86 protein-coding genes, 2 tRNA genes and 2 pseudogenes (1 of these 90 only partly in view) are annotated in these 92,326 nt (G+C 48.3%); 55 read left to right on the top strand and 35 right to left on the bottom strand.

Annotated elements, in window-relative coordinates; all coding sequences use genetic code 11:
• Nucleotides 1-76: 76 nt before the first annotated feature.
• The 6 genes and pseudogenes from ACN0TT_RS02495 to ACN0TT_RS02470 form a co-directional block, all read right to left on the bottom strand.
• Nucleotides 77-478, bottom strand: a pseudogene (locus ACN0TT_RS02495) (MBL fold metallo-hydrolase); the annotation flags it as partial.
• A 155-nt stretch (nt 479-633) separates the two neighbouring features.
• Nucleotides 634-1,881 (bottom strand): organoarsenical effux MFS transporter ArsJ, encoded by a 1,248-nt coding sequence (gene arsJ / locus ACN0TT_RS02490; protein ID WP_417760552.1) that lies wholly within the window; start codon nt 1,879-1,881, stop codon nt 634-636.
• Nucleotides 1,878-2,897 (bottom strand): ArsJ-associated glyceraldehyde-3-phosphate dehydrogenase, encoded by a 1,020-nt coding sequence (locus ACN0TT_RS02485; protein ID WP_417760551.1) that lies wholly within the window; start codon nt 2,895-2,897, stop codon nt 1,878-1,880. The genes arsJ and ACN0TT_RS02485 overlap by 4 nt, the downstream gene beginning before the upstream one ends.
• 66 nt (nt 2,898-2,963) lie before the next feature.
• Nucleotides 2,964-3,200 (bottom strand): thioredoxin family protein, encoded by a 237-nt coding sequence (locus ACN0TT_RS02480; protein ID WP_417760550.1) that lies wholly within the window; start codon nt 3,198-3,200, stop codon nt 2,964-2,966.
• Between the two features lie 18 nt (nt 3,201-3,218).
• Entirely contained in the window at nt 3,219-4,211 is a 993-nt protein-coding gene (locus ACN0TT_RS02475) for a permease (RefSeq protein WP_417760549.1), read from the bottom strand.
• A 71-nt stretch (nt 4,212-4,282) separates the two neighbouring features.
• Nucleotides 4,283-4,621, bottom strand: a complete 339-nt coding sequence (locus tag ACN0TT_RS02470) for a metalloregulator ArsR/SmtB family transcription factor (RefSeq protein ID WP_417760548.1) — start codon at nt 4,619-4,621, stop codon at nt 4,283-4,285.
• A 766-nt stretch (nt 4,622-5,387) separates the two neighbouring features.
• Between ACN0TT_RS02470 and putP the strand changes: the two genes are divergently transcribed.
• From putP to ACN0TT_RS02450, 4 genes are all read left to right on the top strand, one after another.
• On the top strand, nt 5,388-6,881 hold the full coding sequence (putP, locus tag ACN0TT_RS02465; protein ID WP_417760547.1) for a sodium/proline symporter PutP: 1,494 nt from the start codon (nt 5,388-5,390) through the stop codon (nt 6,879-6,881).
• A gap of 70 nt (nt 6,882-6,951) precedes the next feature.
• Complete coding sequence (gene proB / locus ACN0TT_RS02460) at nt 6,952-8,100, top strand: glutamate 5-kinase (protein ID WP_417760546.1); 1,149 nt, start codon at nt 6,952-6,954, stop codon at nt 8,098-8,100.
• Complete coding sequence (locus tag ACN0TT_RS02455; RefSeq protein WP_417760545.1) at nt 8,097-9,344, top strand: glutamate-5-semialdehyde dehydrogenase; 1,248 nt, start codon at nt 8,097-8,099, stop codon at nt 9,342-9,344. Before proB ends, ACN0TT_RS02455 begins: the two co-directional genes overlap by 4 nt.
• A 331-nt stretch (nt 9,345-9,675) precedes the next feature.
• Nucleotides 9,676-10,779, top strand: a complete 1,104-nt coding sequence (locus tag ACN0TT_RS02450; RefSeq protein ID WP_417760544.1) for a phosphoribosylaminoimidazolesuccinocarboxamide synthase — start codon at nt 9,676-9,678, stop codon at nt 10,777-10,779.
• Nucleotides 10,780-10,792: 13 nt separating this feature from the next.
• On the opposite strand, the gene ACN0TT_RS02445 is transcribed toward ACN0TT_RS02450, so the two are convergent.
• The 3 genes from ACN0TT_RS02445 to ACN0TT_RS02435 all read right to left on the bottom strand — a co-directional run bounded on the left by ACN0TT_RS02445 (nt 10,793) and on the right by ACN0TT_RS02435 (nt 13,320).
• Nucleotides 10,793-11,380 (bottom strand): hypothetical protein, encoded by a 588-nt coding sequence (locus tag ACN0TT_RS02445; protein WP_417760543.1) that lies wholly within the window; start codon nt 11,378-11,380, stop codon nt 10,793-10,795.
• Nucleotides 11,381-11,481: 101 nt separating this feature from the next.
• Complete coding sequence (locus ACN0TT_RS02440; RefSeq protein WP_417760542.1) at nt 11,482-12,588, bottom strand: adenosylhomocysteinase; 1,107 nt, start codon at nt 12,586-12,588, stop codon at nt 11,482-11,484.
• A 135-nt stretch (nt 12,589-12,723) separates the two neighbouring features.
• Nucleotides 12,724-13,320 carry a glutathione S-transferase family protein gene (locus ACN0TT_RS02435; protein ID WP_417760563.1) on the bottom strand — a complete coding sequence of 199 codons (597 nt, stop codon included), beginning with the start codon at nt 13,318-13,320 and terminating at the stop codon, nt 12,724-12,726.
• A 278-nt stretch (nt 13,321-13,598) separates the two neighbouring features.
• On the opposite strand from ACN0TT_RS02435, the gene ACN0TT_RS02430 reads away from it, so the two are divergent.
• Entirely contained in the window at nt 13,599-14,168 is a 570-nt protein-coding gene (locus ACN0TT_RS02430; protein WP_417760541.1) for a sugar O-acetyltransferase, read from the top strand.
• An 80-nt stretch (nt 14,169-14,248) separates the two neighbouring features.
• Here ACN0TT_RS02430 and ACN0TT_RS02425 read toward each other — a convergent pair whose 3' ends face one another.
• Nucleotides 14,249-14,662 (bottom strand): hypothetical protein, encoded by a 414-nt coding sequence (locus ACN0TT_RS02425; protein ID WP_417760540.1) that lies wholly within the window; start codon nt 14,660-14,662, stop codon nt 14,249-14,251.
• Nucleotides 14,663-14,753: 91 nt separating this feature from the next.
• Nucleotides 14,754-15,110: a RidA family protein gene (locus ACN0TT_RS02420; RefSeq protein ID WP_417760539.1), complete on the bottom strand. Its 357-nt coding sequence runs from the start codon at nt 15,108-15,110 to the stop codon at nt 14,754-14,756.
• Nucleotides 15,111-15,291: 181 nt separating this feature from the next.
• Between ACN0TT_RS02420 and ACN0TT_RS02415 the strand changes: the two genes are divergently transcribed.
• A complete protein-coding gene (locus tag ACN0TT_RS02415; protein WP_417760538.1) occupies nt 15,292-15,930 on the top strand; it encodes a histidine phosphatase family protein in 639 nt (212 codons plus the stop codon).
• Here the strand turns inward: ACN0TT_RS02415 and ACN0TT_RS02410 are convergent.
• Together ACN0TT_RS02410 and ACN0TT_RS02405 are read right to left on the bottom strand one after the other, a co-directional pair.
• Nucleotides 15,860-16,150 (bottom strand): hypothetical protein, encoded by a 291-nt coding sequence (locus ACN0TT_RS02410; RefSeq protein WP_417760537.1) that lies wholly within the window; start codon nt 16,148-16,150, stop codon nt 15,860-15,862. The two genes, ACN0TT_RS02415 and ACN0TT_RS02410, sit on opposite strands and share 71 nt — an antisense overlap.
• Before the next feature lie 14 nt (nt 16,151-16,164).
• Nucleotides 16,165-17,097: a diguanylate cyclase gene (locus tag ACN0TT_RS02405; protein WP_417760536.1), complete on the bottom strand. Its 933-nt coding sequence runs from the start codon at nt 17,095-17,097 to the stop codon at nt 16,165-16,167.
• Between the two features lie 337 nt (nt 17,098-17,434).
• Here ACN0TT_RS02405 and ACN0TT_RS02400 point away from each other — a divergent pair, with 337 nt between their 5' ends.
• From ACN0TT_RS02400 to ACN0TT_RS02385, 4 genes are all read left to right on the top strand, one after another.
• Nucleotides 17,435-18,526: an HD-GYP domain-containing protein gene (locus ACN0TT_RS02400; protein ID WP_417760535.1), complete on the top strand. Its 1,092-nt coding sequence runs from the start codon at nt 17,435-17,437 to the stop codon at nt 18,524-18,526.
• 194 nt (nt 18,527-18,720) lie between these two features.
• Nucleotides 18,721-19,755: a transposase gene (locus ACN0TT_RS02395; protein WP_417760534.1), complete on the top strand. Its 1,035-nt coding sequence runs from the start codon at nt 18,721-18,723 to the stop codon at nt 19,753-19,755.
• 506 nt (nt 19,756-20,261) lie between these two features.
• Complete coding sequence (locus ACN0TT_RS02390) at nt 20,262-20,405, top strand: hypothetical protein (RefSeq protein ID WP_417760533.1); 144 nt, start codon at nt 20,262-20,264, stop codon at nt 20,403-20,405.
• Between the two features lie 188 nt (nt 20,406-20,593).
• Nucleotides 20,594-20,935, top strand: a complete 342-nt coding sequence (locus ACN0TT_RS02385) for a hypothetical protein (protein WP_417760532.1) — start codon at nt 20,594-20,596, stop codon at nt 20,933-20,935.
• Nucleotides 20,936-21,017: 82 nt separating this feature from the next.
• Here the strand turns inward: ACN0TT_RS02385 and ACN0TT_RS02380 are convergent, their stop codons facing one another.
• Nucleotides 21,018-22,010, bottom strand: coding sequence for a DUF6138 family protein (locus ACN0TT_RS02380; RefSeq protein WP_417760531.1), 993 nt, complete (start codon nt 22,008-22,010; stop codon nt 21,018-21,020).
• Between the two features lie 174 nt (nt 22,011-22,184).
• On the opposite strand from ACN0TT_RS02380, the gene ACN0TT_RS02375 reads away from it, so the two are divergent.
• A complete protein-coding gene (locus ACN0TT_RS02375) occupies nt 22,185-22,895 on the top strand; it encodes a hypothetical protein (protein WP_417760530.1) in 711 nt (236 codons plus the stop codon).
• A gap of 21 nt (nt 22,896-22,916) precedes the next feature.
• On the top strand, nt 22,917-23,600 hold the full coding sequence (locus tag ACN0TT_RS02370; protein WP_417760529.1) for a hypothetical protein: 684 nt from the start codon (nt 22,917-22,919) through the stop codon (nt 23,598-23,600).
• A gap of 25 nt (nt 23,601-23,625) precedes the next feature.
• On the opposite strand, the gene ACN0TT_RS02365 is transcribed toward ACN0TT_RS02370, so the two are convergent.
• Complete coding sequence (locus ACN0TT_RS02365; protein ID WP_417760528.1) at nt 23,626-24,618, bottom strand: LysR substrate-binding domain-containing protein; 993 nt, start codon at nt 24,616-24,618, stop codon at nt 23,626-23,628.
• 37 nt (nt 24,619-24,655) lie between these two features.
• Here ACN0TT_RS02365 and ACN0TT_RS02360 point away from each other — a divergent pair, with 37 nt between their 5' ends.
• Both ACN0TT_RS02360 and ACN0TT_RS02355 read left to right on the top strand, forming a co-directional pair.
• The gene (locus ACN0TT_RS02360; protein WP_417760527.1) at nt 24,656-25,096 is read left to right on the top strand and encodes a DMT family transporter; all 441 of its coding nucleotides are present in this window, start codon (nt 24,656-24,658) and stop codon (nt 25,094-25,096) included.
• Complete coding sequence (locus ACN0TT_RS02355) at nt 25,093-25,551, top strand: DMT family transporter (protein WP_417760526.1); 459 nt, start codon at nt 25,093-25,095, stop codon at nt 25,549-25,551. The genes ACN0TT_RS02360 and ACN0TT_RS02355 overlap by 4 nt, the downstream gene beginning before the upstream one ends.
• 125 nt (nt 25,552-25,676) lie before the next feature.
• On the opposite strand, the gene ACN0TT_RS02350 is transcribed toward ACN0TT_RS02355, so the two are convergent.
• The 4 genes from ACN0TT_RS02350 to ACN0TT_RS02335 form a co-directional block, all read right to left on the bottom strand.
• Nucleotides 25,677-27,056 (bottom strand): c-type cytochrome, encoded by a 1,380-nt coding sequence (locus ACN0TT_RS02350; protein ID WP_417760525.1) that lies wholly within the window; start codon nt 27,054-27,056, stop codon nt 25,677-25,679.
• A gap of 13 nt (nt 27,057-27,069) precedes the next feature.
• On the bottom strand, nt 27,070-28,659 hold the full coding sequence (locus tag ACN0TT_RS02345; protein WP_417760524.1) for a GMC family oxidoreductase: 1,590 nt from the start codon (nt 28,657-28,659) through the stop codon (nt 27,070-27,072).
• 23 nt (nt 28,660-28,682) lie between these two features.
• Entirely contained in the window at nt 28,683-29,234 is a 552-nt protein-coding gene (locus tag ACN0TT_RS02340; protein ID WP_417760523.1) for a sugar dehydrogenase complex small subunit, read from the bottom strand.
• 530 nt (nt 29,235-29,764) lie between these two features.
• Nucleotides 29,765-30,340: a porin family protein gene (locus ACN0TT_RS02335; RefSeq protein ID WP_417760522.1), complete on the bottom strand. Its 576-nt coding sequence runs from the start codon at nt 30,338-30,340 to the stop codon at nt 29,765-29,767.
• A 664-nt stretch (nt 30,341-31,004) separates the two neighbouring features.
• Between ACN0TT_RS02335 and ACN0TT_RS02330 the strand changes: the two genes are divergently transcribed.
• From ACN0TT_RS02330 to rlmF, 3 genes are all read left to right on the top strand, one after another.
• Nucleotides 31,005-31,835, top strand: coding sequence for a molybdate ABC transporter substrate-binding protein (locus ACN0TT_RS02330; protein ID WP_417760521.1), 831 nt, complete (start codon nt 31,005-31,007; stop codon nt 31,833-31,835).
• Nucleotides 31,836-32,305: 470 nt separating this feature from the next.
• A tRNA-Lys gene (locus ACN0TT_RS02325) sits at nt 32,306-32,381 on the top strand.
• A gap of 203 nt (nt 32,382-32,584) precedes the next feature.
• On the top strand, nt 32,585-33,733 hold the full coding sequence (gene rlmF / locus ACN0TT_RS02320; protein WP_417760520.1) for a 23S rRNA (adenine(1618)-N(6))-methyltransferase RlmF: 1,149 nt from the start codon (nt 32,585-32,587) through the stop codon (nt 33,731-33,733).
• A 51-nt stretch (nt 33,734-33,784) separates the two neighbouring features.
• Here the strand turns inward: rlmF and ACN0TT_RS02315 are convergent, their stop codons facing one another.
• Entirely contained in the window at nt 33,785-35,038 is a 1,254-nt protein-coding gene (locus ACN0TT_RS02315) for a serine hydrolase domain-containing protein (RefSeq protein WP_417760519.1), read from the bottom strand.
• Nucleotides 35,039-36,266: 1,228 nt separating this feature from the next.
• Here ACN0TT_RS02315 and ACN0TT_RS02310 point away from each other — a divergent pair.
• Entirely contained in the window at nt 36,267-37,121 is an 855-nt protein-coding gene (locus ACN0TT_RS02310; RefSeq protein ID WP_417760518.1) for a toxin-antitoxin system YwqK family antitoxin, read from the top strand.
• Between the two features lie 415 nt (nt 37,122-37,536).
• Nucleotides 37,537-38,163 carry a TlpA family protein disulfide reductase gene (locus ACN0TT_RS02305; RefSeq protein WP_417760517.1) on the top strand — a complete coding sequence of 209 codons (627 nt, stop codon included), beginning with the start codon at nt 37,537-37,539 and terminating at the stop codon, nt 38,161-38,163.
• Between the two features lie 21 nt (nt 38,164-38,184).
• Here ACN0TT_RS02305 and ACN0TT_RS02300 read toward each other — a convergent pair whose 3' ends face one another.
• A complete protein-coding gene (locus ACN0TT_RS02300; RefSeq protein WP_417760516.1) occupies nt 38,185-38,397 on the bottom strand; it encodes a CCE_0567 family metalloprotein in 213 nt (70 codons plus the stop codon).
• Between the two features lie 403 nt (nt 38,398-38,800).
• Between ACN0TT_RS02300 and ACN0TT_RS02295 the strand changes: the two genes are divergently transcribed.
• The 3 genes from ACN0TT_RS02295 to ACN0TT_RS02285 all read left to right on the top strand — a co-directional run bounded on the left by ACN0TT_RS02295 (nt 38,801) and on the right by ACN0TT_RS02285 (nt 42,562).
• Complete coding sequence (locus tag ACN0TT_RS02295) at nt 38,801-39,760, top strand: response regulator (protein WP_417760515.1); 960 nt, start codon at nt 38,801-38,803, stop codon at nt 39,758-39,760.
• 245 nt (nt 39,761-40,005) lie between these two features.
• Nucleotides 40,006-40,953, top strand: a complete 948-nt coding sequence (locus ACN0TT_RS02290) for an esterase-like activity of phytase family protein (protein WP_417760514.1) — start codon at nt 40,006-40,008, stop codon at nt 40,951-40,953.
• 319 nt (nt 40,954-41,272) lie between these two features.
• Nucleotides 41,273-42,562, top strand: a complete 1,290-nt coding sequence (locus tag ACN0TT_RS02285; protein ID WP_417760513.1) for a 2-hydroxycarboxylate transporter family protein — start codon at nt 41,273-41,275, stop codon at nt 42,560-42,562.
• A 131-nt stretch (nt 42,563-42,693) separates the two neighbouring features.
• Here the strand turns inward: ACN0TT_RS02285 and ACN0TT_RS02280 are convergent, their stop codons facing one another.
• Nucleotides 42,694-43,917, bottom strand: a complete 1,224-nt coding sequence (locus ACN0TT_RS02280) for a hypothetical protein (protein ID WP_417760512.1) — start codon at nt 43,915-43,917, stop codon at nt 42,694-42,696.
• 308 nt (nt 43,918-44,225) lie between these two features.
• Between ACN0TT_RS02280 and ACN0TT_RS02275 the strand changes: the two genes are divergently transcribed.
• Nucleotides 44,226-44,807, top strand: a complete 582-nt coding sequence (locus ACN0TT_RS02275) for an ECF-type sigma factor (protein WP_417760511.1) — start codon at nt 44,226-44,228, stop codon at nt 44,805-44,807.
• Nucleotides 44,808-44,844: 37 nt separating this feature from the next.
• Here ACN0TT_RS02275 and ACN0TT_RS02270 read toward each other — a convergent pair whose 3' ends face one another.
• Nucleotides 44,845-47,601 carry a serine/threonine protein kinase gene (locus ACN0TT_RS02270; RefSeq protein ID WP_417760510.1) on the bottom strand — a complete coding sequence of 919 codons (2,757 nt, stop codon included), beginning with the start codon at nt 47,599-47,601 and terminating at the stop codon, nt 44,845-44,847.
• 488 nt (nt 47,602-48,089) lie between these two features.
• Here ACN0TT_RS02270 and ACN0TT_RS02265 point away from each other — a divergent pair, with 488 nt between their 5' ends.
• The 9 genes from ACN0TT_RS02265 to ACN0TT_RS02225 all read left to right on the top strand — a co-directional run bounded on the left by ACN0TT_RS02265 (nt 48,090) and on the right by ACN0TT_RS02225 (nt 56,756).
• Complete coding sequence (locus ACN0TT_RS02265; protein ID WP_417760509.1) at nt 48,090-49,136, top strand: NAD(P)-dependent alcohol dehydrogenase; 1,047 nt, start codon at nt 48,090-48,092, stop codon at nt 49,134-49,136.
• A gap of 145 nt (nt 49,137-49,281) precedes the next feature.
• Nucleotides 49,282-50,187 (top strand): ADP-ribosylglycohydrolase family protein, encoded by a 906-nt coding sequence (locus tag ACN0TT_RS02260; RefSeq protein ID WP_417760508.1) that lies wholly within the window; start codon nt 49,282-49,284, stop codon nt 50,185-50,187.
• Entirely contained in the window at nt 50,184-51,014 is an 831-nt protein-coding gene (locus ACN0TT_RS02255) for an NAD(+)--dinitrogen-reductase ADP-D-ribosyltransferase (protein ID WP_417760507.1), read from the top strand. The genes ACN0TT_RS02260 and ACN0TT_RS02255 overlap by 4 nt, the downstream gene beginning before the upstream one ends.
• A gap of 277 nt (nt 51,015-51,291) precedes the next feature.
• A complete protein-coding gene (locus ACN0TT_RS02250; RefSeq protein WP_417760506.1) occupies nt 51,292-54,513 on the top strand; it encodes an HD domain-containing phosphohydrolase in 3,222 nt (1,073 codons plus the stop codon).
• Nucleotides 54,514-54,603: 90 nt separating this feature from the next.
• Nucleotides 54,604-54,978, top strand: coding sequence for a hypothetical protein (locus tag ACN0TT_RS02245; RefSeq protein WP_417760505.1), 375 nt, complete (start codon nt 54,604-54,606; stop codon nt 54,976-54,978).
• A 188-nt stretch (nt 54,979-55,166) separates the two neighbouring features.
• Entirely contained in the window at nt 55,167-55,502 is a 336-nt protein-coding gene (locus ACN0TT_RS02240; RefSeq protein ID WP_417760504.1) for a DUF883 family protein, read from the top strand.
• Nucleotides 55,503-55,529: 27 nt separating this feature from the next.
• Nucleotides 55,530-55,898: a hypothetical protein gene (locus ACN0TT_RS02235; protein ID WP_417760503.1), complete on the top strand. Its 369-nt coding sequence runs from the start codon at nt 55,530-55,532 to the stop codon at nt 55,896-55,898.
• A complete protein-coding gene (locus tag ACN0TT_RS02230) occupies nt 55,895-56,194 on the top strand; it encodes a hypothetical protein (protein WP_417760502.1) in 300 nt (99 codons plus the stop codon). Before ACN0TT_RS02235 ends, ACN0TT_RS02230 begins: the two co-directional genes overlap by 4 nt.
• A gap of 103 nt (nt 56,195-56,297) precedes the next feature.
• Complete coding sequence (locus ACN0TT_RS02225; protein ID WP_417760501.1) at nt 56,298-56,756, top strand: Lrp/AsnC family transcriptional regulator; 459 nt, start codon at nt 56,298-56,300, stop codon at nt 56,754-56,756.
• A 3-nt stretch (nt 56,757-56,759) separates the two neighbouring features.
• Here ACN0TT_RS02225 and ACN0TT_RS02220 read toward each other — a convergent pair whose 3' ends face one another.
• Nucleotides 56,760-58,073 carry a serine dehydratase subunit alpha family protein gene (locus ACN0TT_RS02220; protein WP_417760500.1) on the bottom strand — a complete coding sequence of 438 codons (1,314 nt, stop codon included), beginning with the start codon at nt 58,071-58,073 and terminating at the stop codon, nt 56,760-56,762.
• A gap of 298 nt (nt 58,074-58,371) precedes the next feature.
• Between ACN0TT_RS02220 and ACN0TT_RS02215 the strand changes: the two genes are divergently transcribed.
• Nucleotides 58,372-60,372, top strand: a complete 2,001-nt coding sequence (locus tag ACN0TT_RS02215; protein WP_417760499.1) for a methyl-accepting chemotaxis protein — start codon at nt 58,372-58,374, stop codon at nt 60,370-60,372.
• 104 nt (nt 60,373-60,476) lie between these two features.
• Entirely contained in the window at nt 60,477-60,716 is a 240-nt protein-coding gene (locus ACN0TT_RS02210; protein WP_417760498.1) for a DUF3624 domain-containing protein, read from the top strand.
• Between the two features lie 153 nt (nt 60,717-60,869).
• Here ACN0TT_RS02210 and rtcR read toward each other — a convergent pair whose 3' ends face one another.
• Nucleotides 60,870-62,471: an RNA repair transcriptional activator RtcR gene (gene rtcR / locus ACN0TT_RS02205; RefSeq protein WP_417760497.1), complete on the bottom strand. Its 1,602-nt coding sequence runs from the start codon at nt 62,469-62,471 to the stop codon at nt 60,870-60,872.
• 285 nt (nt 62,472-62,756) lie between these two features.
• On the opposite strand from rtcR, the gene ACN0TT_RS02200 reads away from it, so the two are divergent.
• The 5 genes from ACN0TT_RS02200 to ACN0TT_RS02180 all read left to right on the top strand — a co-directional run bounded on the left by ACN0TT_RS02200 (nt 62,757) and on the right by ACN0TT_RS02180 (nt 67,520).
• A tRNA-Lys gene (locus ACN0TT_RS02200) sits at nt 62,757-62,829 on the top strand.
• Nucleotides 62,830-63,000: 171 nt separating this feature from the next.
• Nucleotides 63,001-64,155, top strand: coding sequence for a slipin family protein (locus ACN0TT_RS02195; RefSeq protein WP_417760496.1), 1,155 nt, complete (start codon nt 63,001-63,003; stop codon nt 64,153-64,155).
• Between the two features lie 58 nt (nt 64,156-64,213).
• Nucleotides 64,214-65,440 (top strand): RtcB family protein, encoded by a 1,227-nt coding sequence (locus ACN0TT_RS02190; RefSeq protein WP_417760495.1) that lies wholly within the window; start codon nt 64,214-64,216, stop codon nt 65,438-65,440.
• Between the two features lie 8 nt (nt 65,441-65,448).
• Nucleotides 65,449-66,486, top strand: a complete 1,038-nt coding sequence (gene rtcA, locus ACN0TT_RS02185; protein ID WP_417760494.1) for an RNA 3'-terminal phosphate cyclase — start codon at nt 65,449-65,451, stop codon at nt 66,484-66,486.
• Nucleotides 66,487-66,704: 218 nt separating this feature from the next.
• Nucleotides 66,705-67,520, top strand: coding sequence for a nucleotidyltransferase domain-containing protein (locus ACN0TT_RS02180; protein WP_417760493.1), 816 nt, complete (start codon nt 66,705-66,707; stop codon nt 67,518-67,520).
• 6 nt (nt 67,521-67,526) lie between these two features.
• Here the strand turns inward: ACN0TT_RS02180 and ACN0TT_RS02175 are convergent, their stop codons facing one another.
• Nucleotides 67,527-68,207 (bottom strand): NUDIX hydrolase, encoded by a 681-nt coding sequence (locus tag ACN0TT_RS02175; RefSeq protein ID WP_417760492.1) that lies wholly within the window; start codon nt 68,205-68,207, stop codon nt 67,527-67,529.
• Nucleotides 68,208-68,370: 163 nt separating this feature from the next.
• Between ACN0TT_RS02175 and ACN0TT_RS02170 the strand changes: the two genes are divergently transcribed.
• The gene (locus ACN0TT_RS02170) at nt 68,371-69,375 is read left to right on the top strand and encodes an SPFH domain-containing protein (protein ID WP_417760491.1); all 1,005 of its coding nucleotides are present in this window, start codon (nt 68,371-68,373) and stop codon (nt 69,373-69,375) included.
• A 10-nt stretch (nt 69,376-69,385) separates the two neighbouring features.
• Nucleotides 69,386-70,309 (top strand): hypothetical protein, encoded by a 924-nt coding sequence (locus ACN0TT_RS02165; protein WP_417760490.1) that lies wholly within the window; start codon nt 69,386-69,388, stop codon nt 70,307-70,309.
• A gap of 15 nt (nt 70,310-70,324) precedes the next feature.
• Here ACN0TT_RS02165 and ACN0TT_RS02160 read toward each other — a convergent pair whose 3' ends face one another.
• The gene (locus tag ACN0TT_RS02160) at nt 70,325-71,176 is read right to left on the bottom strand and encodes an AraC family transcriptional regulator (protein WP_417760489.1); all 852 of its coding nucleotides are present in this window, start codon (nt 71,174-71,176) and stop codon (nt 70,325-70,327) included.
• A 144-nt stretch (nt 71,177-71,320) separates the two neighbouring features.
• The gene (gene zntB / locus ACN0TT_RS02155) at nt 71,321-72,289 is read right to left on the bottom strand and encodes a zinc transporter ZntB (protein ID WP_417760488.1); all 969 of its coding nucleotides are present in this window, start codon (nt 72,287-72,289) and stop codon (nt 71,321-71,323) included.
• Nucleotides 72,290-72,423: 134 nt separating this feature from the next.
• Between zntB and ACN0TT_RS02150 the strand changes: the two genes are divergently transcribed.
• Nucleotides 72,424-72,795, top strand: coding sequence for a YacL family protein (locus ACN0TT_RS02150; RefSeq protein WP_417760487.1), 372 nt, complete (start codon nt 72,424-72,426; stop codon nt 72,793-72,795).
• A 64-nt stretch (nt 72,796-72,859) separates the two neighbouring features.
• On the opposite strand, the gene ACN0TT_RS02145 is transcribed toward ACN0TT_RS02150, so the two are convergent.
• Together ACN0TT_RS02145 and narQ are read right to left on the bottom strand one after the other, a co-directional pair.
• Nucleotides 72,860-73,489, bottom strand: a complete 630-nt coding sequence (locus ACN0TT_RS02145; RefSeq protein ID WP_417760486.1) for a response regulator — start codon at nt 73,487-73,489, stop codon at nt 72,860-72,862.
• Complete coding sequence (narQ, locus tag ACN0TT_RS02140; RefSeq protein WP_417760485.1) at nt 73,482-75,188, bottom strand: nitrate/nitrite two-component system sensor histidine kinase NarQ; 1,707 nt, start codon at nt 75,186-75,188, stop codon at nt 73,482-73,484. The genes ACN0TT_RS02145 and narQ overlap by 8 nt, the downstream gene beginning before the upstream one ends.
• A 306-nt stretch (nt 75,189-75,494) precedes the next feature.
• Between narQ and nrfA the strand changes: the two genes are divergently transcribed.
• From nrfA to ACN0TT_RS02125, 3 genes are all read left to right on the top strand, one after another.
• On the top strand, nt 75,495-76,895 hold the full coding sequence (gene nrfA, locus ACN0TT_RS02135) for an ammonia-forming nitrite reductase cytochrome c552 subunit (protein ID WP_417760484.1): 1,401 nt from the start codon (nt 75,495-75,497) through the stop codon (nt 76,893-76,895).
• A 488-nt stretch (nt 76,896-77,383) separates the two neighbouring features.
• Nucleotides 77,384-77,722: a P-II family nitrogen regulator gene (gene glnK, locus ACN0TT_RS02130; RefSeq protein ID WP_037439174.1), complete on the top strand. Its 339-nt coding sequence runs from the start codon at nt 77,384-77,386 to the stop codon at nt 77,720-77,722.
• Nucleotides 77,723-77,736: 14 nt separating this feature from the next.
• Entirely contained in the window at nt 77,737-78,984 is a 1,248-nt protein-coding gene (locus ACN0TT_RS02125; protein ID WP_417760483.1) for an ammonium transporter, read from the top strand.
• Nucleotides 78,985-79,028: 44 nt separating this feature from the next.
• Here the strand turns inward: ACN0TT_RS02125 and ACN0TT_RS02120 are convergent.
• Nucleotides 79,029-80,362: pseudogene (locus ACN0TT_RS02120) on the bottom strand (IS4 family transposase).
• Between the two features lie 317 nt (nt 80,363-80,679).
• Between ACN0TT_RS02120 and aroG the strand changes: the two are divergent.
• A complete protein-coding gene (aroG, locus tag ACN0TT_RS02115) occupies nt 80,680-81,741 on the top strand; it encodes a 3-deoxy-7-phosphoheptulonate synthase AroG (protein WP_417760482.1) in 1,062 nt (353 codons plus the stop codon).
• 30 nt (nt 81,742-81,771) lie between these two features.
• Here the strand turns inward: aroG and ACN0TT_RS02110 are convergent, their stop codons facing one another.
• The gene (locus ACN0TT_RS02110; protein ID WP_417760481.1) at nt 81,772-81,957 is read right to left on the bottom strand and encodes a hypothetical protein; all 186 of its coding nucleotides are present in this window, start codon (nt 81,955-81,957) and stop codon (nt 81,772-81,774) included.
• A 299-nt stretch (nt 81,958-82,256) separates the two neighbouring features.
• Here ACN0TT_RS02110 and ACN0TT_RS02105 point away from each other — a divergent pair, with 299 nt between their 5' ends.
• Nucleotides 82,257-82,526 carry a hypothetical protein gene (locus ACN0TT_RS02105; protein WP_417760480.1) on the top strand — a complete coding sequence of 90 codons (270 nt, stop codon included), beginning with the start codon at nt 82,257-82,259 and terminating at the stop codon, nt 82,524-82,526.
• A 324-nt stretch (nt 82,527-82,850) separates the two neighbouring features.
• Here the strand turns inward: ACN0TT_RS02105 and ACN0TT_RS02100 are convergent, their stop codons facing one another.
• Nucleotides 82,851-84,341, bottom strand: coding sequence for an FMN-binding glutamate synthase family protein (locus tag ACN0TT_RS02100; RefSeq protein WP_417760479.1), 1,491 nt, complete (start codon nt 84,339-84,341; stop codon nt 82,851-82,853).
• 143 nt (nt 84,342-84,484) lie between these two features.
• Here ACN0TT_RS02100 and ACN0TT_RS02095 point away from each other — a divergent pair, with 143 nt between their 5' ends.
• Together ACN0TT_RS02095 and ACN0TT_RS02090 are read left to right on the top strand one after the other, a co-directional pair.
• On the top strand, nt 84,485-85,099 hold the full coding sequence (locus tag ACN0TT_RS02095; protein ID WP_417760478.1) for a DUF5610 domain-containing protein: 615 nt from the start codon (nt 84,485-84,487) through the stop codon (nt 85,097-85,099).
• A gap of 387 nt (nt 85,100-85,486) precedes the next feature.
• A complete protein-coding gene (locus ACN0TT_RS02090) occupies nt 85,487-86,422 on the top strand; it encodes a Dyp-type peroxidase (RefSeq protein ID WP_417760477.1) in 936 nt (311 codons plus the stop codon).
• 47 nt (nt 86,423-86,469) lie between these two features.
• On the opposite strand, the gene argR is transcribed toward ACN0TT_RS02090, so the two are convergent.
• A complete protein-coding gene (gene argR, locus ACN0TT_RS02085; RefSeq protein WP_417760476.1) occupies nt 86,470-86,940 on the bottom strand; it encodes a transcriptional regulator ArgR in 471 nt (156 codons plus the stop codon).
• A gap of 274 nt (nt 86,941-87,214) precedes the next feature.
• Here argR and mdh point away from each other — a divergent pair, with 274 nt between their 5' ends.
• Nucleotides 87,215-88,150, top strand: coding sequence for a malate dehydrogenase (gene mdh, locus ACN0TT_RS02080; RefSeq protein ID WP_417760475.1), 936 nt, complete (start codon nt 87,215-87,217; stop codon nt 88,148-88,150).
• 79 nt (nt 88,151-88,229) lie between these two features.
• Here mdh and ispB read toward each other — a convergent pair whose 3' ends face one another.
• Nucleotides 88,230-89,201, bottom strand: coding sequence for an octaprenyl diphosphate synthase (gene ispB / locus ACN0TT_RS02075; protein WP_417760474.1), 972 nt, complete (start codon nt 89,199-89,201; stop codon nt 88,230-88,232).
• 270 nt (nt 89,202-89,471) lie between these two features.
• On the opposite strand from ispB, the gene rplU reads away from it, so the two are divergent.
• The 5 genes from rplU to ACN0TT_RS02050 all read left to right on the top strand — a co-directional run.
• Nucleotides 89,472-89,783, top strand: coding sequence for a 50S ribosomal protein L21 (rplU, locus tag ACN0TT_RS02070; RefSeq protein ID WP_238895678.1), 312 nt, complete (start codon nt 89,472-89,474; stop codon nt 89,781-89,783).
• 14 nt (nt 89,784-89,797) lie between these two features.
• The gene (rpmA, locus tag ACN0TT_RS02065; protein ID WP_011760936.1) at nt 89,798-90,052 is read left to right on the top strand and encodes a 50S ribosomal protein L27; all 255 of its coding nucleotides are present in this window, start codon (nt 89,798-89,800) and stop codon (nt 90,050-90,052) included.
• A 127-nt stretch (nt 90,053-90,179) separates the two neighbouring features.
• Nucleotides 90,180-91,346 carry an Obg family GTPase CgtA gene (cgtA, locus tag ACN0TT_RS02060; protein ID WP_417760473.1) on the top strand — a complete coding sequence of 389 codons (1,167 nt, stop codon included), beginning with the start codon at nt 90,180-90,182 and terminating at the stop codon, nt 91,344-91,346.
• Between the two features lie 24 nt (nt 91,347-91,370).
• A complete protein-coding gene (locus tag ACN0TT_RS02055; RefSeq protein ID WP_417760472.1) occupies nt 91,371-92,129 on the top strand; it encodes a threonine/serine exporter family protein in 759 nt (252 codons plus the stop codon).
• Nucleotides 92,126-92,326, top strand: partial view of a threonine/serine exporter family protein gene (locus ACN0TT_RS02050; protein ID WP_417760471.1) — the 5' end (the start) only. The gene runs 270 nt beyond the window's last position; only the first 201 of its 471 coding nucleotides appear in the window; its start codon is at nt 92,126-92,128; the stop codon falls past the right edge of the window. The genes ACN0TT_RS02055 and ACN0TT_RS02050 overlap by 4 nt, the downstream gene beginning before the upstream one ends.

Raw genomic sequence — 92,326 nt, 5'->3', positions numbered from 1 at the left:
AGCGGCGGTAGTTCTAGCTGAGCAGCTCTTAAAAAATGGCTATGCACTGGCGGATTTATGAGGGGATCCTTCAGTGCTCAACGTCAGCTTCAGTAAACAGCGGTTCTAGCGGCGGTAATTGTTGCTTGTCGCGCCGTTTATTCACCCGATCCGCATCGCGTTGTTGCAGCATAGCGGCATCGCGCAGCAGAATTTCGCATAGTTCAGCGGTCGCTTGGTGGGTATAGATGGGGCCATCGAAACCCTGTTTGACCAGTGCTGGCAGGCGGCCTGAGTGATCAATATGAGCATGACTTAGCACCACACAAAATATCTCACTCGCCTCAAACTCAAACGGCTCGCGATTACGCGCCACATCGGTTTTACCGCCCTGAATCAAGCCGCAATCGAGTAGCAGCTGCTGTTGATGCAACGTTAATAGATGGCATGAGCCAGTCACCTCTTCGGTGGCTCCAAGAAACTGTAAGGTCATCACCATAAAGCACCTCCACCAGTGTTGGCGGGTTCAGCCACATTCGGCATATCGTTACTTTAAGGGTAATGGGGAATTGGCCAAGTTGCTCGACGAGCATAGAAAAATCATGCAGCGCGCTGCCAACATAGTGTGCCGCATGACCATTGAGCAGTAATGTATTAACAGCCCGTCCGATGAGTGGCCGCGTTGTTGGCCGGTAACGCGAACGAAATGAGCCAAGTAAACAGTAATAATAGCGAGCTAGCCCACAAACATGCCGTTAAGCCCGCTTGCTGAAATAACCACCCAGAAAACACGGTTCCCAGCAGCCGCCCTGCGGCGTTTGCCATGTAGTAAAAGCCCACATCAAGCGACACGCCATCATCACTGGCGTAGTGCACAATCAAAAAACTGTGCAGTGACGAATTCACCGCAAACACCACACCAAACAGCAATAAGCCGCCGATGACCGTCCACTGTGATGACCAGCCAGCCGCCAAGCCAAGTGCCATTACTGCTGGCACCAGCATTAGCAGCATCACCCAAAAAATGGCTGCGCCTCGCCCCGGTACCGAAGTTTTTGAGCCGCGCGCGCCAGTAATATTGGGCGCAACGGTTTGCACAATGCCGTAAGCAATAATCCAACTGGCGAGGAAACCGCCCACCGCCCAGTGATCCCAGCCAAATTGATCGGCGAGATATACCGGCAACGCCACCACAAACCACACATCACGCGCGGCAAACAAACATAAGCGGGCGGCGGAGAGAATATTCACGGCTCGGCTTTTGGAGAAGATATCGCGAAACTTAGGTTTATGTTTCGCTTTGCCCAATTCGCTGGTTAACAGCCACAGCGAGCCCAGCCACACCAGCAACAACATCGCTGCCAACGCCAGTACCGCGCCTTGGAAACCAATCAGTGTCAGCAACGCACCACCAACAAAGAAACCGATCCCTTTGAGCGCATTCTTCGAGCCGGTCAGCAGCGCGATATAACGAAACAGCACGCTGTCTTGTGATTGCCCTTGTTGTGCCTGTGGTAACAAGGTTTTCACCGCGCTTTTGGCACTCATTTTATTCAGATCTTTGGCGATGCCGGACAATGCTTGCGCCGCCATCACCCACGCCACACTAAGCCATGCGCTGGGCACCAACAGCATTAACAACGCGACAACCTGCAGACCTAGGCCGATGTTCATGGTGCGATTGAGGCCAATGCGCGCACCGAGCCAGCCGCCCACCAAATTAGTGACCACGCCAAAAAACTCATAAAACAGAAACAACATGGCAATCGCTAACGGGCCGTATCCCAACGCGTTGAAATACAACACCACCAACATACGCAGCGCGCCGTCTGTCAGAGTAAAGGCCCAGTAATTCCCCGTGATCAGCAGATACTGCCGCACCGCAGCTGTCGCTTGACTCATGCCCCATTTCCCGCATCGATACGCGCCAGCATACGCACGAGCTCAGCGGTACGATTGGCGTAACCCCATTCATTGTCATACCAGCAGTACAACTTCAGTTGAGTGCCATTCACCACCATGGTCGACAAGGCATCAATGATGCAGGAGCGCGGGTCAGTTTTATAATCGACAGATACCAGCGGTCTTGCTTCATACCCTAAAATTCCCTGTAACTCGCCTGCGGCGGCCGCGTTTAAAGCCGCATTGACTTCCGCTTCGGTGACGGCTCGATTTAACTCAAAAACACAGTCCGTCAGCGATGCGTTCGCCAACGGCACCCGCACCGCATGGCCATTCAGTTTGCCTGTTAACTCAGGGAAAATATGGGTAATCGCTGTGGCGCTGCCGGTGGTGGTTGGGATCAGACTTTGGCCACAAGCGCGAGCGCGCCGCAGATCTTTATGCGGTGCATCCAAAATGGTCTGCGTGTTAGTGATATCGTGAATGGTGGTCATCGAACCGTGCTTGATGCCAAACTGTTGATGGATCACTTTCACCACCGGCGCTAAGCAGTTAGTGGTGCAGGATGCCGCCGTCACAATTCGGTGTTCCGACGCATCATACGCTTGATGGTTCACCCCCATCACAATGTTCAGCACGCCCGCTTCTTTCACTGGCGCCGTCACCACCACCCGCTGCACGCCCTGTGTCAAATATTGCTGTAGCAGCGCGGTTTGCCGCATCTTGCCGGAGGCTTCAATGACGATATCGCAACCGGACCAGTCGGTATCGCTGATCGCGCTATTGGCCGTCACTTTGATAGTGTGATTGTCGACGGTCAGCGAGTCCGCACGGCCACTTATCGCCCGTGGCCAACGGCCATGTACTGAATCAAACTCCAGCAGATGCGCTAACGCCACGCCATCGCCGGCGGGATCGTTAATCTGCACAAAGGTTAACTCAGGCCAGTCCCACGCCGCCCGCAATGCCAAACGCCCCATGCGCCCAAAACCATTAATACCGACTTTTATTGCCATGTTTCACCTGTCGAAAGTTGCCAATTACTGGCACGATTAGTTCATCTTGTTGATTGGAGTAAGCGGTTATTGCGACAGCCAAGCCGTTATCTGCGCTTTCGTCGGTATCGAGCCGCTATGCACCACCTGCTCGTCAATCACCACCGCGGGCGTGCGCATTACGCCGTAGCCCATGATGACCTCAACATCGGTCTCTTTACTGACCTGCGCGGCAACGCCCAACTCGGCCACCACTTCATTAATCAACGCTGCAGTGTTAATGCACCTACTACAACCACTACCCAACACTTTGATCTGCTTCATCTTTCTATCCTTAGTTTGCTATGTGTGCAGCCATGGGCTCAGTAAGTTAAACAACCAGCCAATCAGCGTAAACGTACAGAGTAAAATCGCTAGTACGGTCACTAACAAGCGCCACTGCATCACCTGCTTGAGTAACACAAATTCAGGGAAACTGGCCGCTACCGTAGCCATACAAAACGCCAGCGTGGTGCCGATGGGCAAGCCATGCTGCAGTAGACTTTCCATCACTGGCACAATCCCAGTGACGTTGGAGTACAAGGGCACACCAAGCAGCACGGCTAATGGCACCGACCACCATTGCCCTTGGCCAAGATGTTCCATCACCCAACCTTCTGGCACAAAACCGTGCAACGCCGCACCTAAACCGACTCCCACCAGTACCCACAGCCACACGCGGCCCAAAATATCTCGAGTTTCCTGCTTGGCAAATTGATGTCGCTGCTGCCAGGTCAGCCATTCGGCCTCCCCCACTTGCAACGCTTGCTGCTGTCCTCGTTGCAGTGCTTTGGCCGCGAACGATTGCAACCAGCGCTCGGCATGGATAGCATCCAAAAAAGCGCCAGCACTGATGCCTACCAGCATCCCCACCACGATATACATCAGCGTAAATTGCCAGCCCAACATGCTAAGCAGCATCAACACTGCCACCTCGTTAATCAAAGGTGAAGTCAACAAAAACGCCATGGTGATGCCAAGTGGAATACCGGCACTGGTAAACCCTAAAAATGCCGGAATGGAGGAACAAGAACAAAATGGCGTGATCGCGCCAAAAGCTGAGCCGAGTATGTAGCCCGTCGTCCGATGTTTGCCTGCCAGATAATCACGCACCCGCTCGACATTTAACGCGGCACGCAATAAGGCCAATAGATAAATCATCACCACTAACAGGGCAAAAATCTTGGTCGTGTCTTCCACAAAAAAATGCAGTGCCGCACCAAAGCCTTGTTCCGGCGTTAGCCCTAATATGTGATAAACCAACCAATCAGCCAGCTCGGTAAAGATGGCGAACATGTTACGGACTCCTTACGTTTCGGCCTGATAATGACCGAACCGCCTATGATTCACGCCACAGTATTTTGTCATTAATCACAGCAACGTCCCGGCCGTGAGGTCATCTGCGCCAATCGCTGCAACGGCTCGGCCAGCAGTTGTTGATTACCCGCTAACGCGGCTTGCATGATCTCATCACACCAAGGCGGTAACTGCTCATCAAAACGATAGAACACCCACTGCCCTCGGCGTCTATCTTGCAAAATGCCCAGTTTGCGCAGATTAGCGAGATGACGTGACACCTTAGGCTGACTCAATGCCAGCGCTTCAGTCAGCTCGCACACACATAGCTCACCTGAGTGTTGGAGCAGCAACATACTCAGCAAGCGAGTTTCATCTGCTAAAGACTTAAAAAACTCTAACGGTTGCACTTTGTTCTCCTCATCGTGCATCGACATGGCACTAAGTATTGTCAGAGCTGCGACCTTTGTTGATCGTGTTTTGTCGCAGCTAGAGCATTAAGCCAAGGCAGCCCCTGTAAGATGTACTGATTTAGCCCCGAACCAAAGCCATATATGCATAAAAGCATATGCGCCTTACCATATATAACAAGTGTAGATGTCAGTTTTGTGAACTGAAGAACAATCGGTAAAAACCACGAACAAATCGCCCTAAAAAATTAGTTAGCGTTACAAATTATTTTTCCGATTTTTGAGCACATTATGCAGCTAAACTCAGCAGTATTTATGGCCAAAATCTCGCGTATTTACTGAACAGCAACCCAATTAACAAGGCTGTAAAATCAATATAAGCCACTGTTTAAAATCAATATTACATATAATCAATGAATAAACTCATTAAATCAAAGTTGATATATCGTCATAGATAATGAATAATATTGCCTCACCAAAATCATTCGAACACTAATTAATTTTGTGTAATTAGCCTTCAAATGATTTTGTTCTTAAGCCATCTAACTGACGACTTAAAACAGGAGAATCAGTGATGAATGCCAACAACAGTCAGGAGTCTGACAGTCATTCAATTCACCCACGCCACCACCGCAACATCCAAGAAAGCCTGACGTACCTTTTGCAACTGAGTTGCTTTTGGTTAGTGCTGGGAAGCTACGTTTACCCCTTCTTTAAACAGAAACTAAATCGAGCTTTTAATCCTCAATAACAGGCAAAAAACAACATGGATTACTCAACATATATCTCTTTGGCCATCTACTTTTTGGTCATGCTAGCGATCGGCCTTTTTGCCTATCGCAACTCTACTGACGACATTTCTGGTTATATTCTGGGTGGACGTAATGTCAGTCCACAGGTTACCGCCCTATCTGCTGGCGCCTCTGACATGAGTGGCTGGATGCTGATGGGCTTACCCGGTGCCATGTTTAAGCAAGGCTATGCCACGGTCTGGATCGCCATTGGTCTGGTCATCGGTGCCTTGTTTAACTATCTGCTAGTGGCGCCGCGATTACGGATTTACACCGTGGAAGCGGATGATGCGTTAACCCTGCCAGACTTTTTCAGTAAGCGCTTCGGGCTGGAAAACGGCGCAGTGCGGATTATCTCCGCGACAGTCATTATTCTGTTTTTCACCCTGTATACCTCAGCCGGGCTAGTGTCTGGCGGTAAGCTGTTTGAAAGTGCCTTTGGTTTGAACTACCAATTGGGGCTGCTGATAACCGTCGGCGTTGTGGTGGCATACACCCTGCTGGGCGGGTTCTTGGCGGTCAGCATGACCGACTTTGTACAGGGCTGCATCATGTTTGTGGCGCTGGTGTTAGTGCCCTATGTGGCCTACACCAAGTTTGATGGCTCAGCGGATCTGTTGGCCAATGCGCGCAGTACCATCGATTCCGTGTCAGGTATGACAGACATCGGTATTGTCGCCATAATTTCTAGTCTCGCTTGGGGTTTAGGCTATTTTGGTCAGCCACATATCATTGTGCGCTTTATGGCTATCCGCTCAGTGAAAGACATTAAAGTGGCACGCAACATCGGTATGAGCTGGATGTTAGTGACCATTTTAGGTGCATTAGCTACGGGTTTGGTCGGTGTAGCTTATGTGCATAAATTTGATTTGATTCTTGGAGACCCTGAAACCATCTTCATCGTGTTCTCACAAATTCTGTTCCATCCGCTGATTACTGGTTTCTTATTAGCCGCTATCTTGGCCGCGGTGATGAGTACTATCTCTAGCCAGTTGTTGGTGTCTTCTAGCTCGCTGACTGAAGACGTATACCGCGCGGTATTCAATAAAGATATTGATGACAAGCAGGTAGTTAACATCGGTCGTATCGGCGTATTTGCTGTGGCAGCAGTCGCAACGCTACTCGCGCTAGACCGCTCAAATAGCATTTTGGATCTGGTGAGTAACGCATGGGCAGGCTTTGGGGCCGCGTTTGGTCCGCTGGTGTTGCTGTCACTGTTCTGGCACAAGATGAACCATAGCTCAGCAATTGCAGGCATTGTCTCCGGTGCGCTCACCGTGCTGTTCTGGATTTACGCCCCAGTGCTGCCTGACGGTAAAACATTGTCGAGCGTGATATACGAGATCATCCCAGGCTTTATCGTCAGTACCACCGCTATTGTACTGGTCAGCCACTTTGGCCGCGATCCATCGCGCGATGTGCAGCAAACGTTCCACGAAACCCGAGAAAAGCTGGAACAAATACGCTAATACTCTGATTTCGGGCGGCAATGCCGCCCAACTTTTACATTCACCTCTGAACTAAGCTCAAAAGGACGCTATGAACACGCAAGCTAGACAACGTATTGTGCTGAAGGTCGGTAGTGCGCTGATCGCACCTGATCGTCAGGGCTGCAGTTCTCGTTATCTTCTCTCGATTGCCCAATTTATTGTGCGCTGCCGTACCAAAGGCATTCAGGTTATTTTGGTCTCTTCCGGCTCTATTGCCGCTGGCGCACACCGTTTCCCACTACAATCTTCGGACGACCCGACCGATCCTAAAGCGCAAATTGCGCTGAAAAAAGCGATGGCAGCTGCGGGACAAACCGAAATGATGGCGACTTGGGATAAGTTTTTTGACTTTCCTACCGCGCAGGTACTGCTGACCCACGCCGATCTGCGTGATCGAGAGCGCTACCTCAGCGTTCGTGACACCTTATCCACCTTGTTGGATCACGATATTCTGCCGATTGTGAACGAAAACGACACCGTCACCACCGACAAACTCAAAGTGGGTGACAACGACAACTTATCAGCCATGGTCGCCGCTGCCGCAGATGCGCGTAGCTTAGTGATCTGCTCGGATATTGATGGCTTGTTTGATAGCAACCCTCATCTCAATGCCGATGCCAAACTGATTGCAGATGTGAAAGAAATCGATGCCAGCATCTATGCCATGGCCGGCGGTAGCCACAGTGATGTGGGTACCGGCGGCATGACCACTAAGATCCAAGCGGCTGAAAAAGCGGTATCACACGGCATCGATACCTACATTGTTAATGGCTTTAAAGAGCAAAGCTTTAACGACCTACTGTCAGGAAAAAACCCGGGCACCTTGTTCCGTGGCTCTGATAGCCCAATGTTGGAACGCCTGCACTGGTTTACCCACACCGTACGCGCTGAAGGTGAGGTGATTGTCGCACCTGAAGACGAGGTACATTCTGCTGAAGATTTCGTTAATCTATCCAGTAGCGAAGTGTTAGATGTTAAAGGCACCTTCGCCGAAGGCGACACCATTGTGCTACGCAGTGACGATGGCACGCAGTTGGCTAAAGCACGCAGTAACTACAGTAGCCGCTTACTAAAATTTATCGCGAAGCAGGACGACTCTAAGTTGGTGGATAGCTTCACCCATAATCGCGGACTGATTGCCGCCCAAGACATTGCCCTGCTTGCCCCCGAAGCTAACGAGCTGGAGGAAAAATCATGAGCTTAATTACCGAATTAGCAAGCCAGGCCCGCACAGCAGCACGCACGCTGGCGGCACTGGATACCGAACAGAAAAACCAAGTGCTACACGCCATGAGCGATGCACTACGCGCTAACGTTGACACCATTCTTACGGCGAATGAGCAAGATCTTAGCCGCGCCCGTGACGCTGGGTTAACCGATGCCATGATCGACCGCCTGACGCTGACGCCTGAGCGCGTTGAAGCGATGGCACAAGGTATTGATACCATCATCCAATTGGATGATCCGGTCGGCAAACGCCGTGAACTGTGTGTACGTCCGAACCGCATCAAAGTTAGCAAACTGAGCGTACCACTGGGCGTCGTGTGCATGATTTACGAAGCCCGCCCAAACGTGACTGCCGATGCTGGCGCCCTGTGCTTTAAATCAGGCAACGCGGTGATTTTGCGTGGTGGTAAAGAAGCCCTTAGCAGCAGCCTCGCTATTGCTGAGGTACTGCAGCAGGTGCTGCAGTTATTCAAATTACCTAAAGCGTTGATCACTGTGGTACCCGATCCCGATCGCGCACTGATGCTGGAACTATTACAGCAACGTGATTACATCGACCTGGTGATTCCACGCGGCGGCGAAGGCCTGATCAACTTTGTCAGCGACAACAGCAAAATCCCCGTCATCCAACACTTCAAAGGGGTGTGCCACTTGTATGTAGATAAAAGCGCTGATGTAGAAAAAGCGTTGAATCTGCTGCTCAATGGTAAGACCCAACGTACGGGGGTATGTAACGCGCTGGAAGGCTTGTTAGTGCATAAAGACATTGCTGACACTTGGCTGCCAATTGCCGCGCAAGCGTTAGAAGATAGTGGCGTGACGATCAACGCCGACCGCCGCAGTGCGGGCTACTTCAACGGTGCTAACATCATAGAAGATAATGAGTTTGGCCAAGAATATCTGCGCCTAGAAATCGCCGTAAAAATTGTCGACTCATTAGATGATGCGATGGCGCACATTGCTCAGTTCGGTAGTCACCATACCGAAGTGATCTGCAGTGAAGACAAGCAAACTGCGGCGCGTTTCCAGCGCGAAGTTGATGCGTCCGTCGTAATGGCAAACGCCTCATCGCGCTTTAGTGACGGTGGAGAACTGGGTTTAGGTGCCGAAATTGGCATCGCCACCACCAAACTGCACGCGTATGGCCCAATGGGGCTTGAGTCACTGACCACTGAGAAATATCTGGTCGACGGCCACGGCCAAATTCGCGCCTAAGTAAACAGTGAGTCGCTCGATGCGATTCACACAACACACTTTGCCCCTCGCTGCAGCAAACCGCTCCCCCGCAACCGTTTGCTGCAGCGAACCCAGTGTTGTGATCCGCAGCCCACTCGCCGCATGGTAAATTGTTTCAACTGCGGTAGAATATGCGCCATTCATCCCGTGAAAGGCCGCGAAACTGTGACGCTGTTTGCCCTGCAATCCTGCTGTGCTGTTATCTCCTCAGCCGTCGCTGCTGCCTCACATCCGCCAGCCAAGCAATCTAATAACGTCCACTACGCCGGTTGGTTACCTGTTAACCCTACATATCTAAGGAATACTCGTCATGAGTCTTGCTGATTCCGTTTTGGCAGTAAATAACGATCTGCCTATCCGCACCGATAAACCGGTACACAGTGGTAAAGTCCGCAGCGTTTACTGGCTCACCGCAGCAGATAGTGCCCGTCTGATTGCCGAACGAGGCTACGATGTGCCAGCCGATACACCATTGGCGATCATGGTCATTAGCGACCGTATCTCTGCCTTTGATTGCATCTTCCACGGTGAAGAAGGCTTACAAGGTATTCCCGGCAAAGGCGCGGCGCTGAACGCTATCAGTAACCACTGGTTCCAACTGTTTAAAGACAACGGTTTAGCCGACAGCCATATTCTGGATATTCCGCACCCGTTTGTGTGGATTGTGCAAAAAGCTCGCCCCATCAAAGTGGAAGCGATTATTCGCCAATACATTACAGGTTCCATGTGGCGTGCTTACGCCAAAGGTGAACGTGAGTTTTGTGGCATCACCTTGCCAGAAGGGCTGCAGAAAGATCAGCAGCTGCCAGAACTGCTACTGACCCCATCTACCAAAGGGATTTTGACCGGTATTCCCGGCGTTCCAGAGCAAGATGATGTCAACATTAGCCGTGCTGATTTAGAAGCGAACTGGCAAGCATTTGGTTTTGAAAAACCTGAAGATATCGATCTGTACGAAAAACTGCTGAAAGAGGGTTTTGGCGTGATTTCTAAAGCACTGGCCGATATTGACCAAGTGTTTGTGGATACCAAGTTTGAGTTTGGCTATGTCACCGACAAAAATGGCAGTTCGAAACTGATCTACATGGATGAAGTCGGCACACCAGATTCTTCCCGCATTTGGGACGGTGCGGCGTATCGTGCGGGCAAGATTGTAGAAAACTCGAAAGAGGGATTCCGCCAGTTCCTACTGAACTTCTTTCCAGAGCCAGAGATTTTGCTCGATAAAAACCGCATGCCAGCGCGTGAAGCCCTGGCACGCGATACGGCATTGCCACTGAGCGCCATGATGGATGTCTCTAAAACCTACACAGGTGTGGCAGAGAAAGTGACTGGCCGCAAGATTGAGTTGTCAGCCAATCCGAAAGCAGAGATCGTCGAAATTCTAAAAAGCCGCTATGGCTTGATTGACTGAGCTCTCGCTTGCGTTATTCCAAGGCACCTGCGGGTGCCTTGTTGGTATCTGACGGGTTAGCACAGCTACCATTATCCAGTTGAGTTGATTCAGGTTTTAACATCAACCAAGCCTGTGGCGGTGTACCGATACGAAAATAGCTAGCGCGCGTTTGGCCTTGGTCACTATTGAGCGTATATGGCAACGATGCGGGCTGCATGTCAGTCAAAATCTGCTCAGCTTCCAACTGCTGTTGCGCCACAGTACAACCTTCATCCACCATGTTGCTTTTAAGGCTGATAATTCGCTGCTGCTTATCAAATATCACCTCAATCGCGCCATCATCCATGATTAGCTGGGCACTAGCAGCACCGCACAGGGCATTTTTATTAGCTTTATTGGGCACCAACTGTCCAGCGGCGAGCGCCTCTTGCTGTGACATACCAAGCGACAAAGGCCCCATGCCAATCTGGCCGTCCATCTGCCATAACAAACCAACACGACCACACACAGGTGCTTGAGCAACAGCGTCTGCTGCATCAATACTCTCGTCGCCACTTTGCGCTGTGGCAGTGATCGTTACACCAAACCATAAAACGGCTGTAAGCCAGTGATACCTCATGGAACCTCCGAAAACAAAACGGGCAGTATGTTGAAATACTGCCCGTTTTTACCATCGGCTGCCAACCATTTTTACATCGGTTGGTGAGTATGGCTCAGCGCTTATAGGGATTTCATCCACGCACTTTCTGGCAGCAGATACAAACCGTTTTCATGGTTAGCACCTTCGCCCACAATGTGGCCGATACCAGAGGCCATCACACCTAAGGTCACGTCAAACGCATTCAAGCTGTCGCCGTAACCGGCCGTCAGGTTGAACATAGAGCCGTCTGCCAGCAGATACAGGGTTTTATCGCCCAGTTGGTAGGCATCCACGTATGGCATTGGCAAGCTGTGCGTTGCATTTTGCTTCAGATAGGGCACGTCGATCTCTTGCGATACGTGACCCACGTTCAAAATGAACGCCCCATCTTTCATATCATCCAGATGCTTAGCACTCAGCACACCGTAAGCACCGGTTGCTGTCGCGATCACGTCAGCCTGTTTCACCGCTTCAGCCAAATCAACGACTGGCCAGCCATCATATTTGGCTTGCAAAGCGCGTGCTGGGTTCAGTTCAGCAATCTCAACTTGACCACCATAAGCTTTAGCAGAGTCAGCCACCCCCTGACCTACCAAGCCATAACCAATCACAATCACTTTTTTCTCATGCAGCGTTAAGTGAGTGGTTTGGAAGAACGTATGCCATGCCGTTAACCCCACCATATGGCGGTTATGCAATCCTTCTTTAACGGGCAAGTCGTCCCAGTTAAAGATGGGGTAGCGTGGTTCAACGCCGCCCAAACGGTTGATACCTGAACCGGTAGCTTCTAGGCCAGCAATAATTTTTGGACCAGTTTCACTCTGGTGCAGACGGGTTGTCAGATCAGCGCCCATTTCACACAAATGAGTAGGGTTCCATGCCAAAGCTTTATCAAAAGAATCTGACCAGTCAGCATCGCTCATGTCACGCCAAGCGTGTGCTTTAGCGCCTTTTTCTACGAGGTAAGCGACTACGTCATCTTGCACTGTCGTTGGGTTACAAGTTGTCAAAAATACTTCTGCGCCTTTATCGAGCAAACCTGCCACCAGCGGTGCCATTTTCAAATCGAGGTGCATGTTACAGGCAAGCTTAACACCGGTTAAATCAGGTAGGGCTGCCACAGCGGCACGGGTACGCGGCATATGCTGAGTGGCCCACGCCAACTCAGCTGCGAAATCTTGATACATCGATCAGGCTCCAACAAACTTATTCTTATAAACGGCGCTATTTTACTGATTTTGACCGCGGCGGTAAGCCATTACAGGCAATAACTGGGATTTATTTAGTTAAACTAAATCGGCCACCACAGAACGGCACCCGCACTATCCCATAGCAACATAATCGGTTTGCTGCTGGATCCGCTCAAGCCATGCCTGAATCGCCGGATATTGCTGCAATGAAAAGCCACCCTCATCTGCCACATGGGTATAAGCATATAAACTGATATCGGCGGTAGTGAGCTGCTCACCGAGCAAATACGGTGTGTGATGTAATTGCTGTTCCATCACTTGCAGCGCCTTATGCCCACCCACTTGTTTAGCGTTGTATTCCGCGCGGCGCTCAGCGGGCAAGCCCAAATACTTGGCAATGAAACGCGCTACCGCGATGTAGGGTTCATGGCTATATTGCTCAAAGAACTGCCACTGTTGCACTTTAGCCAGCTGAAAAGTATCGCTGGGGATTAACGACGCTCCAGCCGCCAGATAGTTAATAATGGCATTGGACTCGGACAAGGTTCGACCATCGGCCAGTGCCAATAACGGAATTTTACCGAGCGGATTTTTGGCAAGAAAGGCCGACTGCTTGGTATCTCCCGCCAGAATATCGACCTCAATCCATTGGTAGTCTAACTTGAGTAAAGCGCACACCAATTGCACTTTGTAGCAGTTACCCGATTGGCTATCGCCGTAAATTGTCAAACCCGCCATGCTGTGCCTCCTATTGGTTAATGCCGTAGCTCATATCTCATATCTCATATCTCATATCTCATATCTCGTAGCTCGTAGCTCGTAGCTCGTAGCTCGTAGCTCGTAGCTCGTAGCTCGTAGCTCGTAGCTCAGCATCATCATGCTGTCCTTATAGCTACCAAGCAAGCAGGATGACCAGCGTGCCCACGTTAGGAGGCAAGTGCTTTTCTTTTCTCGAAACAAGTCGCTAAGATGCTCAACAATACTTTGTAATCCTTAAGGTGAAACTGATGGAACGAGCTTTTAATGCCATGGTAGCCGGCCGCCCCTACTGTATTAATGACGCCGAGTTAGTGGAAATTCGCTATAAAACCCGTGATCGCGTTGATGAATTTAATGCCCTAGGTGCCCGCCAAGTAGCAGAAAAGACCCAGCTGATTAAACAGATTTTTGCGGAAGTGGGTGACGATGTGCATATCGAAAAACCGCTACGTGTAGATTATGGCTGCACCACTAAGCTCGGTAGTCACGTGTTTATCAACTTTAACCTCACCGTGCTCGACCCTGGTGAGATCACCATTGGCAACCATGTTTTTATCGGTCCCAATGTGTGCTTGTACACCGCCCTGCATCCAATGAACATTGCCGAACGCGATCGTCATACCGGCACCACCTTACCCATCAACATTGGTAACCACGTGTGGATTGCAGGTGATGTGAAAATACTGCCGGGGGTCACCATTGGCGATGGCGCGGTGATTGGAGCAGGCAGCGTAGTCACTAAAGATGTGCCAGCGGGCATGTTGGCGGTGGGTAATCCGGCGCGGGTCCTGCGCCAAGCGGATGCGACAGATAAGTAATCACCCACCATATAACAAGGGCAAACCAAATGTTTGCCCTTGTTATATGCGCACGACGGCAATAGCACTATATACATGTGTTACGGTGCTGGCTGGATATACAACGCCTTTGCCTGCACACTTTTCTCAAACGTATTATCGGTAAACAGCCAGTTTACGTTGTCGCTGCTGCCGACAACGATGCCATCATTCGCTGACATATGCGCATTGATGCCATCAATCAACAAAGCATTAGCACCGAGCTTAGCGGCCTCGTCTTTTAACGCTTTTAAGGCATCATCCAACAGCTCTTGTCCCGCAACCCAATCGTTATTGGCGGTCACACTCACAATGCCTATCACCTCATAGGGCGTTTTCGGTGCCTCACCATAGAGTTTAATCTGCTCAGGTGATGAGGCTGGATGGGTTGTGCCAGTGACGATATGCGAAGCATCAACGATGGTACAACCGGCCGCCAATAACATTCCTAGGGCGCATAGCATTACTTTGCTCATCATCATGTCCTTATTGTTGATGGAAATCGCTATTCATTTTATGCCAAACGGTCAAAAGTCAAACAGCTTTTACACTGTTGCAGCGGACAACTTACATCTGCCCTGCGGCAGCCACAAACGCCATTTCGACTAGATAATCAGGATCGGCAAGTTCCGCTTTGACACACACGCGGCTCGGCGCACAGCCATCCGGGAACCATGCATCCCATATCTCATTTAGCACAGCGGCGTTGGCAAAGTCGGTAAGGTAAATGGTGACCGACAACAGACGGCTACGATCAGCATCGATCATTGCCAGCTTCTGCTCCGCCTGCGCCATCACCGCCGCAACTTGGCTACGGATATCACCCAACGGTTCACATTCAGGTACTTCAACAAAATGGGCAATGCCATTGTAAAGGGTGACATCTGACCAACGCTTGGTCGGGTTAATTCGATTGATAGGCATGTTTGCTCCACATGTTGTCGTATAAAGCCGAGTACTATAACAAAACCGCTGCCACGAAAAAGTGGGCTTTATCTATTACGTTCTCGCGCTGCGGTCATCAGCCAAACGACATTTGCCGCTTGACCCATTCATATGACAAAAGGCAGTATGCCAAGACTGACTCAATCATCAAGGACCGTTAATGTTCGCCGAAATCTATCTGTTACGGCACGGGCAAACCCATTTTAATGCCGAGCGTCGACTGCAAGGGCAATGTAATTCTCCCCTAACAGCGCTCGGACAACGACAGGCATTTGCCATGGGCAAAACGTTAGCTAAGCAGCTAGGTTCACAGGTCAATCAATGGCAGATCGTCAGCAGCCCTTTAGGCCGCACTAAACAAACCAGCGAATTGGTTTGTCGCGGCATGGGCATAAGCGCCAAACAGGTGATCTACGACGCTCGCGTGCAAGAGGTCGGATTGGGTGATTGGGAACATGAGCAGATTGAGCAGATTGTCAAACGCCATCCCGCGTTTGCCGCGCGTAATGACTGGTATTTAGAAGCCCCTAACGGCGAGTCACTCGCCCAAGTGCAAACGCGCTTGCGTCAATGGCTCGAAGATTACCAAGGCCAAAAGCTGATTGTGGTTAGCCATGGCTTAACGGGCATGATTTTAAAAGCGATGTTAATGGAACAAGACGACGAGCAGATCTGGCTACAAGAACGCCCGCAAGATGCCCTGTTCCATTATCGCGATAAACAGCTGACTAAGATTGCGGTTGATGCGAGCTTGCTGCATGAGACTGCAGAATTGCCAACGATGTCAGCAAGCGCGTGAGGTATTCGCGCACATCGGCATCTTCAACTTGAGCCACATTGCCGTTAAGCCGCAATATGTCTCGATATAAGCACTTACCTATGTCGTGGCTGCGATAACCTTTCCATAATGCTAACGCCGCCTTATTAGGCGGATTGCCGTAGCGGCGTTGCTGCAAAAACAAAAACAGCGCAATGCGCTGCTCCGCAGATTTAGCGGACTGAATAAGCTGCCAATCCATTGCCAGCCTCCTTATTAAAATGATTGATTAATGCGATCGCGCCCTTCCATCTTCGCGCGGTACATCGCTGTATCGGCTGCAAACAACAACGCTTCAGCAGTACGAAATTGCCCCTGCACTTCGGTGGCAATCCCCTGGCTGACACTGACATTGTGTTCAACGCCTTCCATTTCCATACAGATGTCGGCGATGCGATTGCGGATCTCCGCAGCCACCTTCTGCGCGGTAGACGCACTGGTTGCTGGCAAAATCACCGCAAACTCCTCGCCGCCATAACGAGCTGCCAAACAGGAATCATCCGGTACGGCTTGAGCAATAGCGCTCGCAATGAGCTGTAAACAGTGGTCGCCACGAATATGCCCATAGCGATCATTAAACTGTTTAAAGTAATCAACATCTAACACTATCACACTGATGGGATAATGTTGGCTAGTGCACGTTTTCCAAGATCGGGCTAAACGTTCATCAAATGTGCGACGGTTAGCTAGGCTGGTTAATGGGTCTGTGGCGGCCAATCGCGCCAGTTTTCTCAGCTCGGCCTTTTCAGAACGCAGATCGCGCAAACTTGCCAGCAAAAAACCATCGCCTACCGGCATCAAAGATAGCGACAGACTCAAAGGCAGCGCCTCGCCATTGGCGGCCTGCATATCAATCTCTAATGCCGACTGTACAAATGGGTTTTTACTGCTGGAATGCTCAAACCGATAAGTAAATATCTCCTTATACGGAGGCATTATTATGGAATGTAAGCGCTCACTCTCAAGTTCAGACTGTGCATACCCAAGCAGCTCTACCGCAGCGCCGTTAAGCTGTAAAACGTCACCACGTAGGCTGAGTAACATGGCAGCATCTTGCATCTGCGCCACCAGCATTTGCAGTAGGTCTTGTTGGTTAGCCGCATCAGGCAAAGCTGCTGCAGTGTTTGGGTGGTTGAATGAGGCGGTCATAGCGCTCGCTCCTTCGAAAATCTCGGCTACTTGCCGTTTTTGATGCTGGTAGATTATCGAAGTGAAGCGCAAGATACCTTTCGGCAACATTACCAATTAACAATTTGATTTATATAGTAAAAATAATTTATTCCCACAGTTGCATTTGTGATGCTCACCGCATAAATGCTACTGACATCCAACTTTTTATTGTTAATTTTATGATCAGATGGCGGCTTTATACTCGTGCGCTAATACTTAACTACATCACACACGCTATGTCGCCAGACGCTTATACTGCGTCGATGGAGCAATAGCGTTGCCATTCACTTTGGTAATTGGCACAGCGAGGGACGCAATGGAACATGAATTCAAACAGTGGCAGATTTACCTCTCAATTGATGACGACACTATCTACACCCTGCAGGAAAACTTTTGGGTGATTGAGCAACACATTGATATGTTGATTGAACAGCTCTATGAAAAACTGACCACCTTCCCTGGCACCTCCGCGTTCTACGCCAACCGCAGCACCATGTTACGTGCCAAACACCATCAAAAACGTTACTGGCGCGAGTACGTATTAAAAGGCAACTTTGATAACAACTACCTTGAGGCTAGCCGCCGCATTGGCAAGACACACCACAAACTCGGCGTGAATATGCGGTTTTACTCGGGGGCTTACAGCATCATGATGATCAATCTCGCCCGTATCGTGCGCCAAGCGCTAGGCGATAATATGCAGGCCGAATTCAAGTATCTGGCCGCCTTAAACAAGGTGATTTTTATGGACATGGGGCTGACAACATCCGTCTATTACGATTCGGTCTCAACCGATTTAGAAACCCTCGCAACACAACTCAATGTGGCACTGGCACGCGCCGGAGAGTTTCGCGATAACGAAACGGGCCAACATATTCACCGCATGAGCCGCATGTGTTACCAACTGGCCAAATCCCTCGGCAAAGATGACAGTTGGTGCAATATGATTCTGCTCGCCAGCCCATTGCATGATGTCGGCAAAATTGGTGTACCAGACGAGGTATTGCTTAAGCCGGGTAAATTAACCGAACAAGAATGGCTGAGCATGAAACAGCATCCGCAAATTGGTGGCGAGATTGTACCCAATAATGATACAGCAGTGATCAAGATGGCACGCCGTATCGCCCTCACCCATCACGAACGTTGGGATGGTACAGGTTACCCGCTTGGGTTAGCGGGCGAAGCGATCCCCATTGAAGGTCGCATTGCAGCTGTGTGTGATGTGTTTGACGCGCTGCTATCGAGTAGACCCTACAAATCGCCTTGGCCAGTCGCCGATGTGGTGAACTATCTACGCGACAACAGTGGCAGCCAATTTGATCCGCAATTGATTGAAGTGTTTCTACAAAACCTCTCCCCCATGCTGGAGATCCAACATCAGTTTAGCGATGAACTAGCAACTGCTTGAGCGATAAGCGATTGCCCGCAGCGTCTTGGTGGGGACAGCCACCGATTTGTTATTTTAGCGTCTTGGTGGGGACAGCCACCGATTTGTTATTTTGGTTGGGACAGCCACCGATTTGTTATTGCCGATAGGCGGACACATCCGCTAATCTGGAGGTATTCATATGGAGTGAAATTGCTACAACAAGGAGTGTTGTTATGACCGTTGCCCGCCGCCGTTTGATTGATGTTGAATCAACCCCTTATTACCACGTCATTAACCGTTGTGTACGCCGCGCTTTTCTGTGTGGTGAAGATGCCTTAACTGGCCGTAGTTACGAGCATCGCCGAGAGTGGATTGCCACTAAAATCCGCCAGCTTTCGGCTATTTTTTGTATCGATATTTGTGCCTATGCGGTGATGAATAACCACTATCACTTAGTGCTAAAAATTGATGTCGCAAGCCAACAAGCATTAAGCGCTACAGAGGTAATTGAGCGCTGGACGCAGTTGTTTCATCCACCGATGTTAGTGGCTCGGTTTCTCAAAGGTGAAAAGCTCGATAAAACCTTGCAAATCCAGTTGGATGCGTTAATTGAGGAATGGCGTAAACGTCTCGGTGACATCAGTTGGTTTATGCGTTGTCTTAACGAAGAAATCGCCCGTAAAGCCAATAAAGAAGACAACTGCACTGGCGTATTTTGGGAGGGCCGTTTTAAGTCGCAAGCCTTACTTGATGAACAAGCGCTGTTAACCTGCATGATGTATGTCGATTTAAATCCGATTCGCGCAGGCATTGCCGACAGCATTACAGACTCCGATTTCACCTCCATACAAGCACGCTTGAAAGAGCTGCAAAATCAACCCGTAGCGCCAGATGAAATCTCCGCTCCATCGCAACAAAGCAAACAACAACACGCCACTACCACATTAAAACCTTTACTGCCTTTTGATGGCGCAACCCATGTAGACACGCAAAACGGTATTCCTTTCCATTTTGCTGACTACCTTGAATTGATTGACTGGACGGGGCGTGCCATTCGGCCAGATAAGCGTGGAGCTATTGCGGCATCAGCACCTAAGCTACTACTAGCATTAGGCATTGCGACCGATGCATGGATGCAAAGTGCCACAGAGTTCAGCAAACAATATGCCCGCGCTTGTGGCAGTTGGGCGGCAATGTGCGAATTTAAAAGCCGTCAAGGCGGCAGATGGTGCCGTGGCAAGCAATACAGCAGTGAGCTGTATCAGTAACATTTAAAACTCACCACTCATCTAAAACCAGTGAAGCCAATACAGTGTTTCACCGATTTCGCGCATCCCGAAAAATGGCAATGGCCCAAAATCTAGGCTCAGCAAACGACAGACTTGAGAAAAATCCCCCTTTATCTTCCATCGATTAGCCACAGCCCAAAAGAAAGCGGAGGAAATAAACAGCTACACAAATGATGCCTGTCCATGCAGGCATGCATGCAGGCATGCTACCAATTAACGCTTTGCATCACTCTTATCAGGGCGGTATTAACCAATATCAGCGCTAAAGGCACTGACTATTTTTGCCCACGCAGCCAAGTGATTGGATGGCAAAGGCAAATGGTAATCGCCACAGCCGTTATTAGCCGTTGCAAAATGGTGGCAGCGCGCGAGTCTGTCATCTCATTCTGTGACATAGAACATATATCGATCATTAGCGATCGCTGTACAATCATTCACCAATGATAATGCTCGCAAATAAGGGCAACAATAAAAGGGGTAAGCGGATGGATTTGGAAGCGTTTTTAGCCGTAGGCGCGTTGAGTGTGTTGTTAGCGTTGGTGCTGTTATCAGGCTGTTCATGGTTGGGCAGCTGGTTGATGAAAGAATACAAAGTGTCTGTTTTGCATCGTCCATCAGGTCGTCATTAGTCAGCATTTTTAAAAGCTTTTTAGCGCCGTTGTTTGCAGATTGCAGCAACGGCGTTTTCATTTGTAGCCTACCGTGCCGCGCAGCGGATTATAAAGTTGGTTACATTCTTTGGCTGTTCACGCGCGCTAGCGGGATTATGCTGGTTGCCATTGTTGTAGAACGGTTGTTGTAAAAGGGACAAGCACACATGGATTGGGAAGCGTTTTTTGCAGTAGGCGCAGTGATGTTGGTGTTGGCTATGGTGTTATTGGTGCCGGGGTTGATGCTGGGGCGGCGACTGAGTAACAGCGCAGTAAATGCGTTTTTCACGCTGCGACCAACGATCCGCCTTGCTGTGTTTATGGGGTTTGGGTGGTTGCTTTCGGCGTTAGCTGCAGCAGTTGTAGGTTATTTCGCTCCGAGCTCATCTAGAGGTCAGTGGATAGCAACACCGTCAGACTTATTCAGTTTGATTTTTGTACCGCTTATACTTGTCGAAAAACTGTTGCAGGCGTGCGGTATTAATCTGCTGGATGACGGTAAAAAATAATCGCTAGCCAAAGCGGTTAACGGTTATTGTCAATCTCAATTCCTGTAAGCCATTGCGAATGCGGTGAGAAGTTAAGTCTAGTTTACAGCTGTGCGGGGGCTTCAGCGTGATGCCAAGCAATAGCGCGCTGGGCTTGGGCCAAAATCTCAGCTTCTAGTACGTCGGCCTCATCGCCTAGTGTGCCATCCACCATAGGCTGTTGCCAAAAGGCTTGTTCGCTATCAATCCCTTCTTGCGCACTAAACAAGGTGGTAAATATCTCTCTAACGACGCTAACTTCAGTTTCAAGATCGACGTTTTCGGCAATAGTCACTGGCGTCGTCAACAGACGTTGGCTCAGCGCGTGTTTAAACCAGCGGTACTCTGCTGGATGTTCACGTAAATATTCGCCGATAGGTTGGTGAAGACAGCCGTTTTTCCAAGGATGGACGAACATGTGTATGCGGTAGTAGCTGTTGTCACAGTGTACAAAGGCATTAATTAGTGGGCGGCTCCAGCCATGCTGCTGTACAAAATAGCTGAGAAATTCCTCATAGCCATGGGTATGCTCCTCATCCCAATACTGAATGTAAAACTTGGCGAGTAACGTCACATATTGCACATCAACACAGGCGAGCATGAATAGTGCTTCGGTGCCAAACAGGCGCATACTATCAACCCACATCACATCGGTATTATTGCGGTAGCGGGCATAAGCTACGATCAGTTCAGCGGTAGCAACGATATCATCTTTGAGCTGCGGATATTGCAGCGCGAGGGCAAAGAACAAGATCTCTGAAATGTAGATTTCGTCATCGGGTTTAATCACTGTGTCTTTTAGGTAGCTGATATCGTCACTGCCCTTGCTAAGCGCTAGCTCGGCAATGTGCTGCATGTTGCTATCGGTAATGTCACTAAATTGCAGTGGCCGTTGGCTGCCGTCTGCTTCGGTGGCAACAAATTCAATATCGAACCATTGTCCTACAACGGCGGTGCCTGCACGCAGGTGTTGCTGATATTGCTGTAATGCTGTGCGAATTGATTCTGGTTGATTGATGACAATGGCAAGCTTGATATCTTTTTCGAAATCTCTCATCGGGTCCCTTTGATAACAGTATGTGGTAGCTAATTTTGAGCGCGGAGCATTATGTTATCAAAGGTGCTGAAATTCAATTAGGCTACGGCGGTGATTGCAAACGGCGCGCTTGGTTCAACTGCTATTCCGTTTAGCTATGTTAGCGTGCAGTTTTAGCTGAAAGGGATTTAAGGAATGAAACCTCGTCATATTGCATTATCAAGCCTGACCTTGTTATTGGCTGCCTGTGGCGGCGCCGATCAGCCCGCGAAAGTACCAGAAAACAGTGCTGCGGTTTGTTTTAATGCAGACCTGTATCAAAGCGGTAATAGCTATACATTGCGTGATATGAACAATGGTAAGCAGGTATTTAACTTTACCATGCCGGGCAGTACCGATTTTGAAGGCAAACAGGTGTTTCAACTACATCAAACCATCACTGGTACATCGATGGATGAAGAGATGCCCGTCAACACTTTTTATTTTCAGTTCGATAATAGCAACTACGAGATCCGCCAGCCCGCGCTGCTGATGGCAATCGGGGAACAACAAAGTGTTGTTTATAGTAAGCCAGCACAGGAGCAAAAGTTTAATCTTCAACCAGGGCAGAGCCATGAGCAAACGTTCACGATTAGTGACGCTAACTCAGATGTTAAAGAGACCAAGATGAAGGTTAAGCGTTCTTTTGTCGGTATGGAGCAGCAATCGGTAGCAGCGGGCACGTTTGATACTTGCCACTTTAAAATCGAGGTGGATGCCACTCAGGCTGATGGAAACAGTGATAAGTATGAAGGCCATCAGTGGATTGCCAAAGACTTGGGCGTTATCGTGAAGCAGCAGCATGAAGATCAAGTCATGCAGTTGGCTGAAGCAAACATTGGCGAGCAACATTTCCCTGCCAAATAAGTCGTGTTATCACACAGCAACATGCTTAAAAAATATGCCCACGCGATGCCGTGGATGATGTTAGTGGGGGCGGCGGTGTTACCTATGCAGTCCATGGCAAAAACCACCGCAGCAACCTGCTTCAACGCCGCGTTATATCAGGTGGGCAATCAATATCGAATGGTGTCGCCGAAAACCTCAGCCATTTTGAATTATCAAATGCTCGCGCCGGATAGCTTTATGGAGCAGCCGGTGGTGCGGGAGCAGGAAAGCTATGCCAGAACCCAATACAGCGACCCATCGGTATCTACCTATCAATATCAGCTCGATGAGCAGCAGCTGCAACGGCGCGAGTTAGGCGTGGTGTGGGGCGAACATGGTTATGTTAAGCACACGCCAGCCAAAATAATGCCGTTTAATTTGGGCGTTGGAGAGCAATTTGAGCAGACGGTTACTGCCAAATATGATGATGCGGGCAGCGGCAGTCAGTTGAAATTCACTTGGACATTTGTCGGCATGGAACCTATCACAGTGGCTGCTGGCGAGTTTTCTAGCTGTCATTTCGAGCAGGTCACTGAAGTGACCGATGCTGAAGGTAACAGCCAAACGTTTCATGCATCGCAATGGATAGCGGCGCAGTTGGGCGTTCCGGTAAAAGTTGTCACTCAGAAAGATACCTTTGAGCTGGAGTATGCCAAGGTAGCAGGGCAACATTTCCCACAATGAACCTCGATTTAAGAAGCTAACACCGTTACTTGTATTGCCAGTAGGGCGGTTCACCATATTGCTCGGCGAAAAAGTCGATCACCGCCCGCACCTTTTGTGAAGGCCATTTAGCGGCGGGATAGATGGCGGCAATGCTTTGTTGCTCGAGTGAAATACCCCATTGATGATCTGTCATTACCGCGCGTAACTGCCCCGATTGCAGATATTTACCAATCAGCCAATCGGGAAACATCACCAACCCTAGTCCATCCAAACACGCCTGCAACAAGCTCTCGGAATTGTTGGCGCTAAACTTTACCCGCTGTGGAAAGGTCTGCCACGGTTGCTGCGGCTTGGCAAAATACCATTTTTCTAGGCCATAACTGCCGTGATACACCAAACAATCATGCTGTTGCAGTTCATCAATCGCGGTGGGCAGTCCATATTGTTGCAGGTAGGCCGCGCTGGCGGCGAGGTGGTAATGCTGATAACCAAAAATGCGGGCTTGCAGGCGCGAATCATTCAGGCGGCCAATGCGAAAGGTGAGGTCGGTGCCGTGTTGTAGTGGGTCGATAAAATCATCGGTTTGTTGTAACTCCACACTCAGCTGCGGATATTGCGCCATCAAAGGTTTTAACCACGGCACAATGTGGCGCTGGCTGAACACTATTGGTGCATTAATGCGGATCACGCCTGCTAACTGCTGTTGCTGTGCTTGCAACTGGGCATGCAACTCATCCAACTGTTCCACGGTATTGCGGGCGTAATTTATCACCATGCGACCCGCTTCTGTTGGCACTAATGCGCGAGTATTACGATAAAACAGCTGTTGTCCCAAGGCATCTTCCAACTGCTGGATCGCGCGGGAGATGGTGGATGGTGAGCTATTGAGTTGCCGAGCCACTACTGAAAAGCTGCCGCTGTCATATACGGCGACAAACAGTTCAAGGTTACGAGCATTGATGGTTTGTAGCTGGCTATCTTTGCGCATAATGAAAAAGTGTTTAGCTATCTGTGTGGTTTTTGCTAAGTGTAGCATAGCGTACCTTATGCGCTCTAAAAATAAGGAGCGCTTAATGAAGCTACTACTAATTTTGATTGTGATTATTGGCGGCATGGGGCTGTCAGTTGAGGCGGGCTTATTAGGCCCACTCGGCGTTGCAGTGGGTGACCTATGGGCCACGCTGAGTATTTTTGGTGTGGGTGCCATTCTTACTTTTCTACTGATGTTGTTTTTTAGCCCTCGCGATACCCCCTCGTTTTTTCAGCAACCGGGTTGGACACTCTCCGGCGGTATTTTGGGGGTTGGTTATGTGGTGATTTTGACCATTACCGCGCCGAAAATTGGTATTGCGATGATGATGATCAGCGTGCTGGCTGGGCAAGTCGGCAAGAGCTTGCTGATTGATCATTTTGGTTGGTTGGGTGTTGAACGTCGGCCAGTGAACAAGCAGCGCATGATTGCGCTGGTATTTATCTGTATTGCATTGCTGCTGATTGCTGGAGGCCAAGCATGATTTTATTAATGGTATTGCTGGCGGTTATCGGCGGTTGTTTATTGAGTATTCAGGCGGCGGTAAATGGCCGTTTAGGCAGCCAAGTCGGCGTGTTGAAAACCGCCTTTTTGACCTTCTCTATCGGCGCAATGATCACGGTATTGCTGATTCTGTTTTTTGAACAGCCGCATGATGTCACCTTAATGGATGTGCCTAAGTGGCGCTTACTGGGCGCATTTTGTGGGGTGCCGTATATTCTGATCATGATTTTTGCGGTGCAGCGTATCGGCACTGCGGTCGCTACCGTGGCGGTGATTTTTGGACAACTGACCATGAGCATGCTGATTGATAACTTTGGTTGGCTCGGCAACAATGTGATGCCATTTTCGTGGCCTCGCGTGTTGGCGGTGGTTTGTTTAGCGATTGCGTTGTACTTCATCTACGCCAGTAATCGTGCCGAGACGCAAGCAAATTAACGGCTGCTTCTGCGTTAGCAAATGGCCGTAAATGAAAGGCGAACCCAACGGTTCGCCTTTTGTGTCTCTCACATATTCTAATTTGCTAAGCGTAATAGCGATGCAACATTAGCTATTCAATTTGCTTAGTGCTTCTTACGGCGGAAGATCACGAACAGCATCAGCAAGACGATGATAACGCCAAGCGCCATCAGCAGATTGATGTAACGCACGATAAATGGCGCTGGGCCACCGCTAGTGATGTTCGCTACGTCTTTGCCAGTGAGGCCATCGTCGATGTTGCCAAAGTGCAGCCGTACATAGTTGCTCACGGCAGCAATTTGCGCGTCGGTCATATCGCGGCCAAAGGCGGGCATTAATACATCAACGTCATTGCCTTTGCGTGACAGGCCGTGGCTGATGGTCATCACTAAGTTGTTTGGCAGCGCCGCAGTGACGGCGGTATTGCTGGTCAAACTTGGGTAAAAGTGGTCCGCAGTACCTTGGCCGTTGCGGCCGTGGCAGCTGGCACAAGCGCTGTCGTACAGTTTGGCACCATCAACCGTGCTGCTATCGGCTAGCGTTTTTTGCTCGCCTTGGCCGGTGATCACTTGGTTGATGTCGGTCAACTTAGGTGTGGCAGTAGAGCGTACGTTGGCTGCCGCAGTTTTGATCGCTGGCACTTGCTTGATATAGGCGGCAATGTCGCGAATATCCTCATCAGTGAGGAAACGGAAGCTGTGTTCCACCGCTTCAGCCATTGGGCCACCCGCTTGACTCAGGTTCGGCACGCTACCGGTTTTTAGGTACTGCTCCAACTGTTGTTGGCTCCAGTTACCGATACCGGTGGTTTTATCCGACGTGATGTTCGGCGCTTCCCAGCCGCCAAGTGCGGCACCAGCGAGATATTGGTTGTTGTCTTCTGCCATCAGCGCGTTACGTGGCGTGTGGCAAGTGCCACAGTGTGCCAGTACGTCAGTCAGATATTTCCCGTGAGCGATATCGGCGGGCATGCCTTGTGGTGCTTCGAACGGTTTGGCATCGGCAAACAACAGGTTCCAACCCGCCATTGCGGCGCGCACGTTGAACGGAAACGACAGTTCAGTTTGCTCGGCGGGGGCTTTATCTACTGGCTCAACGCCTTGCATAAAGTAGGCATAAAGCGCTTTTACGTCAGCATCGGTCAGGCCTTGGTAGGCGGTGTATGGCATGGCAGGGTAGAGGTGCGTGCCATCGGCAGCAACGCCTTTACGCACGGCATCAGCAAACTGCTGCTCGGTGTAGTTACCAATACCAAACTGTTTTGATGGGGTAATGTTGCTGGCAATGATTTTACCCATCGGCGAATCAATGCTGTAACCACCGGCAAATGGGCTTTGCTGCTCGTCGGTGCCGTTGTGGCAAGCGGCGCAGTCTGCGGCGGTGGCAAGGTATTGACCTTTGGCTACCAAGTTTTGGTTGTCATCTGCCAATACGCTGGCCGATACCAGACCTGCAGCGACCAGCAGGGTTGATGAAAATTTCATAGAAGTCTCCTGCTTAGATTTCGCGGTCAATGATTTCAGCGGCGCGAATACTCAGCGCCACGCCAGTCAAGGTTGGGTTGATGACGCCAGATGCTGGAATAACGCCCGTGGTGGCCAAGAACAGATTCTTGTGATCCCAAGTACGACATTCGTGGTTTACCACCGAGTCTGTTGGATCATCACCCATGATCACCGTGCCCATCAGGTGGTCACGGTTTTGCCAGCCGGTGTCATCTTCAATCACAGTGCCGCCCATCAGTTCGACAAAGCGGGCAAAATCAGCTGAGGCATAAGGCTTAGCGGCTTTGACGTAATCGTCCACATCGTAGTGGACTTTCAGCATTGGAATGCCAAGCGCATCTGTGCGGGTGGTGCTGGCTTCAACGCGGTTGCTTTGGTGCGGCAGCATTTCAAATACGGTCGAGATCTCGACCCAACGTGAGGCTTCATCACGCAGGCGCTCGTCCAGTTGTTTACCAAACACGCCTTGGTCAATCAGGCGGCGGGCGACTTTCATATTGGGTACACCGTTACTTACGGCGTGTTTTACTGCGGCGTAGTCACGGCGAAAATCACCGTCACGACGGTTAAAGATACCGCCTTGTTGCACTGCGCCGCGCCCCATCCATACCTCTTCATCGGCAAGGAAGGTCAGCCCCATACCTGTGTGGTCCATCAGGTTACGACCCACTTGATCAGACGAGTTAGCCACGTCTGAAATCAGCAGCAGTTTTGGTGTTTCAAGGCCGTGTGCCGCGACAATGAAGTATTTAGCGGTTAAGCGTACATCATCACCTTTTGAGCTGCGGTAATGCACCGCCACGATATCGCCATTCGCGCCTTTTTCGAGTTTGTAGGCGGTGGCATCGGTGATTAGTTTAGCGCCTTCATCTTCAGCGTGTTGCGCGTGCACGTTACCGCTGTACATTGCGCCGATTGGGCACACAGGCATACAGTTGTTGTTACCAGAACAGGCTGGGCGAGTGTCGTAAGCGCGAGTAGCGCGGGCGTTTGGCTCATGGATAAAGTTAAAGCCAGCAGAACCGATACGGTCTTTCAGGCGTTGGAACAGGTAGGTTTCGCCTTCGGGTTCCATTGGATATTTGCCTGAACGTGGTGGCCATGCATCGCCACCTTGACCGCTTTGGTCTTCAGTGTCTGAACCACATACGCCTAAGTTGAGTTCGGCTTTGAGGTAGTAAGGTTCTAGCTCCGAGTACTCCATTGGCCAGTCGCGGCCAACCCCGTACAAGGTTTTCAATTTCATATCGTTAGGGATATAACGCCATGCAGCGGCTGCCCAGTGCCAAGTGGTTCCGCCCACCAGTTTGAGCATGCCAGGACGCAAGTCAAACGAGCCGGTATTTTCAATATACTCTTCGTCGTAAGAATGGTGCGCCCATGGTTCATTTGGGTATGGCGAGTTGTAGTTTTCTTTTTTAGATGAGTTGCGGAAGTTCTCGACGATTTTCCAGCGAGGGATTTTTTCACCCGCTTCCAAAATAATCACTGACTTGCCTTTTTTTGCGAGGGTGTAGGCAGCGTTGCTACCCAAAGCACCCGAGCCGATGACGATGACATCAGCATCAAATTCTTTGCTCATAATTTCACTCTAGTATTCTGTTGTTATTTTTTTAGTGATGCAGGTGGATTAACCCAGTAGTTGGTGTGACCGCGAGAATAGCTGGGGATAACGGTGGCATCAGCGGTCGGTGGATACATTAGCGCATCGGTGTACGTCACAAATTTTGTATTGTCTTTGGCGCGGCCAGAGATAGGTGTGCCAGTGTAACCAAGGTAAAAAGCTGAATTAATCTGCTGTAAGGTAACGGCCATTTCTGGGTTATCCAGCAGTGCATGACCGTTTAGGTCATCGGCACTGGTTAAGCCCGCTTGTTTAATAGCGCTAGCAGCGTTGTGTGCTTTCGTTAAAAAATCTTTATCGCCTGCCATTAAGCAATCAAACGCTCGTTGAATGACCACTTCATCAAGCTGTGGCTTGCCAGTAATAAAGTGTGCCAGTTGGCTGAAAGATTGTTGTTCTTTGGTTAGTGATGCTGCATCTGCCCACGCAATGGCAGGCTTTAACATTGCCGCCCCCGCTAACACCATGCCTGATGCTAGAAAATGCCGACGGTTTAAGATAACAGCAGATTTAGTATCTGTTTTTTTATTCAAGGTAGTCACTCCGCATTGACAAGAAACAACGACAAAGGGCGTTGTTTTGTTCTCACTTTCTTAACCTACGCTTAATTTAGCTAGCGAGCAATTAAGCAACTTGTTGTTTTTATTTGAAATCAAAACACAAAATTAACATCTGTACCCAGAAAGATGTCTTGTGCGCTTTGCTAATCTGCCCGCGTGTTCAGTGTGATGCGGTGCAATATATCTGAAAAAGTGTGCAATAGATCACATGGTGAAAGGTGCGCCATATCAGCACTTGCTTGCCATCAGTTCTCGCAGCAGAACAGTGAACGATTGGATGGTTTTTAATCGGTATTGCTGATGAAAAGAATGACGCGCCAAAGCAGTGATTGATAAACAATCTGTAATGTTTTAGACATATTTAGTTACGATTTACAGGCAATTAAAATGTGGTTATAGGCCGAGGGAGAAATCCCTACAGTTGTCAGCGCTGCTAATGCCGCAAGATAAAGGCGAACGCTAAGGTTCACCTTTATCTGTCAGGGAGCGGTTAAGCGGTCAGCTTAGAAGCGGTATTCTAAACCGATAGATGCCTGTTTAAAGTCGGTGCTGGTATCTGCGCCATCGACTACATCTCCTGCATCAATTTCGGCGTCATACCAAGTGTATTCGGCATTGATAAGGAAGTTTTCGGTGATTTTAAAACCGACACCCGCACCAGCAAATACGCCAGTATCATCATCGCCACCGTTAATACCTGCTACGTGGTAATCGGTGTCATACCAGAGTTGACCGCCTTTGGCGTAGATTTCTACGCGCTCGCCAATCGGTGCAATCAGTTTCAGCGCGGCGGTGTAACCATCGGTTTCGGCGCCAGCAACGCTACTGCCGTATTTACCGAAGTCGATGTAGCTCCCTTCCAGCGCGATATAACGGTTAAATTTATAACCAATCAATCCCTGGATAACATCGTTGTCGTCGTCAAAATCATCATCGCCATCAATTTTCAAATAGCCGTAGTTACCGCCGACATAAAGACCGCTGTCATTTTTGACATCTGATTCAGCTGCCATAGATGCAGCACTATAAGTGGTGGTTAACGCTAAAGCGGCTAAAAGCACTGGTGTTAATTTTTTCATCTTGAGACTCCTGATTATCTTCCTGATTCGAGAGATATTTTCACTTGTATTTCTCAATGTGCAGTTGGATATAAACAAAGCCTGTGCCAAGACGGGATGGCGATTCATTTTGTTAACATCTGCCGAGTAGCAAAGATAAAAACACTAGGTTTTTCATAGATCTCAGCCATCAGCCTTTGAACAGCTTTGTAATTGGTGTGTTTTATTTTTGTTTTCACTGTTTTTACGTTTAATTTTAATGGGTTAGTGGTCGGAAATTTATTCATTCTGATCGGAAAAAACTGCTGCCGAAGCCAACACGCAACTCACCTGTGAACTGATGATTAGTGGTTTATGGCACATCTGCGCGAGGCATTATTGGGTGGGAGTCTGTCCGCGAACTGTTGGCGCTTAGCTACGCTACCGTGTGCCATGTGCTGATAATTGAGTAACGGCAACATACGAGTAACCATGCCGCGAGGCTTGGCGGTGTTGGGTGTCTTTAAAGCTTTACGAGCCGTTCGGATGACAAGCAAAATTTATCTGATAACGCGCAAGTAAACGCGCTACAAATACATGCTAAACCACTATAATAGTTTAGCTTTTTGATGAAGAAATCGGCGTGTTTTCGCTGTTTTTATCAATATAAGTCATTGCAAAACGTGGTTCGATAGAGAGGCATATCATGGCAAGGCATCTGCGGGTGTTGGTGTTTGGTTTGGGAGTAACGTTAATGATGGGGGCGTTAGCACGAGTGACCATGGCTGAGGAGCAAAACAGCGCCATTCAGTTACGCGCAGCGGGCAGTTTGAAAGCGGCGATGACAGAGATAATTCGACAATACCAAGCTGAAACACAGCTAGAGGTGGTGGCGCAGTTTTCATCATCTGGCATCTTACGGGAACGGATCGAAGCGGGTGAAAAAGTCGATATTTTCGCCTCTGCCAATATGCAACATCCACAGGCACTAGTGGATGAACAGCGTGGCACTAACGTGGTGATGTTCGCTCGTAACCAACTGTGTGCCTTGGCACAGCCGAACTTGCCATTAACGACCGGCAATTTTTTGGAAGTGCTGTTAGATCCCGAAACCAAACTGGGAATTTCTACGCCGAAATTCGACCCGGCAGGCGATTATGCATTAACCGTGTTCGAAAAAGCGGCAGCGTTACTGCCTCAAGCGCAAACGATATTAACCAAAAAGGCGTTAAAGCTGACCGGTAGCCCTGACAGTGCCAAAGCGCCAGCGGGACGCAATCTGTACGCGTGGGTGATGGAGAATCAGCGGGCCGATGTGTTACTAACCTATTGCACCAATGCGAGGTTGGCACAGCAGGATTTTCCTGATCTGCAGATTGTTAACTTACCTGCTGAGCTTGCCGTTGGCGGTAACTTCGGCTTAGTGGTGTTGAACGGCGCGCATCCTCAGGCCGCCTCACTGGCGGATTACATTCTGTCTAATAAAGGCCAAGCGGTGTTGGCTGAGTATGGCTTTCTACCGCCACTGTCAGAGTGACACGCTGATTAGCGATATAAACGAGCTGGGCGGAGCTGGGAATTCGCCCTTTTTATAGGCATGTCCCATCCTGAAATACGTTGTCATAAAGAAGCCCTCTTTATGTCGACCAATCTTAGCACTAGACAGTTTCTACTATCCTTGCGGCGTTTAGGTGTGCGTTTGGCTGAAGAAGCCTAGAGCAGGTGTAAATCCTGAATGTCGCTAGTGCGTTAACAACGATTGCTGCAGCTTAGGTGGCGGGCAATGGGCTGGTGAATGTAGCGAATCTTGATGGATTTTTGTAGTGTTTTTATCCAATAAAACGCTTAATTAGTGGTTTAATGTGTGTAGTTAATTTGTATGTGAAAAGTTTACATCCAATATTGACATGATTTTTAATTAGATCTACTTTATGCGCCGAGATACGAACAGCCCTATGGTTTCTCCCTTTCGCTTTCTCTCTGTATCTCACCTTTATGTTGTTAAATAGGCCGCTAACTCAGTTGGCAGAGTAGTTGACTCTTAATCAATCGGTCGTGGGTTCGAGCCCCACGCGGCCTACCAACATCCCCTTTTCGACTCGCTATTTTCCTCTTTTTTCGACTGATTTTTGTGGCATTGCACCTGATTTTGCTCATCCATACGCCATTAATGGCACTCTTTGGCAAAAAACATCACAATAGCCACCCTGTCGCGGTGAGTGCCTGTTGGCATTGATGCTCATTGCGCTATCGTATTTCTGCGTTTCAAAGTGAAAGAGAGAATATATGGCTACGCCGCCAAAGCGAGCATCTAAACCTGCAGCCAAACTAGCCACAGCTATGGTGGCTAAATCTAAGCCAGTGGCGAGTACAACTAAGCGTAAGACGCCGAAAACAGCACACAGCACTAGGCCTGCTGCAACGGCAGCACATCACGCTAACGCGTCCCCGCTCAAGGTTATCGTGGTGAACAGCGCGGCTGGGCTACATCAACGTAATCGCCATCGCGGTAGTTATGACTTTACTGCCTTGGTAAAAGTGGAACCAGCGTTAGCAGGTTATGTGACCAAGAACCCGCGTGGGCAAGATACGATTCCGTTTGCCGATGCCGCAGCGGTTAAATTATTGAATAAAGCCCTGTTGGTACAGCACTACGGTATTCGCCATTGGGACATTCCCGCAGGTTTTTTGTGTCCGCCAATTCCCGGCAGAGCCGACTATATTCACCGCATTGCTGAGCAGTTATATAAGGATTGTCCCGCGCTGTCACAGCAGTCGCTGCGAATGCTGGATATTGGTGTGGGCGCCAACTGTATTTATCCCATTATCGCGCGTGTGGAATATGGCTGGCAGGTGGTGGGCAGCGATATTGACCCTGTCTCGGTCAAAAGCGCGCAAACTATCGTTAACGCCAATACCGCACTTAAAGGCCATATTGAGTGTCGCTTGCAGCACCAGTCACAGCAGATCTTTAACGGGGTGATTAAGGCGGGGGAGCGCTTCACGCTAACCACCTGCAATCCGCCATTCCATAGCTCACTGGCAGAAGCACAGCAGGGGACGCAGAGAAAACTCAATAATCTCACTAAGAATCAACATAAGCGTGGCGCACAGGCTGCGGTTAATGCGCCTAGCGGTAAAGGCGATGTGGCGCTTAACTTTGGCGGGCAGAAGGCTGAGCTATGGTGCCCAGGGGGCGAAGCGGCATTTTTAAAAAATATGGCCTTTGAAAGCGCCCAGTTTGCCGAGCAAGTGCTGTGGTTTAGCAGTTTGGTCTCGAAAAGTGACAATGTACGTTGGTTGCGTAAACAGCTAGAAAAAGCGGGCGCGGTTGAGGCCAAAATTGTGGAGATGGCACAAGGGCAGAAGATTAGCCGTTTTGTGATGTGGAGCTTTCTAACTAAGGCTCAGCGGCAGGCCTGGTGCGCTAACTAGCTAGACCAGCGGCGGCATCCAATAGTGAGCCGCCATGGTAGCAGCTGCCTTTTATCTACCGTTAGAAGGCTGCTCGTTATCGTCGCTGTTGCGTGCCGTGATGGTGTCACTCGGTGATGCTGGCGTTTGGCAGGCGAGGGCATCATGACTCTTTGCCATACGCAGCAACATGCGATGGCCAATATTGTTGTTCCAATTAAAGCTGTTTTGCAGCACAACCACGGCGGTATTGAGGCGTTTGTCCATGCCGATATAGCTAGAAAATCCCCCAATAAAACCTGATTGATACAATATCTGCTCGCCATCAATGTCGTTACTCAACCAGCCTAATCCTACCGAATCAGCATCTGCCACTCGCAATCTCATGGTGGTGGCATCGCTGAAGGCGCGATCAATCAGTGAATCGTGAGTACCGTACAAGTGATATTTGGCATAGGCGAGCAGGTCATTAGCGCTGCTCCATAAATTGGCGGCGCCCACCATATAACCGCGAAACTGCCAATCTGGCACTTGGTGACCACGAGCAATAAATTTAGGTTGGTCACCCGCATGGCCGCGTGCACGCTGCGCATACCCTGGCAGTGATTCAGGCTGATAACCGGTGTTTTTTAAGCCCAGCGGCTCAAGTAGCAATTGCTGGGTAAGCTGTTCTACGGGTTGCCCAATACGTTGTTGTATCGCGTCGTCAAGAATACTGTAACCAAGATTAGAGTAGATTACTGTCGGTACGGCGGGTGGCTCAAATGATGCGAGATAGTCGTTAAAGTCACCGTTATCTAATCCAGAGTAGAACTGATTGCCCGTGAATAGATAACCAATAAATTGGTGCAACATCGTAAAGCTATTGATTTGCCGTGGAAGCCCCGATGTGTGGCTGGCTAATTGTTCGATAGTGACATTGGCCGCGCCTGCACTGAGGGGGGTGTTAGGCAGTAACTGTCCGAGCGATTCGTGCCAATGAAATTGTTGTTGTGCCACTAGCATGGCTATGGTTTCTGCGGTAAATCCTTTGGTGACTGAGCCTACGGCAAATAACGTATCGCCGGTTAATGGGAGCTGCTGCGTGTCATCAGTGTAGCCATAACTGAACACCTGAGTTTGGCCTTGCGGGGTTAATACCGCCACGACCATACCGGCGGATTCTCCCGATTCAATCGTTGGAACCGCTAAAGTATCCACTTGTTCTTTAAGTGACACATGACAATAAGCCAGTGGGTTATCTTCATCTACATTATTGCTGGAGAGACTACTACAACCACAAAGTACACTGCTTATAAGCAGTAAGAGACTGATTCTGTTCAACACTGTTTATTCTTATTAAACAACCGCATTCTTGTTGGAGTGAATGCCAATAAAAAGAAGACTACTTAACGCGCTACGATATTGATGTCGAACGCCAGCAGGGTGTAATGATGTTGCTATTACCTAAGACAGGCCATTGTCTAGAAGGAGGCTGCCTTGTCGAGAAACTTTAATAAAAAGTGGGAGCATCATCATTTTTGATGGAATGGCACTTCCATGTTTATTTGGTCGATTGCTGCATGTAATCCATTATATGCCGCCGATTTTCCGCCAAGGTGGGCAAGAATATCCTGCATCGCACGCAAAAATCTAGCAATATTCGCCTGAATAAGCGGGCTGGATCATACTTTGATCACCGCGTGGAACGTCAGGGCGAGAGTATGAGTGTTCACTATTTCATCAGATTGATAATTAACTGGTCTTCGTATCATTTTGAACAACACAAACCGTATAATTTCAAAACGAAAACTGTTCACATTCTAATTAATTTTTGTTCAATAAATGTTCGCTAATTCACCCTACATGGAACATCTGTTTATTGAAATGAACCGAGTAAGCGCATTATTATCCCCAGCCTAGTCCATGTGTTTGTTGGCTTAATTGACACTCTTTTAAGTTGCATGTTCATAATGCGCGATTCAGTGAGTATGGTTTTATACCGCTGATGTTGTTCTCGCTCTGAGCCTGCAAACATGATGTTAGCTGACTGGTCAATGGCGTTTATGTTGTCTTAACTGTGGCTGCTAATTCGTGCTCGCAGTGGTGTTAATCGGCAAATCCGTGGTTGTTAAGGCAAACTTGGAATCGGCTGTTGCGAACGTAACGGCTGTATCCATTACATCTTCCCTTACATTGGTTCACGTTTATTTAAACATTGGCATTGACAATGTTCCCGTCATTATTGGTTATTCATAGCGATAAATCCGCCTTCATTTGTTTTTAACTTGTTGGTTGTAAAGATATTTTAGATCTTTATTGCTATTGGTGACGACTAAAGTGAGCGTTTATTGCGTACATCAGATATCGGCTAACACTTAAAACTAATTGTTATATAACAATGGGTTAGTTATGGTTTGTTTTGGCCTTGCTTCATAAGCAGGTGATGGGGCTGTGCTGATTACACTGATATTTGCTGGTACAGACAAGGAGTTTTTAAGTGACAAGCGCTAGCAAAAGAAAAGGAATTTATTGGGCGGTGGCATTGGTTATTATCGCCGCGGGAGTGATTGTTATGACCTCAAAAGAAGCTGACTACCTTACGCTCGATCAGTTGGACGATACTGAACAAGGTCTTTTCATCAAAGGTACGCAGCAACTTTACACCGGCGAGGCACGCTATTACCGCGAAGACGGCTCTCTGAAACAACAAGCGCAGGTTGTTGACGGCAAACTTCATGGCTCATTTGTGAGTTACAACGCCGATGGCAATGTTGCTTATAAGGTCGACTATAAGCATGGCAAGCAAGATGGCGTGCTGCGGGTGTACACGGACGATGGCCGCCTAAATAAAGAGGTGCCATATAAAGATGGCAAGCTCAACGGCACTGAGGAAATCTTTGGCTTTGAAGATGGTTTATTGTCAGAGAGTATTGATTATCTCGATGGTGAAAAGCACGGCGTGCACATAAAGTACTGGGCACCTAAGGTGAAGAGCTACGAGATACATTTCGAACATGGCAAAGAAAACGGTTTGTGGACCAGATACACGGGTGATAACAATATGCCGCTGATGCAGGGCATGATGGTTGATGGTGCTGAAGAGGGAAAATGGACTCATTACTTTGACGGTACCGATATTGTTAAAGGCATTGCTCACTTTAAAGCTGGGGTATTACACGGCGATTATGTTCAGTACTACCAAGATGGTGTAATTGAAGAATCCGGCCATTATGATAATGGTAAACGCGTGGGCCTTTGGCAGGACTTTTATGATAACGGCGCCATAGAGTGGGAACGTCACTTCAACAATGATGAGCTCGATGGGCTATCTACCACATATTATCGCGACGGTAGACTGGAGAGTCAGGAGCTGTACCGCAATGGCGAGAGGCTAACCACTAACGCGGAAACCACCGCCAACGACTAATACCTGCTTGGCTGGCTGAGCGATTTGCCGGACGTTACGGCGAGTACATCACAACCACCAAGAAAAACCGTTACTGTCATTGATAGTAACGGTTTTTTGTTACTGATATAGCGCCGCCCACATGGTTTAACCTTTTGCTGTATGGCTTGCGCTGCGAAATCAGCCTACAGCATTCGTTATGCGTTTTGTCCATGTGTGTTCTGGTTTTTACGCTAATCACTCTGCCATTAAACATAGTGTGGTTGACTCAGCGGGTGACTGCTGGCAGGTTTAGTAATATCTGAAGTTGAATAGTGACATTGTTCGCTATGTGGTCTAAGGATTAACCACATTGGAGTCATGCATGAGAGTCATCGCCATAACTGCTGCCTTGCTAATGGCTAGCGTTAGTGCAATATCATCGGCAGCGACGATAATGCCAGCGGTTTTGGAGCAATCTCTGGCGTTACCGGCCTACCAAATGACTTATTTGGCAAAGCAAAATCAGCCTGTCAGTGGTGATTATTTTGATCTCCATGATATGCACTTCACGCAGCAACAGAATAACGCCACGCGTACAGTGATTGTTCCTGCTAATAAACAGCAAGGTGCCGCTGAAGTATCGACTGAACTTACGCCAACCTCGTTAGTGAAAGGTGAGCAAGCGCCTGCGATCAAAGGCAAGAATCTGCTCGGACATGAGGTAACGGAAAATTGGTCAAGCAAGCAGTTTGTATTAATCAGCGCCTTTTTTGCTGATTGCACGGGGTGCGCCAATGAGATCCCTGCCGTAAAAGATTTTGCTGAACGACATCCCAACGTGAAGATTCTTTATATCACGTGGGATTCGATAGAAAACAGCCGCAAGTTTACCAGTCTGAATGATTTGGAGGCGTTAATCATTGCTGACGCCAAACCTTGGTTGCAACAAGTGGGAGTTAGCACCTATCCGACGCTGATGCTGTTATCACCCACGGGACGTTTGTTGTATGCCGATGCTGGCGATGACGCCGACGGTAGCGCATTACAAAAAATGGCCGAGTTGCTTATCCCAGCAGTTTAACGTGCCTGCAATCGCCGCACGTTAGCTTACTTCCAACGCGGTAAGCTGTTCGTTCAAACTCGCCCAACGCTGGCAGGCGTCGTAGCAGGCCTTTGCCATAATGGGCAGTTCTTCAAAAGCGGCTGGAAGCCGATCTTCCACTAAGTCATGTAACTCGCCTGCTCGCTCAGAGGCGATACGTTTCGCGCGCCGGACCTCTTTTTGCAGTTGTTCCAGTTGCTGTAGTTCCATCATGCTGTTCCTTACTGTTAGCCGAGTTAAAGTGAGCAGCATCAAGAATTAAGCCAACAGAAAAGTCACATATAATCATATTGTTAATAAATAGTAGTGCGTGCAATTACGACAAAAAAATAGCTTTTTGGCGGGTTAATGACAAAGCGCCGAGCATGACTGTCAGACATTGCTTGTTTGCGCCGTTACGCGATGCCAGCACTACACGTCTGCACCGTAATAAATGCCGTGCAGCTGCATTTGCGGCAGGCGCACATTCTGATGAAAAATCTGCCGTTACTGCAAGCCAGTGCTTAACAAGGTTTTATAAATAATTACATCAACTTAGCTAAAGCTTGTCTTATCGATTATTAACTATTAATAATAAAGCCATTGAGGAGTTATTGTTTCATTTGGATGGGTGGCTATGGCGGAAGACGTCTTGAAAGTCCTAATCGTTGATAACGCTCCACTGATGTGTGATTTCGTACACTCGGTGGTGGCGCAGATGGACGGACTGACGCTGTTGCGAGCGAACAGCTATCGTACCGCATGCGACATCTTAGCCAGTGAATCGATAGCCATCCTGCTGACCGAACTGAATATTGATGCGCAGGCCGATTTAGGGCTAGCGCTTATTGGCCGTTTACGGGCTGATGAATTTGCCGCAACCTCAGCGCGTATTCCGATTATTGTTTGTAGCAGTGGTGCCAATCGCAGTTTGGTACGTGACGCATTGCTGTTTGATGTGGCGGACTTTCTCATCAAACCCATTTCCACCGATATTGTGCAAGCCAAGCTGGTGCAGCATCTGGCTCAGCCCAAAGAGCTAAAATCGCAGGCATTTTACCAAAAGTTGCAGCGCTATCGTGCCCAACAAGCGGAAGAGAAACAACCACTCCATAATGAATCTCGTGCCTGGGTTGTCCTGCCTGAGCAAGATAAGCCAGAGTTCACTGCTGACGATGAAAGTGACGATAGCGATGCCTTATATAGCATGGAGGAGTTTATTCGTTGGCCGGACTATGTTTCCACCGGTAACGTTGTGTTAGATAAACACCTGCAACGGCTATCATTTCATGTGAATGGTTTGCACTATGCTTACAAGCACCGCCGGCCGCTGGCGGTGCTCACAAAGGAGCGCGAGAACGTCTGCCAAGCGATGACTTTTCTGGCCCAAGTGGTTAGCAGAAGTTACGCAGATAATGCATCTGATCCTTTGCTGCAGCATTTGCAGCAGAGCCTTGATACGTTGAATGATCTCAACAAACAGCTGCTGGCACTGGATCTTGTGCGTCCGCAAAAGCTCGCTGAGGTGTTGCGCGATATCTCACACTGGTGGTTGGCCACCTGTAGCCGGCAATTCATGGAGAAAACACAGCACTAGCGGGAATATCGGTTCACTAAGCCACAGATGAGCAGTTGAAGCCTCGGGTTGCAGCGCTTTACTGCATCTAGCGTGCTAAGTAGCTAGGGGGCGAATAAGTCCCGTGTGTGCACAGCATGGGGATACAGCTTTCAAATGCCGATAGTCTACTGCCGCTAAATTCCGCGATTTTTATTCGACAACTCAGCCGCTTATATGTGATGCTGCGCGGCACTTATTTCCCTTTTATCTCGTTTGGATGTTCTATGAAGCAGTTATTACTTCTCATGAGCTTATGTTGGTTGGGGTGTTCGTCGGCATTGGCAGTGGAACTTGGCTTTAGCGGTATGACACAAGTCAACGACCACGCGTATTTGGTGGTGCTGGATAAGAAAGTGTTTCATAAAGGTGAGCGCGTAGGCGTGCTCAACATCACTAAAAAGGGCAAGCAGAAGTTTACCCCTGTTAGCATTGATGACTGGCGTGATGATGACGGACAAGCCAGCGATCTCGAATCGGTTTGTAAGTTGCCACAGGCGGACGATGAATATCTGTTGGCGGAGTCAGGCTACTGGAATGGTAAGTTTGGCCGCATTTTCCATATCCAACTGCAACAGCAGCAGGCCAAGGTACTGCATGTTTATCATCTGCCCAAGTATGTGAGCAACTCTGAGCCGGTTGATGGTGATAACTTTGAAGGCTTGGCATGTATTGCCAATGGTCAGCAAACATTTGTGGTATTAGGTGAACGCGGTGGCAGTGCCTTATATCCCTCAGGTTTACTTAGGTTTGGGGTGATGGATGCGCAGAGCGCTGATATTGATTGGCAGACTTATGCAGACAAGGCGCTTACGGTGAGCGCGCCCGGTCAATGGCATAACGCCAAGGGAAAACGCAGTATTTCCGATCTCTATCTCGACCCACAAGGCACCTTATGGACGGTAGCCACTGAGGATGCGGGCGACCAAGGCCCGTTTCGCTCGCTGATCTATGCTGCCGCTCAGCTAGTGGAGCCGACTAATGCGCAACCACTACCGCTGAAAATCACTCATCAGCCGCAAGCGCAATGGCAAATTGATGGCTTTAAAGTGGAATCTCTCGCCGCGCCTACCACGCGCATCAGCCATAGCGTCATGAGTTTTGGCACTGAGGATGAAGATTACGGTGGTGTGTGGCGGGTGTTGTTTGCACCGGTTAACAATCTAGCAAATTAGCCTGTTTAAGCGCATTTGTATGATTAAAGTGAGCTGGTTGGTATGTGCTGACTTATTTTTATTGCGTAGCTTATTATTTTAGATAATGCTTAATTTAATAGTTAGTTGTTGTTTTACTTGTCCTTGCTGGCGGCTGGTTATACTGGCAACTTGTTAAGTTACATATCTTTGTTTAGTTTTTAATGATGTATCGTTGAATCGCCCGCTCTAACAATGATGCTAGTCTTCGCAGACGTTTTTTATTAACGACCCATTCACTGGGGGCATAACTATCCCTTCAAGGGAAATACTAAAAACTCTGCAAGAGCGAGCAATAATAATGAATAGCACTTCAATTTCTGCCAAAGATAAGCGCACGATCAACATCGTGTTCTTTCTATCAGCGGTGATTATAACGCTGGCCACTCTTCAAAATCAGTTACCGTCGGGGCTCGTGGGGGCTCTGGGCATCATGGCGGTGGTTGGTTACATACTCAACCTTATTGGTAACAAGACACCAATCATCAACCAATTTTTTGGTGGTGGGGCGATCGTGGTTATCTTTGGCTCATCGTATATTTTCCACAGTGGCTGGATGCCACACGAGACGGTTACGACAGTGACTACTTTTATGGACGGTGGTGGCTTTTTGGCGTTCTTTATCGCCAGTTTGGTGACAGGATCTGTTTTGGGGATGGATTCTAACGTACTGAAAAAAGCCGCACTGAAATATATTCCAGTGATATTAGGTAGCGTGTTTTTTGCGTTCCTGTTCGCTGGCGTTGTTGGGCATCTCTTAGGCGAAGGATTCTTTGAGTCCATCATGCTGATTGCCTTGCCGATCATGGGCGGTGGCATGGGAGCAGGCGCCGTGCCACTGGTCGAAATCATGTCCGGTCAAACCGATATGAGCAGTGAAGCGCTGATGTCTAAAATGGTGCCAGCATTAGCCATCGGTAACGCTATCGCCATTGTTGTGGCAGGGCTATTAAACAAGTTGGGCCAATACGTGCCATCACTTACCGGCAATGGTCGCTTGATGCGCGACGGTGACGCAAAAGAGCTGATGGAAGAGATCAAAGATGCACACACGGTGCAGCAACTCGGTCTCGGCGCATTGTTAGCCATCACCATGTTTTTTGTTGGCACTATGCTGGGGTCGGTAATCGATATGCACCCTTATGCGTTGATGATTATCTTTGTGGCGCTGGTTAAAGTCTCTGGACTGCTGCCTCGCGAACTTGAAGTCGCCGCTCACGGCTGGAGCAAATTTGTGGTGGATAACCTGACGCCAGCTTTATTGGTGGGCATCGGTGTGGTTTATACCGATCTGGAGCAGATTGTGGCGGCATTAACGTGGGAAAATCTGCTCATGGTCTTCACCACTGTGGTTGGTGCTGTTATTGGCAGTGCTTTGGTTGGCCGTATGATGGGCTTTTACCCGATTGAAGCGGCCATTACTGGCGGTTTGTGTATGGCTAATATGGGCGGTACCGGCGATGTGGCGGTGCTGGCGTCCTGTAAGCGGATGGAGCTGATGCCATTTGCGCAGATCTCTTCTCGCCTCGGCGGCGCGTTGATGCTGATTCTCGCCACGCTCATTTTGCAGCTATTAAGCTCAGTACTGTAATACGCGACAGTGGCTGAACACTGGTGATAACAAAGCCTCTGCATTGCAGAGGCTTTGTTGTTTTACGCATATTCAGCAGCGTTTAAGCGGATGATAACCACTAGCCCCAATGTGCTTTGTTACCCTTTGGCTTAATGCCAATCGTTCATCAGTGAATGGTAGTCGTCACGCCAGCGATCAATGCTCAGCGGTGCGCCTTGCATATCCAGCATCAGCTCATCAAAGGCTTGACGGAATCGCGGGTCTTCACGGTCACTGAGATCTTCGTAGGGAAAGCTATTTAAGGGCAGTGCTTTAGTTTTCTGGATCAGCGCTACCATGTTGGCTCGGCCATTGGAACTATCTAAGTAACTGTAAGCTAACGCGTAATGTTTATAGGCTTCGCCCATATCTAAACTTTGCTGCATGCCGTTGACCACTAGCTGCGGATCGAATTCGCCATTGTTCGAGCGTTTAGCGGTATCACCACCTGCTAAGTATTCCGCTTGGCCTTCGGTAAACCAGCGTGGTAGTGCCAAACCAAACACATTGTTGCCCAGTGCCATTTGCACTGTGTGGATCAACTCATGGGTGATAAAGGTATCTACATTATGCGGTTTATAGACTGACGGCGCGGCAATATTGATGCCTTCCCACACGCCTTCACCAGACATGCTCGGATCAGTACCTTCATGCAGACATACATAGATTTTGTTCTCGATATGAATGTCATCAGCGCTGCTATATTCGCTGTAATCAGTATCCAGTAACGCAGCGGTTACTTGGTCATCGCTGGCAGTGTTCGCGGTGGTTTCTGCCCAGCGAGAAAATGCCACGCCAAACGCATTGCTGTTGGTGTCTTCTAACGCGCCGGGGTAGTGCAGCTGGCCGAGGCTATCTTGCGGATGCCAGCGTAACTGTTGCAACTGTTCAAAAAGTACCGCTCGGGCTGACAAACGTACTTGGCCACGCAGGGCAAAATAGTCCGCTTGGGTTAGCTGCATTGCCTCAAGCGCATTGGCAAAATTACTTTCAACCCAACTGGCTGCTTGGCGATAGTCGGATTCCGGCAGCGCAGGATTACCAAATACCAGCACATTGTCAGCTTCATAGTAGCGGTCACGATAGGTGTTGACGCAGTCGTTATTAAGCCAGCCACTTGAGGCTGAAATGTACATGCCACTCCTTGCGGTGGAGTAGTAGATGCCGGTATCGGCACTTTGTTTAAACTGGCCAGCGCTGGCTTGGTTATCATTGGCTTTGCTGTTACTGGCATCATCTTCGCCACCACCACAGGCGGCTAAGCTCGCAGTGACGCTAAACAGTAATACATGGCTAAGTTTGGTGACGTACGGTTTCAAGGATAAATTTGGCAAAAGTACACTCGCTTTATGGATTGAAAATGTCAGAAAACTACATCAAAGTATTCGGATAAATGATGCTGTTACGCTTCTAGCGCATGAATCTTACTGAATAATCTAGAGATTTCTACATGTTAACAATGGTTTGTTAATTTATTTATTGCTAATGTGAGCACGGCTGAAAAGCGTAAAAAATAAATGTGGTTTTCTGTCTAAACGACGTCAGTAGTGGTTTTTATGCCAGCCTGCTTAGCTACTGTTACTTGAGATAGTTGCGACTTGAGATAGCGCCGCAACACTGAATCAAATGAGGAATAGCATTAATGACAGAGCAAGAGGTACTTTCATTAATTCACGGTTGGCAGCAACAAGATAAACACGCCATGCAACTGCTAATGGGCATCACTTACCAGAAGTTGCATCATCTATCTCATGAACATCGCAACCGCTGGTTAGCTGATGCCGATACCGAGCTACTGAGTCAAACTGCCACCGATGTTGCCCACGAGATCTATCTCAAGTTTGAACAAGCCAAACCGCAGATGTCGATTGCGACAGTGCGAGAGTTTTATCAGTACTTGAATAGCTCAGTACGCAATTTATACGTGGATCAGTTTCGTCGCTGCAATCGTTTGGGGCGCGCAGAGGTACTGACGCAACTGTTTTCTGAAAGAGCCATCGCGCAGGCCGATCACATGATTGAACATCAGTTGGAATATGCCGATCTTGATGGGCTTTTGGCTCGGTTTAGTGAGCGTTTTCCGCGTCAAGCTGAGGTGATGGAACTGCGGTTTTTCTCGCTGCAAAGTAACAAGCAGATTGCGCTGTTACTGGATATTTCACTGCGTACGGTGGAGAACGATATTCGCTTTGCTAAAGCATGGCTTAAAACCAAAATGCAGTAACTGGATGGGGGATTTATCGTTTTCTCTTCATCTCGAGCTACACGCCATTGGCAGCTAACTGCGCGCGCCACCATGAGGTAACCGGTAGCTGTTGCTGCGCAATAATCTGCTGCACGACTTGAGTGTTCCGTGCCATATAACCAAGGTACAGTGCCTTATCGGCGGAGCTAGTTTGTTCATGGTGCAGCTGCGCCTGCCAAATCTGATTCTCTTTGATTAACCACTCCATCACGGCGGGTGAGTAGTGCAGTTCACGTGTATTGAACGGCTGGCTTGCTAGCAGCGGTGTGCTGTAATGGCTGGTAGGCTGCTCCCGCGTTAACCAATGTTGATATAAGCGGTTTATTTGCTGCGCACGTGCCGTGTCATCGTAAATCATGGGGGGAGTAAGGCGTAGGATCTCCTCTGCGTTGTTATGGTCTATCACCGCTTGCAGCATGGGCACGAGCGGCGTGAGCTCTTCGTTGCCGTTTGACGCTGTTTGTTGGCTTAGCCGCGTAATATCTTGCTGCATCTGCTGCGCTACGCTTATCAGTTGCGAGGATATAGGCAGTGCACTGTGCCACCACAAGCTTTGACGCATAATCTCACTAAACCACTGCAGCATACTTTGGCTGCGTTGCGTGCTATCTAGTGTGAGATAGTAGTGCAGCACTTCATCTAAGCGCTGTTGATAGTTCTCGACATCTCCTTGGAAGTATAAGCAGGACAGTACCGCGTGGTAGCTATTGATGTATTGCGCACTACTAAGCTGTGGCTTCAGTGTTTGTGATAGCGCCAAGCTTTCTGCGGCATAACGCTGGCTTTGGGGGAGATCAATTAACCGCAAACTCTCGGATAACATACCGTATTTAAGCAGCAAATCTGGATGGGCATCGCCCATGATGTTCTGCAATAGCGCCAGCGCATGTTCACCGTAATTGTGGGCTTCGTTTAGGCTACCTAAATGGGCTGACAGTGTTGCTAGTACAAACTCTGAACGTGCCACATCGTATTGCCGATCTACTTGTTGATAGAGATGATGTTCTTGCTCAAGTAGGCTTTTTGCCTCAAGAAGCAGCGGTTTGATGTGCTGCTCAAATTCGGTATCGCTTCTGCCGGAATACGCTGGATTAAGGTGCAGAAAATGAAAGCTAATCGCGCGTCCAAGAAACCCCGCCACCTCTGCTTGCTGGTCAAGAGTTAACTGTGGCCAGTAGTGCTGCTTAATCTGCTTCAATAAGGCAATGTGGCGTTGGGCCAGTTGGTCTTTCTCTGCGGTGCGATACCATTTCATCGCATCAATATAGCGATGGTAAAACATCGCTTGTTGCACGGTGGCGGGTAGGCGTTTTGCTGTGGTGCTGAACTGCAATTGTGTTAATAGCGGCTGCACCGCTGGCGTAATAGCATCAAATTTATTACGACGGATCAGCAGTCTTATCCATAGCTCACCTGCTTTAAATGCATGCGCTTTATCGCTTAAGTTTGCGTAATTATTGATGATGCTTTGATAAAACTGCTCAGCTTGATCGTTGTCGCCGATGCTGGCGTAACCTTGGGCTAGTGATAGTTGAATGCGGGCGATGGAGTTGGCGTTTAGCTCGGTATCAGCGTTAAGAATTTGCGCGGAGTTATCCAGCATATCTTTGGCGGAAAAGTTATCACCATTGCTGATACGGCGATTAGCGAGCTGCACTATGTCACTCAAGCGGTTAACCATCAGATCTGACTGCAGTTTAGCGGCTTTTAGTTGCTGATATTGGGTGATGAGATTGATCAGTAAGTAGCTGCAACACAATAAGGCAAGTGCAATGGTGCCACTTAACAGCGGGTGACGTTGGCGTACCAGCTTGTTAAACCGATACCAGCGTGACGCGTGAAAGGCGTGCGTGGCAAAGTTGCCTTGATAGCGCTCAATATCTTGCTGCAGTGCCAGTACTGAGGTGTAACGGTCTAGTGGTTGCTCGGCGCAAGCTTTGTCGATAATTGCGTTAAGTTCGGCACGGTAGCGTGACGGCTTCGCCGGTGATTGTGTGAGTAAACGGGCTAACAGTTTGCCAAGCGCAAAAATATCACTCGATGGTGTCGCTTGGCCTGTGGCTAATAGCTCTGGACTGGCGTAGTCACGGGTGAGGGCGCGAATGTAGCATTGGTAGATATTGCTCATTGGCGCATCGCGGTTTTGAAAAATCCGCGAGATGCCAAAATCGAGCACTTTTACCTGCAGATGTTCATCCAACATGATGTTCGATGGTTTGATATCGGCATGTACAATCTGCATTGAGTGGGCATAATCTAACGCGCGACACAGTCGAATAAACACCGTTAGCAGCTGCGTTTCATTCAGTTGCTGTGCGGCTGCCACTTGGTCAATTGCCTGCCCCGCCACATATTCCATCAATATGTAATGATGTCCATCAGCATGAATGCCGGCATCAAATACCTTGCCAATATCGGGATGATTCAAGCGCGCCATTACTGCCGCTTCACGTAGCAATGCTTGGCGGCCAATCAACTGTTCCAGCGCGCTATCAATCACTTTAATCGCGACCGTTTGCTCAAAGCGGCCATCATTGCGTTGGGCCAAATAGACACTGCCCATGCCGCCGTGACTGATAAGGCTTTCAATGCAGAAAGGCCCAAACTGACAGCCTATGAGCAACGGCTTGGAGCGTGTTGGCCAGTCAAATGGCGATTCATCCGCGATAGCTGTTTGTTGCTCTACTGCCAGCATGGCTTTGAGCTCTTCAGCCACCTCAGCATCTTGAATGGCGAGTTCTTGCAGCAGTTGAGCCTGCGCTGCGGGAGACATGGTAATGGCTTGGGTGAATAGCTGGTACAGCATCGGCCTAGGTAGGTATTATTATTATGTAGGTATCATACTGATTTTATTAGTACAGTCGAATTTATCTCAAGGTCAATATGTCCGCTCATTACTGGCTTGGTTGCCAAAAGCAAGTCAACGCATCAGTTTCTCGTAGCTGAACGTTACAGCTACGCATGCTCAATCTACCATCTAGTAGCAGGCTTTTCCTGTGCATATGCCGTCTGAGAGACCGACAGGTTCAGCAATCGCTCAGCTGATTTAGGCAACAAATGCCACCGCACTTGCTAAGAAATGGGCATCAGGCTTTCTGCCAATTTTTTATTTTGAATGACATGGAGTTTTATACTTCTGCTTTGCAGAATTAGGCAATAATGAAAGAGGATCAGGCAGAGTGTTTTGGTGTTGCTTTCTGCATAATGCTACGGGTTCGATATCGGTAAATTTTAACTCTTGAGATATAGGGAAGCAGTTTTATGAAAACAGTAGGTTATGCTGCGCACAACGCTGATGCAGAATTAGTACCTTATCATTTTGAACGCCGCGACCTGCGTGCTAATGATGTAGCGATAGAAATTTTGTACAGTGGCGTTTGTCATTCAGATTTGCACACGGTCAACGGTGACTGGGGCCCACAACCATATCCGTTGGTACCAGGCCACGAAATCGTGGGGGTGGTGACATCTATTGGTGCTGACGTTAAAAACTATAAAGTTGGTGACCGTGTAGCGGTTGGCTGTATGGTTGATAGCTGCCAAGAGTGCGATCAATGCCATAACCACGAAGAGCAGTTCTGTCGTCACGGTTTGACAGGCACTTATGGTGCACCTGATCGTCAAACGGGTGAAATCACTCAAGGTGGTTATTCAAAACACATCGTCGTTCGTGAAGAGTTTGTACTGAGCATTCCTGACAACATGGATATCAGCAAAGCTGCACCTATTCTATGTGCGGGTATCACTACCTTCTCACCACTGCGCACTTGGAATGTGACCAAAGGTTCTCGCGTCGGGGTTATCGGTCTAGGTGGCTTGGGCCACATGGCGGTTAAACTTGCTGTCGCTATGGGCGCAGAAGTTACTGCGATCAGCCGCTCTAACAGCAAAGAGAAAGAAGCGGTGGCAATGGGCGCTAAAGGCATTCTCGCTTCATCTGATGCTGACGCTATGGCTGCTGCCGCAAACGCTTTTGATGTGATCATCGACACCGTGCCAGTAAAACACGACGTAAGCATGTATGCGCCGCTGCTAGACATCGACGGTACTATCGTGATTGTTGGCCAAGTAGGTCCATTGAACGAAATGATGACTGTGCCATTCGTTATGGGGCGTCGTCGCGTAGCTGGCTCATTGATCGGTGGTATCAAAGAAACTCAAGAAGTATTGGACTTCTGCGCTGAACACAACGTCTATCCAGATTGTGAAATGATCAAAATGGAAGATATCAACAGCGCCTTTGAACGTCTGGCAAAAGGTGACTTGGCACACCGCTTCGTTATCGACATGTCTTCACTGCCAGCTTAATGATGCGTTATTGAGTGTTAGAAACGGTAGCCTTGGCTACCGTTTTTTATGTCTGAAGCATGACGATAGCAGCGGAAACGATTAAGGTAACCGCGGTATAACTATTAATAATGACCAAAAGGCGATAAGGAGTTTTGCTGTGGTAATGGAGCAAGTGAGTAAGTTAGATCGCGCTCGGGGTTGTTTAATTGGCCTAGCTGTTGGCGATGCCATAGGCACTACGGTGGAGTTTATGCCGCGCGGCACTTTCACGCCGGTGAATGATATGCAGGGGGGCGGGCACTTTCAACTGCAAAAAGGCCAATGGACCGACGATACCTCCATGGCGTTATGTTTGGGGCATAGCCTGTTGGAATGCAATGGTTTCGATGCCCACGACCAGATGCAGCGCTACTGTGACTGGCATGAAAACGGTTACATGAGTAGCACCGGCAGTTGCTTTGATATTGGTAATACGGTGTTGGCTGCCTTACAGCGTTTTCAGCAAACTGGCGAGCCCAATGCTGGCGCGACCAGTCGCTGGAGTTCAGGAAACGGTGCTTTGATGCGTATGGCGCCGATTGCACTTTATTACCACCACGATGACCGCAAAGCGGCGTTTTATGGCGCCGAAAGCTCCCGGACGACCCATGCTTCTGCGCTCTGTCTCGACACTGCGCAATATTTTGCTCAGTTATTAGTGACCTTGATAAATGGTGCGGATAAGTCCAGTTGCTTCACTCTTCCATACCAAGCCAAAACGCCTGAGCTAGCGGCCATCATGTCGGCCGATTTATTAAGCAGGCAAGAATCACAACTGCGTGGTAGTGGTTATGTGATGGAATGCCTAGAAGCTGCATTATGGTGCTTGTTAACTACAGACAGCTTTGACGCTTGCGTGCTTGCAGCGGCAAATCTGGGGGATGATGCTGACACTACTGCGGCGGTTGCTGGACAGCTGGCCGGAGCATATTACGGCTATCAAGCCATTCGTGCCGATTGGCGAGCGGCGCTCTATCAACATGATGAGCTGCTGCAGTTGGCCGATGCGCTATGGCACGTCAATGATTGAGTGAGCGAAAACGCATTATGACGCCGCAATATGTCGCTAGCCATGCCGAAAAAAAGCATTTAACGGCGTTATCTATTCCATTCAATCGCTGCAATGTGCCCGCATGGCTGTTGGCGAGTACCGCTTATCAGGTGCAACCGATCCCTCTACAACTGGACAGTATTGTCACTTGGTATCAACCGTTATTTGATGAGTTGGCGTTGCTCGATGATGCGACTGCGCGGGCGGCGGTGTTTGCTCAGTTTATGCAGCAACGGTTTGATTTGAGCGCATTGGCCGATGAACCACCGCCGCGGGCTAAATTGAACTACCGGCGGATGATCATCGGCTGGTTGTTTGATTCTGACAGTGAACAAGGTGCGGCGTGGCGTTGTTGGGCTGAGTCGCGCTTCGGCTTATTAACGCAGTTTCATCGCCAACCGTTGTCTTCTCCCGAAAGTGATAGCTATGGTCATTATCGTCAGCACAGTTTTGCGGCCACCAAGAATGCCAATGAACTGTTTGAACAGCTCGACTTGCTGTATCAATTTTGCCAGTTGCAACTCACACTGCGCCAGCCTAGGCAGTCGCATCTTACGCTGTATCGTGGCTGCGATCGTTTAGCTGAATTAAGCGATATCGCCTCGGGTGTGGTGCAGTTTAACAATCTCAGCTCATTTGCGGCGACGGCCGAAAGCGCCTCGCAATTTGGTAGCTGTGTTTATCAAGTAGTTGTGCCCATCAGCAAGATAGTTTGTTACGAGTCACTGCTCCCCAATACCATGACTGGCGAACAAGAATTTATGGTGTTGGGCGGTCTGTATCGCAGCGCCTTGTGGCGTGAGTAAACTGCGTGGGGAGATTAAGTCACCATATCCCTGTCATCAGCGCCACGGCTGCAATGAATGATTCGCGCTTCATTTATCGCGTGTAATTTGAACAAAAGTCAAACATGGCAGCTCAACAGCCTCTAGCGTTATTGTTCCGTATGGATATGCGTTATTTTTGACCGATAACAATAACTTGTTGGAAATTTAGGCAGCAAGTTGCCAATGTTGTGCAACACTTAGTCGATGGCTCGGTGGTTTTTGCCACCGTAGGCGTTCATTTGCACGGAGAGCTACAATGCTGAACATAGGTAAATCCCTCGGGCGGTTAAACTTTTCGATCCGAGTCACCGTGGTGTCAGTATTTATCATCGCTACCTTAATTACGGCATTGGTGGCGTTAACATTGCAGTACCATTTTTCCTTTTCATTGGCCAAAGACAATGTGGAAGACAACTTTCGCGATTTTGGTGAAGAGGTCGGCTCCGCACTAAAGCAATTGGATGACTCCGCTGCGAGCGCGGTGCGCATCTTAGCCAAGCAACAAACCTTTAGTACGGCAGATAACATCCCCGAAAATACCATCGATCTGTTTGCGGAGTTCATGCGCACCAATCCGATGTTTAGTGCTATTTATGTTGGTTTTGTCGGTGGCGATCTGTACGAGCTGGTCAATCTTGAAAGTGCCCCGATCATGCGACAGCAATATCAGGCCGATGCCGATGATCGCTGGCTGATCATTCAAGTGAGCGAGCATAACGGCCAGCGTATTCGGCGCATGTCATTTCTGGCGGACGATTATCAAGTGCGCCATAGCCGTGAGGAACCCTCTAATTATTATGCCGATCGGCGCTTGTGGTTTCGTCAGTCAAACGCTGTAAGCGTCAATAAAACTGAGCCTTATCTGTTCCAAAGTTTACAAGCACCTGGACAAACCTATTCACTTAAAGTGAACAACGGCCGCGCCGTCATTGCCTTAGATATTGCGCTCAGCTCCGTGCTGCAATACTTCTCCGATATTATGAAAAACCACCATGCTGAGGCGTATATCTATCAGCCCTCTGGCAATTTGATTGCCGCTGTCAATCAAACCATAAGTCAGAGCAGCCTGCCGGAGATGACGCGATTAAATTGGACGGAAGAACAACAGCAAATTTTAGCCAAGTATTCCGAAATTAAAGTCTCTAATGAGACTAATTGGTCACCGATCGATTTTATGATTTCTGGCGAGCCGACGGGGTATAGCGTCGATTTTCTGCGGCTGTTATCGCAAGCAGTAGGCGTGCCTTTTAATTTTGTGAACGGATTCAGTTGGACTGAGTTACTGCAGTTGTATGAGCAAGATGACATTGATATGTTGCAGTCGGTCAATCGCAGTATAAGTAATAGTCATTTAGGGGAATTTTCTGAGCCGTATCTCAATCTGCCGTTCGCGTTAGTTACCAGTGATAAGCAGCCGAATTTGTACAACATTGCCTCGTTGTATGGCAAAACTGTCGGTGTTCCCCAAGGTTGGACCATAGTGAAATACTTGCAGCGTAATTATCCGCAGATCCGCGTGGTGGAGCTGCCCACCACCAAAGATGTGCTGCAAGCCGTGGCTAGTGGCAAAATTTACGGCGGTGTCGATTCTCTCGCGGTGCTCAAGTATGAAGCCGCTAACTACTTTATTAGTGGCTTGCGTTATCAAACTCAACTCGACCTTAATAGTCTTGGGGTGCCGAGTGAGTTGCACTTAGTGGTAAAGCCTGAAAATGCAGAGCTGATGCCACTGTTGAATCAAGCGATTAAGGAAGTTAATGCCCAGCATAGCGAATTTTTAGCCCAGCATTGGTTAGGTGAACAATGGTTGCAAGAGCACTCCACCACCGTGCCTTACCAACGTTTTATTGAGTTTGCTGTCGATCCCACCAAGCAAAATAAGCTGATCCAAACGGCAGAGCAGGGCAAAGACTTCTTTATTTATGTCACGCGTGTTGATGAGGCGAAAAGCTATACGCACTACTTAGCGGTACTTTTGCCGCGTAATGATTTGTTAGCACCCGCCGTCAAACGGGTGGCCATTTCGTTGGCGATTACCATTGGGATGCTTATTTTGCTGAGTCCTGCCTCATGGCTATTCTCCGGCCCCATTGTTTCGCCGATTCGCCGTTTAGCGCTGGAAAATGAAAAGATCCGCAATCGCCAATATGATCTGCTCGATATTCCTAGCAGTAGCATTACAGAGGTACATCATCTTGGACTGTCTATCAAAGAGATGGCTGGCGCCATTCAAAAGCACGAGCAGAGCCAGCAGGAGTTACTCGATGCCTTTATCCAACTGATCGCACAGGCGATTGACTATAAGTCACCCTACACCGCTGGGCACTGCTTACGCGTGCCAGAGTTAGCGCTGATGTTGGCTAAACAAGCGCATGACAGCAATAGCGGAGCCTTTGCTGATTTTCAATTTCACTCCAGTTCAGAATGGCGTGAATTCCGCGTGGGAGCTTGGCTACACGACTGCGGTAAAATCACCACGCCAGAGCATATTGTCGATAAAGGCTCAAAGTTAGAGGTGATTTATAACCGCATCCATGAGGTGCGTATGCGCTTTGAAGTCTTACTGCGCGATGCCGACCTTGAATATTGGCGGGCGTTGCATAAAACGCCCGAGAAACAGGCAATGCTGGCGCAGCAACGTGAGGTTAAACGGGCGCAGATTATGGATGATTTTGCCTTCGTCGCCAAAACTAACGTGGGTGGCGAGCAACTTAGTGAGGCTGATAAAGCAAGGTTAGTCAGTATCAGCAAACAAAGCTGGACGCGTCATCTGAGCGACCGTTTAGGGTTGTCACCTTTAGAGGAGCGCATGTATGACAACCTAGAACCCGAAGAGAACTTACCGGCGACAGAACAGCTGTTGAGTGACAAGCCCATACACGAAGTGCCACGCTTCCATAGCACTGATTATCCTGAACATCTTGGTATCAAAATGGATATACCAAAACTGCTATACCATCGTGGCGAGCTGCACAACTTGATGATTGAACGCGGTACGTTGACCGCCGAAGACCGCTTTAAAATTAACGAACATATTGTGAATACCATCCAGATGCTCGACACCTTGCCGTTCCCGCCGGAGCTGAGCAAGGTGCCCCGTTATGCCTCAACGCATCACGAAACCTTAGACGGACGCGGTTATCCGCGTAAGCTGACCGGTGATGATTTATCAGTGCCAGAACGCATCATGGTGCTGGCGGATATTTTTGAAGCGCTTACCGCTAATGATCGGCCATATAAAAAGGCCAAGCCCGTCAGTGTATCGCTGAAGATTTTGTACCAAATGGTTAAGGATGGTCACGTAGACGAAGAGGTCTTTAAACTGTTTTTATCGTCAGGCATCTATCTAGATTATGCGCAGCGTTACTTAGCGCCAGAGCAGATCGATGCGGTAAATATCGAGCAGTTTATGGATGCTAAGTGGCAAAAGCCTGACATCGGTAATGAGGATGATATGCCTGACGAGCCCACTGCTTAATAGCATGGATAAAACCTTATTTATTCGGCGTTAATTAGTGCGCCAAGGTTAGGTAAAATAGCCGCAGGTTTTTAATCTGGTGGTTCAATAATGGTGCAGTCTTTAGCTCTTTATCCTTACATTCAGGCAATGGTTACTGCATCCGACACGACAATAGCTGCAACCGTACCGCAGATAATCAAACAATGCTGTCACGGTGAGCAGATTAGCGATGACTGGAGCGTGCTGGAACGTATCGAGCGCACCGTGGTGTTTGCTGATGGTGCGATTATTCGTCAGGTGACCGAAGTAGAGACCGAAACGGATGGTGCCGCAGCTGACAACATCTGCGGCGATGATTGGATCAGTTATCAAGTATTACAGCAGCCCCCACAAGCGAATATTACGCCGCTGCAAAAGCAGTTTACCAATCGGTGTCAGCAAGCTTTTTGGTTAAAAATTCAGGTGGCGCAGCAAGAGTCATAGTTTTTGTACCGAGAACTTGCCGGAGCAAGACTCGGCAATTTTTACAGTTGTGCGAGTAGATATTGCAGCGTGTTGCTGGCGAGCGCCCTTCTAAAATTGATGATGTTAAACGATATCAATGAGATAAAATATTGGCACAATGTTCGCTCCTTACTATTCACATCAATAAATAGTTAAGGAGTCGCATCATGGCATCTACTAATGCATCCACATCTAACGCGAGCAACAAAACGACCGCCAAAGCTGAAGATAAAGCGCATAGCAAGATTGATCGCGCTGCAAACGCCGCTCATAACAGTGTTGATAAGGCCGCTGAGGCCGCCCAATCTGGCCAAGAGAAAATGCATGATGTATCGCAGCAGATTTCTGCTCAGGCGCATCAAATGGCAGAAAAGGCCAAACAGCAATCTGAACGTGTTTCTGAAGCGGTATCGAGTTACACCAAAGAGCATCCGGTCAAATCTGTAGGTATCGCCTTTCTGGCCGGCGCTGTCGCCGCTGGGTTGCTACTGCGCCGTCACTAAGATGGCAACGTCAGCAGGAGGCCAGTGATGTCAGAATCTATTTCCACCCAAGAGCAGCCTTTAACGGCATTGTGGGCGAGCCATAAAGGTTGGCTCGCCAAACTGCTGCAGTTAGGCGCGCTTGAGAGCAAAATTTGGCTCACTTCCAGTGCGCAGTTGCTGGCATTGATGTGTGGCATGTTAATGTTGCTCACCAGTGCGTGGTTGCTGACGTTGGCGATGGTGGCGGTATTGTTATGGCAAGCTGGTCTGCCGCTGGTGGCCGTGATGGCGCTGATGGTGTTACTGCTGTTATTGAGTGCGCTACTGGTATACCGCGTGATTCGGCTAACCTTGCAGCGCATGGACATCAGCCGAACAATCGAGCTGTTATTGAACCATCAGGAGGATGAGTGATGGGGCCGATGAAATCGCTACTGCGTCAACGTAAGCTGCTGCATGCGGAGCTTAATCTCGCCGCCGAGCAAGCAAAGCTGCGACGAAAGCAGGCCTACTATGCCGCCGAGCAACAACTCAGTAAGCCCGAGTCATTAATTACCAGCTTCGCCTTAGGGTGGTGTTCGACTGCTGCCGGGCCGCAGTTAGGTCGGTTTAGCTTGGTAGCCAAGTTGTCGCCACTGCTGTGGCAATTGGGACTGCAACACGCGTTACAGCAAGAGGATGCTACGTCACCTACGCCAGATGAACCTTAACGCAGCAAACATCTACCAAAATGGCTGATATGAAATATTTTGCTTTATTTTAATCTCTGTGGAGATTATTTTTATCGAAAATCCACGTTAACTGTATACCGTCATGAAGTTGGACAACACCGATAAAACCCTGCTTAAACTGTTACAGCAAGACGCTACCATCTCGCTTACCGAGCTGGCCGAGCAGGTCAACCTCACTACTACTCCCTGTTGGAAAAGATTAAAACGGCTGGAAGATGCTGGCGTTATTGCCAAACGTGTTGCTCTGTTAGATCCCGAAAAACTGGGATTAGAGTTAACTGCGTTCGTGTTGGTGGTCACCAATAATCACTCGCACGAGTGGTATCAGTGTTTTGTGAATAAAGTCACCGAGTTTGCGGAAGTGATGGAGTTCTACCGCATGGCGGGTGAATACGACTACATGATGAAGGTACAAGTCGCTGATATGAAAAGCTTTGATGAGTTCTATAAAAAGCTGGTCAACAATGTCGCTGGTATCTCTAAAGTGACCTCAACATTTGCCATGGAGTCGCTTAAGTACTCCACAGCGTTACCGTTATAATGGCTAAAGTGCTTTTTGCACCATAATGTCGAGGATCTGTTGATCGGTATGGGTCATTGCGCCGTTTGCCAGTGCTGACAGGTTGCGAATCGAGCTATCGACATCATTGGCGACAATACCTTCCTCGCCAGTAACACAGATATTATCAATTGCCATTAAGCTGGATTTCATCGCCGCGCCCGCCGAAGAGGAAACCTTCATCGCGCAGGCATTCTTAGCACCGTCACAAATCACGCCGGCGACATCCCCAATCATGCTGCTTACTGCGTAACTGATTTGCTGATAACTGCCCCCGAGCAGATACGTTATCCCCGCCGCTGAGCCCATAGCTGCAGTCGTTACCGCGCACAGTGCAGACAACTTATGTTGGTGATGCTTAATGTAGATGGCTAACAAATGCGACAACATTAATGCGCGCAGCAACTGCTCATGCGATGCTTTAAGATACTCTGCTGCCACCACGACCGGCATAGTGGCGGCAATCCCTTGGTTGCCAGAACCTGAGTTGCTCATTGCTGGCAACATCGCCCCGCCCATACGCGCATCTGAGGCGGCGGCTGAGCGACTGATAACATCAGTAAGCAAACCACCACTGATCAAGCCGCGGTCAACGTGGCGTTGCAGCGTCGCGCCCACTTGCAGCCCGTAGTTGGCAGTGAGCCCCTCAATTGATAGGGCTTCATTGAGCACTTTGGCCTGTTCGATAAAGGCGATCTCAGCAACGGGCACTTGAGTAATAAATTGGTAGATGTCATGCACAGTGGTGTGCTGTGGCAATTTCACTGCGGTTGCCGTTTCACTCGGTGTATCGGTTGGCTGGTTTAAGAATGTGGTAATGCCATCTTCTTCAATGGAAACGACATGGGTGTGATCATCGGCAATGGTCACGCGCACGGATTTACCGTGAGCAAAGACGGTAACTTGTGCGAATAGCACACGTGTTGTTGTTGCTACGCTGACTTTAACTTTACCGATATCTATCAGCGCCTTGGCCTGCATGACATGCACAGGCGTCAACATATGAAAAACTTCCAATCCTGCATCAGCATCACCGCCGAACGCCCCCACGGCTGCGGCAATGGCTAAACCATTCATTCCTGTGCCCGGTACTTTTACGCCCATACCATTCTTCATCAAGTTCGGTGACACTTGAGCTTGAATGCTGTGCGGAATCGCATTGAGTTTTTGACGGGCGATAGCAGCGGCCAAGCCAACAGATACGGGTTCAGTACAGCCCAGTGCTGGCAGCACTTCGGCTTTTACTGTGTCAATAAAGTGAATCCATTGTGGGTGGGTCATCTCTGTGTCTCGGCTCATCAATCAATAGTGCAATAAGATAGCGCAAACTTAAGAGAATTAAATTGCCTTGTTTTCTACCTAATAATTAATTGGTAGAAAATTATTTCATTAATGTATCTTTAAGTAGGGTTTTTGTTTTGTTTTGTTCGCTGAGACGCATTGACCGTCGGTTACATCACTTGGCTAAAACAACTGTTTAAAAAGTCATCATAAATTTGGCGAGATCTTTATCCCTTTCCTAAACTGCTTATATATCAAACAAAACACGGAATGTTTGGGAGCAGAATAAATGCGTATACAGTCCATTAGAGTCAAAATGATCCTTCCGATAGCCTTTCTGGCTGTCATCCTCATCGGCTTGTTTGCATTTATGGCCATCATGGGAACTGTGCAAACTAATGCGATGAAACGCCAAGCGGAAACCTATTTTGAAGCCATTGCTGTGGTGCTGAACGCGGATCGCGATATTTACCAAGCACGTCTGGCGCAAGAGCGTTTACTGAATGGGGAAGGTGATCGGGACGCTAATCAGAAAGATTTTAATGATAATGCCGATCAAGTTTATCAGCGCTTTCATAAGTATCTTGATTTCCTCGCCGAAGAGCCTGAAGTCATTGCACCATTTGGTAACTTTGATGGTTTGTTTCAAGAATGGGTCAAAGCCAGCGCTAAGGTGATGGACACAGCTCACGCCTCCGTTACCTTAGTTAAGGAGATGCAGGCAGGTGACACCGAATTTATGCAGATGCGCAACATGTTGGACAAGGCGGGTGAGGCCTTGCGTGCGCACGCCCAAGATGCCGAAAAATATCAAACAGCTGATATCTCGGTGTATGTAGAAGCGATGGCTGAAGTGCTCAATGCGGATCGAGATATCTACCAAGCGCGCTTAGCATTGCAAAAGCTGCTGCATCACGAAGGAAATTATGAAGATAACCGTGCTTTTTTTGAAGAAAACGCCAAACAGGTGATTCAGCGTTTCCACAACTTCCGTAGTTTTATGGTGCGTAACCCGCAATTGCTCGAACCCTACACAAGCTTTGATGGGTTGTATAACAAGTGGTATGAAAACTGTAAAACCTTGATCGCTTCGCCAGATACGCTTAAACAGCATAGCTTGCCAGCCGATCAAGTGGTAATGGAAGAGAAGTTTACGGCGATTCGTAGTGTGCTGGATAAAGCGGGTGAGTCGGTTCGGTTGCATGCCCGTGACGTCAAAGATCAAATTACTACCAAAGTAGCGAGTTACCAAAAAATTGCCATGGTGGTGATTAGCATCGCCTTCGTCTTAGCCTTGATTGTTGGCTACATTGTGCCATTACGGTTGACGCGTGAAGTGGAACATATCTCCAATCGCATTAAAGAAATTGCAGCGGGAGATGGTGATTTAACCCAGCGGATTAATAGTCGTGCTCAGGATGAATTAGGTGATCTTGCTGGCGAGTTTGACAGCTTTGTTGATCATCTGAGAAATATTATCGGCAATATTCAGCGTCAGTCTAACGCACTGGGCGACACCACTTACGAACTGAATAAAGTGTCGGCGCAGGCGGGCGGCATTACTGCGGGATTGGTGCAAGCATCGGAAGCCATTGTTAGTGCGGGTAGCGAGATGGACATGTCCAATCAGCAGATGGCTGAACTGGCGAAAGGCACGGCTGATGAAGCCAACAACTCGAGTTCTTTAACCCAAAACGGCGTACTAGCAGTGACCGCTTCCAATAAAGCCATCGACCGCTTAGTGAAAGACATTGAGGTTGCGTTGGAGCGCTCAAATGTACTGGAACAAAGCTCGGCCGCCATTGCGTCTGTGCTGGAAGTTATTCGCAAAATTGCTGAGCAAACCAACTTGCTGGCGTTGAATGCTGCTATTGAAGCTGCGCGAGCAGGCGAGCAAGGCCGCGGCTTTGCAGTGGTAGCTGATGAGGTGCGCGTGTTAGCTACTCGAACCCAAAGTAGCACCGATGAAATTGAAACCATGATTGAACGCTTAAAATTAAGCGTGAAAGAGGCGTCAGAAGCGATTCGCAATAGCCGTACTAACGCCAATACCACAGTGACCAACTTTGAAGAAGTGATGCGCATTTTTGACGGACTGAATGGCTCGTTCGATAAGGTGCAAGATATGGCGGCACAGACGGCGCAAGCCACACAGGAGCAATCTACCGTTGCTAATCACATCAACCAAAACCTAGTGAACTTGAAAGACCAAACCGATGGGGTTAATCAGATGGCAACGCTGGTTAAACAACAATCGACCAGTATTAATGAGTTGTATCAGGCACTCAGTAAACAGGTGGATAGTTTTAAGGTGTAGGCTGAACTAATACAACTAATACAATTGAATAATGCGGTAACGCGGTTCTGCCGTTACCGCATTTTGCGCTATCATGCGCTATCGTTATTTACTGTAATCTGCTCATGGCTTGTGACGCGTGTTTTAGTGAGGTGTTCAAACGAAAAATCGGCCGCTGCAAAACCTGCATGTGGCAGCTTACCGTATTGTCCCTTGTAGGTTGGCCATGTTGGTTTTACTTCTTTTATGACACGCCTAAATCGGTCAATTCCATTGCCCTGCTGTTTTTCTGTTGCGCTTTTTCGGGTTTATTGGCCGTGCATCTAGTAGTGCTAAGCTGGCGCAAGCTGACGGGCAGGGAATAGCAATTATCGGTTTTCTTAGTCTTGTAATGCTTGCCTGTTACTGTCTGACAAAGCTGGGTTTATTACTGGGGTAGGTCTGCCCATTGATGGTGGTTTTCTCGCGGGTAATTAAGTTATTCTCCGCATCAATCAACTGTAGAGGTGCCATATGCGCTACCTCTTTAATGTCTGTATTTGCTCCCAGCGAATACCAAATTTGGCTAGGTATTTCTGCAATCTCGACGAATCATTGCTGCTGGCTTTGTTGGTGCGGCTGACATCAAACAGCGCCCGACCTGCTGCAGCCAGCGATGGTTGTTGTCGGCAAACAGTTAATACGTAATCTAGCTGGTGGCGATCGAATTGATCGAGCTGGGCAAATGCTTCAGTTGTGAGTAACTGCTTACTTAAACATTCCGTGTCTGTACTGCTTTGCTGCCAGTCTTGCGTTAACCGCGCAGTTTCATCAAGCACATCTTGCTCGGCAATTCGCGAGGAATCGGCTAACGTACATAGGCGAGTTATTGATGAGGCTAAATCGCGGAAATTGCCATGCCATTGCGAGCTCGGCGCATGGGCAAAACGCAGATATTGCTGTTTAGCTTCTTTGTTGAAACGGATGCGGTTGCCTTGTTCTAGGCCGAAACGTTCCAATTCAAAGTGGATGTTGGCTTCAATATCTTCACGGCGGTCTTTAAGGCCGGGGAGTTGGTAACTCCACAGATTGATGCGTGCCAGCAGATCTTCACGAAATTCCCCATGGGCTACGCAAGCACGCAGATCGCGGTTAGTGCCGGCAATCAATTGAAAGTTACTTTGCACCTCTTTGTCGCTGCCCACTGGATGGAATGAGCGGTTCTCAATCGCCCGTAACAGCATGGCTTGCTCTTCCAATCCCAGTTCACCCACTTCATCAAGAAACAATAAGCCGTTATTGGCCGTGCGTAAAAAGCCCTCACGCGCGGTGGCGGCGCCAGTAAAGGCACCTTTGGTGTGGCCGAATAATGCGGCCATGGCGTTCTCGCCTTTTAAGGTGGCGCAGTTAACAGTCACTAACTCGCCAGTCAGTGTGCCTCTGCGTTTTTTCAGTTGATAGATACGTTGCGCTAATTGGCTTTTACCGGCACCGGTTGGCCCAGTTAATAGGATCGGCGCGGTGGAGCGAATGGCGACTTTTTCAATCTGGGCGATCATTCGATTGAAGTGTGCGTTTTCGGTGGCGATGCCACCTTTGAGAAAGTCGGTCCCTTGGGCGTGCTCTGCATCAAAGCGGGTCGCGAGCTGATCGTATTTGGACAGATCCAAATCGATAATCTGTATGTGGCCACGGGCTTTATCTGCGGGCTCTCGGCTGGGGGCTGTCTGGATTAATCGCCCCGGAAAATGGCGGCTTTCGGTGAGCAGGAAGCTACAGATCTGTGCTACGTGAGTACCGGTGGTGATGTGGAACAGATAATCATTGCTGTCGATATCAAACGGAAACTGCGCGCAAAAGTCATACAGTTTGGCGTATACCTCGCCGAAATCCCATGGATCTGCAAGTTCTAAAGTATGCAGCTGCACCGTGGTTTCTGGTGAGACGGTTTCAATATCCACCGCGACATTATTGGCGAGGCGCCAACTGTGTTCATTATGCAGTAGGTGCAGTTCATCAATGACCAACTGCTCTTGGCTCACCAAACTAATATTGGGGCGCCAGCGTTCCCAGCGTTTTTTCCCTTTGCCGACAGAGTCGAGTTGCGTTCCTAGCAGACTAATGGCAATTGTCTTTCTCATTGGTATATCCAAATAGATATTTAACTATCCTAATTTCATCACTTTATGCTGTTGCTGACAACAATAAATACGTTTGATTTGTTAGTGATAAAATTTATTTGTATTTTAAATCAAATTGTTATGATTTTATTTTGTCGTTAATGCCGAAGTTGGCACGTGGGTTGTAGTAGTAAGTTCGTGTTTCGAGATAACACACTGGTGCGGCGGGCAGTGCCTGGGCCGTATCCCAGAACGGTTTAAGACTCAGTCGGTGAGCATATTGGGTTCGAGTCCCAGCTTAAACACCATTGGATAGCTCAAACGGTAGAGCAACGAACTTTTAATTCGTCTGTCGTGGGTTCGATTCCCACTCCAACTTATATTACACCCGGTGCATAAGCCGTGGTCACCACTGGTTTTAGTTCGCTGTTTAACAGCGTGTCATGGCAAGCAGGATGCTCCCTGTGACATTAGGTTACTTAGCCAACTTTAACCAAGTGATTAACCCTTATCACCAACCCTAACGGGTATAAAAAGGAAAGATAACACTATGTTTAATAAAAAAGTCGTCGTAGCAGATAACGAACGTGTATTGGTTTTTAAAGCAAAAAAACTGGTGGATATACTGCAACCTGGCGAGCACAAATTACGTGGTTTTGGCGAAATGCCAGAGCTGAAAACTTACGATATTGGTGAGCTGTATTTTGCCGAGGAAAACACCGTACGCTGGTTCAATAAGTATCCGCAACTGGCGGAACATATTGAACACTTTTATGTGACAGAGCAGCAAACGGGTTTGCTGTATTTGGATGACCAGTTGAAAGGCATCGTCACACCAGGCTGTCATCTGTATCTGTGGCGTGAAGCGGGTGATATCCGTTTGGATACATTCGATATCGCGAGTAACTTGGAGTTGGACGCAGCCACTTTAACCGCAATTAGAAAAGTTGGTGCTAATAGCGCGCAGAAGTTGATCAAAAGCAGCCGCACTCAGGCGGTGATCCCCGTGAAAGAGTTCATGGTGTCGATGGAACAAGCGGCGTTGCTGTTTGTTGATGGTAGCTATGTGCGCCAATTAACTGCGGGTCGTTACGGCTTTTGGCAGTTCCAACATGAGATTGCGGTGAAAACTATCGACTTACGTCATCAGTTACTGGAAGTTTCCGGCCAAGAGATTTTGAGCAAAGATCGCGTCAGCCTGCGCATTAACCTCAATGCCAACGTGCGTGTGTTTGATGCCGAGTTAGCGTTGATGAGCACTGAGCGGGTGATGGATTATGTATACAACCAGCTGCAGTTAGCGTTACGTGAGGCGGTGGGCGTGAAAACATTAGACGATTTGTTGCTCGATAAACTGTACGTCAACGAAACCGTGACCGAGCTGGTGGTTGAGCCACTCAAGCAAGTGGGTATCGAACTGCTGAGCGTAGGCATGAAAGACATCATTCTACCCGGCGATATGAAAGCGATTTTAAATCAAGTGGTTGAGGCGCAAAAAGCGGCTGAGGCGAATGTGATTAAACGTCGTGAAGAAACTGCGGCAACGCGCAGCTTACACAACACCGCCAAAATGATGGAAAACAACCCTACATTGATGCGCTTGAAAGAGCTGGAGTCACTGGAAAAAGTCGCGGAAAAAATCGAGAACTTAACCGTTTACGGTGGTTTAGAAGGATTAATGAATGGCGTGGTGAAAATCGCCTAAACGCCAACAACAGGGACATATTTGGCGCCGCATTGGCGGCGCCTTAACAGGAAAGATTATGTGTGAACATCACTACAACACCATAACAGCAGCTAATCAAACGCCCATTAAAGCATGGACCAAAGGCGTGCCGTTTGAAGACAAAGCCTTGCAACAACTCAACAATGTTGCAGCGCTTAACATTGTCCATAGCCATATTGCGGTGATGCCAGATGTGCATTTAGGCAAGGGGGCGACGATTGGCAGTGTGATCCCGTCAGTTAAAGCGGTGATCCCCGCCGCTGTTGGCGTTGATATTGGCTGTGGCATGGTAGCGGTACGTACCACGCTTAAAGCGGCGCAACTGCCAGATAACTTGACGGCGATTCGTTATGCCTTTGAGGCCGCGGTGCCGCATGGACGTACCATTGGCCGAGGCAAAACTGACCGTGGCGCATGGGGTAATATTCCTGATGTGGTCGCAAGCGAATGGCAAAAATTATCCAGCCGCTTTGAGGCAATTTGCGCTAAACATCCCGCGATTGCCAAGAGTAACCATGTTAATCACCTCGGCACTATGGGCACAGGTAACCATTTTTTAGAGCTGTGTTTAGATGAGTTCGATCAAGTGTGGCTGATGTTGCATTCAGGCAGTCGCGGTGTCGGCAACCGTATCGGTAGTTACTTTATCGAGTTGGCGCGTAAAGAGATGGAACGCCATCAACGGTTGTTGCCCGATATGAACTTAGCGTACTTGGAAGAGGGTAGCGACTACTTCGGCGACTATGTTGAAGCGGTGGAGTGGGCGCAAGACTACGCCGCGAAAAACCGTGAAATCATGATGAATAATGCCATTGTCGCGCTGCGTAAGCAGTTGCCGATACCATTTGAGACGCATGATATCGCGGTAAACTGCCACCACAATTATGTGTCACGTGAGCATCATTTTGGTAAGGACTGCTACGTCACGCGTAAAGGCGCGGTACGTGCACAAAAAGGCGAGTTAGGGATTATTCCCGGTAGCATGGGCGCCAAATCATTTATTGTGCGCGGTTTGGGTAACCCTGAAAGTTTTAACAGTTGTAGTCACGGCGCCGGACGTGTGATGTCACGCACTCAAGCCAAAAAAGTTTACTCGGTGAAAGACCAAGTTGCCGCAACTCAAGGGGTGGAATGTCGTAAAGATGCGGCTGTGATCGATGAGATCCCGCACGCTTACAAAGATATTGAAGCCGTGATGCTGGCACAAAATGATCTCGTCGAAGTGGTACATACCTTAAAACAGGTGGTGTGTGTTAAAGGATGAAGCGAAACATGATAACGATAGATGGCGCCCAAGGAGAAGGCGGCGGTCAGGTGCTGCGTTCCGCACTCACGATAGCACTGCTAACTGGCAAACCATTGGAAGTGGTAAATATTCGCGCGGGACGTAACAAGCCGGGCTTGTTACGGCAACACCTAGCTTGTGTTCGCGCAGCGCAAGCGATCAGTAACGGTCATTGTGAGGGCGTAGAGCTTGGTTCACAGCGCATCCGTTTTACACCGGGAAAAGTGCAAGCGGGCGACTACCAATTTGCCATCGGTTCGGCAGGCAGCACCGTGCTAGTTTGCCAAACCATTTTGCTGCCCTTAGCGCTGGCAAATGGCGAATCGTGCGTGAGTTTCGCGGGCGGAACTCATAACGGCTTATCGCCCTCGTTGACCTTTTTGACACAGAGTTTCTTGCCGCTGATGCAACGTATGGGAATTTCGACGGCAGTTAACATCGATCAATTGGGTTTTTATCCCGCCGGTGGTGGCCGTTGGCAGTTAACCATACAACCCACCGCGCAGCTGCAACCGCTGACGCTGCTGGAAGGGTTGGCCGCGCGAGCAGCGCAGCAGGCAAATTGTGCCATTAACGTGGTACTGGCGGATTTGCCTGAGTCGATTGTTGAACGTGAAATCACCAGTGTACGTCAGCAGCTAAACTGGCCAGCGGTGGCGGCGAACGTGCAACGTGTACACGCTGCGAGCCCTGGCAACAGTTTGCACTTGTCAGTGATAGCTGATGGTTATCAACTGATGGTTGAGCAGATGGGAGAGCAGCGTTTACGTGCAGAAACATTGGCGTTTCGCACTGCCGAGCGGCTACAAGCGTTGCTAAAAGCCAATGTGGCCGTGGATGACTATCTTGCCGATCAACTGTTGCTGCCCATCGCATTAGCTGGCGCAGGTGGCTTTACCACTGTCGCGCCGAGTCTACACACGCAAACCAATATCGCCGTGATTGAGCAGATGTTAGGGCAACGGTTTATGGTCACAGAACTGGAAGCCGAGCGCTGGCAGATCATGCTGGATACTGATAGCTAAGGTGGCTGCTCATCAATGTTGTTCAACCATTGAGTTGCATCCCGCCAGCATTAATGATTCAGGTATTAGCTAAGTGGAATAGTGGCTGCAAGGTGATCAAGCCCCTGCGCCTCGTAAGCGCGAGCCGTTAACGGCTCGTCGTACCGCGACAAGCTCAAACAAACCAATGTAGTGCAGGCTCGGAGTGTTGCATGCCGTGCCTTAAGGAGTGGTAATAAATGGAACAGGTTAATTCAACGGCGTTGACTCAGGCGATTGCAGCACCGATAAGGCAGGAGATATGGCAGCGCATTGCGGCAGCGGAGCGCGAACATGATGTCAAAGTGCTCTATGCCGTTGAATCCGGTAGCCGTGCTTGGGGCTTTGCCTCTCCCAACAGCGATTATGATGTGCGTTTCGTCTACGCCCATAAGCCGGAGTGGTATTTGAGTGTCGATTTAGCTGATAAACGCGATGTCATCGAGTATCCGATAGTGGATGAAATCGATATCAACGGTTGGGATGTGCGCAAAGCGTTGCAACTGTTTCGCAAATCCAATCCTGCCATCGTTGAGTGGCTGCAGTCACCGCTAGTGTATGGCGATGACGGTCAGTTTGCTGCAAGCTTGCAACCATTACTTACATGCGGCTACTCGCTTAATAAAGGGATATTTCACTACCTCAATATGGCCAAGACCAACTATCGCGGTTATCTCAAAGGCAGTGAAGTGCGATTGAAAAAGTACTTTTATGTGCTGCGGCCATTGCTCGCTGTGCGTTGGCTGCTGAGCCATCGTAGCGTGGCGCCGATTGAGTTTGCCAAGTTGCTAACCATGCTGACTGAGGTTGAGGTAAAGCAGGAGGTTGAGAAATTATTAGCGGTAAAAATGGGCAGCGATGAGCTGCAAACCGGGCCGCAAGTGCAAGTGCTCAATCAGTTTATTGAAGCCGAGTTAGCATACTACGAGAACTTTACGCCGCTAGCGGAGGACAATCGGGTGGATGTCAGTGAGCTAAACGGCATATTTCGGCAGCTGATCACGTCGGCAGTTTAATGTGGGCTAGTCGCCTAAATTCCGTTCAAACAGATAGATGTCGGCGTCGGGTTTTAGTTGGTACAGCTGTGCTGGCCGCTTGCCAGTGCTAACTTTTTCATCCACCGCCACAAACATATCGGACGCTTCAATTCGACGCATTAAGCTTTTGCGCTGGATGGGGCGTTCGATAATCGCCTCAATGACTGTCATCAATTCGGTCACGGTAAACTGTTCGGGCAGGCAATACACCGGTACTAATGAATACAACGCCTTTTGTTTCAGGCGTGCCACCGCTTCAGCAATAATGGCTTGATGATCAAAGGCTAATTGATAGTTCATTAGCTGATGCACCGGTAGCCATTTTGCGTCATGCACTGTGTCGATATGGCTTTGTGCAGCTTGCTCCCCCATCAAAGCATAAAAGGCGAGGGTGACCGCAAAGCCGCGCGGATCGCGTTTATGCCCAGAAAACACTTTCAACTGCTCTAAATAGCTCGGCGCTACACCGGTTTTTTCCTGTAATTTGCGCCGCGCGCAAGCTTCTACATTGGCATCCAACTGTGGGTCAACAAATCCGCCAGGCAGTGACCATTGCTCAATAAACGGTTCAATGGCGCGCTTGACTAACAACACCTTGAGTTCACCTTGGGCAACGGTAAACAGCACGTTGTCGATGGTAAATAGTGGATTTTGATATTGCTCCATAACGCTGAACTCATTTTTAAGTGTCTTAATGACATTTATTTTCAATCAAATTTCAACTGCTTACAAGCTTTGCCTTAAAACTCTTCAAAATAGTGCTTTACAATAAATGTCATAGGGACATATATTAAACATGTCAAAGGGACATTTAATAAGGAGTCACATCATGTTAGGTATCAAATTCTATAAAGCCGATCCATCAACTTTTGTCATGCTGTTTAAAAACGGCAAAGTCACTAAGCAGGGAGCAGGTACCAGCTTCTACTACTACGCACCATCATCATCACTGGTCGCGGTTCCGCTGAGCAGTTGTGAAGTACCTTTTGCTTTTCGTATGAAAACGCAGGATTTCCAAGAAATTACGTTACAAGGGCAAGTCACCTTTCGAATCGCCGAACCCCAGCAAGCTGCCACTATGGTGAACTTTACGTTGGATGTTGCTGGGCGTTATGTCAGTGAAGACCCTGACAAACTGGAAGAGCGTGTGCTGCGCAGTGTACAGGTGGTGATCCGCAACCAGATTGAAACCATGAGTTTGCAACAAGCGCTGCGGGCGAGCCGCTCACTCACCGAGTTGTTGCAACAGAATCTGCCAGAGCGGCACTCACTAAAAAATCTGGGGATTGATATTACCGAAGTGTCGTTGACCTCGATTGTGCCCAATCCTGAAACGGCCAAAGCACTGGAAGCTGATGTGCGTGAGCAACTGCTGAAAGATGCTGACTCTGCCATTTATACCCGCCGTCTTGCGAGTATCGACCAGGAAAAACAGGTGCAAGAGCGCGAGCTGGAAACCGAAAAGGCCATCAATAAGCAACAGCAAGAACTGGAACAACAAAAGCTCCAAGCCGAGCAGGAAAAAATGCGTAAGAAGTTCGCCATGGATGAAGAAGCGTTAACGGCTAAAACAGAAGCCGAACGTCGCCGTAATGAATTGGTTGAACTGGAAGCAGTGAACACGCGCGCACGCAGTGATGCCAAAGCTTATGACATCAGCAGCCAGCTGAAAGCCTACGATGCCATCGATATTGAGCGCCTGAAAGTGATGAGCATGAGCGGTATGAAGCCAGAAACGCTGATCGCGCAAGCGCTGGAAAATCTAACCAAAGGTGATAACCGCGTGGGCAACTTAAATATTTCCCCCGAGTTGCTGCAATCATTAGTGCGCTAAGGAGGCACTTATGCTGACCGATAGAAAGCTCGTATTAGTGACGCGCAAAACCCGCTTGCAGGAGTTGAAAGAGCGCTACGGCACCTTAGGGCAAGCTAAGTTTTATCTGGAACATTTGGGCGAGTCATTCGCCCAATATGAGGATGAGCATAATCGCTTTGAGGCATGCCGCCGCCAAGTGGTGCAACTGCTCGGCAGTGTTGGCAAGTTGCAGCAGTTGGAGCGCGGTGTGTTACCGACCTATCGCTTTGATGCGCAGGATATTATCTGCGTGTTGGGGCAGGACGGCTTAGTGGCGAATACTCTGAAATACCTGCGTGGTCAGCCGGTGATTGGGATTAACCCGCTGCCTGATCTATTTGATGGCAAATTGCTGCCGTTTAACGCCAATGAGTTGCAGGAGATCCTGAACCATGTGTTGGCCGCTGAGGTCAAGACGCGCTCAGTGACATTGGCGCAGGTGGATACCAACTTGGGCGAATCGCTGCTGGCGGTAAATGACCTGTTTATTGGCCCGCGTACTCACAGCTCTGCGCGTTATCTACTGAACTATCAGCAGCAAGCAGAGGAGCAAAGCTCCAGCGGCATTATTGTATCGACCGGGCTGGGTTCTACCGGTTGGTTTCGCAGTATCATTGCTGGTGCCAGTGGCGTCGCGGGTAAGCCAGTTCAAGCGAAAATCGCCAACGGTTTTCCGTGGGAAGCGCCTTATTTGTATTACTCTGTGCGTGAGCCGTTTCCGTCACGTAGTACGTCGTGCAAGCAAGTGTTTGGTCGCATCGAGCAGGGCAAGGCGCTTAAATTGACCTCACGCATGCCCGATAGCGGGGTGATTTTTTCTGATGGTATGGAAAGCGATGCCATTAGTTTCAGCGCCGGCACTATTGCCAGTATCAGCGTGAGTAAGGTGCATGGCGCCTTGGTCAGTGGCTAATCTTTGGCGTGTTAACTATTTTAGCGGCAGATATATATCGGTCTGCAAATCGCATTCATCCACTTGATGAATGAAGTTCAGCCAATGAAAAAAGCATGGGAAGTCTCGTGGTTCCTCGTCACTTTGCGGCAACCAATCACGATAAAGCTGATAGACGCTATCACTTAAATTATCGTGGCTACCGCTATGGCGTAAGACCGCAAAACGACCGCCGGGAATCTCGCCATTTTGCACGCCAAAATCGTTGGCGGGCACATCGCTATTGATGGTTCCTGCCACATCAAAGCGAAAATCTTCCGGCGATACGGTAGTTGGATCGGCGTAGGGAATACCAAAAGTATCGCTGCTGTTGATAGGAGAAAGCCCAGTTTGTTTTCGCCACGCAATAAATTTTCCGGCAGTTTCTAACACCCGCTGTGGTGCACCGAGGTGACTAAGATAAGCGATTTTCTGTGTTGGCTTTTCAATAATGTTTACGTGCATAAGTTCGGCTCCGGCCATGATATGGGGCAATTGAAACAGCTGTTGTGATTGAGGCCAATTGGGTTGCTGTCGAAACGCCGTTGGTGTTTGTCCCACTGTTTTCTTAAAGCTACGGGCAAACGCTTCCGGACTGGCAAAGCCAGCAGCTAAGGCAATATCAATGATTTTTAACGGCTCAAACGCCAATTGATATGAGGCGCGCTTCAACTTGGCCAACTGTAGATAGCGGGTCGTGCTCATCCCCACATGTGCTACAAATAGCCGATGGAAATGAAACCGTGAGCAGGCGGCAATATCGGCTAATTGTTCTGGTGTTAGGGGGACGTCCAGATGCTGTTGAATGTACTCACATACCCGCACAATACGTTGATAGGGTGCTGCCATGAGTGGGTTCTCCATGTAGATGCGCTGGCTTATCACAATGGTTGTTATCGTCTCAATGCTGTAATAGCGACTGCCAGTATGCTGGGCTTGCCGCACAAAAGCCTGATTGAGATTGCGCAATTATCATGGGCGCAAACCGAAAAGTTATAACCAGCGATGGCGATAGAAAAACCACAGCTGCACCGCCACAATCAGTGCTAGGCCAGTGCAAAATGCAGTAAAGGCCCATGGGGTTTCAGCTCCGGGGATCCCCGCAATATTGACCCCCAGCAGGCCAGTTAAAAAGCCTAGCGGTAGAAATACTGCACTGATTAATGATAAGAAATATAGCCGCTGGTTAACCGCTTCCGATTGATGGTTTTGCAGTTCTTCTTGCGCTACGGTTGCGCGTTCGCGTACTGAGTCGAGGTCTTCAATACCACGGACTAAGGTATCGTTCACTTCGTTAAATGCTAGTCGTTGGTGGTCATCGTAAATACTGGCGGAGTCATTCAATAATTTACTAAATGCATCGCGCTGTGGCGCTAGATAGCGTCGCACCACGACGGTTTGTCGGCGTAACTCGGCAATCTCTGTGCGCAAGTCGCGGCGATCTCCCTCCAGTAGTTTATCCTCGAGTTCGTCGAGTCGTTCCTCTAATTGGTCAATGAAGGTGACATTGCGGTCAGTTAAGCGTTCGCAAATACTCAGTAAAAAACCACCGCTGTTATCTGGGCCGTTGCCGTCAAGGATATCTTGCGCGAGACCTTTGACCGACAGCAGATCGCGGCTGCTGGTGGTGATGATGCGGTTTTTAGCCACATAAAGCCGTAACGACACCATGTCTTCAGGGTCAGCACCGGGGTTTAAGTTGATGCCGCGCAATGCCAAAAGCACGCCATCACCTGAGCGTAAAATACGTGGGCGGGTATCTTGTGCTAACAAGGCATCGGTTTCGAGCATGGTCAGCCCACTTTCATCGGTGAGCCAACGTTCGGTTGCTGGATGTTTGTAGTTGAAGTGCAGCCAAACTAATCCCTGCTCTGGTGTGAAATCGAGCGCTTGTTGTTTGGATAACTGCAGAGGGGCACCATCTCCGCTGAGTTGCACCGCATTAACTAATCCATCTGGCATAAGGTTATCTCCTCAATAAACTAGGGTCACGCTAACCTAATATAGCCATATTGAGAAGCGGAGAATGATTCCTGAGGCAATCTGCAGCGGGCTAGATTAAACTAGAAATAACCGTACCAAACCAGAGAATCTCCATGGAATATGAATTTAGACGCGATATGCTGAGTGGCATGCCAGGTGCCAGTTTCAGTATGGAACATCAGGTAATGGGGCAGTGGTTTTCTGAAGAGTTAGGCAACGATGTTGAGCGTTGCGCACAGGTGAATCAGGCCATTGCTTCGTTACAGCAAGGTAAATTAAACGAGTGGCAGTTAGTGGGCGGCGATCTCACTTTACAGATGGACGCTGAGCAAGTACGCATTTACGCCAATGTGCTTGATTTTGAAAACGATACTGAGCTAGAAGAAGACCTATCCCTGTATAATGCTGAGTCGGAAGCCTTTTGCGGCTTAGAGGATTTTCAGTTGGTGTTGGAGAGCTGGCAGCAGTTTATCGGCGAGCACTAATCGCCAATAATGAAGCCCAACGTGAATCACGTGGGCTTTATGAGTTACGCGACGGCATCATGGGTTAACGATTCAGGTATCTAACCGCCATCTCCGTACGTGATTTGGCATTGGCTTTACGCAGGAGATTTTTTACATGCACTTTTACGGTGCCTTCGCTAATGTGCAGCACCTCGGAAATCATGCGGTTACTTAATCCCTCCGCCAAATTTTGCAGAATTTGCAGCTCTCTTGGCGTTAATTCTTCGACCCATTCAGTTTCATCGGCGCTACTCGCCAATTCATCTAAATACGGCGCAATTTCAGGGCTAATCACCGTCTTGCCGGACATGGCTTGTTTGAGCTGAGTCAGTAACAAATCGGGCTCGGTATCTTTCAACAGGTAACCATCTGCGCCAGCTTTGAGCAGACGAATCACATCTTGTTTGGCATCTGACACCGTTAAGATAATGATTTTACACGTGACATCCTCTTGGCGCAGGGCATTCAGGGTATCAAGTCCGGACATACCTTTCATATTAAGATCGAGCAGCACAATATCGGGCTCATCTTCTGCCAAGGCGGATAAGGCTTCAATGCCGCTGCCGGCTTCACCAAATAGACGAAATTGCTGATCTGATTCTAGTAGTTGACAGATCCCTCGCCGCAGCAGCGGATGGTCATCCACCACCAATACTGAATACACATCACCCATTGTCTGACTCCTGTTGTGGTGGAAACTCTAAAGTTACGCAGGCTCCACCTTGGGGGTTAGCAGAGAAGGTCACGTTCCCTGACAATCTGTTGGCTCGTTCGTGCATGATGCCGATGCCAAAATGCTGTTCGCGTTCTTGAATATGTTCAAGGCCAATGCCGTCATCACAGATGCGGATCACCGCCATGTTAGCAGCATTCTTTTCACAAGACACATCGATATGCTGCGCTTTTGCGTGCTTAATCGCATTGAGTGTGGCTTCTCTAGTGAGTTGTAAAATATGGATATGTTGGTGCGCTGCCAGCAAATGAGACGGCAATCGATAGTTGAGGCTAATCTCCGCATCGGTTTGCGAGCGCAGCAGCTCTAACATGCCTTCGAGGGCAATGCGGAGATTGGCTTCTTTCACTGTAAGGCGGAAGGTTGATAGCAGTTCGCGCAGCTGGGAATACGCTAGGTTGACGCCTTGATTGAGTTCCGTGAGTTGCTGGTCGACCTTTTCGGTGCAGCTTTGTTCATCCAACGCTTTACGCAGCAGGCTTATCTGTATCTTTAAAAACGATAGCAGTTGCCCCAGGGAGTCATGCAGTTCACGCGCAATAACGGCTCGTTCCTCTAGCAGTGCCAGCTGTTGCCGTTCTTCTGTGGCGTTATGGATGATGATGGAACGAGCCAGCATTAGGGCAAAGTTTAAAAACAGCGCTTCATTAACGCCGTTAACGCATATCACTTCTAAATAGCCGAGGCGTTGCTGTTCAAACGTTACGGGGAAACAGGTGCTGCTCTGACCTTCTGGCCAATCATCCGTGGCAGAGATCACATCCATCTCTTCGCCATCTTGTTGGATGATCAGTCGCAGATAGCATAGCTGTTGGTATTCCTTGAGTTGGATCAGCGACTCCTTTAACAGCTTGAGATTGAGCTGGCCAGAGTTAAGCATAATCGCTTTGTCATAGAGAAAGGTCAGCTCGTTATTGGCCTTGGTAAGCGCCAGTGTTTTCTCTTTGACTTGTGATTCGAGGTGGCCGTACATCGACGCTAACTGTTTCACTGTGTAGGTCAGTGCATCTGATAGGGCACTTAATTCATTGTATTCCGAGGTGGGAATGGTCACATTAAAACGGCCTTGGGCAATAATATTGGCCGATTGCATCATCTCGCCAAGTGGTTGGGCGACCTTCCTACGCATAAAACGCACGGTAAAAAAGGCGATGACCAGCATCATGCTCAAGCCTACCACTTGCAATATCACCAGTAGTCGCAGTTTAAAGGCGGCGTGATGCTCCATCTCTAGCACGAGTTTATCTATGGTATCGACAAAGTCTTTTACTGAGGCGGCATAAGCGCGGGAGTTTTCCTGCTCAGCATAAACTTTCATTTGCTGCCACTTGTCTATCACCAGTTGGTATTGCTCTTTTAGGACCTGAGGTGATGACCAGTCAAGTGAACGCGTTAATGCATCGGAATGCAGCGTTTGCTCAAATTCTTGGATTTTGTCGTTGGTAGCCTCGCTGCCACTGTTGGCATAGAACAGTAAGCGATAGCTCTGCATACGCAGCGAGCCTGATGCGTTAATAGCGCGCGCATCTCCCACGCTGTATGACAAGTTGACAATAGAGAATGTGGCCAACCCACTTGATAACAAAATCAGTAACATCATCATGCCGAGTATGGTGGCGGTTAAACTCCGTTTTAGCATTAAAATAATACCTTTTATTATGTAAGGTTATATCGCATCTTTATGAAAATATTAGCCAATTTTTGTTGTTGGCTATACTTTTTCTGCGCAGTGTAAAACGTGTGAAACATAAGTTTTATCAGCATTTACTAAAGTTAGTTAACATTTCGTTAAAAATGTGAGCTGGGTCGTGCGAGCAATTTGATCTCACGCAAGTTTACGCTGGGATATTCCCTAAGAGGTATATCTCCAACCATAGCAAAGGACTAATTTCGTGGCGAAGTCGTCGCTAATGCAGCGCCACAACGAACATAACACGGAGATGAAATGGTGAAAAATTTCAGCAGAAAATCTATCGCGGCTAGCTTGCTCATGGCTACCTCAGTGATGGCTGCCAGCACCTTCGCCAGCGATAAAACTGAACCTCGCAGTGAGGTTTATCAAGACAAATTTAAAGCGCAGTATGCCTCTTGGCATGCTACCGACGAAAGCAAAGACAACACCGATTTGCTCGCCGCTGATCCTAATCTGGTTGTGCTGTGGGCGGGGTATGGCTTTGCCAAAGACTATCGTGCACCTCGCGGCCATATGTATGCCTTAACCGACGTACGCGCAACTTTACGTACTGGTGCACCTCATACACCGGGAGAAGGCCCAATGCCGATGGCCTGTTGGAGCTGTAAAAGTCCTGATGTACCGCGTGTGATTGAAGAACAAGGTGAAGACGGTTATTTCACTGGCAAATGGTATAAAGGTGGGGAAGACATCAGTAACACCATCGGCTGTTCTGATTGCCATGAGAAAGGCACTGCTAAACTCCGCATCAGCCGTCCGTTCGCCGAGCGCGCCTTTGAAACCATTGGCAAGCCGTTTGATAAGGCATCGCGTAACGAAAAACAGTCATTAGTTTGCTCGCAATGCCACGTAGAATATTACTTTGAGAAGACTGAAGCACGTAATGGCTTTGTGAAGTTCCCGTGGGATGATGGCACATCGGTTGATGCCATGGAAAAATATTACGACAACATTCAGTTTGCTGATTGGACGCACAAGATCTCCAAAACACCGATGTTGAAAGCACAACACCCAGGCTATGAAACATGGTCAACTGGGGTGCATGGTGCCAACAATGTCTCTTGTGTCGATTGCCACATGCCTAAAGTGACTAATGCTCAAGGGCGTAAGTACACAGACCATAAAGTGGGTAATCCATTTGATCGGTTTGAAGATACTTGTGCTCGCTGCCATACCCAAAGTAAAGCGTTTATGGTTGAGCAATATGAGAAGGGCAAAGATAAGGTACTGGAGTTGAAAGCTGCGGCTGAAACGCAATTAGTACATGCACACTTTGAAGCTGGTGCTGCATGGCAAGCTGGCGCGACCGATGCCGAAATGGCGCCGATTCTTGCTGATATCCGTCATGCCCAATGGCGTTGGGATTACTCAATCGCCTCTCATGGGGTTTATGCACATAACCCAACGGAAGCACTGCGCGTACTTGGCACCGCTGTAGATAAAGCCGCCTCTGCTCGCATTAAACTGGCACAACTTCTTGCCCAAAAAGGCGTTAAGCAACCAGTAGCGATACCAGACATTTCTACCAAGGCTAAAGCACAAGCTGCCGTTGGCTTAGATATGGACACGCTGAATGCTGAAAAAGAGCAATTCAAGCAGGAAGTGTTGCCTAAATGGGACGCTGCCGCTAAAAAACGCGAAGCAACATATTAAGCATTCAATTATTTAATTGCTGAACCAAAGCCCTCAATATCATGAGGGCTTTTTACTTCTGGCATTTGCAGGTTTATTGAGCACCATCGATGTGCAAATGATCTCAAATGGTGATCCTCTGCAATGATCGGTTAACCGATGTCAGCATCCACTATGTATGCTGGTTGGTACACATCAGTGTTTATCTTATCTTGCTAATCTATTGATTTATCCTGCATCCACCGTCGGGATTTGGCCGATTTCCTGCCACTATTTCATCGCCATTACTTGATCGATTTAGCGTGCCTTTTAATCGGTTAAATTCGTCTTTATGGCCGCTCTCTTATGGTGCATTTGCGAAGTGTGTGACCACAAATGGTGCAAATGTGTTGAGCCAAATTGGGGGGGCTTGAATGTAACTCGTTGTAAAACAAAAAATTAACATTTTGGCCTGATGCTTGAATTACAAAAGAACAAAACATTACTCATTAAGGCGATTGGAGGTCTGGATGAAACTAGTCAGCGCAATCATCAAGCCATTTAAACTTGATGATGTCCGCGAGGCAATTGCGGCTATCGGGATTGAAGGCATGACTGTCACTGAGGTTAAGGGGTTTGGTCGTCAAAAAGGCCATACGGAACTTTACCGTGGTGCGGAATATCAGGTTGATTTTCTCCCTAAAGTTAAACTGGAGATCGCAACCAAGGCTGAGAATCTTGATCATTTACTAGAAGCAATAACCAATGCCGCCCACACCGGCAAAATTGGCGATGGCAAGATTTTCGTAACCGATCTGGAGCAAGTCATTCGTATCCGTACGGGTGAAACTGACTCCGAAGCGCTTTAAAGGGGATAATAATAATGGAAGAGTTAACCAAGTTGGGGACTTCAGTATCAGAGCTCAGTTTTGCGCTGAATACTTTCTATTTTTTAGTGTCTGGCGCGTTAGTCATGTGGATGGCCGCTGGGTTTGCAATGTTAGAAGCGGGTTTGGTGCGTGCTAAAAACACCACTGAAATTCTGACGAAAAACTTTGTGTTGTATGCTATCGCCTGTGTGACATTCTTGCTGGTAGGTTACAACATCATGTACGTAGATAACGTTGAAGGTGGTTGGTTGCCATCGTTCGGAGCGTTAATTGGTACACAAGCAGATGACGCGAATCATGCGTTGGAATCAGATTTCTTCTTCCAAGTGGTGTTCGTCGCCACGGCTATGTCAGTGGTATCTGGCGCGGTAGCTGAACGTATGAAACTTTGGGCCTTTCTGATCTTCGCGGTAGTATTGACCGCGGTATTGTACCCCATCGAAGGTTATTGGACTTGGGGAGAAGGTTTCTTAAATGCTGCTGGTTTCTCTGATTTCGCAGGTAGTGGCATCGTGCATATGGCTGGCGCTTCAGCGGCATTGGCAGGTGTATTGTTGCTCGGTCCACGTAAAGGTAAATATGGCCCTAATGGTCAAGTCAACCCAATTCAAGGCTGTAACTTGCCACTGGCAACGCTGGGCACGTTCATTCTGTGGTTCGGTTGGTTCGGTTTTAACGGTGGTTCACAGTTGGCTGTGGCTGATGCAGAAAACGCTTCTGCTGTCGCTAAAGTGTTTGTCAATACCAACTCAGCGGCGGCTTTCGGTGCGGTATCAGCGTTGATTGTTTGTAAGATGGTGTGGGGTAAAGCAGACTTAACTATGGTGCTGAACGGTGCATTGGCTGGTCTGGTTGCTATTACTGCTGATCCAGCAAGCCCATCGTTAGTGATGGCGGGTATCATCGGTTTGATTGCGGGTGCTTTAGTCGTGTTCTCGATCGTTGGTTTTGACCGCGTGAAGATTGACGACCCAGTAGGCGCATGCTCTGTGCACGGTGTTGCTGGTCTGTTTGGTGTGATGGTGGTGCCAGTGTCCAATGCTGAAGCGACCTTTGGCGCACAGGCGTTAGGCGCAGTAACTATCTTTGCTTGGATGTTTGGTACCTCATTAATCGTTTGGGGTATTTTGAAAGTCACTATGGGTATTCGTGTCACCGAAGAAGAAGAATATAACGGTGTGGACGCGTACGATTGTGGCGTAGATGCTTATCCTGAGTTTGTTACCGTTAAAAATGCGTAATATCTCATGCAGGTTGAAAAACAGGGCGTAAGCCCTAATGCCAGTCAGTTAAGAGCTGACTGGCATTTTCTTTTGACTGGATATTTCCTTGGTTTCGCTCTGACACACCGAGGATAAGCTCTTGAGTCCCCTCGTATTGGTAGTACATGTTGCTCGGTTTCTGCGATTAAACTATCAATCCTTTTAGGAATGGTTCCGGCGGCTTCCAGCCAAAAGCCATAAATCACATGGATTATCGCAACAGCGCATGTCGTAAAACTCAGTTGATTTGCATATAACCCCGGCTTGCTTTGCGCCATTTTCACCATCTGATAGCGAATAATGTTGTAGCTCAAGAGGATGCCCCAGAGCTCTTGCTTCACCATCTCAGGTTTCTTGCTCCTCAAGGTAAATTCGCTGTTGAGCAAACTCTGTTTCATCTCGCGGTAGCCCAATTCAATTTCCCAGCGGTGACTGTATAAATCCACGATTTCAGCACTAGGAAAGCGCAACGGATCTGTCATTGATGTGAGGATATTCACCTCTTTCCCTTTCACTGTTTTTGTCAGCAATCGGACATCGATATATTCAGGTAACTCATTAAATTGTTTACGAGATGGTGCTGTAGTCGTCAGCCGAATGAGCTTATCTTGTCGACCGAGTTTCGTGATAACTTCAAACTGTGTGCCTTTCTTCATCGGCATTAACCAGTGTCTGGATTCGCCCGTTTGATGCCAACGATTTAGCAGCCCCAGTGAGTAAAATCCTCGGTCAAACAGGGTGAGTGAATTGTTGGGGGTGGTATCAATAAGTTGTTCTGCCAGCTTCATTTCATTGGTTTTGGCATCGTCAAACGCGCTGGCAACTAACATGTGACTCGTCAATTCCATTTGGCAAACCATGCGTACTTGCGGATAGCCAACATCACCGTGCTGGTTTTTGCTGTAGGTAAAGGCTTGCTGGTTTTCGGGAGTATCGGGCGTTCGCCAAATGACACCGTCCACCCCAAGTATAACGTTAAGCCACACCAGTTAGGATGCTGGGCATCTTGGTTCCAGACGCGTTGGCTTTGCGAAAAAATTTCTTTAACGGCATCAACACCTAAACGTTTCCTGGCCTGAACAACTGCGCTGGGTGCAACAAGCGGCTTCTTACCGGGCAACATCAATTGCGCTTTGCCGACAATGCTCCAAACAGGCTCTTGGCGATACATTGCCATCGCAATGACAGCCCAAACAGCTTGTTCCAGAGGTAGTCGACGTTTGCGAATGGTCGCTACACCAGATGTTTCAAGGCATTGCGTGATGAAATCTGGGCACAAGATATCACTCAGTTTGCCGAGTTGTTCAGTGTTGGGAACGTAGCCATTAGCCAGTGCAAGCGCGGTAGTGAGTTGCATAAAAAAATCCGATGACGAGTAGTCATCGGATTTTGATCTTTTCAATGAGATCGTCAAGCGATCTGGCTTAACTGATCGGCATTAGGGCGTAAGCCCTGTTTTTTTATCTCTAGTATAAAATTTGCTTATTATTTCATCATAAAACGGTAGGCGATTTTGCGAAAACTCTTATGGTTATTTAATCAAAAAGGGGTTTTTATTGGTGGATTTACGTGTGTGAACTGTGATTTAATAAATTTTATTCAATATATTCACTGAATCGCTTGAAAGGCTAATTTTAGCTTTCGTTTGTGTTGAATGTCAGAGGCTCACAAAACATGTTGTACCAGAATGATGATATAAGAATTAATGAAGTTAAAGAGTTATTACCACCGATAGCCATTCTGGAACGATTTCCGGCCACAGCTGCAGCATCAGAAACTGTGTTTAACTCACGGAAGGGCATTCACAATATTCTGAAAGGTGTTGATGATCGCTTGTTAGTGATTATTGGCCCGTGCTCTATTCATGATCCAGAATCCGCATTGGAATATGGCCGCCGTTTGAGTGTGTTACGTGAGAAATACCAAGACCAGCTGGAAGTGGTGATGCGAGTGTATTTTGAGAAGCCACGTACCACTGTCGGGTGGAAAGGGCTAATCAACGATCCCTACATGGATAAAAGCTTCGACATCAATGATGGCTTGCGTAAAGCGCGTCGTTTATTGCTAGAAGTGAACGATGCAGGCGTGCCTACAGCAGGTGAGTTCCTCGATATGATCACACCGCAATATCTGGCGGATTTGATGTGTTGGGGCGCCATTGGTGCCAGAACCACAGAGTCGCAAGTGCATCGCGAGTTGGCCTCAGGCTTGTCTTGTCCGGTAGGTTTTAAAAACGGTACCGACGGTAATGTCAAAATAGCCATTGATGCGATTGGGGCTGCAAGTGCGTCACACTACTTCCTGTCGGTGACTAAGTTTGGTCACTCCGCCATTGTATCGACTAAAGGTAATCAGGATTGCCACATTATTTTGCGTGGTGGTAAGGCGCCTAACTACAGTGAGACTCATGTTCAAGAGACTTGCGCTAAACTGAAAAAGGCTGGGCTGCGTCCTAATATCATGATCGATTTTAGCCACGCTAATTCAAATAAGGATTACAAACGTCAATTAGTGGTTGCTGAAGATATTCAGCAGCAGATGGCGAAAGGCGAAACTTCAATCTTTGGTATTATGGTGGAAAGCAACCTCATTGAAGGCCGCCAAGATATGAAGCCAGGTGAATCGTTATGTTACGGTCAGAGTATTACCGATGCCTGTATTGGTTGGGAAGATACCGAAATTTTACTCGCCATGATGAATGATGCGGTATTGGCTCGTCGGCAAGCCGTTAAGTAAAACGGTTCGTGATAAGAAGCAAAGGCGCCCTTAAGGTGCCTTTGTTGTTTCTAGCTTTTGGTGAACATAATCATTGGCTTTAGCTAGACTGCCAAAACAACTGATCAGATTATTTTTACCTTTCTCACGGATCTCAGGGGTGTTAGATTCCACCATCATCCAAACCCACGTTTGTACTAGAGGGAGTGGTGGGTATTTACTTTGTGTATCCGGCATATCGGGACCTTGTTAGCTTTTATAATTACAGACTTATCTTAAGTTCCTCATGCATTCCAAACAGTCCCTTGTCTCATCTGCGGCGATAGATTAGCAAAGAATTTGCGCGGCGATAACTAGAAAATGGGTGTAATTTTTAAAAAATATGGCACTTTATTTTCGATTAGGGGTGTACAACCCCTGTGTCACTAAACAACCTGTTGTTGAAAGAATGTTATCGCGAGTTAGATTCAGTGCTGATTCAGCATCAGCTCTTTAGTATAAATTCGTGGTCAATGGTGAATATCAGGAGGATAGACATGGAAAACATCTCTTTGTTGGTGAGCCTAGAAGGAACGCAACATCAGGTCACTACCGACTGGCGTAGTTTGGCGGCTACGTTAGAAAAGCGCGGAGTTGATGCTCTAGCGTTAAATGAGTTACATACGGAACTTCGAGCTGGATTAATTGTAACAACGCGTGGTTTAACACTAGCGATTAAATCTGAGAAGAAGTTGGGCGGGATTAACTACGAAGCACTGTATGCATCACTTGGTAAAGAAAAGAAATTTGAAAACCATCCGCAGTAATCGCGGATGGTTTATTTATTTGCCTTGAGGTGGCTCTTTTTCCCACCCATCACACAGCAATTGCTTGCAGTTGTCAGCCGCATTCAAAGGCCTTAACTCAGTGATTTTACCACCTCTATAACACAACAATTCTCCCTCAATCTCAATCAAGCGATGGCAGCTTTTGCAGCTGAAGGATGTCTCTTTGACGCGTTCTGCATTTGGCGTCTGGCTCGCGTAAGTTGGTTTCATCCTTGTTCCTTGAACAGTTAGTTACGTGATTTCAACCTTGGATAGTACCATTTTTGTGAGGTTGCGCACAATGTGGTCGCTGATCTGATTTTGTTAGCGCTCTAAGTGGCGATAGCTGTCATCCAGAGCTTGGGTAAACCCTGTTTCAGTCACAATGCGTATATGCCGTGGTGACAGCTCTCGCGGATCGTGTATACCACAAGTGTGTGCCAGCATGCCCAAATCATGGTGTAGTGCATGATGGTAGTTAGCCACTCTAACGGATTTGTCCCGTGGGTCGAGACCTTGTTGTAATCGTTTATTGTGGGTAGTGATGCCCGTTGGGCAGGTATCTTTGTTGCATTGCAGCGCTTGAATACAACCGAGAGCGAACATATTCCCCCTAGCTGATGCAATAAAATCTGCGCCTAAGGCTAACGCCCAAGCGATGCGTGATGGGGTAATTAACTTACCTGAGGCTATAACTTTAATTCGATGTTTTAGGCCGTTCTGTTTAAGCATGGCAACCACGATCGGTAAACTTTCTTTGAGTGGTAAACCCACATAATCCATTAACGGTTGTGGCGCTGCACCAGTGCCACCTTCGGCGCCATCAATAGTGACAAAGTCGGGTGCTGAAGCTTCACCGCGATGATTGATTTCTGCAAATAGCGACTGCAGCCATTGTTGCTCACCGAGGACGAACTTTATGCCCACTGGCTTGCCGGTTACTTTACGCACGGTATTGATCATATCGACGATATCGCTGACATTCTGAAACTCTGTGTGCCCGTTGGGGCTGATCGAATCCTCACCGACAGGAATACCACGAATATGAGCGATCTCTTCAGTGACCTTGATCCCAGGAAGAATGCCTCCTTTGCCTGGTTTCGCTCCTTGGCTCATCTTAATTTCAAACATTTTTACTTGTGAATATGCTGCTAATTGTTTGAGTTTTGCGTGGTCGAGGTGGCCTTTGCTGTTTCTTACTCCGTATTTAGCGGTACCTATTTGAAATACCAAATCGCAGTTACCTTTTAGGTGATAAGGGCTAAGTCCACCTTCCCCCGTGTTCAGCCAACAGCCGGCCATAGCGGCACCATGCGATAACGCGGTAATGGCTGGGCGGGATAAAGCACCAAAGCTCATTGCTGAGATATGGCAAATTCGGTCTGTGCTGTATGGCTGCGGGCAATCGGCACCAATGGTGATGGTAGATGGCGGAACACTCTCCTCATTAACGGTAGGAAAGGCGGTATTGAGAAAAATAATGCTGCCGTTGGCATCAAGTGGTCTAGTGGAACCAAAAGCGATTGTACGGTCAACGTTTTTAGCCGCGCGGTAGACCCAGCTTCTCTCTGAACGGTTAAATGGCAGCTCTTCACGATCCATTGCAAAGAAATACTGTCGAAAGAATTCACCTTGTTTTTCAAAAAAATAACGGAACCGACCGACGATAGGATAATTGTGTCTTACCGCTTGTTTGGTCTGCCAACGGTCAGCTATGTACATATAGGTCAGTAGGAGAAATACCAGACCGATGGCGATTAAAAATAGGCTTGAAAACAGTTCTAACCCCAAGATGAACCAGTTGCTATTTGCCATTCGCTTTCCTTCTGTTTTGCGGAGAAAATCTATACTCAGTTCATCATACCCATGCCTTGAAGATTTACTAAACTGGATTTATGGCTAAAGTTGTTTAAAAAATGGCCGATAAGTAAGACGGTAAGAATCATTGGGTGCTTATTATGGATATTCAAAATCACGGCTATCAAGTTTCACAAGTTGCGAAAGATAAGACGGCGGCAGTGGATGGTAACCACGGTAAGGCCGTTTCAGATGTTGCCAGCAGTAAGAGCGTTCATGCTCAGAGTCAACAGTTAAAAAATACTGCCATTCTTGCGGCGCAAGAAGATGTGGCGTTGAGTTCAGGTAATCAACCACTGGCTTTACTTTACCGAACCGCGATCGAAGCGATTAATGAAGAGCTAGCGCCGTCGATGGGCGAAAACGCTATTCAAAATAATGCAACTAATGGCGTGGACTATTCGCCTGAAGCGACAGCTGGACGGATCGTCGATTTTGCCACTCAATTCTTTTCTGTTTACCAGCAGCAGAATCGCGGCTTAGCATTTGAAGACCAACTCAACGGTTTTATGAGTGTGATTGGCGGAGCAATCGATAAAGGATTTGGTGAAGCAAAAGACATTCTAGAAAAATTACAGGTGCTTAACGGCGATATTGCTGCTGGTGTCGATGACACATACGAGCATGTGCAGTCCGGCTTACAAGCATTTTTCGAGCGCATGCTAGCCCCTGATGATACTGATCCAAGTGAAGACAATAGTGCCGATGCTGAATAGCGAAACGGATAGTTAACCACTCACCCTACTGTCAATCGTAGCGGCTCAGTTTGTTAGCGTAGCCGTTACGCGATGACACCTTATTGCCTCAATTGACGATTTTCTGTTGATATAGCTAACAGCCTTTGCACTTACTAGTTGAACTTTTGAGCTAATTGCCAGATGCTCCCAAGATCAACGTTGTGCGAAAGGTTGGCGCGCAAAAATAATTAGGCGAAATCTCTGACTTACTTCTAAAGTTTTCGCGGGAGAATAATCTCGCCGCTTTACTGATTAATTTATGCTAACTTGTTTATAAATTTATAATTAATCTGTTGTCATCGATTAACTTTTTGCTCAAGAAGCGGATAATGTTGCCGAATTAAGTTCAGATTAAAAGGTAGCTTGATGGATATGCTCGATATGCCACGTGAACAATTGGGAGTATGTGCCGAAGGAAATCTGCACAGCGTCTATTTAATGTTTAATGCTGTAGATGGGGCGGAAGCTCAGCTACGGCCATGTTTGGCCAGTATTGCTCAGCATATCTATGATCTTGCTGATCAATATGCGGACAGTGCATTTAATGGTTTTATTGCGATAGGTGCTAACTTCTGGGATACGCTCTATGCCGATGAACGTCCGGCATTATTGCGACCGTTTCCTGCGATGGAAGAGGGGAACCGCGATGCGCCTGCGATTGAATATGATCTGTTTGTACAACTGCGTTGTGATCGGTTGGATATCCTCCATCTTGTGGCCAATGAAGTCTACGATATGCTGGAAGATGTCGCTGAATTGCAAGATGAAGAGCGAGGTTTTCGCTACATGGACAGCCGCGATTTGACCGGCTTTGTTGATGGCACGGAAAACCCTAAAGGTCGTCACCGCCAAGAGGTCGCTCTCGTAGGGGATGAAGATTATGCGTTCCGTAGTGGTAGTTATATTCATGTACAGAAGTATGTCCATAATCTGAGAAAATGGCAGCGAGTGCCGTTGAAGAAACAGGAAGATATTATCGGCCGTACCAAGCTGGATAATATTGAATATGCCTCTGAGGATAAGCCATTAACCAGCCACATCAAGCGGGTTAATCTTAAAGATGAACATGGTGAGTCTATGGAGATTCTGCGGCAAAGCATGCCCTATGGCTCGTTAAAACAACAAGGTTTGATGTTCATTTCTACCTGCAAAACGCCAGTGCATTTCGAGCAGATGTTGATGAGTATGATCCACAGTGATAGCGCCGGTAATCATGATCACATGCTGCATTTTACGCAAGCGGTGAGTGGTTCATCCTTTTTTGCACCGTCGTTGGATTTTCTCATGCAGTATGATGATTAAATAAAAAACGCACTTTAAAGTGCGTTTTTTATCGATGATGAATAGGGTTATTCCGAGTAATTGAATAGCGATTTCACTGTCTCAAGTGTGTCATCGATACTTTTGATATTCGCTGGGCAGATGAAAATGGTGTCGTCCCCAGCGATAGTACCAAGAATGCCTTCGGGTTTACCGATAGAGTCAAGCAAGCGAGCAATCAGTTGCGCCGCACCTGGACTGGTACGTACCACAATCATGGCTTGGTTATGGTCCACGTCTAAAACTAAATTTTTGAGCGGACTGCCAGCAGTAGGCACACCTAACTCAGCGGGTAGGCAGTACACCATCTCTTGCTTTGCATTACGTGTCCGTACCGCGCCAAATTTGCTCAGCATACGTGACACTTTCGATTGGTTTACGTTACCGAAACCTTCGGTTTGAAGTGCACTAACAATTTCACCCTGAGAACCGAACCGCTCTTCTTTGAGTAGTGCTTTGAATGTCTTAATCAGATCATCCTGGCTTTTTGCTGTTTTCATTATATCCGTTCCAGGTATTCATTAAATCGCGCCAATACTGCATATCGCCAAAAGATAAGTCAACTTCCAAGCAATAACAGTGAATAAAAATGCATTATGCCACTGTAAGCTTTTATAAACATCCTGATTTGTAACTATTGAACTTTTAAATTTATAGAGTCAATCATGTGACTAAGGGATAATTGATATTTTTGTGATCGTAGCCTAAATTTTCTCCTGCCTAAAGTTGGATCTGGCTCACAAAAAAAGTCCGATAATTGACGGAGTAAGACATATGAAAGTTGCTGTTCTTGGTGCTGCCGGTGGTATTGGTCAGGCGCTTGCCCTTTTACTAAAAACTCAATTGCCTGCTGGTTCTCAGTTATCGCTATACGATATTGCGCCAGTGACTCCAGGGGTTGCGGTTGATTTAAGCCATATCCCAACAGCTGTGGATGTGAAGGGTTTTGCTGGGGAAGATCCTACTCCTGCACTAGAAGACGCTGATGTAGTTTTGATTTCAGCTGGGGTGGCACGTAAGCCTGGTATGGATCGTTCTGATCTGTTCAATATTAATGCAGGGATTGTGCGTAACCTGATAGAGAAAGTGGCTGCGACCTGTCCTAAAGCGCTTATTGGCGTGATTACCAATCCAGTCAACACTACCGTAGCCATTGCGGCTGAAGTGCTGAAAAAAGCCGGTGTTTATGACAAAAATCGTTTATTCGGGGTGACCACCTTAGATGTTATCCGTTCAGAAACTTTTGTCGCCGAGTTAAAAGGTAAGAATGTGGCCGATGTTAAAGTTAACGTGATTGGTGGCCATAGCGGCGTGACGATTTTGCCTTTGTTGTCCCAAATTGATGGCGTTTCCTTTACCGAGGAAGAAGTCGCAGCGCTGACTAAACGTATTCAAAATGCAGGTACTGAAGTTGTCGAAGCGAAAGCTGGTGGCGGTAGTGCAACTTTGTCTATGGGCCAAGCAGCATGTCGTTTTGGTTTGTCGTTGGTTCGCGCACTGAATGGCGAAAGCAATGTGGTTGAATGTGCCTATGTGGATGGTGGCAGTGAACACGCATCACTCTTTGCTCAGCCTGTGCTGTTAGGTAAAAATGGTATTGAGAAAGTGCTGCCTTACGGCGAACTAAGTGCCTTTGAAGCACGAGCCCGCGATAGCATGTTAGATACGCTGAAAGCTGACATTCAATTGGGTGTCGATTTCGTTAAGTAGTTTGACGGCGCGGTCTTAAGATGAGCATAAAAAATGCGGGGCAGAAGCCCCGCATTTTTTATGCTCATAACACGTGTGATTAATGCGTACGAGACACCGAGATTTTTGCGAGTGCAATCAGTGCTTGTTTGAAGTCACTTTCAGGGATTGGTGCTAACGCCGCAATCGCCCGTTCTGACTCTTCGAGAGCGCGCTGGTAGGTATAGTCCAGTGCGCCACAATCGTGTAGTGCTGCGACGATGGTATCGATCTGGTCGGTACCATCACCTTGCTCAATGGCGGTGCGGATAATCTGCTGTGCTGCTGCATCGCCATGTGAGATCGCATAAATCAGCGGTAGCGTTGGCTTACCTTCCGCTAAATCGTCACCGATGTTCTTACCGAGTTCTTCGGTATCGGCGGTGTAATCGAGTAAATCATCGATTAGCTGGAATGCTGTTCCAAGATATTTGCCATAATCGGCCATTGCTTGCTCTACTTTACTATCACAACCCGCCACTACCGCAGCAAGTTGGGTCGCTGCTTCAAACAGTTTGGCGGTTTTACAGTAGATAACCCGCATATAGGTTTCTTCTTTGGTATCGGGATCATTGCAGTTCATTAACTGTAATACTTCACCTTCGGCTAACACATTGGTGGTGTCTGCCAATACCCGTAGTACTTTCATTGACTCAAGTTCGGTCATCATTTGAAATGCGCGAGTATAAAGAAAGTCGCCTACTAATACGCTGGCACTATTACCAAACAGAGCATTAGCGGTTTCCCGCCCGCGACGTAGGGTCGACTCATCCACCACATCGTCATGTAATAATGATGCGGTATGAATGAACTCGACAATAGCGGCGAGCTTAACGTGTAAATCACCTTGGTAATCAACAGCACGCGCAGCTAGTACCGACAGCAGCGGGCGCATGCGTTTTCCACCACCATTGATGATGTAAAAACCGAGTTGATTAATTAAGGCAACATCTGATTCAAGTTGTTTATAAATCAGTTGATTGACTGCTTGCATGTCAGCGTCGGCTAACTGACGAATTGCGGTTAAATCCATATCAGACTCTAAGTTTGACGGAATAAGAAGCTATCCGGATTGCTTGTTTGGCTGTGTTCTGCTGCGGGATTTTACCTAAAATTGACTGTTAAGACAGTACTTAAGCTGCAGATGTGTGTAATTAACTGCTGTTTTTAATATCTGTGCTAATTAGGGCTTGCCTGCATAGGATTCTTCGCGTAGAATCCGCGCCCATTGTCATTAAAGTTTTTATGGCGCCTAGTGGTATTATATTTGCCTGGGTGCTGAGAATTTCGGAGTAAAATAGCTATGTACGCTGTTTTTCAAAGTGGTGGTAAGCAACACCGTGTTGCTGAAGGTCACACTGTACGATTAGAAAAAATTGAAGTTGCTACAGGCGAAACCATTGAGTTTGATCAGGTTCTGCTGGTTGCTAACGGTGAAGATGTTAAAGTTGGTACTCCTCTGGTTGCTGGCGGTAAAGTGGTTGCTACTGTTGTTAGCCACGGTCGCGGCGAAAAGGTGACTATCCAAAAGTTCAACCGTCGTAAGCACCACGAAAAGAAAACTGGCCATCGCCAGTGGTTCACTGAAGTTAAAATCACTGCTATCAACGCTTAATAGGAGTCTGACTCATGGCACACAAAAAAGCTGGCGGTTCTACTCGTAACGGCCGCGATTCAGAAAGTAAACGTCTTGGTGTAAAGCGCTTCGGCGGTGAATCTGTACTAGCTGGTAACATCATCGTTCGTCAACGTGGTACTAAATTCCACGCTGGTGTAAACGTAGGTATCGGTCGTGACCATACCCTGTTTGCCCTGACTGACGGTAAAGTGAAGTTCGAAGTTAAAGGTCCTAATAACCGTAAATTCGTAAGCATCGAAGATTAAGGTTTAGTTCCCTTAGTACTTAAGCCCCGCCATTGGTGGGGCTTTTGTTTTATAAGAATGGTTGTTTTGGCAGCTAATCACAGGGCACTATATAATTTGTCCGGTACAACGGCGGCCAGGAGAATGTATGAAGTTTGTTGATGAAGCGGTGATTCGCGTTGAGGCGGGTGACGGCGGTAATGGTTGTGTTAGCTTTCGTCGCGAAAAATATGTGCCCGATGGTGGCCCTGACGGTGGTGACGGTGGTGACGGTGGTAACGTCTATCTATTAGCTGATGAAAACCTCAATACGCTGATTGATTATCGTTTTGAACGTTTTCATGCTGCAGAGCGCGGCGAAAATGGCCGTAGCCGCGATTGTACTGGCCATAGCGGTAATGATTTGGTGCTGCGTGTTCCTGTGGGAACGCGAGCCGTCGATGAAGACACTGATGAAGTGCTGGGCGATTTGACCGCCCATGATCAAAAAATGCTGGTGGCTAAAGGTGGTTTCCATGGCCTAGGTAATACCCGCTTCAAAAGCAGTACCAACCGTGCTCCGCGCCAAAAAACCATGGGTACTCCAGGTGAAGTGCGTAGCCTGCGCTTAGAATTGCTGTTGTTGGCTGATGTGGGCCTGTTAGGTATGCCAAACGCAGGTAAGTCGACTTTTATCCGTGCGGTATCTCGTGCGACACCAAAAGTGGCTGATTATCCGTTTACTACCTTAGTGCCAAACCTTGGTGTGGCTAATCCGCGTCCAGGACAAAGCTTTGTGGTTGCCGATATCCCAGGTCTTATCGAAGGTGCAGCAGAAGGCGCAGGTCTTGGTATTCGCTTCCTTAAGCATCTTGAGCGTTGTCGTATTTTATTGCATGTGGTCGATATTGAACCGGTAGATGGTTCAAATCCGGCTGAAGCAGCGACCGCCATTGTGGCTGAATTAGAAAAGTACTCACCGAAACTGGCTGCTAAGCCACGCTGGTTAGTCTTTAACAAGTCTGATCTGCTGCTGAAAGAAGAGCTTGATGAAAAGATCGCTAAGGTGGTCAAAGAGATCGGTTGGGAAGGTGATGTGTACACCATGTCAGCTTATACCCGTGAAGGTACTGCCGAACTCGCTGAGAAGCTGTATGACTTTATTACCAGCTTGCCAGATGAAGAAATTGAGAAGGACGGCGAAGACGACGTTGAATTCAAGTGGGATAATTACCACAAAGAAAGTGTTGAAGACCTCAACCCTGACTATGATGATGAATTTGACGACGACTTCGACGATGATGACTACGATGTTGAGGTTATTTATCAACGCTAATAACTAGTGAGAGCCTGACTTCCTGTGTACGCTGATACCCAAAATGATATCACCCGGCAGGTTGTCCGGGCCGCGCAGTTATTATTGGCTTATGGGGCCGAGTCTGATCTGGTTGAAGAACTTAGCCAACGATTAGGTAGAGCCCTTGGCTTAGCGAGTGTTGAGTTATCTATCTCAGCTAATGCTTTGGTCATGACCAGCTTGGTGCATGGCCGTTGCGTTACCACAACCCGCCGTATTCGTGAACATGGCATTAATATGGCGGTTGTTTGTGAGTTACAGCGTATCTGTTTACTGGCAGAAAAAGGGCTCTACGGGCCAAATGAAGTCCGCAAGCGACTTGCTCGAATCCATCCTCGTACCTATCCGCGCTGGGCACTCATTCCTACCATTGCCTTATCTTGCGCCAGCTTTTGTCACCTTTCGGGTGGCGATTTATTTGCCTGCTTAATTACCTTTCTTGCTTCAAGCGTCGGCATGTATGTCCGTTTGGTGCTAGCCGCTAGGCATTTCAATGTATTGATTAACTTTGCGGTAACTGCTTTTGTCACTACCTTGATTGCTCAATTAGGTTACTTTCAGCCGGTGACGGCCACGCCAAGGTTGGCAATGGCGGCAGCGGTACTGATGTTAGTGCCTGGTTTTCCCATGATCAACGCGATTTCAGATATGGTGAAAGGACACTTAAACGTGGGAATTTCACGTTGGGGGCAGGCCACCTTGATGACGGTATCATCAGTGATCGGTATGACCATCGCTATGCAGTTAGGAGGCTTGTTGTGATCGAATTACTGCTGATCCTGTTGAATGATGCCTGCTTCTCGGCGATTCCGGCGGTAGGTTTTGCTATGTTGTTTAATGTGCCCCGGCGGTTCTTGGTGTTTTGTGCCATTGCTGGTGCCATCGGTCACTGTGCCCGTACGATTATGATGCGTAGCGGTTTACCTATTGAATGGTCGACGTTTGCCGCAGCAGCGATT

Source organism: Shewanella sp. (assembly GCF_048265805.1).
Classification (GTDB): domain Bacteria; phylum Pseudomonadota; class Gammaproteobacteria; order Enterobacterales; family Shewanellaceae; genus Shewanella.
This window is presented reverse-complemented; position numbering and strand designations above follow the sequence as displayed.

Bases quoted from the DNA above. Each gene is read 5' to 3' on its own strand.
- ACN0TT_RS02365 (WP_417760528.1), bottom strand. From the start codon at position 24,618: ATGCTACACTTAGCAAAAACCACACAGATAGCTAAACACTTTTTCATT.
- ACN0TT_RS02475 (WP_417760549.1), bottom strand. From the start codon at position 4,211: ATGTTCGCCATCTTTACCGAGCTGGCTGATTGGTTGGTTTATCACATA.
- ACN0TT_RS02195 (WP_417760496.1), top strand. From the start codon at position 63,001: ATGTTTAATAAAAAAGTCGTCGTAGCAGATAACGAACGTGTATTGGTT.
- ACN0TT_RS02375 (WP_417760530.1), top strand. From the start codon at position 22,185: ATGAAACCTCGTCATATTGCATTATCAAGCCTGACCTTGTTATTGGCT.
- ACN0TT_RS02390 (WP_417760533.1), top strand. From the start codon at position 20,262: ATGGATTTGGAAGCGTTTTTAGCCGTAGGCGCGTTGAGTGTGTTGTTA.
- ACN0TT_RS02345 (WP_417760524.1), bottom strand. From the start codon at position 28,659: ATGAGCAAAGAATTTGATGCTGATGTCATCGTCATCGGCTCGGGTGCT.
- ACN0TT_RS02285 (WP_417760513.1), top strand. From the start codon at position 41,273: ATGAATAGCACTTCAATTTCTGCCAAAGATAAGCGCACGATCAACATC.
- ACN0TT_RS02440 (WP_417760542.1), bottom strand. From the start codon at position 12,588: ATGTATCAAGATTTCGCAGCTGAGTTGGCGTGGGCCACTCAGCATATG.
- ACN0TT_RS02265 (WP_417760509.1), top strand. From the start codon at position 48,090: ATGAAAACAGTAGGTTATGCTGCGCACAACGCTGATGCAGAATTAGTA.
- rtcA (WP_417760494.1), top strand. From the start codon at position 65,449: ATGATAACGATAGATGGCGCCCAAGGAGAAGGCGGCGGTCAGGTGCTG.
- ACN0TT_RS02480 (WP_417760550.1), bottom strand. From the start codon at position 3,200: ATGAAGCAGATCAAAGTGTTGGGTAGTGGTTGTAGTAGGTGCATTAAC.
- ACN0TT_RS02165 (WP_417760490.1), top strand. From the start codon at position 69,386: ATGCTGACCGATAGAAAGCTCGTATTAGTGACGCGCAAAACCCGCTTG.
- ACN0TT_RS02170 (WP_417760491.1), top strand. From the start codon at position 68,371: ATGTTAGGTATCAAATTCTATAAAGCCGATCCATCAACTTTTGTCATG.
- rpmA (WP_011760936.1), top strand. From the start codon at position 89,798: ATGGCACACAAAAAAGCTGGCGGTTCTACTCGTAACGGCCGCGATTCA.
- argR (WP_417760476.1), bottom strand. From the start codon at position 86,940: ATGAAAACAGCAAAAAGCCAGGATGATCTGATTAAGACATTCAAAGCA.
- ACN0TT_RS02190 (WP_417760495.1), top strand. From the start codon at position 64,214: ATGTGTGAACATCACTACAACACCATAACAGCAGCTAATCAAACGCCC.
- ACN0TT_RS02295 (WP_417760515.1), top strand. From the start codon at position 38,801: ATGGCGGAAGACGTCTTGAAAGTCCTAATCGTTGATAACGCTCCACTG.
- ACN0TT_RS02405 (WP_417760536.1), bottom strand. From the start codon at position 17,097: ATGACCGCCTCATTCAACCACCCAAACACTGCAGCAGCTTTGCCTGAT.
- ACN0TT_RS02225 (WP_417760501.1), top strand. From the start codon at position 56,298: ATGAAGTTGGACAACACCGATAAAACCCTGCTTAAACTGTTACAGCAA.
- ACN0TT_RS02360 (WP_417760527.1), top strand. From the start codon at position 24,656: ATGAAGCTACTACTAATTTTGATTGTGATTATTGGCGGCATGGGGCTG.
- ACN0TT_RS02210 (WP_417760498.1), top strand. From the start codon at position 60,477: ATGGCTTGTGACGCGTGTTTTAGTGAGGTGTTCAAACGAAAAATCGGC.
- ACN0TT_RS02090 (WP_417760477.1), top strand. From the start codon at position 85,487: ATGGATATGCTCGATATGCCACGTGAACAATTGGGAGTATGTGCCGAA.
- ACN0TT_RS02150 (WP_417760487.1), top strand. From the start codon at position 72,424: ATGGAATATGAATTTAGACGCGATATGCTGAGTGGCATGCCAGGTGCC.
- ACN0TT_RS02145 (WP_417760486.1), bottom strand. From the start codon at position 73,489: ATGGGTGATGTGTATTCAGTATTGGTGGTGGATGACCATCCGCTGCTG.
- ACN0TT_RS02350 (WP_417760525.1), bottom strand. From the start codon at position 27,056: ATGAAATTTTCATCAACCCTGCTGGTCGCTGCAGGTCTGGTATCGGCC.
- proB (WP_417760546.1), top strand. From the start codon at position 6,952: ATGAACACGCAAGCTAGACAACGTATTGTGCTGAAGGTCGGTAGTGCG.
- ACN0TT_RS02355 (WP_417760526.1), top strand. From the start codon at position 25,093: ATGATTTTATTAATGGTATTGCTGGCGGTTATCGGCGGTTGTTTATTG.
- ACN0TT_RS02175 (WP_417760492.1), bottom strand. From the start codon at position 68,207: ATGGAGCAATATCAAAATCCACTATTTACCATCGACAACGTGCTGTTT.
- ACN0TT_RS02335 (WP_417760522.1), bottom strand. From the start codon at position 30,340: ATGAAAAAATTAACACCAGTGCTTTTAGCCGCTTTAGCGTTAACCACC.
- ACN0TT_RS02100 (WP_417760479.1), bottom strand. From the start codon at position 84,341: ATGGCAAATAGCAACTGGTTCATCTTGGGGTTAGAACTGTTTTCAAGC.
- rlmF (WP_417760520.1), top strand. From the start codon at position 32,585: ATGGCTACGCCGCCAAAGCGAGCATCTAAACCTGCAGCCAAACTAGCC.
- ACN0TT_RS02160 (WP_417760489.1), bottom strand. From the start codon at position 71,176: ATGGCAGCACCCTATCAACGTATTGTGCGGGTATGTGAGTACATTCAA.
- aroG (WP_417760482.1), top strand. From the start codon at position 80,680: ATGTTGTACCAGAATGATGATATAAGAATTAATGAAGTTAAAGAGTTA.
- nrfA (WP_417760484.1), top strand. From the start codon at position 75,495: ATGGTGAAAAATTTCAGCAGAAAATCTATCGCGGCTAGCTTGCTCATG.
- ACN0TT_RS02300 (WP_417760516.1), bottom strand. From the start codon at position 38,397: ATGATGGAACTACAGCAACTGGAACAACTGCAAAAAGAGGTCCGGCGC.
- mdh (WP_417760475.1), top strand. From the start codon at position 87,215: ATGAAAGTTGCTGTTCTTGGTGCTGCCGGTGGTATTGGTCAGGCGCTT.
- ACN0TT_RS02215 (WP_417760499.1), top strand. From the start codon at position 58,372: ATGATCCTTCCGATAGCCTTTCTGGCTGTCATCCTCATCGGCTTGTTT.
- ACN0TT_RS02245 (WP_417760505.1), top strand. From the start codon at position 54,604: ATGGTGCAGTCTTTAGCTCTTTATCCTTACATTCAGGCAATGGTTACT.
- ACN0TT_RS02370 (WP_417760529.1), top strand. From the start codon at position 22,917: ATGCTTAAAAAATATGCCCACGCGATGCCGTGGATGATGTTAGTGGGG.
- narQ (WP_417760485.1), bottom strand. From the start codon at position 75,188: ATGCTAAAACGGAGTTTAACCGCCACCATACTCGGCATGATGATGTTA.
- cgtA (WP_417760473.1), top strand. From the start codon at position 90,180: ATGAAGTTTGTTGATGAAGCGGTGATTCGCGTTGAGGCGGGTGACGGC.
- ACN0TT_RS02260 (WP_417760508.1), top strand. From the start codon at position 49,282: ATGGAGCAAGTGAGTAAGTTAGATCGCGCTCGGGGTTGTTTAATTGGC.
- ACN0TT_RS02410 (WP_417760537.1), bottom strand. From the start codon at position 16,150: ATGGATTGGCAGCTTATTCAGTCCGCTAAATCTGCGGAGCAGCGCATT.
- rtcR (WP_417760497.1), bottom strand. From the start codon at position 62,471: ATGAGAAAGACAATTGCCATTAGTCTGCTAGGAACGCAACTCGACTCT.
- ACN0TT_RS02250 (WP_417760506.1), top strand. From the start codon at position 51,292: ATGCTGAACATAGGTAAATCCCTCGGGCGGTTAAACTTTTCGATCCGA.
- ACN0TT_RS02290 (WP_417760514.1), top strand. From the start codon at position 40,006: ATGAAGCAGTTATTACTTCTCATGAGCTTATGTTGGTTGGGGTGTTCG.
- ACN0TT_RS02385 (WP_417760532.1), top strand. From the start codon at position 20,594: ATGGATTGGGAAGCGTTTTTTGCAGTAGGCGCAGTGATGTTGGTGTTG.
- putP (WP_417760547.1), top strand. From the start codon at position 5,388: ATGGATTACTCAACATATATCTCTTTGGCCATCTACTTTTTGGTCATG.
- rplU (WP_238895678.1), top strand. From the start codon at position 89,472: ATGTACGCTGTTTTTCAAAGTGGTGGTAAGCAACACCGTGTTGCTGAA.
- ACN0TT_RS02455 (WP_417760545.1), top strand. From the start codon at position 8,097: ATGAGCTTAATTACCGAATTAGCAAGCCAGGCCCGCACAGCAGCACGC.
- ACN0TT_RS02110 (WP_417760481.1), bottom strand. From the start codon at position 81,957: ATGCCGGATACACAAAGTAAATACCCACCACTCCCTCTAGTACAAACG.
- ACN0TT_RS02220 (WP_417760500.1), bottom strand. From the start codon at position 58,073: ATGAGCCGAGACACAGAGATGACCCACCCACAATGGATTCACTTTATT.
- ACN0TT_RS02330 (WP_417760521.1), top strand. From the start codon at position 31,005: ATGGCAAGGCATCTGCGGGTGTTGGTGTTTGGTTTGGGAGTAACGTTA.
- ACN0TT_RS02310 (WP_417760518.1), top strand. From the start codon at position 36,267: ATGACCTCAAAAGAAGCTGACTACCTTACGCTCGATCAGTTGGACGAT.
- ACN0TT_RS02275 (WP_417760511.1), top strand. From the start codon at position 44,226: ATGACAGAGCAAGAGGTACTTTCATTAATTCACGGTTGGCAGCAACAA.
- ACN0TT_RS02105 (WP_417760480.1), top strand. From the start codon at position 82,257: ATGGAAAACATCTCTTTGTTGGTGAGCCTAGAAGGAACGCAACATCAG.
- ACN0TT_RS02430 (WP_417760541.1), top strand. From the start codon at position 13,599: ATGGAACGAGCTTTTAATGCCATGGTAGCCGGCCGCCCCTACTGTATT.
- ACN0TT_RS02305 (WP_417760517.1), top strand. From the start codon at position 37,537: ATGCCAGCGGTTTTGGAGCAATCTCTGGCGTTACCGGCCTACCAAATG.
- ACN0TT_RS02240 (WP_417760504.1), top strand. From the start codon at position 55,167: ATGGCATCTACTAATGCATCCACATCTAACGCGAGCAACAAAACGACC.
- ACN0TT_RS02125 (WP_417760483.1), top strand. From the start codon at position 77,737: ATGGAAGAGTTAACCAAGTTGGGGACTTCAGTATCAGAGCTCAGTTTT.
- ispB (WP_417760474.1), bottom strand. From the start codon at position 89,201: ATGGATTTAACCGCAATTCGTCAGTTAGCCGACGCTGACATGCAAGCA.
- ACN0TT_RS02485 (WP_417760551.1), bottom strand. From the start codon at position 2,897: ATGGCAATAAAAGTCGGTATTAATGGTTTTGGGCGCATGGGGCGTTTG.
- ACN0TT_RS02380 (WP_417760531.1), bottom strand. From the start codon at position 22,010: ATGAGAGATTTCGAAAAAGATATCAAGCTTGCCATTGTCATCAATCAA.
- glnK (WP_037439174.1), top strand. From the start codon at position 77,384: ATGAAACTAGTCAGCGCAATCATCAAGCCATTTAAACTTGATGATGTC.
- ACN0TT_RS02400 (WP_417760535.1), top strand. From the start codon at position 17,435: ATGGAACATGAATTCAAACAGTGGCAGATTTACCTCTCAATTGATGAC.
- zntB (WP_417760488.1), bottom strand. From the start codon at position 72,289: ATGCCAGATGGATTAGTTAATGCGGTGCAACTCAGCGGAGATGGTGCC.
- ACN0TT_RS02420 (WP_417760539.1), bottom strand. From the start codon at position 15,110: ATGCCTATCAATCGAATTAACCCGACCAAGCGTTGGTCAGATGTCACC.
- ACN0TT_RS02235 (WP_417760503.1), top strand. From the start codon at position 55,530: ATGTCAGAATCTATTTCCACCCAAGAGCAGCCTTTAACGGCATTGTGG.
- ACN0TT_RS02415 (WP_417760538.1), top strand. From the start codon at position 15,292: ATGTTCGCCGAAATCTATCTGTTACGGCACGGGCAAACCCATTTTAAT.
- ACN0TT_RS02270 (WP_417760510.1), bottom strand. From the start codon at position 47,601: ATGTCTCCCGCAGCGCAGGCTCAACTGCTGCAAGAACTCGCCATTCAA.
- ACN0TT_RS02450 (WP_417760544.1), top strand. From the start codon at position 9,676: ATGAGTCTTGCTGATTCCGTTTTGGCAGTAAATAACGATCTGCCTATC.
- arsJ (WP_417760552.1), bottom strand. From the start codon at position 1,881: ATGAGTCAAGCGACAGCTGCGGTGCGGCAGTATCTGCTGATCACGGGG.
- ACN0TT_RS02180 (WP_417760493.1), top strand. From the start codon at position 66,705: ATGGAACAGGTTAATTCAACGGCGTTGACTCAGGCGATTGCAGCACCG.
- ACN0TT_RS02445 (WP_417760543.1), bottom strand. From the start codon at position 11,380: ATGAGGTATCACTGGCTTACAGCCGTTTTATGGTTTGGTGTAACGATC.
- ACN0TT_RS02095 (WP_417760478.1), top strand. From the start codon at position 84,485: ATGGATATTCAAAATCACGGCTATCAAGTTTCACAAGTTGCGAAAGAT.
- ACN0TT_RS02425 (WP_417760540.1), bottom strand. From the start codon at position 14,662: ATGAGCAAAGTAATGCTATGCGCCCTAGGAATGTTATTGGCGGCCGGT.
- ACN0TT_RS02395 (WP_417760534.1), top strand. From the start codon at position 18,721: ATGACCGTTGCCCGCCGCCGTTTGATTGATGTTGAATCAACCCCTTAT.